Annotated in this window: 71 protein-coding genes and 1 pseudogene (1 of these 72 only partly in view); 34 read left to right on the top strand and 38 right to left on the bottom strand. The window is 71.1% G+C overall.

The features are described 5' to 3' along the window. Positions 1-110: 110 nt before the first annotated feature. On the top strand, positions 111-995 hold the full coding sequence (locus EIZ44_RS09390) for a LysR family transcriptional regulator (RefSeq protein WP_167754069.1): 885 nt from the start codon (positions 111-113) through the stop codon (positions 993-995). On the opposite strand, the gene EIZ44_RS09385 is transcribed toward EIZ44_RS09390, so the two are convergent. Continuing rightward, on the bottom strand, positions 955-2,127 hold the full coding sequence (locus tag EIZ44_RS09385) for an MFS transporter (protein WP_134728293.1): 1,173 nt from the start codon (positions 2,125-2,127) through the stop codon (positions 955-957). The genes EIZ44_RS09390 and EIZ44_RS09385 overlap by 41 nt on opposite strands. Positions 2,128-2,213: 86 nt before the next feature. On the opposite strand from EIZ44_RS09385, the gene EIZ44_RS09380 reads away from it, so the two are divergent. The 3 genes from EIZ44_RS09380 (at position 2,214) to EIZ44_RS09370 (ending at position 4,578) form a co-directional block, all read left to right on the top strand. Further along, positions 2,214-2,651 carry a winged helix-turn-helix transcriptional regulator gene (locus EIZ44_RS09380; RefSeq protein ID WP_240691256.1) on the top strand — a complete coding sequence of 146 codons (438 nt, stop codon included), beginning with the start codon at positions 2,214-2,216 and terminating at the stop codon, positions 2,649-2,651. 503 nt (positions 2,652-3,154) lie between these two features. Next, on the top strand, positions 3,155-3,499 hold the full coding sequence (locus EIZ44_RS09375) for an ArsR/SmtB family transcription factor (protein ID WP_037806190.1): 345 nt from the start codon (positions 3,155-3,157) through the stop codon (positions 3,497-3,499). Next, entirely contained in the window at positions 3,496-4,578 is a 1,083-nt protein-coding gene (locus EIZ44_RS09370; RefSeq protein WP_134662735.1) for an SRPBCC domain-containing protein, read from the top strand. Before EIZ44_RS09375 ends, EIZ44_RS09370 begins: the two co-directional genes overlap by 4 nt. Before the next feature lie 7 nt (positions 4,579-4,585). Here EIZ44_RS09370 and EIZ44_RS09365 read toward each other — a convergent pair whose 3' ends face one another. The 3 genes from EIZ44_RS09365 to EIZ44_RS09355 are packed head-to-tail and all read right to left on the bottom strand — an operon-like array spanning position 4,586 to position 8,617. Then, positions 4,586-5,353 carry a polyprenol monophosphomannose synthase gene (locus EIZ44_RS09365; RefSeq protein ID WP_037806192.1) on the bottom strand — a complete coding sequence of 256 codons (768 nt, stop codon included), beginning with the start codon at positions 5,351-5,353 and terminating at the stop codon, positions 4,586-4,588. 23 nt (positions 5,354-5,376) lie between these two features. Beyond that, the gene (gene lnt / locus EIZ44_RS09360) at positions 5,377-7,005 is read right to left on the bottom strand and encodes an apolipoprotein N-acyltransferase (RefSeq protein ID WP_134728292.1); all 1,629 of its coding nucleotides are present in this window, start codon (positions 7,003-7,005) and stop codon (positions 5,377-5,379) included. A 10-nt stretch (positions 7,006-7,015) separates the two neighbouring features. After that, the gene (locus EIZ44_RS09355; RefSeq protein ID WP_134728291.1) at positions 7,016-8,617 is read right to left on the bottom strand and encodes an amidohydrolase; all 1,602 of its coding nucleotides are present in this window, start codon (positions 8,615-8,617) and stop codon (positions 7,016-7,018) included. A 121-nt stretch (positions 8,618-8,738) separates the two neighbouring features. On the opposite strand from EIZ44_RS09355, the gene EIZ44_RS09350 reads away from it, so the two are divergent. Both EIZ44_RS09350 and uppS read left to right on the top strand, forming a co-directional pair. After that, positions 8,739-10,130, top strand: a complete 1,392-nt coding sequence (locus tag EIZ44_RS09350; RefSeq protein WP_205673087.1) for a KamA family radical SAM protein — start codon at positions 8,739-8,741, stop codon at positions 10,128-10,130. Positions 10,131-11,046: 916 nt separating this feature from the next. After that, the gene (gene uppS / locus EIZ44_RS09345; RefSeq protein ID WP_199817156.1) at positions 11,047-11,874 is read left to right on the top strand and encodes a polyprenyl diphosphate synthase; all 828 of its coding nucleotides are present in this window, start codon (positions 11,047-11,049) and stop codon (positions 11,872-11,874) included. A 79-nt stretch (positions 11,875-11,953) separates the two neighbouring features. Here uppS and EIZ44_RS09340 read toward each other — a convergent pair whose 3' ends face one another. Together EIZ44_RS09340 and EIZ44_RS09335 are read right to left on the bottom strand one after the other, a co-directional pair. Further along, positions 11,954-14,422: an ABC transporter permease gene (locus tag EIZ44_RS09340; RefSeq protein WP_134728290.1), complete on the bottom strand. Its 2,469-nt coding sequence runs from the start codon at positions 14,420-14,422 to the stop codon at positions 11,954-11,956. 5 nt (positions 14,423-14,427) lie between these two features. Then, positions 14,428-15,186 carry an ABC transporter ATP-binding protein gene (locus tag EIZ44_RS09335; RefSeq protein WP_051728520.1) on the bottom strand — a complete coding sequence of 253 codons (759 nt, stop codon included), beginning with the start codon at positions 15,184-15,186 and terminating at the stop codon, positions 14,428-14,430. 215 nt (positions 15,187-15,401) lie between these two features. Between EIZ44_RS09335 and EIZ44_RS44625 the strand changes: the two genes are divergently transcribed. The 4 genes from EIZ44_RS44625 (at position 15,402) to EIZ44_RS09320 (ending at position 20,522) form a co-directional block, all read left to right on the top strand. After that, positions 15,402-15,572, top strand: a complete 171-nt coding sequence (locus EIZ44_RS44625; protein ID WP_167754068.1) for a hypothetical protein — start codon at positions 15,402-15,404, stop codon at positions 15,570-15,572. A gap of 95 nt (positions 15,573-15,667) precedes the next feature. Continuing rightward, entirely contained in the window at positions 15,668-18,868 is a 3,201-nt protein-coding gene (locus EIZ44_RS09330) for a type 2 lanthipeptide synthetase LanM family protein (RefSeq protein WP_134728289.1), read from the top strand. Next, positions 18,865-19,485, top strand: coding sequence for a flavoprotein (locus EIZ44_RS09325; protein ID WP_134728288.1), 621 nt, complete (start codon positions 18,865-18,867; stop codon positions 19,483-19,485). Before EIZ44_RS09330 ends, EIZ44_RS09325 begins: the two co-directional genes overlap by 4 nt. After that, positions 19,482-20,522: a sulfotransferase family protein gene (locus EIZ44_RS09320; RefSeq protein WP_134728287.1), complete on the top strand. Its 1,041-nt coding sequence runs from the start codon at positions 19,482-19,484 to the stop codon at positions 20,520-20,522. The genes EIZ44_RS09325 and EIZ44_RS09320 overlap by 4 nt, the downstream gene beginning before the upstream one ends. A gap of 139 nt (positions 20,523-20,661) precedes the next feature. Here the strand turns inward: EIZ44_RS09320 and EIZ44_RS09315 are convergent, their stop codons facing one another. The 15 genes and pseudogenes from EIZ44_RS09315 to EIZ44_RS09250 form a co-directional block, all read right to left on the bottom strand. Continuing rightward, positions 20,662-21,423, bottom strand: coding sequence for an AfsR/SARP family transcriptional regulator (locus EIZ44_RS09315; RefSeq protein WP_134728286.1), 762 nt, complete (start codon positions 21,421-21,423; stop codon positions 20,662-20,664). A gap of 200 nt (positions 21,424-21,623) precedes the next feature. Beyond that, the gene (locus EIZ44_RS09310; RefSeq protein ID WP_134728285.1) at positions 21,624-22,637 is read right to left on the bottom strand and encodes a ParB/RepB/Spo0J family partition protein; all 1,014 of its coding nucleotides are present in this window, start codon (positions 22,635-22,637) and stop codon (positions 21,624-21,626) included. Between the two features lie 970 nt (positions 22,638-23,607). Then, on the bottom strand, positions 23,608-24,207 hold the full coding sequence (gene cysC, locus EIZ44_RS09305; protein ID WP_037806207.1) for an adenylyl-sulfate kinase: 600 nt from the start codon (positions 24,205-24,207) through the stop codon (positions 23,608-23,610). A 532-nt stretch (positions 24,208-24,739) separates the two neighbouring features. Further along, positions 24,740-24,946: pseudogene (locus tag EIZ44_RS46145) on the bottom strand (hypothetical protein); the annotation flags it as partial. A gap of 279 nt (positions 24,947-25,225) precedes the next feature. Then, complete coding sequence (locus EIZ44_RS09300) at positions 25,226-25,918, bottom strand: aspartyl/asparaginyl beta-hydroxylase domain-containing protein (protein WP_134662764.1); 693 nt, start codon at positions 25,916-25,918, stop codon at positions 25,226-25,228. A gap of 36 nt (positions 25,919-25,954) precedes the next feature. Then, positions 25,955-27,178 carry an MFS transporter gene (locus tag EIZ44_RS09295; RefSeq protein WP_134662765.1) on the bottom strand — a complete coding sequence of 408 codons (1,224 nt, stop codon included), beginning with the start codon at positions 27,176-27,178 and terminating at the stop codon, positions 25,955-25,957. Next, positions 27,178-28,374 (bottom strand): GNAT family N-acetyltransferase, encoded by a 1,197-nt coding sequence (locus EIZ44_RS09290; RefSeq protein ID WP_134728284.1) that lies wholly within the window; start codon positions 28,372-28,374, stop codon positions 27,178-27,180. The genes EIZ44_RS09295 and EIZ44_RS09290 overlap by 1 nt, the downstream gene beginning before the upstream one ends. After that, complete coding sequence (locus tag EIZ44_RS09285; RefSeq protein ID WP_134728283.1) at positions 28,371-30,455, bottom strand: aminotransferase class V-fold PLP-dependent enzyme; 2,085 nt, start codon at positions 30,453-30,455, stop codon at positions 28,371-28,373. The genes EIZ44_RS09290 and EIZ44_RS09285 overlap by 4 nt, the downstream gene beginning before the upstream one ends. Next, complete coding sequence (locus EIZ44_RS09280) at positions 30,437-31,627, bottom strand: iron-containing alcohol dehydrogenase (protein ID WP_167754067.1); 1,191 nt, start codon at positions 31,625-31,627, stop codon at positions 30,437-30,439. The genes EIZ44_RS09285 and EIZ44_RS09280 overlap by 19 nt, the downstream gene beginning before the upstream one ends. Then, positions 31,624-32,730, bottom strand: coding sequence for a thiamine pyrophosphate-dependent enzyme (locus EIZ44_RS09275; RefSeq protein WP_167754065.1), 1,107 nt, complete (start codon positions 32,728-32,730; stop codon positions 31,624-31,626). Before EIZ44_RS09275 ends, EIZ44_RS09280 begins: the two co-directional genes overlap by 4 nt. Further along, positions 32,727-33,617 carry an isocitrate lyase/phosphoenolpyruvate mutase family protein gene (locus tag EIZ44_RS09270; protein WP_205673086.1) on the bottom strand — a complete coding sequence of 297 codons (891 nt, stop codon included), beginning with the start codon at positions 33,615-33,617 and terminating at the stop codon, positions 32,727-32,729. Before EIZ44_RS09270 ends, EIZ44_RS09275 begins: the two co-directional genes overlap by 4 nt. Next, entirely contained in the window at positions 33,614-34,726 is a 1,113-nt protein-coding gene (locus EIZ44_RS09265) for a pyridoxal phosphate-dependent aminotransferase (protein ID WP_134728280.1), read from the bottom strand. Before EIZ44_RS09265 ends, EIZ44_RS09270 begins: the two co-directional genes overlap by 4 nt. Next, entirely contained in the window at positions 34,723-35,805 is a 1,083-nt protein-coding gene (locus tag EIZ44_RS09260) for an Ldh family oxidoreductase (protein ID WP_167754063.1), read from the bottom strand. Before EIZ44_RS09260 ends, EIZ44_RS09265 begins: the two co-directional genes overlap by 4 nt. Continuing rightward, on the bottom strand, positions 35,802-36,962 hold the full coding sequence (locus EIZ44_RS09255) for a glycerate kinase (protein WP_134728279.1): 1,161 nt from the start codon (positions 36,960-36,962) through the stop codon (positions 35,802-35,804). The genes EIZ44_RS09260 and EIZ44_RS09255 overlap by 4 nt, the downstream gene beginning before the upstream one ends. After that, positions 36,959-37,870: a TauD/TfdA family dioxygenase gene (locus EIZ44_RS09250; protein ID WP_167754061.1), complete on the bottom strand. Its 912-nt coding sequence runs from the start codon at positions 37,868-37,870 to the stop codon at positions 36,959-36,961. The genes EIZ44_RS09255 and EIZ44_RS09250 overlap by 4 nt, the downstream gene beginning before the upstream one ends. A gap of 1,455 nt (positions 37,871-39,325) precedes the next feature. Here EIZ44_RS09250 and EIZ44_RS09245 point away from each other — a divergent pair. The 13 genes from EIZ44_RS09245 to EIZ44_RS09185 all read left to right on the top strand — a co-directional run bounded on the left by EIZ44_RS09245 (position 39,326) and on the right by EIZ44_RS09185 (position 50,567). Continuing rightward, positions 39,326-39,607, top strand: coding sequence for a hypothetical protein (locus EIZ44_RS09245; protein ID WP_134728277.1), 282 nt, complete (start codon positions 39,326-39,328; stop codon positions 39,605-39,607). Between the two features lie 697 nt (positions 39,608-40,304). Next, positions 40,305-41,078, top strand: a complete 774-nt coding sequence (locus EIZ44_RS09240; protein WP_134728276.1) for an HAD family hydrolase — start codon at positions 40,305-40,307, stop codon at positions 41,076-41,078. After that, on the top strand, positions 41,008-41,862 hold the full coding sequence (locus EIZ44_RS09235) for an AfsA-related hotdog domain-containing protein (RefSeq protein WP_134728275.1): 855 nt from the start codon (positions 41,008-41,010) through the stop codon (positions 41,860-41,862). The genes EIZ44_RS09240 and EIZ44_RS09235 overlap by 71 nt, the downstream gene beginning before the upstream one ends. Before the next feature lie 22 nt (positions 41,863-41,884). Continuing rightward, positions 41,885-43,099 carry a cytochrome P450 gene (locus tag EIZ44_RS09230; RefSeq protein WP_134728274.1) on the top strand — a complete coding sequence of 405 codons (1,215 nt, stop codon included), beginning with the start codon at positions 41,885-41,887 and terminating at the stop codon, positions 43,097-43,099. A 38-nt stretch (positions 43,100-43,137) separates the two neighbouring features. Beyond that, on the top strand, positions 43,138-43,752 hold the full coding sequence (locus EIZ44_RS09225; RefSeq protein ID WP_037806219.1) for a hypothetical protein: 615 nt from the start codon (positions 43,138-43,140) through the stop codon (positions 43,750-43,752). Then, positions 43,749-44,624 carry a hypothetical protein gene (locus EIZ44_RS09220; protein WP_037806221.1) on the top strand — a complete coding sequence of 292 codons (876 nt, stop codon included), beginning with the start codon at positions 43,749-43,751 and terminating at the stop codon, positions 44,622-44,624. Before EIZ44_RS09225 ends, EIZ44_RS09220 begins: the two co-directional genes overlap by 4 nt. After that, positions 44,621-45,688: a 3-oxoacyl-ACP synthase III family protein gene (locus tag EIZ44_RS09215; RefSeq protein ID WP_134728273.1), complete on the top strand. Its 1,068-nt coding sequence runs from the start codon at positions 44,621-44,623 to the stop codon at positions 45,686-45,688. The genes EIZ44_RS09220 and EIZ44_RS09215 overlap by 4 nt, the downstream gene beginning before the upstream one ends. Before the next feature lie 2 nt (positions 45,689-45,690). Then, positions 45,691-46,656, top strand: coding sequence for a zinc-binding dehydrogenase (locus tag EIZ44_RS09210; RefSeq protein WP_037806224.1), 966 nt, complete (start codon positions 45,691-45,693; stop codon positions 46,654-46,656). Between the two features lie 44 nt (positions 46,657-46,700). Then, positions 46,701-46,958 (top strand): acyl carrier protein, encoded by a 258-nt coding sequence (locus EIZ44_RS44620; RefSeq protein ID WP_158714388.1) that lies wholly within the window; start codon positions 46,701-46,703, stop codon positions 46,956-46,958. Next, positions 46,955-47,932, top strand: coding sequence for a beta-ketoacyl-ACP synthase 3 (locus EIZ44_RS09200; RefSeq protein WP_134728272.1), 978 nt, complete (start codon positions 46,955-46,957; stop codon positions 47,930-47,932). The genes EIZ44_RS44620 and EIZ44_RS09200 overlap by 4 nt, the downstream gene beginning before the upstream one ends. After that, positions 47,929-48,699 carry an SDR family NAD(P)-dependent oxidoreductase gene (locus EIZ44_RS09195; RefSeq protein WP_134728271.1) on the top strand — a complete coding sequence of 257 codons (771 nt, stop codon included), beginning with the start codon at positions 47,929-47,931 and terminating at the stop codon, positions 48,697-48,699. Before EIZ44_RS09200 ends, EIZ44_RS09195 begins: the two co-directional genes overlap by 4 nt. 32 nt (positions 48,700-48,731) lie before the next feature. Further along, positions 48,732-49,490, top strand: coding sequence for an SDR family NAD(P)-dependent oxidoreductase (locus EIZ44_RS09190; RefSeq protein ID WP_134728270.1), 759 nt, complete (start codon positions 48,732-48,734; stop codon positions 49,488-49,490). A gap of 105 nt (positions 49,491-49,595) precedes the next feature. Then, complete coding sequence (locus EIZ44_RS09185; protein WP_134662782.1) at positions 49,596-50,567, top strand: NHL repeat-containing protein; 972 nt, start codon at positions 49,596-49,598, stop codon at positions 50,565-50,567. A gap of 51 nt (positions 50,568-50,618) precedes the next feature. Here EIZ44_RS09185 and EIZ44_RS09180 read toward each other — a convergent pair whose 3' ends face one another. Next, a complete protein-coding gene (locus EIZ44_RS09180; RefSeq protein ID WP_037806228.1) occupies positions 50,619-51,482 on the bottom strand; it encodes a helix-turn-helix domain-containing protein in 864 nt (287 codons plus the stop codon). Between the two features lie 176 nt (positions 51,483-51,658). Here EIZ44_RS09180 and EIZ44_RS09175 point away from each other — a divergent pair, with 176 nt between their 5' ends. From EIZ44_RS09175 to EIZ44_RS09165, 3 genes are all read left to right on the top strand, one after another. Continuing rightward, complete coding sequence (locus EIZ44_RS09175; RefSeq protein WP_037806231.1) at positions 51,659-53,071, top strand: MFS transporter; 1,413 nt, start codon at positions 51,659-51,661, stop codon at positions 53,069-53,071. A 37-nt stretch (positions 53,072-53,108) separates the two neighbouring features. Next, complete coding sequence (locus EIZ44_RS09170; protein WP_037806232.1) at positions 53,109-53,669, top strand: isochorismatase family protein; 561 nt, start codon at positions 53,109-53,111, stop codon at positions 53,667-53,669. 207 nt (positions 53,670-53,876) lie between these two features. Further along, a complete protein-coding gene (locus EIZ44_RS09165; protein WP_051728529.1) occupies positions 53,877-54,707 on the top strand; it encodes an alpha/beta hydrolase family protein in 831 nt (276 codons plus the stop codon). On the opposite strand, the gene EIZ44_RS09160 is transcribed toward EIZ44_RS09165, so the two are convergent. The 3 genes from EIZ44_RS09160 to EIZ44_RS09150 are packed head-to-tail and all read right to left on the bottom strand — an operon-like array spanning position 54,671 to position 56,593. Then, the gene (locus EIZ44_RS09160) at positions 54,671-55,522 is read right to left on the bottom strand and encodes a hypothetical protein (protein WP_134728269.1); all 852 of its coding nucleotides are present in this window, start codon (positions 55,520-55,522) and stop codon (positions 54,671-54,673) included. The two genes, EIZ44_RS09165 and EIZ44_RS09160, sit on opposite strands and share 37 nt — an antisense overlap. Before the next feature lie 4 nt (positions 55,523-55,526). Next, the gene (locus tag EIZ44_RS09155; RefSeq protein WP_134728268.1) at positions 55,527-56,297 is read right to left on the bottom strand and encodes a hypothetical protein; all 771 of its coding nucleotides are present in this window, start codon (positions 56,295-56,297) and stop codon (positions 55,527-55,529) included. After that, positions 56,294-56,593, bottom strand: coding sequence for a PadR family transcriptional regulator (locus EIZ44_RS09150; protein ID WP_037806238.1), 300 nt, complete (start codon positions 56,591-56,593; stop codon positions 56,294-56,296). Before EIZ44_RS09150 ends, EIZ44_RS09155 begins: the two co-directional genes overlap by 4 nt. 71 nt (positions 56,594-56,664) lie before the next feature. Between EIZ44_RS09150 and EIZ44_RS09145 the strand changes: the two genes are divergently transcribed. From EIZ44_RS09145 to EIZ44_RS09135, 3 genes are read left to right on the top strand one after another with little or no spacing between them, the layout of a single operon-like run. Further along, complete coding sequence (locus tag EIZ44_RS09145) at positions 56,665-57,576, top strand: ABC transporter ATP-binding protein (protein ID WP_134728267.1); 912 nt, start codon at positions 56,665-56,667, stop codon at positions 57,574-57,576. Beyond that, positions 57,573-58,265 carry an ABC transporter permease gene (locus EIZ44_RS09140; protein ID WP_134662786.1) on the top strand — a complete coding sequence of 231 codons (693 nt, stop codon included), beginning with the start codon at positions 57,573-57,575 and terminating at the stop codon, positions 58,263-58,265. Before EIZ44_RS09145 ends, EIZ44_RS09140 begins: the two co-directional genes overlap by 4 nt. 13 nt (positions 58,266-58,278) lie before the next feature. Beyond that, positions 58,279-59,307, top strand: a complete 1,029-nt coding sequence (locus EIZ44_RS09135; RefSeq protein ID WP_134728266.1) for a hypothetical protein — start codon at positions 58,279-58,281, stop codon at positions 59,305-59,307. On the opposite strand, the gene EIZ44_RS09130 is transcribed toward EIZ44_RS09135, so the two are convergent. Beyond that, positions 59,293-60,159: an oxygenase MpaB family protein gene (locus EIZ44_RS09130; protein ID WP_167754059.1), complete on the bottom strand. Its 867-nt coding sequence runs from the start codon at positions 60,157-60,159 to the stop codon at positions 59,293-59,295. The two genes, EIZ44_RS09135 and EIZ44_RS09130, sit on opposite strands and share 15 nt — an antisense overlap. 201 nt (positions 60,160-60,360) lie before the next feature. On the opposite strand from EIZ44_RS09130, the gene EIZ44_RS09125 reads away from it, so the two are divergent. Continuing rightward, entirely contained in the window at positions 60,361-61,359 is a 999-nt protein-coding gene (locus tag EIZ44_RS09125; protein ID WP_051728532.1) for an aspartyl/asparaginyl beta-hydroxylase domain-containing protein, read from the top strand. A gap of 244 nt (positions 61,360-61,603) precedes the next feature. Here the strand turns inward: EIZ44_RS09125 and EIZ44_RS09120 are convergent, their stop codons facing one another. From EIZ44_RS09120 to EIZ44_RS09065, 12 genes are read right to left on the bottom strand one after another with little or no spacing between them, the layout of a single operon-like run. After that, positions 61,604-62,392 (bottom strand): ABC transporter permease, encoded by a 789-nt coding sequence (locus tag EIZ44_RS09120; RefSeq protein ID WP_051728533.1) that lies wholly within the window; start codon positions 62,390-62,392, stop codon positions 61,604-61,606. Next, positions 62,389-63,351: an ABC transporter ATP-binding protein gene (locus EIZ44_RS09115; protein WP_134728264.1), complete on the bottom strand. Its 963-nt coding sequence runs from the start codon at positions 63,349-63,351 to the stop codon at positions 62,389-62,391. The genes EIZ44_RS09120 and EIZ44_RS09115 overlap by 4 nt, the downstream gene beginning before the upstream one ends. Continuing rightward, entirely contained in the window at positions 63,348-71,945 is an 8,598-nt protein-coding gene (locus tag EIZ44_RS09110) for a non-ribosomal peptide synthetase (RefSeq protein WP_134728263.1), read from the bottom strand. The genes EIZ44_RS09115 and EIZ44_RS09110 overlap by 4 nt, the downstream gene beginning before the upstream one ends. Positions 71,946-71,948: 3 nt before the next feature. Then, on the bottom strand, positions 71,949-75,197 hold the full coding sequence (locus EIZ44_RS09105; RefSeq protein ID WP_134728262.1) for a non-ribosomal peptide synthetase: 3,249 nt from the start codon (positions 75,195-75,197) through the stop codon (positions 71,949-71,951). Next, on the bottom strand, positions 75,194-76,204 hold the full coding sequence (gene sbnB / locus EIZ44_RS09100) for a 2,3-diaminopropionate biosynthesis protein SbnB (protein WP_134728261.1): 1,011 nt from the start codon (positions 76,202-76,204) through the stop codon (positions 75,194-75,196). Before sbnB ends, EIZ44_RS09105 begins: the two co-directional genes overlap by 4 nt. Positions 76,205-76,215: 11 nt before the next feature. Continuing rightward, positions 76,216-77,190 carry a 2,3-diaminopropionate biosynthesis protein SbnA gene (gene sbnA, locus EIZ44_RS09095; protein WP_205673085.1) on the bottom strand — a complete coding sequence of 325 codons (975 nt, stop codon included), beginning with the start codon at positions 77,188-77,190 and terminating at the stop codon, positions 76,216-76,218. Then, positions 77,187-77,522 (bottom strand): hypothetical protein, encoded by a 336-nt coding sequence (locus EIZ44_RS09090; protein ID WP_037806247.1) that lies wholly within the window; start codon positions 77,520-77,522, stop codon positions 77,187-77,189. The genes sbnA and EIZ44_RS09090 overlap by 4 nt, the downstream gene beginning before the upstream one ends. Further along, positions 77,515-77,814, bottom strand: coding sequence for a hypothetical protein (locus EIZ44_RS09085; RefSeq protein WP_134728260.1), 300 nt, complete (start codon positions 77,812-77,814; stop codon positions 77,515-77,517). The genes EIZ44_RS09090 and EIZ44_RS09085 overlap by 8 nt, the downstream gene beginning before the upstream one ends. Continuing rightward, the gene (locus EIZ44_RS09080; RefSeq protein WP_037806251.1) at positions 77,811-78,032 is read right to left on the bottom strand and encodes an MbtH family protein; all 222 of its coding nucleotides are present in this window, start codon (positions 78,030-78,032) and stop codon (positions 77,811-77,813) included. Before EIZ44_RS09080 ends, EIZ44_RS09085 begins: the two co-directional genes overlap by 4 nt. Positions 78,033-78,051: 19 nt before the next feature. Then, complete coding sequence (locus tag EIZ44_RS09075) at positions 78,052-78,846, bottom strand: tryptophan 2,3-dioxygenase family protein (RefSeq protein ID WP_134662795.1); 795 nt, start codon at positions 78,844-78,846, stop codon at positions 78,052-78,054. Continuing rightward, positions 78,843-89,723, bottom strand: a complete 10,881-nt coding sequence (locus EIZ44_RS09070; RefSeq protein WP_134728259.1) for a non-ribosomal peptide synthetase — start codon at positions 89,721-89,723, stop codon at positions 78,843-78,845. The genes EIZ44_RS09075 and EIZ44_RS09070 overlap by 4 nt, the downstream gene beginning before the upstream one ends. Then, a complete protein-coding gene (locus EIZ44_RS09065) occupies positions 89,720-90,976 on the bottom strand; it encodes a cytochrome P450 (RefSeq protein ID WP_240691254.1) in 1,257 nt (418 codons plus the stop codon). Before EIZ44_RS09065 ends, EIZ44_RS09070 begins: the two co-directional genes overlap by 4 nt. Positions 90,977-91,343: 367 nt before the next feature. Between EIZ44_RS09065 and EIZ44_RS09060 the strand changes: the two genes are divergently transcribed. The 4 genes in view from EIZ44_RS09060 to EIZ44_RS09045 are tightly spaced (at most 7 nt apart) and all read left to right on the top strand, a layout consistent with a single transcriptional unit that may run on beyond the window. After that, positions 91,344-101,972, top strand: coding sequence for a non-ribosomal peptide synthetase (locus tag EIZ44_RS09060; RefSeq protein ID WP_134728258.1), 10,629 nt, complete (start codon positions 91,344-91,346; stop codon positions 101,970-101,972). Continuing rightward, entirely contained in the window at positions 101,969-103,006 is a 1,038-nt protein-coding gene (locus tag EIZ44_RS09055; protein WP_134662798.1) for a TauD/TfdA family dioxygenase, read from the top strand. The genes EIZ44_RS09060 and EIZ44_RS09055 overlap by 4 nt, the downstream gene beginning before the upstream one ends. A 7-nt stretch (positions 103,007-103,013) precedes the next feature. Then, positions 103,014-107,336: a non-ribosomal peptide synthetase gene (locus EIZ44_RS09050; protein WP_167754057.1), complete on the top strand. Its 4,323-nt coding sequence runs from the start codon at positions 103,014-103,016 to the stop codon at positions 107,334-107,336. Beyond that, positions 107,333-115,343, top strand: partial view of a non-ribosomal peptide synthetase gene (locus EIZ44_RS09045; protein WP_134728256.1) — the 5' portion only. The gene runs 4,211 nt beyond the window's last position; 8,011 of the gene's 12,222 nt are visible here — the first part of the coding sequence; its start codon is at positions 107,333-107,335; the stop codon falls past the right edge of the window. The genes EIZ44_RS09050 and EIZ44_RS09045 overlap by 4 nt, the downstream gene beginning before the upstream one ends.

Here is a 115,343-nt window from a genome sequence, read left to right as displayed (position 1 = left end):
TCCGGGGTGGAGCGGGCTGGACGAGGTCTACTTTTCCGCCGCTGAGCTGGGCGAACAACGGAGAAGTCCGGATCGGTTGATAAGCTCTGGGTTATCGATCGGAGGCGCGGGTGGAACACCGGGACATCGAGGTTTTCCTCGCGCTCGCCGAGGAACTGCACTTCGGCCGGACCGCGGAACGGCTGCGGGTGTCGCAGGCGCGGGTCAGCCAGTCGGTCAAGACGATGGAGCGCCGGATCGGAGCCCGGTTGTTCGACCGCACCAGCAGGCGGGTCTCGCTGACCCCGATCGGCCGCACGCTGGAGGCCGACATCCGGCCCGCCTATCAGCAGCTGCTGGCCGGGATCGAGCGCGCGGTCGCGGCGGGACGCGGTGTCGAAGGCGTCCTGCGGCTCGCCTTCGAGGCTCCGGCGGTGGCGAACCTGATCTCCGGCGTCACGGCCGCTTTCCGGGCCCGGTATCCGGGCTGCGAGGTCGACATCAGCGAGGCTCCGTTCGAGGACCCGCTCGCCACGCTTCGTTCCGGCGAAGCCGACCTGGCCGTGGTGCTGTTGCCGGTCGCCGAGCCGGCGATCACGACGGGACCGGTCGTGCACACCGAGCCGATGGTGCTCGCCGTCGCGTCCGGGCATCCGTTCGCGCGCCGGGAGTTCGTCACGCTCGAGGACCTCGGCCGCGACACGGTCCTGCGCGCCGCGCACCCGCCGCCCGCCTACTGGCGGGAGCCGCCCGAGCCGTGGACGACGCCCGCGGGCGTTCCGATCGCCCGCGGGCGCGCCTACCGCACGTTTCAGGAACTTCTGCTGGTCATCGGCGCGGGCGAAGGGATCTGCCCGCTCGCTGCGCACGCCGCGGAGTACTTCGCCCGGCCGGGCATCGCGTTCGTGCCCTTCCGCGACACCCCGCCTGCCCGGTGGGGGCTGATGTGGCGCAGCGCCGGGGAAACCGCGCTTGTCAAGGCGTTCGCGACGACAGCCGCCGAGCACCGGCCCTAGCCCAGGCCCACACCGCGAACGCGCAGCCGGCGAACGCCGCGCCCAGCACGGCGGAGCCGGTCCAGCCCGCCGCGGCGAACGCGGTGGTCGTCGCCGTCGCGCCCAGTGCGGAGCCGAGCGAGTAGAAGATCATGTACCCGCCGATGACGCTGCTGGTGCGGTCCGGATGCGCCGCGGTGAGCAGGTGCTGATTGCTGACATGCACTGCCTGCACAGCGAAATCGAGCACCAGCACGCCCAGCCCCAGCAACCACAGCGACGGCTGCCCGACCGCGAGCCAGGACACCGCCAGCAGGACCAGCGCTCCGCCGGTGACCAGGCTCGCGCGTCCCCGATCGGCCCAGCGTCCGGCACGGGCGGCCCCGAGCGCGCCTGCCAAGCCGACGAGTCCGAACAGGCCGATCTGCGCGGTGCTCAGGTTCCACGGGTCCGCGGCGAGCGGCAGCGACAGACCGCTCCACAGCGCGCCGAACGACGCGAACAGGAAGAACGCGATCAAGCCCCGCGAGAGGAACAGCGGTTCCCGGAACAGCCCGCCGAGCGAGCCCAGCACCTGCCGGTACGTCGTGCCGGCGCGGCGCGGATCCGGCGGCATCGTCTTCAGCACGAGACCGGCGAGCGCCACCAGCAGCACCGCGAGAGCGACGTAGACGCTGCGCCACCCCCACAGTTCGGCGAGCGCTCCGGCGGCGACGCGGGCGCCGAGGATGCCGATGACGACCCCGGACGTCACGACGCCGAGGGTGCGGCCGCGTTCGTCCGGAGTGGACAGTGCGGCGGCGTAGGCGACCGTCGTCTGCACGACCACCGCGAACAGTCCCGCGAGCACCAAGCCGGCCAGCAGCAGCCAGGTTTGGCTTGCTGCGGCGGCCAATCCGGCTCCGACGGCGGTCAGCAGCAGGTGCGCGGCGATGAGTGTGCGCCGGTCGACGAGGTCGCCCAGCGGGACGAGCGCGGCGAGACCGGCGAGGTAGCCGAGCTGTCCGGCGGCGACGATCCAGCCCAGGCCGGCGTCCGGCACGCCCAGGTCCGCGCCGATCTCGGCCAGCACCGGCTGAGCGGCGTAAATGCTCGCGACGGCGACCGCGCACACCGCGGCGAACACCGTCCGGCGGCCCGTGGTCAGGCCCATGAGTCCCCCAATCAGTAGCGAATTGCAACTAATCGCACCGTACGGCAGAATGGTTTCAAAGAGCAACTCATCAAGGAGGCGCGAGCGTGGACGGCACCCCGGCCTGGACCGACCCGTCGTGTCCGGTGGCCCGCACCCTCGACCTCGTCGGCGACCGGTGGAGCCTGCTGATCGTCCGCGACGCGATGGACGGCGCGCGGGCGTTCACCGACTTCCAGCAGCGCACCGGCATCGCCCGCAACATCCTCACCGACCGGCTGCGCCGCCTGGTCGAACGCGGCGTCCTCGACCGGCAGACCGCGGAATCCGGCAAACGGCAGGTCTACTCGCTCACGTCGGCCGGCCGCGACCTGTTCACCGTCGTCGTCGCGCTCCGGCAGTGGGGCGAGCGGCACGCCTTCTCCCCCGGCGAAGACCACTCCGTGCTGGTCGACGACGCCGGGCAGCCGATCCCGCTGCTCGCGCCGGTCGCCGCGAACGGCGAAGCGGTCGATGTCGAGACGACCTCGGTGCGCAAGAGCTGAATCCCCTGTCAGGAACTTCAGGCTGCGTTGCGTCGGGGCAGCCGAGGCGGGTCTGCCCAGTTCGGAGGTGCTCAGCGGGTGTTGGCGGGCGTCTGGCGGTACGTGAGGGCCTCCCTGAGGGAATCTGATTCCCTCAGGGAGGCCCTCACGTACCTTGAGAAACCGATATGTAGCCGGAAAGCGGGCGTTTCGACGGCTGTTGTGTCTCTTGTGGACGGTCGGCCAGCCGAATCGACGCGGCTGACGTTGCCCGGCATGGGGACTTGGCGTCCGGTCAAGGACTTTCGGGAGCGTCCTGCTGCCGCTCCCGGCGACCGCCGACCCCGACCAACCCGTCGATGCGGGCACCGCGCCTCGGCTGCCCCCGGCAATGTCGCCTTAAGCCCCTTGGCATCGGAACCAGATTCCCACAGAGGTCCCGCACGGACCGCCAGACCCCTTGACCCGGTGCCGCAACGGACTATTGTCAACGTACTGCTTGATAAAGAGGTCGGTTGATAAAGATGTCCGTTGACAACGTCGAGGACCGGCTGGACCGGGCCTTCACCGCGCTGGGCGACCCCATCCGGCGCGCGTTGATCGCCCGGCTGTCTCGCGGCGAAGCGACGGTGAACGAGCTGGCCGAGCCGTTCCCGGTGACGAAGCAAGCCGTGTCGCGGCACGTCCAGGTGCTGGAGGCGGCCGGGCTCATCACGCGCAGCCGCGACGGCCAGCGCCGCCCGTGCCACCTCAACGCCGCCGCTCTCGAAGAGCTGACCAGCTGGATCGACACCTACCGGCTCACCCGCGAACGCGAGTTCCGCCGCCTCGACAGCCTTCTCGAAGAGACCAAGGAGCAGGACCGATGAACCCGACCACCATCACCGCCCAGCCCGGCAGCCCGTTCGTCGAGGTCGTCCGCGAGTTCGACGCGACGCCCGCGCAGCTCTTCCGCGCCTACACCGACCCCGACCTGATCACCCGCTGGCTCGGTCCGCGCGACGTCGAGATGCGGCTCCTCGAGTTCGACCCGCATTCCGGCGGGGCGTACCGCTACGCGCATGTCGATACCGACGGCAGCGAGCACCTCTTCCGCGGCGTCTTCCATTCCGTGGAGAGAGCCGAGCGGATAGTGCAGACTTTCGAGTACGAGGGCGCGCCCGGCCAGGTCAGCCTGGAGACCCTGATCTTCGAGGAACTCGACGGCCGGACGCGGCTGCGAGCCCGGTCGGTGTTCCCGAGCGTCGAGGCCCGCGACGCCATGGTCGCGAGCGGGATGGAACGCGGGATCCGCGATTCGATGGACCGGCTCGGCGAACTCGCGCGCGACGCGGAGCAGCCAGGCACGAGCCGGGTGGTCGTGGACATCTCGATGTCGCTGGACGGCTACGTCACCGGGCCAGGAGCCGATCCCGAACACGGGCTCGGCGTCGGCGGCGAACCGCTGCACGCCTGGGTGTCCGAGCCGACGCCGCGCGATTCGGAGATCCTGCACCGGTCGTTCACCGAAACCGGAGCCGTGGTGATGGGCCGCAGCACCTTCGACGTCGTCGACGGGCCGCAGGGCTGGAACGACGAGATCGGCTACGGCTACGACGAAGACCAGACCGTCGCCCCGCCGGTCTTCGTCGTGACCCACGCACGGCCCCGCGAGGTGCGCCTCGGCGAGCGGTTCCGGTTCGTCACCGACGGCGTCGAGCAGGCGGTCGAGCAGGCGCGCGCGGCCTCGGGCGACAAGGACGTCGTCGTGATGGGCGGCGGGTCGATCGCGTCGCAGGTCCTGTACGCCGGGCTGGCGGACGTGCTGCGGATCCACCTCGCGCCGATCGTCCTCGGCGGCGGAACCCCGTTGTTCCCCCAGGGAAATCCCGGCCCGGTGCGGCTGGAGCCGCTCGGTGCGGTGTCGACGCCGGGCGCCGAGCACCTCACCTACCGCGTCCTGAAGTAGCCGCCGCTCAGCCCCGGCCCAGCAGCTTCTTCAGCTGGGCCAGGCGGCGCTGCACGCCCCACTCGGCGACCCGGAAGAACGCCTCGGACATGATGCCGCCGCTCATCTTCGATACGCCGATCTCCCGGTCGGTGAAGGTGATCGGCACCTCGACGATGTCGAACCCGGCGTCCGCGGTGCGGCGCGTGAGGTCGATCTGGAAGCAGTAGCCGTGCGAGGCGACCTCGTTCAGCGCCAGCTTCTCCAGCACCGGGCGCCGGTACGCGCGGAACCCGGCGGTCATGTCCGCGACCTTGATCCCCAGCGCGATCCGCGAGTACAGGTTCGCCCCGCGCGAGAGCAGCGTCCGGCGCAGCGGCCAGTTCACCGTGCTGCCGCCGGGCACGTACCGCGACCCGATCGACAGGTCCGCGTCGCCGACCGCGTCCAGAAGCCGCGGCAGGTCCTCCGGCGCGTGCGAGCCGTCGGCGTCCATCTCCACGAACGTCGCGTAGCCGCGCTCCATCCCCCAATGGAACCCGGCGATGTAGGCCTTGCCGAGGCCTTCCTTCGCGGTGCGGTGCAGCACGTGCACCCGCTTGTCCGCGGCCGCGCGCTCGTCGGCCAGCTCGCCGGTGCCGTCCGGGCTGCCGTCGTCGACGACGAGCACGTCGACGTCCGGGAGTGCCTTGTGGAGCCGGTCCAGCACCGGGCCGAGGTTGTCCCGCTCGTTGTAGGTCGGGATCACCACCAGCACCGGTTCGATCGTTTCGGCCCCCCGCGGCGCCTGCGCCATCCGTCTCCTCCGCATCCGGCGAGTCAGCCCGCCGCTTCCCCTGCTGTGGTCCCCGTCTTCGCGGCCGTCGCTGCTTCGCCGCGCCGGGTGCGAAAACGGAGCACGAACCCGCCGGCGACACCCGCGATCGCCAACGCCAGCAGTCCGTACTCCGTCCACGCACCGATTCGATCCGACAGCGTAGTCTGCGTGCGCAGCGGCACGCGCCCGACCAGGGCATCCGCCGTGAAAAGCCCGGTCGAGCTGGTGATCGTCCCGTCCGGGGCGACCAGCGCGCTCACCCCGGACACGGCCGACACCACCACCGCGCGCCCGTGCTCGACTGCGCGCAGCCGCGCCATCGCCAGCTGCTGGTAGCTCATCTCCCCCGGCCCGTACCACGCGTTGTTGGTCGGCACGACGAGCAGTTCGCCGCCCGCGTCGGTCGCGTCGCGGGCGGGGCCGTCGAAGGCCGATTCGTAGCAGATGAACACGCCGATCTTGGTGCCCGCGACCGACAGGGCGGCGTTGGAGCCGTCGCCGGGACGCATGTCGCGGGTGTCGTCGATGAACGGCGTCACCAGCCGCGCGACGGCGCGCGCGGGCACGTACTCGCCGAAGGGCACCAGATCCTGCTTGACGTACCGCTGGCCCGGCCCGGTGTTCGGGTCCCAGACGACCGCGGAGTTCTCCGCCGCCCCGTCCGGGGTGCGCACGAGCGCGCCGATGATCGCCGGGGCTCCGAACGCCGACACCACCTGGTCGACGCCCGGGTCGTCGCCGTCGAGCGGGGTCGAGGTTTCCGGCCACAGCAGCAGATCCGGCTTCGGCGCCTGTCCTGATTGGACTTTCTGCAGCAGCCGGGCACTCTCGGCGAGGGCGTTGGCGCGCAGCACCCCGCGCTGGCCCTGCAGAGCCAGGCCGATGTCCGGCGCGTTGCCCTGCACGGAGCCGACGGTGAGCGAACCGTCCTGCGCCTCGGTGCCGATCGTCGGCCACACCGCGAGCCCGGCCGCGGCGGGAAGCACGGTGAACACGGCGGGCCAGACCAGTGCGCGGTCCCAGGCTTTGCGCGTGCGCCAGAGCCTGCCGAGCACCGCGGCGAGACCGAAACCGGTGAGCACGACGGCGAAACCGACCAGCGGCGCGCCGCCGACCGACGCGAGCGACAGGAACGCGCCCTCGGGCTGGCTGAACGCGACGCGGCCCCACGGGAACCCGCCGAACGGGAACCACGTGCGCGGCGTCTCCAGCGCGACGAACACCAGCGCGCCCCACAGCGGCGCCAGCGGCAGCCGCGCCACGACCCGGATCAGCCATCCGGCGAGTCCGAAGTAGAGCGACAGCGCGAACGACAGCGCCAGCCACGGCAGCGGCCCGAAGTCGCGGCCGAGGAAGTCCTGCAGCCACACCAGCAGCGGCACGAAGAACGCCATGCCGAACACGAAGCCGTACCCGAACGCGCCGCGGAACGACCGTCCGCGAAGGAGCAGCGCGAACGCGGCGAACGCGATCGGGGCCAGCCACCACAGCGGGCGCGGCGCGAAGCTGAGGTAGTAGCCGTAGCCCGTCGCCGCCGTCGCCGCGACGCGCGCCAGCCAGGGCTTCCACGCCCGCTTTCGCTTGGTCTTGTGCGGAACGCCCGAATCGGCGTCCGCCACGCTCACTGCCACACCCGGAACTCTAAGCGGCCGGTGTGAACTCGTCGTAGATGACTGTGCCGCCGCGGACCGTGCGCAGGCAGCGCGGCAGCGCAGTGCCCGGCTCCAGTCTCGGCAGCGGCGGCACGCCCGAACGCGGATCGGTGGACCAGCGCTGCACGCGGCTGTCGGCGGTGGCGACGACGAGGTCGGCCGCGTCCCAGATCGCGTAGTGCGCGGGCGCGCCCGGGACGAGGCTGCCGGTCACGCCGTCGTTGACGCCCGCCGCGCGGTGTCCGGCGCGCGTGTGGGCGGTGAACGCGGCGCGGGCGGACAGGCGCGCTTCGGGCGTGTGGTGGTGCACGGCCGCGCGTACGGAAGCCCACGGGTCGACCGCGCACACCGGGGCGTCGCTGCCGAAGGCGAGCACGACTCCCTCGGCGGCGAGCTGGGCGAACGGGTTCAGCGCTGCGGCCCGGTCGCCGAGCCGTTCGGAGTACATGCCGGACGTGCCGCCCCAGGCTTCGTCGAACAGCGGCTGCACGGACGCGACGACGCCCCAGCCGGCGAGCGCGCGCGCCTGCTCCGCGGTGACCATCTCCAGGTGCTCGACCCGGTGGTGCCGCGCGGCGAGGGGACGCTGGCCGACCTGCTTCTCGGCGAGTCGGAATCCCTCGACCACCTCGCCGACGGCGGCGTCGCCGATGACGTGGAAGCCCGCCTGCAGCCCGGCTTCGGTGCAGGCCACGAGATGGTCGGCGATGACCGCGGCGTCGGCGTAGAGGGAGCCGGAGGTGCCGGGCTCGTCGGAGTAGGGCGCGGTGAGGGCCGCGGTGCGGGAGCCGAGCGCGCCGTCCACGAAAAGGTCTCCGGCGACGCCGTGCGCGCCGAGGCGGCGGGCGGTGTCGAGGCCGTTCAGCTGGCCCCAGTACCCGACGACCTCGGGCAGTGTCGGGCCGGCCAGCGCGAGGAGGTCGGCGAAGTCCTCCTCGCCGGAGATGTCCGGGCCCGCGCATTCGTGCACCGAGACGATCCCGCGCGCGGCGGCCGTCGTCAGGAACGCGCGCTGGGCCGCCTGCCGCTGTGCTCGGGTGATCGCGTCTCGGGCGGCTCCGCGGACGAGGTGGTGGGCGTCGCGGGTGAGCGGGCCGTCGGCGGACCATCCCGCCTTGGACTCGACGCCCGGCGCGAGTTTCGCGAGCGCGCTCGAGACCAGCGCGGAGTGGACGTCGACCCGGCTCAGGTAGACGGGCGTGTCCCCGGCGGCGTCGTCCAGTTCGGCGCGGCTCGGCAGCCGCTGCTCGGTCCAGGTCGATTCGTCCCAGCCGTGCGCGAGCAGGACCTGCCCGGGAACGACGGCGTCGCGCACCGCGGCGAGGAGTTCGGCGGAGCTGCGGACGGCGGTCAGGTCGAGACCGGTCAAGTGCAGGCCCGTCGAGGTGGCGTGTACGTGCGCGTCCACGAACGCCGGCGCGACGAACGCCCCGCCCAGGTCGACGACCTCGGCGTCCGGGTGCAGCGCGCGGGCAGGCGCGTCCTGGCCGACCCACACCACGGTGCCGCCGGAAACCGCCATCGCGGTCGCGTCGGGCGAGGACGGGGTGTAGACGCGGCCGCCGAGCAGGAGCGTGGTGCTGTCGTTCACTCCCCGAGTCTCCCGCCTGGTCCCCCGAGCAGGGCAGACCGGGTCAGCGTGCAGAAAGATTTACGGTCGACTAACGTTATGGCAGGATATTTTCACGCGTTCCCGACGACTAGGAGTACAGATGACTGCGATCCAGGAACCTGTGCCGACTGCCGCCGCCTTCGACCAGCCGTACGAGTACGTCCGCGCCGAGTTGGCCGAACCCGACTGGCGCCGCTTCCCCGGCTGGCACGACGTGACCGAAGCAGAGTGGCGGGACGCCCAGTGGCAGCGCGTGCACTGCGTGCGCAACGTCAAGCAGCTGCGGGCCCTCATGGGCGATCTGCTGGAGGACCGGTTCTACGAGGACCTGGTCGCCGACCAGCGCGAGATGGCCACGATGTCGATGCTGCTGCCGCCGCAGATGATCAACACGATGGCCCCGCACGCGGGCACCGACCCGGCGAAGGTCACCGAGGCGTTCTACGCCGACCCGATCCGCCGTTACATGCTTCCCGTGCGCAGCGACCGGCACCCGGCGTGGCCCAGCCACCCGCACGCCGAACGGGACTCCCTGCACGAGGCCGAGATGTGGGTGGTCGAGGGGCTCACCCACCGCTACCCGACGAAGGTGCTGGCCGAGATGATCTCGACCTGCCCGCAGTACTGCGGCCACTGCACCCGGATGGACCTCGTCGGCAACTCGACCGAGCAGGTGGAGAAGCACAAGCTCGCGCTCAAGCCGGTGGACCGCCAGGACGCCATGATCGACTACCTCAAGCGCACCCCCGGCGTCCGGGACGTGGTGGTGTCGGGCGGCGACGTGGCGAACGTGCCGTGGCCGCAGTTGGAGTCGTTCCTGATGCGCCTGATGGACATCGAGACGGTGCGTGACATCCGCCTGGCGACGAAGGCCCTCGCGGCGCTCCCGCAGCACTGGCTGCAGCCCAAGGTAACCGAGGGCCTGCAGCGGGTCGCCCTGACGGCGCAGGCACGCGGGGTGAACCTGGCTATCCACACGCACGTGAACCACGCGCAGTCGGTGACGCCGCTGGTGGCGGAGGCCGCGCGGACGGCGCTGCAGGTCGGGGTGCGGGATGTGCGGAACCAGGGCGTGTTGATGCGCGGGGTCAATGCGACTCCGGCTGCGCTTTTGGATCTTTGCTTCGCTTTGCAGGGTGAGGCTAATATCCTGCCTTACTATTTTTATATGTGCGACATGATTCCGAATGCTGAGCACTGGCGGGTTGCCGTTTGGGAAGCGCAGGAATTGCAGCATTCGATCATGGGGTATCTGCCGGGGTATGCCACGCCGCGGATTGTGTGCGATGTGCCCTATGTTGGGAAGCGGTGGGTGCACCAGCTGGCGGAGTACGACCGGGATCTCGGGATTTCGTACTGGACGAAGAACTACCGGACCGGGATCGAGCACGAGGACCCGGAGGCGTTGCAGCGGAAGTACCCGTATTACGACCCGATCCAGACGCTGCCTGAGGCTGGGCAGAAGTGGTGGGCTGACGAGAAGGGTCGCTGATCCTGGGCGCTTGCCGTCACGGGACCCGCGCCCTGCCATAGGCGGACGGCACCGGGGATGAAGACCCCGAAGAGGTGCCTGGCCAGCGGTATATCCGCTGGCCAGGCACCTGCCAAAGTTGCCGTCAGTGCGTCCGAGTGCCTATTTGCCGCCCAGCGCGGAACGGAACAAGGCAAGCTCATCGACGACGCTCTCGGCGCGTTCCTCACCCGCTGGCCCTCCGAAGACCTCACCGAGGACTGAACTACCGCCGGCCAAGACACCGCCGCTGCCAGGCACCAGTGGGAATGCCGCGATGTGGCCGCCCGAGTCGGGGCCGGACAGCAGGTCGGCTAGCGCTGCCGCTACGGGGAATCCGCCTCGAGTACCAATATCGCCATGTCCAGAAGTCTTTGGCAGTACACGCGACTGTCGGCGGCCGATTCGGGGATGGCCCGAATGAGGTCCTGTTCGCATTCGGCGAGGATGTTCCATCTCCGGTCGTCCAGGCGACCTTGTTGCACTAACCATGTGGAGACACAACCGGCTAGGTCCGCGTCAAGCATCGCCAGGTCGAAGCCTGCCGGGAATGGCGCCTTTCTGTGGGCCTCGAAAAGCGTTGTGACTACTGCCAGCCGCTCCGTGAGGTCCAACGACTTCCTCCTCCTAGCCCGGCGACGCATGCCTTCCAGCCGAGAACCTACGCGCTCGCGGTCGTTGCGCGCCAGGCAGTAACGCGACTCCCGGACGCTGCCGATCGCGATGGGCGGTGACAGCGACATTTCCCCGAAGCCTCTGGATGTCGTTCGAACATTTCCTGAGAATTTTGTGGAGAACGGGCCTGCCAGACAGTCGAAAACCGACCTACGCCGACAATTCTGACATCGTTTCCGCTGCGGGGAACCGTGTCCGCGGAAGGGAAACGGGGTTGGCTACGATGGGCGCAAACCCGCGCGAAACAACGGCGAACGGAGTGCGCATCGTGCTGCCTGGTCCGGTCCAGCGAATCATCTACGGGATTTACACGCACCGGCTGCGGAAACAGCTCGTGGGCGCCGAATTGCCGGGGCACATCGGGATCATCATGGACGGCAACCGGCGCTGGGCTCGGCAGATGGGCATGGCCGACCTCAGCATGGGGCACAAGCGCGGGGCCGAACACGTCGAGACCGTGCTGTCCTGGTGCGAGCGCGCGGGCGTCAAACACGTGACGATCTACCTCTGCTCGACCGAGAACCTCGCCCGCCGCGACGACGCCGAGGTGTCGTACCTGATGCACCTGATCGAGCAGGTCATCACCGACAAGCTCGCCCAGCCCGACGCGGGGTGGCAGGTGCACGTCGCGGGTCTTCTCGACGCCCTGCCGGACACCACCGCGCATGCGCTGAAGAACGCTGTCGAGGTCACCCGCGACTGCGACACCGGCCACCACATCACGCTGGCCATCGGCTACGGCGGCCGCCAGGAGGTCGTCGACGCGCTGCGTGCCCTGCTGACCGAACACGCCGCTGCCGGGACCCTGAACGAACTCGCCGACACCATCACCATGGAAGACGTGTCCCGGCATCTCTACACCGCCGGGCAACCCGACCCCGACCTGGTCATCCGCACCAGCGGGGAACAACGGCTGTCCAACTTCCTGGTCTGGCAGAGCGCCTACTCCGAACTGTACTTCTGCGACACCTTCTGGCCCGCCTTCCGCGAGGTCGACTTCCTCCGGGCCCTCCGCAGTTACGCGCGGCGGAACCGTCGTTACGGCCGCTGACCGTCGAGTGCGGAAGTTCCGCACTCGACGGTCAGCCGGAGGGGCAAGGTGACCGCCGGGGCGACCTCGGCGGTCACCTTCACTGGACGGCGAGCGCCTCGACCACCGAGGTCTTCGCGGCCTGCCGCAGCGGCAGGAGGGCGGCCACGACCCCCGCGACCGCCGCACCGGCCAAGATCAGCGCGATCCGGCCGTAGGGCAGGCTCAGCACGACGTCGTCGTTGATGACCCTGGCCGCGGCCAACCCGAAGCCGCACCCGAGCAGCACGCCGACGATCCCGCCGACGATTCCGAAGATGACCGCCTCGGTCGTCAGCATCAACCGCAGGTGCCGCTTGGTGAGACCGAACGCCCGCAGCATGGCCGACTCGCGGGAGCGTTCCAGCACCGACAGGGTCATGGTGTTCGCGATGCCGATCAGCGAGATCAGCACAGCCAGCGCCAGCAGGGCCGTGATCAGCGCGGTCACCTGGTTCAGCGAAGCTTCGAGCCGGTCTTTCGCATCGGCGGTCGCCACGATCTTCGCGGTCGGCACTGCGGTCGTCGCCTCGTCGACGACCGCCCTGGACACGTCCGGCGCGGTACCCGGAGCGAACCTGACAAGCAGGCTCGTGTCGCCCCGCCCGGGGAACAACCGGTCGAACCAGCCCGGCGCGACCAGGGTCCGCGGCACGACATTGCCGGTCACGATCGCGACCACCTTCGCCTCCACCGGGTGGCCCGCCACGGTCATCGACACCGTTCCGCCGACCCCGACGCCGAGTTCGCTGGCCCGTTCGGGACGCAACGCCAGCTGCCCGGGGCCGAAGCCGTCCAGCGAACCCCGCACCACGCCCGGGGCGATGGCGCCCTCCATCGTGCTCAGCATCGACGTCGCGCCCTTGACGACTACCGGGGCTTCGCGGACCCGGGTGAATTCGGTGACCCCGTTGTGCCCGCGGAGGTCGTCGCCGACCGACCGCGGCAACGTCACCGAGGAGTCGGTGCCCGGCGGCGTGATGATGTAGTCGGCAGGCAGGGCCTCGCCGACTCCCACTCCGACTGACGACTCGAGCGAGCTGGTGATCACCGATACCCCGGTGGTCAAGGTGATCCCGATGATGAGCGCGAGCACTGTCGTGGCCGCACGTTTCGGGTTCCGCATCGCGTTCGCGACGGCGAGCCTGCCCGGCACGCCCAGCGTGCGGCGGATCGGAAAGCCGACCGCACCCCCGAAAACGCGGACGATCACCGGGCCGAGCAAAATCACGCCCGCGAAGAACAACAGCCCGCCGAACGCGACGAGCACGAGCGGGTAAGTCTTGCCGTTGCTCGCCAGCCCGCCCGCGGTGCTGGCGACGCCGGCGGCGCAGAAGAGCGCCGCCACTACCGCGCGGGCCCGGTTGAGCCGCTCGGTACGCGGCTCCGCCTGGATCCGCAACGCGGCGACCGGTGCGACGCGCGTCGCCGCGGCCGCCGGAAGCAGCGCCGCCGCTACGGTCGCGAGCAGCCCGGCCAGCACGCTGAGCACCACCGTCGTCGGCGTCACGGTGAACGATCCAGGCGAAATCGGCGTCCCGAACGCACTCATCACGGGCAACGCCAGATAGCCCGTGCCGATCCCGGCCAGCAGCCCGACCACCGCCGCGCCGAGCCCGACGACAGCGGATTCCGCCAGCACCCCGCCGAACACCTGACCGCGCGAAGCGCCGACACACCGTGCCAGCGCCAGCTCCCGGGTGCGCTGGGCGACCAGGATGCTGAAGGTGTTGTAGATGACGAACATCGCCACGAACAAAGCGATCAAAGCGAACATCACCAGCCCGCTGCGCAGAACCACCGGGTCGATGCCGCTGCCCGCGGCCTGCCGCTCGGCGAACTCCGCTCCGGAGAACACCTCGTACGGGCCGCTGCCGACGGCTGCGGCCACCTTCGCCTTCAGGCCCTGCGGGTCGCCGCCCTTGACGTACAGCTCGGAGAATCCGGTCTGGCCGGTCAGCTGCCGCGCGACGGGCTCGGTGAAACCGATCCCGCCGCGCAGGGCGAGAATTCCCTGCCCGGCAACGCTGCTGAACCCGCTGACCCGCAACGGACGGGGCTCGCCGGTGGCATGGTCGACCAGGGTGATCGTGTCCCCGACGCGGTACCCGAGGGCCTTCGCGGTCTGCTCGGCCAGCACGGCCTCGCCGTCCCCTGCGGGCAGCCGGCCCTGCACCGCCGTGGTCCGCATGGTGACCGAGAAGCCCATCGGCTGATCCCGGACCGGGCGGCCGGCGCGGTCGAGCACGGAGATGTCGCCGATGACCAGCCCCTGCACCTGCCGGACGCCCGCGATCGCGGCGACCCGGTCGACGGCGGCCTGGTCCAGCTTCCGCAGCTGGTTGTCCGCCACTACGGCCACGTCGGCCTTGTCCGCGTTGCCGGCGACAGTGCGGTCGGTATTGGTGCGCAGGGTGTCGCTGAGCACCAGCGTGCCCGCGACGAAGGCGGTCCCGAGCAGCGTCGCGAGCGCGGCCAGCAGCAGCCTTCGCCGGTGCGCGCGCAGTCCGGCGAGGGTGAGCTTCAGCATCCGGCTCAGCCCTCCAGCTTCTTCATCGTGTCGAGGACGGTGTCCGCGGTCGGCCGGCCCAGCTCGTGGACGAACTGCCCGTCCCGCACGAACACGACCCGGTCCGAGTACGAGGCCGCGTGCGGGTCGTGGGTGACCATGATGATCGTCTGGCCGAATTCGTCGACCGAGACCCGCAGGAACTCCAGCAGGTCGGTTCCGGAGTTCGAATCGAGGTTGCCGGTCGGTTCGTCGGCGAAGATCACCTCGGGCCGGCTCACCAGTGCGCGGGCCACGGCGACGCGCTGCTGCTGCCCTCCGGACAGTTCGCTCGGCCGGTGCCCCAGCCGGTCGGCGAGCCGCACGCGCTCCACGACCCGTTCGACGAGTTGCGGGTCGGGGCGACGGCCCGCGATCTCCAGCGGCAGGAGGATGTTCTCGCGCGCGGTCAGCGTCGGCAGCAGATTGAAGCTCTGGAAGATGAACCCGATGCGCTCGCGCCGGAGCTTGGTCAGCTCCCGGTCGGTCAGCGCGGTGATCTCGGTGTCCCCCAGCCAGACCGACCCCGAAGTCACCGTGTCCAGACCGGCAAGGCAGTGCAGCAACGTGGATTTGCCGGAACCCGACGGCCCCATGATCGCGGTGAATTCGCCGGCGCCGAATCCGACGTCGACCCCCCTCAGCGCATGTACCTCTGCTCCTCCCTGGCCGTAGACCTTGGTCACTCCGGCGGTGCGCACCGTTTCCCGGTGCAGCGCCCGATTCCGCGAGAAAGACTCCTCCATGCGCGGAAACGTACCGAGCCGTACCTGAGAATTCCCTCAGCGTGATCATCATCGTCGCGTCCGGCCAATTAACCTGCAGATATACGGTCCCTATACGAACCGCCAACGCCGGCCACACCGGCCGGACACGGCTTCGTTGTTAGTTTCGATCCGTGCGACGGAACCTACCCGCCGCACGGAATCGGAAAAATCCATTCCACATGGAGGGAGTCGGCATGCCGACGCAGAGCATCAACGACTGGAAGTCCGCCGCCCACGAAAGCGGTTCGCACCCGGCCGGCCTCGGCTTCGGCGAACTGGGCCAGGAGGACCTGGCCGAGGCGCGCACCGCGGCGCTGCCCAGCAGCGGCTACATCTGCACCTTTACCTTTGAGTGCAACTGCTGACGTAGCCGCAGGGCGACCCGTGAGGGTGTTCGACGCGTGCGGGCGGGCCGGACGACGGCCCGCCCGCACGCCACGGCCGAAAGGACCCGGAGGCAATGGGCACGACCCGCTACCGCGCGGACCACGCGGCATTTCTGCGAGAACGGCACGTCGCCGGGACGGGCGCACCGACCGCCGCGGATCTGGCAGCCGTCGACGAATGGCGTGAATCCGCGTACCTCGACGAGTCGACGATGGCCCGCCGGCTCGCCGTCGCCGGGATTTCCCGTGAAACCTTCGCCGCGCTTGTCGCCGGCAAACCGTTTTCGGCCGCGGGCGCGGCCACCGCGTGGGTCCCGGAACTCGACACCATTCTGTCGGGTGAACGGAAACCCGCGGACAGTCGCGAGCCTGTCACGGCACTTTACGGCGAGACCTACGAAAAGCTCCTTTTCTCCGGGCTTCTCGACGCTTTCATCTGTCATTACGCCGATCGACTACGACAATGGGAGAGTCAGGCCGCGCTCGATCAGATAGCGCTCACCGAACACGCCCACGAAACCCTTGTCGACGGCCTGGCGACCGGACTTCTCGAGATCGCCCACCGGACATTGATCCTCGAACTCAACGTCGCCCGGGACGGCGGCCTGCTGACGGGGGAAACGCCCGAGGAGCGCTACGCGTACTACAACGAGGTCGTGCTTCGGCGGGACGGCTACCGCACGCAGCTCTTCACCGAATACCCGGTTCTCGCGCGTGCGATGGTCCAGCACGGCACCGACTGGCTGGCGAACACCGTCGAGACGCTGACCCGGCTGGCCGCCGACCTTCCCGAGCTCCGGCGCCAGGGGCTGCTGCTGTCGGACCACGTCGTGGTGACCGGTGTCCGCAGCGGTCTCGGAGACCCGCACAACCACGGGCGCTCCGTGTCCTGCTTCGGATTCGAGGACGGCTCGGCGCTGGTCCACAAGCCCCGGCCGGTCGACCCGGAGCGGACCTACGCCGAGGCGCTCGACCTGCTCAACGAACTGACCGGCCTGAACGTCAAGAGCATGCGGGTCCTCGCCCGGCCCGGCTACGGCTGGTGCGAGTTCCTCGAGCACGAGCCGTGCGACCGCGAAGCGGACCTGCCCCGCTTCTACGTCCACATCGGCGCGATGCTGGCCGTCCTGCACGTCCTGGGCGCGGTCGACATCCACATGACCAACGTCATCGCCGTCGGCGACTCCCCCGTGCCCGTCGACCTCGAGACGATCCTGCAGCACACCTCCGTCCGGCACCTCTCGTCCGCGAAAGCGAACGAGAGGGCCCTCGACTTTCTCGCCCAGAGCGTGCTCGCGACCCTTGTCGTGCCGCTGCGCACCTTCGGAGACGGCGTCACGCCAGGCATCGACGTCAGCGCGATAGGCGGCGGCACTCCCCAGCTGACCCCGCGGCCCATGCCTGCCATCGCGGCGCCCTTCACCGACCAGATGCACATCGTCGGCGTGCGCAAGGAGACCAAGCCCGCCCGGAACCGGCCGGTGGTCGACGGACGGGCCGCGGATCCGGCCCGGTACACCGGCGAGGTCGTCCGCGGCTTCCTCGACGGCTACGACGCCATCGCTTCGTCCCGCGAGCGGTTCGCCGCGCTCTTGCGATCGGCCGACGACATCGAGGTCCGCTTCCTGGCCAGGGCGACCCGGCGCTACGACCTGTTCCGCATGGAGCGGTTCCACCCCGACTACCTGCGCGACGGCCTGGCCACCGAGCAGTTGCTGGAGAAACTGTGGACCGCCGCGACCACGCGCGACGACCTGGTCCCGGTGATCGAGGCCGAGCGCCGTCAGCTGCTGCGGGCCGACATCCCCGCGTTCCACACCAAGCCCGGGTCGACCGCGCTGTTCCAGGGCCGCGAGGTCGTTGCCGAAGACTTCTTCGCCGAGCCGAGCGGCCAGACGCTGCAGCGGAAACTGGCGATGCTGGGCCCGGACCACCGGGCGACGCAGCTGGCGATCCTGCGGGACGCGCTCGACACTCTGGGCGGCGCCGTCCGGACGACGACGCCCTCGTCCGGAGCGCCGGACCGCGTCCCCGAACCCAGCCTGGACGAGCTGACCCGGCGCACCCTGAACCGGCTCGCGGACGAGGCGATCCTCGGCGACGACGACTGCGCCTGGGTCGGGATCGGCACGGACGGGATCCGCGACGGCTCGTTGAGCTTCCAGCCGCTCAACACCAGCTTCTACGACGGCCTGGCCGGGCTCGCGCTGACCTTCGGGTACGCGGCCGAGCTCTACCAGGACGAGCGGTTCGCGGATCTGAGCCGCCGGAGCATGCGTCCGGTGGTCGAAGAACTCCGCCGCCGCACAGCGGGGAGAGACGTCTTCCGAGTCGGCGCCTACGCCGGCCTGTCCGGGACGATCTACGCGGTGTCCCACCAGCACCACTTGACCGGCGACCCGGAATACCTCGAACTGCTCGAGTCGTCGTTGCCCCACCTGCGGGACTGCGCCCGGCAGGAGGACGCGGCCGACCTCGTCGCGGGCCTCGCCGGCTGCGCCGTCGTCGCCGCCGGTCTGCACGACCGCTACCGCATGCCGATTCTCGCCGACATCGTCGCGATCTGCGCGGAACGGCTGGCCGCGACCGCGGTGGACACCGGAACCGGACGCGGCTGGAGCCGGGACGACGGGCCGCCGCTCGGCGGGATGTCCCACGGCTCGGCCGGAATCGGCTGGGCCCTGCTCGAAGCGGCCCGAGTGCTGGACGACGACCGCGTGCGCCGGCTCGGCGTCGAGGCTCTCGAACACGACATGAGCCTGCGCATCCCCGGCAAGAACGCATGGCAGGACCTGCGGGGTTTCACCGACCTCACGGGCATCGTGCAGGAGCACCCGACGCTGTGGTGCCACGGCTCGACGGGGATCGGCATGGCGCGCCTGCTGGCCCATCGGCGGGTGCCGGACCCGCGCTACCTGGCCGAGGCGGAGGCCGCGCTCGCCGCGACTGCCGAGGCGGGCCTGCTCGGCAACCACTGCCTATGCCATGGCGACTCGGGCAGCCTCGAGCTGTTCACCCTCGCTGAGCCGGTGCTGTCCGAGCTCGGTCCCGCCGCCGAGAACTGGCGGCCGCAGCGGAAGCAGCGAGCCGAGGCGCTGGTGAAGGCGCTCGCCTCGGGCGGCCCTCGGTTCGGGCGCATCACCGGCGGCAACATTCCCGGGCTGCTGCTGGGCCGGGCCGGCGTCTGCCTCACCCTGATGCGGCTGCTCGATACCGCGAACGCCCCGTCGGTGCTGGTGCTCGAGCCCGCCGGCGCACCGGAGCGTGCGGCATGACCGGCTATCCCGGCGTGGACGGCAAGCGGGTGCTGCTGGCCGGCACTGGCGCACCCGCTGTCACCGCGCTGCCCGAAGCAGTGCTGCGCTTGCGGCACCACTGCCCGAACGCCCGGACTCGGGTCCTGCTGACCCGGCAAGCGCTGCGGTTCGTCACCCAGACCGCGGTCAACCTGGTCACCGGCGCGAAATCCGGGATCGACGAGTGGTCCGACGAGCCGTACACCGCCGCTCCGCACGTCGAGCTGGGCCGGTGGGCCGAAGCGGTGATCGTCTACCCGGCGACCCTGCACTTCACCGGGCGGCTGGCGCTCGGGCTGTCCGACTCCCCGCTGCTGCTCTCGCTGCAGTGCACGACGGCGCCGATCGTGCTCGTCCCCTCGCTGCCGCCCGGCGGAGCCGGCGGGCGCGCCTACCGGAAGCACGTCGAGGCGCTTCACGACCGGCCGAACGTCGCCGTCCTCCCGCCCGTGGCGGGCTACAGCATGACGACCGGCGAGCGGAACGTCGGCGCGCCCGCGCCGTTCGCGGACGCGCTCAGCCGGCTCGACGAGCTGCTGCGGGAGCCCGCCGCCGCGCCGGCCGGCGACTCCCGCCCGGTGCAGGAGGTGCGATGAACCGGCCCGTCGCGTTCGTGGTGGGCACCGGCCGGACCGGATCCACGGTGCTGTCCCGCATCCTCAACCAGCACCCCGACGTCCTCAGCCTCAACGAGCTGTTCGTCTCCCTCGGCGGGCTCGCTGCCCTGCCCGCCGGAGAGATGTCCGGTGCGGAGTACTGGCGGTTGCTCGCGGATCCCCATCCCGTGTTCGACGAGATGATCCGGCGAGACGCGCCGCTGCCGGAGTTCCTCTACCCCCGCCGGCCCGGCCGGTTCTCCTCGCAGGACGGCGGCATCCCCGCGATCGCGCTGATGGCCCTGCCGCACCTGGCCGAGGACGCCGACGGCCTGTTCGACGAACTCTCGGAGATCGTCCCCGGCTGGCCCGCACGGACGGCCGCCGGCCACCACACGGCGCTGTTCGATCTGCTCGCCACGCGCCTCGGGCGACGGGTCGTCGTCGAGCGATCGGGGCACTCGCTCGAGTGGACGAGCGCCCTGCGCGCGGCGTTTCCGGAAGCGAAATTCATCCACATGTACCGATACGGGCCGGATTGCGCGCTTTCGATGAGCAGACACGGCGGATATCGCACCGCGGCGTTCGCCACGGAAATCCTCGATCTCGCCGGCGTCTCGCATTTTCGCGAACTCACCCCGGAACACGTCAAACGACTGCCCCCGGATCTGGCGCTATTGTGCACCGGCGGCTTCGAAAACGCGTTCGGGCTCGACCGGGACATTCCGGTCGAGGTGTTCGGGCGGATGTGGTCGGCCATGGTTTCGGCGGGGCTGCCCGCGCTGGCCGATCTCCCGCCGGACCGGCTCGCGACCCTGCGCTACGAGGACTTGATCGCCCGGCCGCGCGACGAACTCGCCCGGCTGAGCGGTTTCCTCGGGATCGAGGCGGATCCTGGCTGGCTCGGCGCCGCCGGCGACGTTCTCGACGGGGCTCGCACGGGCGCCGCCGGCCGCCTTCCCCCGGCCCGGCGAGTCGCACTGGCCTCCGCCTGCGCACCAGGGATGCGGCTGCTCGGCGAGCCCGTTCCCGAGTGAATGGCGCCCGGGTGTTGCGCCCACGGCGGTTCTCCCGAGTCGCGGTGCGCTGTGCCAGTCTGTCGTGCGGACAGACGAAGGCCTCCGGCGGCGCGTCGGGCAGCCGCGTCGCCTCCGGAAGCCCTCTCGTCCCGACCCGCTAGGCCTGCAGGACGCTGTTGCGCACCCCGGCCTCGTCCCGGTTCAGGATCGACGCGTGCAGCTCGCGGAAACTGTCCGACGGATCCAAGCCGAACTCCTCCGCGAGCGCCTCGGTGGCGTGCCGCCAGGTCGTCAGCGCTCCCGCGAGGTCGCCGGCGAGGTAACACGCCCGCATCAACAGGGCCCACGACGTTTCCCGGTTGGGCGCCGTGCCGACCAGGCTGCGAAGTTCGGGAATCACCTCGGCGGACGCACCCTGCAGCAGCTTCACGTGCACCAGCCGCTCGCGGACGGTCAACTGGAACTGTTCGAGGGCGCGGAACCGGGCTTGCAGCACTCGGGAGGCGGCACAGCCCTGCCCGGCGGGTCCCCGCCAGAGCTCGAGCGCGCGGGCGAACCCCGCTCCCGCTTCGGCGACGTCACCGGCCCTGAGCCGAACGCTCGCCTCTTCGGCCAGTTCGGTGAACCGCAGCACGTCGACCTGGCCTGGACAGACCGCCAGCGCGTAGCCGCCGCGGGTCCCGGCGATGGTGGTCAACTTGCGCGCCGCGGCGGGGTCGACGGACGCCAGCATCCGGCGGAGCCGCCACACGCATCCCCGCAGATTGTCGAGCGCCGAGCGGGGCGGGTCGTCCCACAACGACTCGACCAGCCGCTGCTTCGTCACGTACTGGCCCCGCTCCAGCAGGAGCGCGGCGAACAGCCCTCGCACCATCGCCGAGTCGACCGGCGTGGTCCGGCCGCCCCGGGACAGCGCCACTCTTCCCGAAATCCGGAATAGCGTCTCGCCTTCCGAATGGTCACACACGGACACCTGACTGGACACGATCTGTCTCACGCGAAATTCCCCCAAGACGCGTTTTCCTGACGGTTTCCGATCCGGATCCTCACGCCCGCAATCGACTAAACGCGCAGATAATCCACCTTCTTTGTTTCTAGCACGAATCGACCGTCCCGTCCTCAAAACCGGTCCACGGCGCGATCGCCTTCGAGCCGGCGGGCCACGGCGTCCCAGGTGCGGGCGCAGTGCCGGGCCAGCCGCGCCACCGTCGTCCGCGAATAGGGCGGAAGCCGGACGATCAGCCGCTCCCAGTGTGCCGCGGTCTGCGTGTGCAGGCTCAGCAGCCGGAGGACCGCCCGGCCGTCGGCGGTCGCGCGCAGCGCCGGGTCTCGCGCCAGGTCGCGGAGGTCCGGGAGAACCTGGCCGGGGCCTGCCTGCGCAGGCACGGAAACCGGTGCGGCCTCGTGGCCGGCGGGTCTGCTCGGCTTCGAGGCCAGCTGTTGTTTCGGCGGGATCGGCCCTTCGCCCGCCTTCAGCCGCCGGCGAACATCCCGCGCCGTGCTCAGCGCGATCCCCGCCTCGGCCGCCACCTCGCTCAACGGCGCGTCCGGACGGCGGTCCAGCAGTTCCCCGGCCCGGAGGCGGCCGGCCCGCGCGCTGACCGGCCGCCTCCGGCCGTCCCGGCCGATCCGCTGGACGGGCACGGCCACGGGCAGCCGGCGGCGAATCGTTCCGACCGTTTTGTCGGACAGCCCCGCGATCTTCGCGATCCTCCGGTCGGACCACTGCGGGTGCGACCGGAGGATGCGCCCGGCGGCAGCCGTGCGGTCGGCGTTCGACAACGGCAGGCCGTGCGCCGAGTTCCGGTGGACCGCCACGACGAATGCTTCTTCCTCGGAACCGTCGAAGAACTGGGCCGCGATCCGGTCATCGCCTCGCGCGATCGCGGCCCGGACCCGGTGCACCCCGTCGATGACCCGCATCGTGGCCCGGTGCACGATGATCGGCGGCAGCTCAGTCGCCGATTCCGCCAGGTTCTGGACGTGCGCTGCGTCGACGCCGCCGGTCCGCGGCGAATCGGCGTCGAGGAGGTCGGCCACCGCGACCATGACCACGTCCGGTTTCGCAGACAGCGCCCGCTCGGACGGAAACCCGGACGTCCCGCTCCCCGGCGCGCAATCCTGTCCCGTCATGCCATCCCCTCCCCATCGCAGTGCGTCCGCCGTCCCGGGAACCGGTACCGCCCGCAGCCGTGCTCACGTCCCGACGCGGTGGAGCCATGCGCGGCAGCGAACGGAACCGCTTCTGATCTCGCGGATTTCACAGCAAAAAGAGCCGTTTCCGCTTTCGCGCGCTGCCCTGACCCCCGATACTGCAACCATTCCCCACGAGCCACCCAGTTCACCGGCCGAACCGTCCGCAATGCGGACGACGGCGACCGTACGACCATTACACTTCCCACGCCGCGGCCGCAGAACCCCTGACCGGGTAGAGATGGTTCTCCGGAAGGCAGGCTTCGTTAAGAACCAGCACCTCCGTTGCCCTTGTTATTCCCCCGCCCGCCGGAAACCCGCCGCTGCCGGATATCGCGGCTCCGCACGCCCGGGACTGGCATCGGAGCCTGTGCCGTACTGGATCATGCCTCGGCGCGGTGCCACCCCGACGGTGAAGGCGGCCCGGGCGTCGATGACGGCGGGCCGGCAGCTGGACGCATATCTGGAAGAACCGCGCCCGGCACGCTCACAGATGGACCCTGAATTGAGCCGGGAACCGCCGGGACAAAAATCCCCGGACGGCTGGTTGAAAGGTTTCTCGCCCGGAGAAGAAATCATGTTTCATTGCCGAAGGCGCTTTCCGCCTGGCTCGGAAACTCGTCGCGATCGGACAGATCTGGCTCCGTCGCTCCGGCGGCTCACCGCCGTGCCGGCTTCGGGCCGAGTCCGTGGCAACGCATCCCCGTACCTGGAGCCCGGTCTTCCCGCCGCGTGAAACCGTTGCTGTCGAAAGGACTCGCGACGAAACGCAGCTGTGTGACCGTCGTCGGCACTTGCTGTTCGTCGCCCAAGCCGTCATCGCGGCGCTGAGACAGTCGTTCGACCGCTTCGCCGAGGCGGCGAACCGCGGAGCGAGCCAGACTCCGCCCGGGGAGCGGCCCGTATCCGGTCAGCCTGGTTTTCCCGCCGTCGCCGGCAGCCAGGCCAGGATCGCGTCGGCGGCTTCCCCAGCCGACAGCACGCTCGTGTCGACGTGCACGTCGGGACTCCGCGGTCGTTCGTAAGGCGAATCGATGCCGGTGAAATTCTTCAGCTCGCCGCGCCGGGCTTTCCGGTACAAGCCCTTGGGATCACGCGCCTCCGCGACCGTCAGCGGGGCGTCGACGAACACCTCGCAGAACTCGCCGTCGCCGACCAGTCCACGAGCCAGTTCCCGATCCGCGGCAAACGGCGAAATGAGCGAAACGACCACGACGAGACCCGCGTCCACCATCAACGCCGCGGCGTGCGCGACGCGCCGCACGTTTTCCCGTCGATCGGCGTCCCCGAACCCGAGATCGCCGTTCAACCCCGAGCGCACGTTGTCCCCGTCCAACAGGTAGGTGTGCGTCCCCCATTCGTGCAGCCGTTCCTCGATCAGATTGGCAATCGTCGACTTGCCCGCGCCGGAAAGGCCGGTCAGCCAGATCACCAGCGGTTCGTGTCCGTTCAACCTCGTTCGCGCTGCTTTTCCGACGACGGTGGCCTGCCGATGGACGTTCGCGGTCATTTCCTCTTCCCCCTCGGATATTCCGCTCGGTGCCGGCAGCTGTGGCTCCGGTGCACCGCATTCCCCGGAGCCAGGATATCGGAGCCGCAGGGCCGACGGTCAAGTCCGCCGTACCGCCGCCTGGTGCTCGCCTCACCGCACCTCGTCGAGGGAGTGCGCAGGATTTCCCTGGGGCGAAGGGATCAGCGGCATGAGCCGGCCGGTTTGGCGGAAGAGATCGGCTGACCCCGGAAACAGGGACAGACATCGATACTGCGCACAATGCGCGAAGTTCTTCCCGTCGAAAAGGGCAGCGACCTGCGGTCGCGGAACAGTCACCAAACGGGGAATACCGTTCCCGAAGATGGAAACGCAAACTGCCGGAAGCCGACTGTGTTTTCGTTGTCGTCCTATTGCCGGGCAATGTGCGGACGCGACGGGCCGCGGGATTGCTGGCAGAGCTTCCGACGGCTTCGGCACGCGGTGTGCCGGACCGCGCAGACGTCGGGCACTGGCCCCTAGAGGCGGGCGCGGCGGCGCCGGTGAGGGAATGCCCGCCGAGGGCGAAGAAGTCGTCGTCGGCGGGCACCTCGGCAAGCCCCAGCACGTCGACGAAGAGTTCGCACAGCGCGGTTTCCCGCTGCGCGGAGTACCCGGTCGACCATGTCGCAGGTTTGGGCGCGGGCAGTGTGGGACGAGAACTGATCGCAGACGCTGCGGACCGCCCGGGGCCGCGGCGCAGTCGCGATCGCCTTCGCACACCTCGTCGGAGACTGAGTTCGCACCGCTCGGAGCCAGCCGCGACTGGTCGCCGTGCACAGCGCCGCGGTCCTGATCAGCGACATGCCTTGCGAGTTCGCCCACGATCGCTCACTGGCCTTCGACGTCGGCCAAGCGGGAACCTTCGACCACGACGATTTCCCCGGCCTTGTCCGGTTCCCGGGCCGCCGCTGCGCGGATACCCCGGTGCATTCCGTAGTGCCCAACACGAAGCAGGTCGTCGAAGCTGCTCCAGGCATGCCTTGCGGCCGACCGCGGACTAGATGTCTCCGTTGGTGCCGTTGATGAATTGACCCGACCACTTGCGTTTGAGCCGGAGGCTCGCCAGGTTCACCCGGTCCCGGAGAATTCCCATCGGGCGGCGGATGTCGATGATCACCACGATCCGGTCCTCTTCGCTCTCGTTGCTGACCTCGTGCTCGAAGGTGTCGTCGATGAGCACGCTTTCGCCCTCCCGCCAGGTGTAGTGCTCGGTGTCGACCCGCAGCCGCGGCGGATTCTCCCGCGGCACCTTGATCCCGAGGTGATACCGGAGAATTCCCGCGTACGGACCGTTGTGCGCGTTGAGCTTCACCCCGGGTTCGAGGACCGAGATCATCGCGTTCACCACCGTGGGCGTCCGCTCGGCGAAAGACAGGATGGTCGGGCAGTCTTCCCGTGCTTTGGGGTTCGCGACGCCGAGCATGTAGGCGTAGTAGAGCCGCCAGTTGTCGGACACCTCCGCCGCGCGGACGGGGTCGATGTCTCGGTACTGGGGCAGGTCGCGCCTGCCGACCAGGGCCAGCACTTCGCTTCTGACCTGGTCGAACTGCGCTTCGAGCTGTCGTGCCTCAGGAAAGAGCTTGTACGGGGACATGATCCGGAAACGTTTCTCGCCACCGCTGGTGCGCAGGAAGTAGCTGTTGATCGCGTTCCGGACGCCCGGCTGGTCGACGCTGAGCGAGCCTTTCATGTGATGCTCCTTGTGCGGAAGAGGGTGGTTTTCGGTTCAGTCGGAGCCTTCGGCGTGCGAAACCTCCTTGGTGCCGTGACGGCGGAGGAGCAGATGGATCGTCAGCCCGCCGCAGATGATCGCGGCGCCCCAGCAGACGATCACCATGCGCACCGACAGGACGAGGGTCAGCGTGCCCAGACCTAGCGCGACGGCAAGCCACAACGCCGACAACACCAGCTGCGACACCGCGAGGATCCGGCCGGTGTAGTCCGGCGGTGCTTCGGCCTGGACATAAGCGCGGAACAGCACGAGCGAGCCGAGCGCCGCCCCGCCCACGAAGGCGGCCAGCGCGATCGACCACGGCAGGTTCGTCGCCGTGGCCAGCAGCGTCATCGCGCAGCCGGTGAGCAGCAGCGAACCGGTGTGGTAGCGCGGGTCGTCGTGCGCGTGGGAAAGCTTCACGCACACCAGCCCCGCGAGGAACGCGCCGACGCCCCAAGCCGCGTCGATCAGCCCGTACTCGGCGGCGCCCATCCCGTTGTCGTTCTTGACGAAAGCGGGCAGCACCGCGTTGATGCCGGAGATCAGACTGCCTGGTATCGCGGCGAAGAGGGCCGCCAACAGCAGTCTCCGGTGCGACGCCAGCACGCGCCAGGCGTCGGTCATGTCGCGGAACAGCAGCCCGCTCGTGCGCTTCGTCGCGGGTTTGGTGGTGCGCCGCGACGGCATCGCCAGGAGCATGCCGCTGGTGAGTATGCGCCCGGCCAGGCCGACGAGCAGCGGAGCGGTGTCGCCGAGAGCCGGAATGGCGGCCCCGCCCAACCCCGCCCCGATGAACACCCCGACCTGCGACACGGCCTGCCAGACCCCATTCGCCCGCAGGAGTCCCGTCCGGTCGAACAGTTCCGGCAGCAGGGCGCTGTAGCTGGCCGACGACAGCGAATACAGGCCGCTGACCACCGCGCCCGCTACCAGCACGTGCCAGGGCCGCAACTCCCCCAGGCCGGCGAGGAGCGGGATCGCGCCGAGCGGCAGGACACGCCCGAGTTCGGTGGCCACGGTGACCGCGCGCCGGGAGAATCGGTCGATCAGCGGTCCCCCGAAGAACGCGGCGGGCACTCCCGCGCCCGCGTTGAGCGCGGCCATGACCGCGAGGTGCAGCGGGGTGCCTCCGAGGGCGAGGACGAGCCAAGCCAGCACGACGACGTCCAAGCCGGTGCACAGGGTGGAGAGTGCACGCGCGCCCAGCAGCAACCGGAAAGCGGGGGTGCCCAGCATCAGAGCTCGGCCCTTCCGGCGTCGGCGATCCGGTCGAGCCGTTCCCGCAGCCCCTCAGGGCACATCGGACCGAGCTCATCCCGCAGTTCCCGCGCCTTGGCCCGGTTGTGCCGGGCGGCGTCCTCGTCCGACCAGCCGGACGGAGGGCGCAGCAGCATCGACCACACGGGCACGGGCTCGCCGCCCCGCAGCAGTTTCTGCCGGTACCCCGCCACGCCGAGGTCGAGTTCGCGCAGTCCGTTCCGCAGGCAGTACCGGACCGGTTCGTGGATCATCAGGTTGAAGTACTCGGCGTGGTCGCCGATCCGGTCGTAGTCGAGCCCCGCGGAGCGGCCGACCAGCGTACGACCGTGCCGGATGCAGGAGAAATAGCCGAGGGCGCGGCCTTCGTGGCGGCAGACGAAGGCGAACAGCGCGTCGCCGAGGACCGATTTCAGCTTTCGGTAGCGCCCGACGAAATAGTCGGCGTCGCCGTAGCTGCCGTGCCGGCGCTGGGTGCTTTCCTGCAGCTCGCCGATCTCGCGGAGGTTGTCGTCGGTGATGTCCTCGACGGTCACCGACCGACCGCCTCTCGCCAGCAGCCGTCGCTCCCAGCGCACCCGGTCGCGGTCCCGTTTGCGCAGACCCGCTTCGTACTCCCGCTCCGAATCGGCGTGCACCGGCACCGAGATCCGCATCGCTGTCAGCAATACCGGCCGGCCGGGCAGCAGTTCCCGCAGCCGAGTCATGTCCGGTCCGGTCAGGTGCGCGGCGAACGCGGTCCCAGCCCCCGCCGCCGCCGCCTCGGACTCCGCCGCCGCGGCCCATGCCTCCAGCCCGCCGTTCACCACGGGTGCGGTTCCGTAGCCCGAGGCGTTCCCCACCACGGTCACCGGTTCCCAGCGGCGGGCGGCCTCGTCGGTCACCCGGTCCGCGCCGCCGAAGAGCGTGCCGGGATGGAGGTGGGCGTTGGCGGGACCGTCGCGGTACCGGAACAGCGGGACGATCGCACGCAGGGTACCGCCGGCGTCCCGTACGACCAGTACCCGCTCCTCCGCGCCGTTCTGCCCGAGCATGGCGAGGTTCCAGGTCCTGGCCGAGTAGAACCCGATCCCGGTCGGGGCCGCCAGATCGTCCCATTCCGCCGGCGCGGCGGGAAGCGGGCACTCCTCGATCTCGAAAGCGCTGCGGCCGGTTGCCCGCGTGCGCGCGGTCATGCCGCGGGCCCCGTCAGCGCCACCAGAGGACGGGGGGTCAGGCCCATCTTGCGTTTGAACGGTTCGTTGAGTCGTCCGCATTCCGCGATCTCGACCCCGGACGACCACATCAGTTCCAGCATCTGCCACCACATCCGGTAATAGGGGCTGAACGCGACGTCCGGCCGGTCGCGCAGGTACCCGGCGGCCCAGTACTGCAGCCGGGCCGCTTCGAGAAAGCTCACTCCGACGGCCAGCGTCGCACCGGCGGCGTCGCAGACCTCCAGCACCCGCACAGGCTCCCCCAGTTCGCGCAGGAACGCCGCGAGCTTGACCGGGTCGTAGTACCGCGGCGACCCGGCCCGGGTGGCGGTGGCGGCCACGAACTCCATCAATCGGGGAAGGTCCGGGTGGTCGGCTCGACGGATCTCGCACCGGGCGCCCTGGTCTTCGGCCCGGCGCAGCTGCCTGCCGAGTTCGCGCCGGGCCGAGCCGCGGAGCGAGGCCAGGTAGGAGGGGCCGTCGGGCGCGAGCGTGCGCGGCAGCACCCACCGCGGCACGAGTTCCTCGCGCTGGAACCCGTGCTCGCCAAGCGCGCGGACGGTGTCAGTGCCGTCCTCGAGATTGATGAAGCCCCATCGTGCGCATCCGGTCTCCGCTGCCTGCGCGCCGAACGCTTCGCCCAGCGCCCGCAGGGATTCGTCGTCGCGCGCGAGCACTCTCGCACCGGGGCAGTGCCACATCGGGGAGAGAAACGCCTGCTCGTTTTCGCGCAGGCCGAGCAGTCCGAGCGGGTCGCCCTGGAGGTAGGCGGGGGCGGCGGCCAGCAACGCGCCGCTGGCGTCGCGCACTTCCAGATAGCGCGGGAGGGCGATCTTCTGCACCGGATGGTGTTCGTAGGCACGCAGGAACGCCCTGGTGTGGAACACCGGCGCGGCGAGATCCTTCGCCAGCTCGTCCCACTCCGGGCCGAGCTCGTCGGCGGTGCGGAGCACCCTGACCTCCCGCCGCCCGCCGCCCGGCGCGCTCCGACGGGGCGTGGTGACGGCGGCGATCGCCTCGGCGCAGGCCGCCACGTCGGCGGGCGCGACCGGGCCCATGTGACCGATCCGGAGGACATCGCGTTTCCACGCGCCGCGTCCCGAGGACACCCACACGTCGTGCCGGGCGGCGAGGGTGTCGCGAACCCGTTCGGCGGTGGGCGCCGGCAGGCGGACCGCAGTGACCGTCGGCGAGCACAGCGGCTCCGGAGGCACTACGAGGAGTCCTCGCGCACGCAAGGTCTCCCGGCAGAGGCGCGCCGTCTCGGCGTGCCGCGACCAGACGTTTTCCAGGCCCTCTTTCTCGATCTCGCCGACCGCCGCTTCCAGCGCGAAGAGCACGGACAGGTTGGGGGTGTACGTGGTGGTGGACTCGCGGGCGTGCGCGGCGGCGCGAGCGAGGTCGAGGTAGTAGCTGCCCGCTCCGGGAGCGGCGGCCCGGGCGAGCGCCCGCTCCGACGCGGCCACCAGCGCGAGGCCGGGCGGACAGGCGAGTGCCTTCTGGGGCACCCCGACGGCGACGTCCAGGCCCAGCCGGTCGAACGCGATCTCGGCAGCGCCCAGACTGCTCACGACGTCGACCAGGATCAGGCAGTCGCTGACCGAACGGATCGCCGCGGCCCACTCCTCCAGCGGGGCCAGTACCCCGGTCGAGGTTTCGTTGTGCGTCAGCAGGACAGCCTGGTAGCCCTCGGCGGCCTTCGCGCGGATCTCCTCGGTCGACGGCACGTCGCCCCACGCGGATTCCAGGACGTCGACCTCGGCGCCGTGGAACGCGGCGATCTCGCCGAAACGCGCGCCGAAGTAGCCCTGCCGCACCGACAGCACGCGATCGCCCCGCCGCAGCACCGACGCGGCCGCCGCCTCAAGCCCGCCTGTGCCGGAGCAGGTCAGCACCAGCACCGGCGCGGTCGTGCCGAACACCTTCGCCAGCCGCGGCGTCAGGTCTGCCAGCCGGTCGCGAAACTCCCGCGAGCGATGGCTGATCATCCGTTCGGCGGCCATCGCCTCCAGCGTCGCCCCGCTCACTTCCGCAGGGCCGGTCATTCGGTAGTTGCGCATGGGACATCGCCCTTCCTTCGCCGGTCCGCGGCGCTCGATCCGGCAGGCAACAAGCCCTCGACCGCGGCACGGACGCGCGCCCGGTCGAGGACGACCGGGGTACCGCTGACCCGGTTCGAAGCCAATCCCTCTTCCACCACGACTCCGGCGAGTCCGGGTGCGCCTTCGGCGCGGCACTCCGCCGGCAGGCCGCGGGCGGTGATGAGCGACCGGATCGTCGCGCCGACGTCGCGCTCGCCGGCTCGAAGCAGCCGCCGCAGCGTCGCGGCCGCTGCGGCGACCGCCGCCGGATCGTGGTGGTCCGGAATCTCGGCCGGCCCCGCCCGCTCGACCATCGGGGCCAGCCAGGTCAGGTGCATCGCACAAGCGAGGCCGTGCGGCACGCCGAGATGGACGGTGAGCGGATAGGCCAGCGCGTGCGCCGCGGTGGTGCGGGTGATGTCGATGGCCCGTCCAGCCAGGGTGGCGGCCTCGCAGAGCAGATCCCGCTCCGCCGCCGTGGGAACCTCGCCCGCCTCGCGCAGGATCGGGATGACCTTGCCGAGCGCGGCCTCGGCATGGTCCCGGGATTGCTCTGTCGCACGGATCGACCACAGCGATTCGACGGCGTGCGCGAGCGTGTCGAAAGCACAGCTCCAGGTGAGCGCGGGCGCACAACTGTCGGTCAGCGCGGGATCGACCAGCGCGACGTCGGCCCGTACCGCCGCGTCGTCGAGCGAAACCTTGCGGTTCCCCCGGTACAGAGTCGCGAACCGGGTGACCTCGCTGCCCGAGCCCGCGGTCGTCGGGACCAGCACCAGCCTGGCTCCGTCGAGCGGAGCGCGGCGTCCCTCGAGCACCTCCGCGGCCGCCGAGGGTTCCGGGGGCAACGCCCGGGCCGCCTTGGCGATGTCGAGCGAAGAGCCGCCGCCCACGCCGACCACCAAGGTGGCGCCGCAGTCCGCCCTCGCCCCGGCCGCAGCCACCGCCTCGTCGAACGTGGGATTCGGCCGGAAGCCGGAGAAGACGCGGGTGCCGGGCGGCAGCCGGCGTGCCAGCCCGAGCCGTCGCACGGTGCCCCTGCTGGCGACCACGAGCGTGCCTGCCCAGCCAAGCCCCGCGAGCTCGGCGAGCCTGCCGGACACACCCCTCCCGGCGATCACCGGGACGCTCGGCTCGGCAGCCGCTGTCACGACGCCTGCCCGGCAGCCGCGCCGCGGAACCGTTCTGCGACCGCGTCGAGGCTCATGGCCGCGGACGCCCTCGGGTGCACCTCGTCCGGCGTCGGCATGGCCCTGAGGACGCACAGCACCGGACCCGGCGCGGACAGGGCGGCGCGCACCTTGGGGGTGAGCGTCCTTTCGTCGTCGCACGTCAGGACCGTGCAGTACCCGAGCCCCCGGCCAAGGGAGTCCCAATCGAGCCCCGCCGAGGTACTGCGCTGGCAGCCGGTGGATTCGTAACATCCGTTGTCCACCACCACATGCACCAGTTGCGCGGCACCGGAAGCGGCGACGGTGCTCCCGGTGCCGAGGTGCATGAGGAAAGCGCCGTCGCCGTCGAGCACCACCACGCGGCGTCCTGGGCGCGCGGTCGCCAGGCCCAGCCCGATGGCCGCGGCGTGCCCCATCGAACCCTGCATGTAGAACGTCTCCGGCCGGTCCCGCTCGTGATGAGCCTGCCGCGACAGATAGCCGGTCGTGGTGACCAGCAGTTCGTCGGTCAACTGATCGAACAAGGCGGCGACCGCGGCCGCCCGGGTCAGCCCGGACCCCCGCACCGGTTCCTTCTCCGCCGCCTTCCCGATCGATTTCCTCGGCACCAAAAGGAAGAACGGGTCGTTCTTGGCACGCGCTCGAGCCGCGTCGTCGAGCGCTTCGCCGAGCCCGTCCGGCCGGAGCACCGCGTGCGGAATGCCGAAGCCGGCGAGCATCGGAAGGGTGGCCGAGCCCATCACCGCGTGCTGAGCCTCGTCCTCGCCGGGGTCCGGCCAGCCGCGCAAGGTCATCACCACCAGCACCGGGACGCGGTAGGGCAGCACGAGCGAGGTCAGCGGGTTGACCAGGTTGCCGAATCCCGAGTTCTGGCACAGCACCGCGGCCTGCTCCCCGGCGAGTTCCCAGCCCGCGGCCAGCGCCAGCGCGGCGCCCTCGGACGCGGCCGGGGTCAGTTCGCCCGCACGGTCGAAGAGCGTCCAGGGCCCGGCGAGATGACCGCACGGGACGCCCGTCACCCGGCGGGTGCCGTAGGCGCGCAGTTCGCGGACGAACGCCTCGGCCGCGAGTACCCCGCTCAACGGTCCCTGCCCAGCCACTGGTTCATGCCGGACAGGTCGAAGATCTCTTTCACCGAAGCGATATGCGGTTCGATGCCGGTGGTGGACCCCTCGGCGAGCACGGTCGCCCAAGCGTCGCGTACCGCCCGTACTGTCGCCCGCATTCCCTGGTTCGCGTAGATCACCATGGCGATGCCGGCGTCGTTCGCCTCTTGGACCGAGAACCGCGCGTAGGTGGTGGGCACGACGACCACCGGCGCCCGATGCCGCCACCGGTCCATGAAGGCGATGACTTCCGCCGAATCGACGGCCTTCGAGTGCACCAGCACCGCGTCGGCGCCGACATCGACGTAGTGGTGGCAGCGGCGGAGCGCCTCATCGACCCCGAGGCCGCAGATGAACGCCTCTGTCCTGGCGATGAGGACCGTGTCCGGGTGCCGCTGGGCCTGCTTCGCGGTCGTCAGCTTCTGCCCGAACTCTTCGGCCCCGAGAAGCTGCTGTCCGGCGTCGACGAAGCTGTTTCGCTTCGGGAACACCTTGTCCTCTATGCAGACCGCGGCGACCCCGGTGTCCTCGTAGCACATCATTGTGTACGCGGCGTTGAGGTTTCCGCCGAATCCGGTGTCGCAGTCCGCCACCACCGGGACGGCCACCGACCGTTGCATCGTGGCCGCGCCGGCGAGGAATTCGGCCATGCCGAGAAGGCTGACGTCCGGAAGCCCGTGCGCCGCCGAGATCTCCAGCCCGGACGCCCAGATGGCGTCGAACCCGGCTTCGGCGGCCAACCGGGCGCTGAGGCCGTCGTGCGCGCCTGCCACCCGGAGAAGCTTTTTCTCGGCGAACGCGCGCCGCAGCATGGCCGCCCGCGCACCGGGCGCCTCGATCAGGTTCGCAGTTTCTGTTGTCATCGCAGTCCTTCGCTCTTTCCGGCTGCTCCGATTGCAGCCGTCCCCAGGAATTCCGACAGGCGGCCAGCGGCCTCCGACAGGAGGCCAGGCGCCGCCGCGACACAGAGCCGGACATGGCCCGGCAACCCGAAGGTGGACCCGGGCCGCAGACGGACTCCGGCGTGCTCGGCCAACGCCGCGCACAGCACCCGGTCGTCACGCCACTCGGGCCGCGCCTTCGCGAGCCCCGAAGTGTCGAGGCACAGATAAATACCGCCGCGCGGGACGATCACGCGCACCGCCGGAACGGCCGACATCGTCCGTACGGCGTGCTCCCGCAACGCGTCCAGCCGGCGCACCCGATCCGGCACGGCGTCCTGCTGCCGGTCGAGAACCGCGGCGACCGCGGGCTGCGCCAGGGTGCTGACCGGCCCGGTGGTGTGCTCCACGATGGTCCGCACCGCCGCCGTCAGCGCCGCGTCCGCCCACACCCAGCCGACCCGGAGACCGGCCAGCGCATGCACTTTCGAAGCTCCGCCGACCACGACCTCGCACGCACCGGCCCGTACCCCGCCGGCGTCTTCGCCGCCGTAGGCCCAGTAGATGTCGTCGACGACCAGAAGCAGCCCGTGCTGTGCGCACCACGCGCGGATCGCAGCCAGGGTTTCCGTGTCGTAGACGGCTCCCGTCGGGTTGACCGGGCTGTTGACCACGACCGCTTTGGTCCGCCCGGTGCGCGCGGCTTCGAGCCGATCGGGATCCGGCAGCCAGCCGTTGGCCGGATCTCCCGGCACGGGCACCGGCCGGGCGCCGGCGATCCGCAGCATCTCGGGATAGTGGCTCCACCGGGGTTCCGGGACGAGGATCTCGCCGTCTGCCGCCGAAGCCGCGACGACGCTGAAGAGCCCGTGCCGCGCTCCCGCGGTGACGGTGATCTGCTCGGGGTCGACGTCGGATCCGACCCGGCGGGTGTAGTGCGCGGCGACGGCGGAGCGCAGACCCGATTCTCCGCCGGATGCCGCATAAGCGGTGACCTCGCGGCCGGACACGGTCTCGGCGAGCGCCTTCAACGCCGGTTCGGCCAGCGGCTCGATCACCTGGCCCGAGGACAGGTCGATCACCCCGCTCATCCGTCGCCGTCCTTGGCCTGGAGCGGGCGGATGCCGGTGAGGGCCGCGATCTTCGCCAGGTCGGTCGCCACCGCAGGCAACAGCGGGATGCCGTCGGCGGCGCGCTGTCGCGCCGATCTGCGGCGCCGGTCGCCCGGCATGCGCACCGGGACCTCCGGATTCGCAGGCCTGGCCGAGCGCACCTCGGCGGCCAGGCGGTGCACCTCGCCGGCGACGACGTCCGGTTCGCCGAGGGCGCCGAGATCCAGGCACAGCACGAACTGCCCGAGACCGGCCCCGCTCTCGTCGTAGGTGTGTTTGCTCCACCGCGCGCCCGCCAACGGGCCGCACAGCAGTTCGGCGAGCAACCCGAGCCCGGATCCTTTGTGCCCGCCGTATTCCTCGCCGAGGCCGCCGAGCGGGAGGAGCGCGAATCCCGCCCGTGCCTTCAGCCCGGCGACGACCGCGGGGATGTCCGTGGCTGATTCGCCGTCCGGGCCGACCGCCCAACCGGGGCGCATCGGCCTGCCTTCGCGGCGAAGACGTTCGAGCTTGCCGCGCGGCACGATGCTCGTCGCCGCGTCGAAACACAGCGGGCCGTCCGTACTGGGCACGGCGTAGCTGATCGGGTCGGTGCCGAACATCGGCTCGCCCGCTCCCGACGGCGCGACCTGCGGCGTGGCGTTGGTGGTGGCGATCGCGAACATGCCCGCGCGCGCGGCGCGTTCGGTGTACCAGCCCGCGATGCCGATGTGGTTCGAGCGGCGCACCGCCACCGCCGCGACTCCCTGCGCCCTCGCACGTTCGACGGCCAGGTCCATCGCGAAACACAACGCAGGCTGTCCGAGCCCGTTGTGCGCGTCGACCACGGCGACCGCGCCATGGTCACGCACGACCTCCGGCGAGGCGAGTCCGTCGATCGTGCCTTCCCGCAATCCCTCGACGTAGCGGCGCAGCCGAGCGACACCGTGACTGTCCACACCGGACAGATCGGCGGCGACCAGCACCTCCGCGGTCAGGTCGGCATCGTGACCGGACGCTCCCGTCGCTCGCAGCGCGGTCGCGGCGAACGCGCGCAGTTCGGCGGCTCCCACGATCACGACGGCATCACCGCCGCGAACGGCGTGCACGAGCGTGCCGCCGCGTCGGCCAGCCCGCTCCACAGCGCGGCACCGGTCAACGGCGACGCCGGCGGCGGATCGGCGACCGGGTGGTGAGCAATGAGCGGATCCGGAGAGCGGCCGGAGAACCGGATCGCCACTACGCCCGTGCGGAGCCCGTCCGCGGCGCGCCGGGAGGCTATGGTGCCCGGGAGTTTGCCCCGCCAGGTGCTCTCGTCCACCTTTCCTTCCGCGGTGACGGCGAGATCCGCCGACCGCACCGCGCCTGTTCTGTCCACCATGTCGAGAAGTGCCTCCGCCCCGGGTTTCGCCTCCGCTGTCGCCGCCGCGGCCAGTCCGAATCCGATCCCGCCGCCCGCCCCGAACCAGCCGCTGCGGAACCGGGCGGGGGCGGCTTCGTCGCCTGCTGCCGCGAGCAGGCCGACGAGCTGGCTCAGCGCGCCCGCCGCGATCGGCTGGTCCTGCTCGGTCATGCCTTTCTGCGCACCGAAAAAAGCCAGGTTCTCCGCCAGCGACGGGCGGACGTCCGGCAGCAGGCGCAGAGTCACTCCGTCGAGGAGACGCCGGGCTGGGGCCAGGTCGATCAACGCTGCCTCGCGCAGCGTCGAGGGAACGGGAACGACGCGCTTGCCCGCCGAGTCGAGAAACCGTGCACCGAGCGCGTGCAGCGCGCCCGCTCCGCCGTCGACGACGGCCGTGCCGCCAAGGGCGAGCAAAACAGTCTTCGCTCCGTTGGCGATCGCGTGTGCGATCACCGTGCCGACCCCCGCCGAACTCGCCGCGAGCGGGCGGAGATTCCGCGGGCTCGTTCCGCCGAGCCCGCAGATCGACGCGGTCTCCACCACCGCGGTGCGGGAGTCCAGTGCCAACCAGGAAATCCGTTGCGCGCGACCAGCGGCGTCCTGGGCGGTGACGGGCATCAACCGACCGCCGAGGACCTCGTGCAGCACGGACAGCGTCCCGTCGCCTCCGTCGGCGAGCGGCAGCACGGTGACGGAGGCGTGCGGAAGCGCGCGCCGGACGCCGACCGCGAGCGCGTCGGCGACCTCGACGGACGTGGCGTAGCCACGCAGGCAGTTCGGAGCGACGACCACGCTGCCGATGCGTCGCGCGGCCGCCCGGATATCGGGACTCATCTGCGCACGGCGGAGCGCCCGCGGACCCACGTGCGTAGCAGCAGCCGCGTGTGATCGCGTTCGTCCTGGAATTCAGTGCGCCCGTGCAACAGGGAGAGATTGTCGAACAGGGCGAGTTCGCCCTCGCGCAGCTTGCCTGTCCTCGCGAGGCCGCCAGAGGCGACAATCCGGTCCAGCTCGTCCAGCGCGGCGCGCTGCCGATCGGTCAACGGCGGGATTCCGGGATGCTCGTGCCCTCGCTCGATGTAACCGCGGAGATAGCTGATCGCGGACTTTCCGTTCTGAGTGAACAACACCGGCTTCCGCGTGGTCGGCGGTTCGCCCGGAGCCTGGTCGCCTCTGCGATCGAAATGGAAAGGCTCGCGCAGCGCCGCGGTCACCCCTGCGCGGGAGACGAGAGCGGCTTCCAGGTCGCGAATGTGCACGAACTCCAGTGCTCCGCCCCGCGCGGATTGCCGGACGCACAGGAGCGTGAAGAACTCGGGCGCCGGAAGCGGAGCCTCCGCGCCGTCCGTGTGCAGGCTGCCGCCGAAGCGGGAGTCCGAATACCGCGCCCGCGCGCCTTCGCCGATCGCCGTTCCGCGGTCCCGGACCTCGCGAACCAGGTTGCCCTCCCCGTCCTGCGGGAGCGGTTCGCCGAGCAGGCTCGTGAACCGGACCAGCGCCTCCTTGTTCCTCTCGTCGTCGAGCGGGAAACCGGTCAGGACCAGCACTCCCTGGCCGAGCTCGACGTGCTCCCTGACCAAGGCGGCGAGTTCGTCGCGCGCCTCGTGCGGGGCCGGGTCCTCGTCGTCGGCGACGAGAAATGCGCGAAGCCCTCCGGCGAGCGGGACGCGCGAGGCGCCGAAGCTGTCGACCTCCGCTCTGGCGCCCGCGGCATCGCGAGGCGTTGCCAAAAACTCGACCAACGGATCCCCCTCTGTCCGTTTTGTGCACCTGCCGCCAGAAAACTGCCAAGCTCCGGCAGAACGCCGAATCACGGCAAGGTGCTCCCCAGATTTTATCGCCCCAGTAGTGCGCAATTAACGAAAATGTAGTCTAGGTGTCATCTTGTCCGAGTGTCAAGGCGGCATCCGCGTCCGCCGGGCACCGTACTGCTCCTTTCGGGCCACTGCCTCCTGCGTTTTTTGACAATTTTTGCGCCCGTTTCGCTTTTCCGCGCGCGGCGCGTACAGCAAGCGGATGCGCTCGCTGCCCCAAAGGACGGAACATCATTAACGAACAGACTGCCGGGCAGACCCACCGCTCGATGCGGGAAAGATCAGCGGCACCAACGGTCACAGGATGACATTCCGGGCGTAACACCGCGGACGACAGTGCGAACTTCCCAGCATTGAGCGCATCGAACTTCAGATTCCGCAAAAGCTAAGCAGCGGCAAACAACATCGCTGCACGGCTCCGCCCCGCCCCGGAGTTGCCGATCGGCCGGCCGACCAGTTCGTGTTCCACTTGCACATTATTCAGGAAAATGATCGTGACCAAAGAGCGCAAACAGCGCAGAACCGGCTAATAGGTCAAGTAATCCGCTGCGTTCTCGCGCCTTACTGCCCGCGCGACGGCGGGTCGACCGGGCCCGGCAACAGCATGGGCGGAGCGATTCGCTTGCTCGAGGTGGCCGGGGCGGACTACTCGCGTTGACGCGGCGGGAGATCGTCCTCGACCCGGTTGCCCGGCCGCGGCACCACTGTGTTCCACAAGACTCGACGACGCAGCCGCTCCCGGCTGTCCTTGGCAGGCCGTGCCATCACCGTTCCGCCGAAGTTGCGGCGACGTCCGCGAGACCGCATCCCGGGCCGGACCGCCGCACCAGGAACTGTGCCCCTGAACGAAATTGATCGTAACTAAGCGCTCGTTTTCCGGGGTACGGAACGAATCGAACGGAACGATGCGAGTCACCGACGAAAACCCGCGCTCGCCACGCACGCGAGGACAAGCAGTGCAACCCTCGCGCCCCCGCCGCCCGACCAGGTTAGCCGCAGCCCCAGCCAGAAGAAGATCAGCTGACCCTAAGGCGGCGCGATCCGCCCGCGGCAGCGGACGGCCAAGGGGCCTCCGCGCCGCCGGAACCGCGGACGAGCCTTTCGGATGGATCAATGCTCCGTCGGCGGTGACCGCGAGTCTGACATTTGTCCCACGGCGCGTCCCCGGACGAGGTTTCGACGTGCTCGCCGCCGAACCGCGCAGTACAACGCCGATGCCTAGGCCGTTGAGCAATGGAGTCATGGGCGGTTGCGAAACCGGAGATTCTCGCCGGACGCCCGACCGCCGCGGGCAGCCAGTGCAGATTTTGCGGGCAGGGTCGGAAGTGGAGAGCTATAGCCACTGACGTGCCGCAGCACCGGTTCTACCCTTCGGCCCGGACAGTGACCAGCCCCGAGAGTCTGGTCACTGCGATGCAGGACTCCGGCCGGATCGGTTCCCCCTCGACGTCGCCGACCGGCCGGATGGCGGCCCGCCGGGCAATGTCGGAAAATCTCCATGGCCGTGGCGTGCGGGCGAGCGACAGCCGCCCGGTCAAGGTACTTGTCGCCGGCGTCCGAGAGACCTGGTTCATCGACAGCCAGGTCGGAGTCTTCTCGCCAGAGAACCAGCGGCTCGCGATGGGCCACCCGGACCCGCCTCTCGCGGGACCCAGCACGGCGTGAAATCCGGCCGGTACTCGCGGTTGTTCCTGTTCATTCCCCGAACCTGTTGCCGCATCGCGACGCGCGCAGGGCACCGACCTCTCGCCGACAAGATCCGCACGGGTTTCCCGGTGCGGGAAGGCTCCTCGCCGAGGCTGCCACGGTCACCGCAGCCAGCATCGGATCGCCAGGAGCACACGCGCCCGCGTCCCGTCGTCTTGCGGCCCGCCGTGGACTTGACGCGGTCTACTGGGCCGCAGGCGCCCGCTGCGTGCTCACGGCGACCGGGAACGCAACTGTCCCCACCTTGGCCGCGGTTGCCCCGCTTCCCGTTTGCGGATCTCGGAGCCGGACCGCGCGCCCAGTGCGGCTATCGCACTGGGCGGGGCTTTCCGTCCGCTCAATTCGAGAAAAACAATTCTCATAGAATTGCGATCATTGCGGTCGTCATTTTGTCCGTTTCGAGATTTTCCTCAGGTTCTGCCGGGCTCGTGATTCGGATCACCGAAATGGCGCAGCGAATTCACCGGCTGCGCCTGTAGCATGTGAGAAGGAGACCGGGTGGGCATTCTCGCGCCATCTGGGGAACAGAGCTTCAGTGTCGGATCCGATCTCCGGGCGGGGGTTTGCGCGCGACAGCGGATCGTTCCCGGGCGTCGCGGCGCGGGAACCGCGCGGGTGACGCATTTATCGGAAACAGCTGTGCATCAGCGGCATCATGACAACGCGGTACGGGCGCATCCGGCAACTGCGCCCGTACCGCACTGGGGGTACGGTGGAAGAATTAAAAAGCCGGGCCGCGGTCCGGCGTGCGGCTTTTTTCGATGTCGACGAAACAGTCATCACCGCAAAAAGCATGTTCGCTTTCCTGCGCTACTGGATGGAACGCCATGGCGACGACGGGAGCGGGTATGCCCGCCGCGCCGGCGAATTGCGGCAGATCGCTGCCTCCGGCAGGCCGCGGGAGGAAGGGAATCGACTTTACTACCGGTATTTCGCCGGGACCGTTGCGGCCGAGGTGCAGGCCGTGGGCCGGGCCTGGTACGCGACGTACCGGGCGGGTCCCGAAGCGTTCGTCGGGGCCGCCCTGGCGGCGCTGGAGAGACATCGCCGCGCCGGGCACCGGATCGTGCTGGTGTCCGGCTCCTTCACGGCCTGCCTGACGCCGCTCGCGGAGGATCTCGGGGCTGACCTCGTACTCTGCTCTGAGCCGTTGACCTCGGAAGACGGGCGGTATACCGGCGAAGTCCGCCGTTCGATGATCGGCGAGGCCAAGCGGGACGCGGTGACGGCGGAGATCGCCGCGGCGAATCTGGATCCGCGTGATTGCTTCGCGTACGGCGACCATGCCAGCGACCTCGACATGCTGGCCGCGGTGGGCAATCCGGTCGTGGTCGGGAACGATCCGGTGCTGACCGCCCGTGGCTGGCCCGTCCTGCCAGCGGAACCCGCGCCGCGGCATTCGGGCGCGCCGGAAAACGCCGCGCACTGACTCCCGCAGCACATTATTCAGCAAGGACACCAGCCCCGTGGAGGTGGGGATGACTGCGTTCGTCGTGGTCGGCGATCGATTTTCGAAATTCGCCGCGCGTACCGGAGCTCTGACGGTTTCACAAGTGATCCAAAAGATACGGGGCGACGGCATGCCAGGTGCGACGAAGCTGGTCGGCGGGCAAGGCTTGGAAGAATGCGACTGGGACCGGATCCGAGACGAAATCGCGCACCGGGGAACGTCCGGCGAAGTCGAGATCCACCCGCTGACGCACGGCCCGCTCAGCGACCGGTCGGAAACCCACAAGCACAATCCGCACAACGTTCTGGTCGCCGGACTGGAACTGGTGGGCGACCACGAGTTCGAGGCAGCGCTGCGGTTGCACAACGACCAGGAGTTCCAACTCGACCACATGGGCGTGCACGTCCAGGGAATGATCGTGCTGGAGGCCGCGCGGCAGATGTATCTCGCGGTGTGCGAGCGCTATTACCCGAGCGAAGGCGAAATTCATCTGTTCGACAAGATGGAGACAACTTTCCGCAACTTCCTTTATCCCCTGGAAACCCGGCTGCGCTCCGCGGTGACCGCCGGGACCAGCGACCTCGGCCGGCCGGTCTTCGACGTGCGGACCGAATTCCGGCAGGCCGGGCTGCACATCGCGGAGGTGCGGACGGTCGGCACCGCCTTGTCCGCACAGTCGCTGGAGCGCAAGGAGCAACGCGGAGCCGAACGCGCCCTGCGGCACACCCTCAAGAATGCCCCGGCGCCCGACCCGGCCCGCTGACCCCGCTGCGAAGAGGAGAACCATGACGACGACGGAAGGCGCGGGACCGCCGAAATTCCCGATGCCCCGCCGCCCCGGCTGCCCGTTCGACCCGCCGGAGGAACTCGCCGAGATCCGCGAGACCCGGCCCGTCCAGCAGGTGCGCAACTGGGACGGCTCCCGGCACTGGCTGATCACCCGGTACTCGGACTGCCGCACGGTGCTCGGCGACGCGCGGTTCAGCTCGAACTTCCGGCTGCCCGGCTACCCGACCACCGGGCCGGCGCAGCTCGCCTCGACCTGGCGCAGCTTCATCAACATGGACGGCCCCGAGCATCTGGACCAGCGCAGGGTGCTCATGCGCGAGTTCACCCGGCGCCGGGCGGAGCAGCTGCGGCCGCGCGTGCAGCAGATCGTGGACGACGCCGTCGACGCTCTGCTCGCCCAAGGCCCGCCCGCCGACCTGGTGAGCCGTTTCGCGCTGCCGGTCTCCTCGCTGGTGATCTGCGAACTGCTCGGCGTGCCGTTCGCAGACTCCGCGTTCTTCCAGGACCGCTCGGCCGCGATGCTGGACAAGACGCTGAGCCGGGAAGGCATCAACAACGCCAGGGAGGAGCTGCGCGGTTTCCTGCGCGACCTGGTGGCCGCCAAGGAGGCGACGCCGGGCGACGACCTGATCAGCCGGCTCGTGCACGACCAGGTCCGGGCCGGGCGGATGACTTCGGTGCAGGTCGTGGACACCAGCATGCTGTTGCTCATCGCCGGCCACGAGACCACCGCGGACATGATCGGTCTCGGCACCGCGGCGCTGCTGGCCCGTCCGGACCGGCTGGCCGAGATCCGCGACAGCGACGACCCGGCGTTTCTCGCCAACGCGGCCGAAGAAATGCTGCGGTATCTCACCATCACCCAGTCCGGCAGGCGGCGGGTGGCGGTCGCCGACATCGAGGTGGGCGGGCAGCTGATCCGCGCCGGCGAAGGCGTGATCGTCGCGAACGCCGCCGCCAACCGAGATCCCCGGCACTTCGCGGCCCCGGACGACCTCGACCCGCACCAGAAGGCGCGCCACCACCTCGCGTTCGGCTACGGGCCGCACCAATGCCTCGGCCAGTCGCTGGCCCGGGTCGAGTTGCAGGTCGTCTACGGCACGCTCTACCGGCGGATCCCCGCCCTGCGGCTCGCCGTCGCTCCGGAAGAAGTCCGCTACCAGCACGAAATGCTCATCTACGGCGTGCACGAGCTGCCGGTCGCCTGGTGACCGCGGCGCGAACCCCGATACCCGGAAAGGGAATCTTCATGACTTCATCGTTGCTCCTGGCCACCGAGATCCCGGTGGCCGGGCAGTCGGCGGCCGACGCGGTCAAAGCGCTGCGGGACACCGGTTCCGGCACGCTCTACGAGGGCCTCGAACACCCGGCGATCCTCGAGCTGACGCCGGTCGCCGACGCGGCCGCGCTCGCCGCGCCGCTGGCCCGGCTGCGCGAACTGCGCAAACCGCTCGCGCCGCTGCAGACCGGCGACTTCCGCACCCAGGTGCTGGAATTCGTCGCCGCGCCGAAGCCGGTCGACGGAGACCTCCCGGACACCCCGTACGTGCAACTGCGGCACGTCGAGGTGAAACCGCCGGTGCACGAGGAATACCTGGCCTGGCGCGAGGGGACGATCTTCGCCGAGGTCCGCGAGTCGGCCAAGATCGAAGCCTTCCTGGCTTATCACTCGCTGGTGAGCACCGAGCCGGGCGTGCTGTTCGTCGCGGGGTTCTCCTGCCCGCCGGAGGAGTACCTGCCGACGTTCGCCTCGGCGCGGTACGCCGAGATCGCCCGGCAGGCGCATCCCCGTTTCGTCACCGACGAAGGCCTCTACACCCGGATCTACCGGCGGGTTCCCGCTGAAGGCGAGCAGTCCCGATGACCGAGCCGTGCCGGTCCGCGGTCTACCGGCTGAGCATGACCACCCAGGGCCCGCTGTACCCGCCGAGCGAGGTGATGAACACCGACGGGGACTTCGTCGTCATCGGCACGATCACCCGCGCGCAGCCGGACGGGAGCGTCGCGGCGGCGCCCGGACGCGCGATCGTCGCGGCGGACAGCCCGCTCCCGGAGTTCGGGAGCACCCTCCCCTACCGGATCGTCCGCGAACTGCCCGAGGAGCTTTCCGCCGAGGACGAGGCGATGGTGCTCGCCACGCTGCCGCTGCCGCTGCCCTGCTCCAACTACACCGCGGTGATGGCGCCGCAACAGCAGCCGGAGCCGTTCTCGGTGACGCGCCCGAGCTATCCGTTCCACCAGGCCCCGATTCCGGATCTGCAGCCGGAAGACGGCCCGAAGGTGACCGCGCCGGTCACGCTCGGGCAGTGGGTCAAGGCCCGCGGCACGCTGACCGTCACGCTGGCCGAGGACAGCACGGCGGCGGAGTTCCGCGGCGAATTCTCCGGGCTGATCCCGGAAAGCCTGTACACCGTGATGGCGATCCGCCGCCGGGACATGGACCCGGACGGCCCGGCCCACCCCAGCCCGCTGGGAGTGCCGAATGTGTTCGTCGCCGACGAGGAGGGCAACGGGCGCTACCGCGCCGTGCTGCCCGACCCGTTCCCGGCCGCGGACGCGCCGAACAGCGCGGACCGGCTGGTCAATTTCGTCGTGCTGTGGATGAGCTACCAGCAGAACTACGGCGGCGCGGTGGGGCACCACGGTCTCGGCGCCGACATCCACGCGCAGCTGCGCCTCGACGCGCCCGGCTTCGCCGAGTTCACCACCCGGCCCCGCAACGGAGATGGCAAATGACGTCAGGAATCGTGTCCCCGGTCAGCGATCCGGCCGACGAGGCCGCCCGCGGGCGCAACGCGGCGGCGGGCTTGCGCCGGCCGGTCGGCGTCGTGTCGACCGGGCTGTGCGTGCCGCCGCGGGTGGTGACCAACACCGAACTCACCCGCACGCTCGACACCTCCGACGCGTGGATCCGGTCCCGCACCGGGATCGAAGAACGGCGGTACCTCGCGACTGGACTGTCCACATCGGACATGAGCATCGCAGCGGCGCGCGAGGCGCTGCGCCGGGGCGGTGTCGCCGCGGCCGAGCTGGACGCGATCATCGTCACCACGTTCACTCCGGACCAGCCGCTGCCCTCCACCGCGTTGATGGTCAAGGAACGGCTGGGCGCGCACCGCGCCGTCCCGCTCGACCTCACCCAGGCGGCCTGCGCCGGCGGGATCTACGCCCTGGTGGTGGCGGCGCACTTGCTGCAGAACACCTCGTACCGGCACGTGCTGGTGATCGGGGCCGACGCGGGTTCGCGGGCGACCGACCCGCAGGACCGCGGCACCCGGGTGTTCCTCGGGGATGCCGCGGGCGCCGCGCTGCTTGCGCCGACCGCGGACGGCTTCGGAATCCTGTCCTGGCACACCGATTCCGAACTGTCCTACGAGGTCGAGATCCCGGCAGGCGGCTCGCGGACGCCGACCAGCCCGGAAACCCTGCAGCGGCGCGACCAGTACCTGAAGATGAACGGCAAGGCAGTCTGGACCATGGCGACCGACCGGCTGCCGCGCAGCATCCGCGAAACCGCGGCACGAGCCGGGATCGGTCTCGACGAGGTCGGCTATTACCTGCTGCACCAGGCCAATCTCAACATCATCACCGAGGCGATGGCGAGCCTCGGCGTGCCCGCCGAGCGAGCTCCCACCACCGTCCGGCGCTTCGGGAACACCGCCGCGGCCAGCATGTTCACCGTTCTGCACGAGACGCTGAACGGCCCCGCGGAACACGGCGACGTGCTGATCATGGCGGGCATCGGCGCCGGGTTCCTGTGGGGTTCGATGTGCCTGCGCCACTGCGCGGCCGGGGGCTAGCGGTGTTCGCGATCTCAGCGGCGGGCACCGACGCCGCCGACCCGCTCGGCCAGCTGCGCGCCGGAGAGTGGCCGGACCCCTCCCCTGGCGAAGGCTGGACGACGGTGACCGTTCGCGCGGCTTCGCTGAACCGCCACGACCTGTGGACGTTGCGCGGCGTGGTGCCGCCGCACCAGCGGCTGCCGGTGGTACTCGGTTCGGACGCCGCCGGCGTCGACGAGAACGGCGAACCGGTCCTCGTGCATTCGGTCATCGGGAACCCGGAGTACCGGGGCGACGAGACGCTGGATCCGGACCGCACCGTGCTGAGCGAGAAATATGACGGCACGTTCGCCGAACGAGTCGCCGTCCCGGTCCGGAACCTGCTGCCCAAACCGTCGTGGCTTTCGTTCGAGGAGGCCGCGTGCCTGCCGGGTTCGTGGTTGACGGCGTATCGGATGCTGTTCGAACAGGCGCCGCTGAAACCCGGCGACACGGTGCTGGTGCAGGGCGCGGGCGGCGGGGTGTCGACCGCGCTCGTCGCGCTCGCCGCCGCAGGCGGGTTCCGGGTCTGGGTGACCGGCAGTACCGAAGAACGGCGGCGGCGGGCCGAGCGGCTCGGTGCGGACGCGTCCTTCCCGCCCGGAACCCGCCTGCCGCGCCGGGTCGACGCGGTGATGGAGACCGTCGGCGAGGCGACGCTGGCGCATTCGCTCCGGAGCGTCCGGTCCGGCGGCCACATCGTCGTCTCCGGTGCGACCACCGGGGCGACTCCGCGCATCGACCTGACGCACGTGTTCTACCGGCAGCTCACCCTCACCGGCTGCACGCTCGGCACCCGCGAGCACCTGGCGCGGCTCCTGCGGTTCTGCGCGGAGCACCGGCTCGCGCCCGAAGTCGACCGGGTGCTGCCGCTGTCGCGTGCGGCGGTCGGATTCCGGGCGATGGCGGAGGGGAACGTGTTCGGCAAGGTCGTGTTCACGGTCTGAATCAGTTGTCCGCACGGAAAAACGAACCCAAGGAGAGTGGTGTGGTGAGCAGTTCCGCGGTGACCCGCGAGGCGCTGGAGACCTTCGTGATCGACGCGCTGGCGGAGCAGGGCGCGGCCCGGGAGCGGATCGGCCCGGACGTGTCCTTCGACGAGCTGGGGCTGGATTCGCTGAACGTGACCGACATGGGCCTGTCGGTCAAGAACGAGTTCGGCATCGACGTGCACCCCGGCGACCTCGAAGACGCCGAGAATCTCCGCGCGGCGCTCGCGGTGATCTACCGGAAGGCCGGGCTCGGATGACGGTCACGCTCTCCGGGGCCGGATCGGCGCTGCCGCGCCGCGTCGTCGGCAACGACGACTTCACGCACCTGGACACGTCCGACGAGTGGATCGTGCAGCGCACCGGCATCCGGCAGCGGTATTGGCTGGAGGACGACGAAACCCTCGCGGACCTCGCGGAGCGGGCCTGCCGCGCCGCGCTCGCCGACGCGGCGGTCGCGCCGCGGGCGATCCGGCACGTCATCGTGGCCACGTCCACCGCGGACCGGATCAGCCCGGGTGTCGCGGTCGAGGCGGCCACCCGGCTCGGCCTCGACTGTCCGGCGGCGTTCGACGTCAGCGCCGGCTGCTCCGGCTTTCTCTACGCGCTGGACCAAGGGATCGCGCTCATCGAGTCCGGGCGCGCCGAGCACGTCCTGGTGTGCGGAGCCGAAGCGCTTTCGCGCATCACCGACTTCTCCGACCGGAGCACGGCCGTGTTGCTGGGCGACGGCGCGGGCGCGGTGGTGGTGTCGCGCGCACCGGGCGCGATGCGGCCGGTCTTCGCGTTGGGCTCGGACGGGACGAAGATCGACCTGCTGTACGTCGGCCGGCACGACGGGCTGCTGCGGATGCGCGGCCGGGACATTTACGAACACGCCGTCGAGGCGATGACCGGGCACACCCGGCTGGTGCTGAAAACCTCCGGGCTGAGCGCAGGCGACCTCGCGCTCTTCGTCGCGCATCAGGCCAACGCGCGAATCGTGCAGGCGGTTGCCCGACGGCTGGAAGTGCCCGAGCGCAAGGTCTTTCTCAATGTCGACCGGGTAGCGAACACGTCGTCCGCGTCGATCCCGCTCGCGCTCGCACAGGCCGCAGGGCAGCAGCTGGCGCCCGCGGGCGGAATCCTCGGCCTCGCCACCTTCGGCGCGGGCCTGACCTGGGGCGCCGGGGTCATTTCGTGGAAAGCGGGACCCGGCGCAAGCGGAGAACCAACCGAAAGGGAAACACCATGAACCATCCGGGACTGCTGGCAGGCAAGGTCGCGCTGATCACCGGCGCGAGCAGCGGGATCGGCGCCGCGGCGGCAAAGGTTTTCGCGCGGGAGGGCGCCAAGGTCGTCCTGGTGGCGCGGCGCAAGGAGCGGCTGGAGGCGTTGACCGAGGAACTGCGGGACCGCGGCGCGGAAGCGGAGTTCGCGGTCGCGGACGTGCGCGTCGCCGAAGAATGCGCGGCTGCGGTGGACCTTGCCGTCGAGCGGTTCGGCCGGCTCGACGTGGCCTTCAACAACGCGGGCCACGGCATCGGGCGCGACCCGTTGCACCTGATGGACGACAATGTTTACGACTACCTCGTCGACACCAACCTGCGCGGTGTCTTCAACTGCCTCCGTCCGGAGATCACCACGATGCTGACGAACGAGAACGGCGGTGCGATCGTCAACACCAGCAGCGTCGGCGGGCTCGTCGCGTCACCCGTGTCCGCGCCGTACATCGCTGCGAAACACGCCGTCGTCGGCCTGACCCGGGCGGCTGCCGCGGAGTACGGGCGCGAGCGGATCCGGGTGAACGCCATCGCACCGGGCGCGACGCACAGCGAGCAGGTGGCCGACTGGTTCACGAAGAACCCTGGCATGGAGGAGACGCTGCACCAGCTGACCCCGCTGCCCCGGACCGCGCAGCCGGAGGAAACCGCCGAGGTGGTCGCGTGGCTGTGCAGCGACCGTGCCTCCTACGTCACCGGCGTCGCGATGCCGGTCGACGGCGGATTCACCATCCAGTGACGCCGCCGGCCGGCGCGGGAAAGGAGAAGGCGATGGGAGGCCGCCTCGACGGAAAGGTCGCGGTGATCACCGGGGCGGGATCGGGAATCGGGCGGGCGACCGCGGAACGATTCGCCGCCGAAGGCGCCGTCGTCGCCGCATGGGACGTCAATGCCGACGGCGCGGGTCTGACGGCGAAAACGTTGGCAGACCGTGGATTCCGGGCCGCCGCGTTCGCGGTCGACGTGTCCTCGGCGGAGTCGGTGCGGACGGCCGCCGGCGAGGTCGCCGCGCAGTTCGGCACAGTGGACGTCCTGGTCAACAACGCGGGGATCTTCGATTACTACGCCACCCTGCGCGACACGACCGAGGAAGCCTGGGACCGCGTCCTGAACGTGAACCTGAAGGGGATGTTCCTCGTCACCCAGGCGCTGCTCGACGCGCTCGTCGACGGCGGCGGGGCGGTGGTGAACACGTCCTCGATCTCCGGCTTGGTGGCCGGCGGCGGCGGGGTCGCCTACACCGCGTCGAAGCACGGCGTCATCGGATTCACCCGGCAACTGGCCCTCGAATACGGCAAACACGGCGTGCGGGCCAATGCGGTGCTGCCCGGCGCGGTCGAAACCGAAATGACCAAACCGCTGCTGGCACAGGCTGATCTGCCGATTCTGGAAACCGTCCGCCGCGTGCCGGCCGGCAGGCACGCCCAGCCGGACGAGATCGCCGACACGGTGCTGTTCCTGGCCAGCGACGAGGCCAGGTTCGTCTACGGCACGAGCTTCGTCGTCGACGGCGGCTGGACCGTCGTCTGACCGACGGAACCGATTTCGGCTGTTTTTCCTGGGGAAGCATTTTTCTCAGCACTGGGGTTCCGCGCGCGAAAAATCGCGCGCGGATGGACGAAAGAATGGACGACCATGTTCTTTTCCGAATCGCGGACGCCGGGCAGGGCCGGCCGCCGCGGCATCGCGTTGCTGGCCGCCTGCGCGGCGTTGGCGCTGACCGCGGGGACGGCGGACGCAGCCGGTCCGGTGACGCCGCTGTTCACCCTTCCGGCAGGCAATGTCGCTCCCGAGTCGCTGACCGCGGACCCGGCCACCGGCGACATCTACGTTTCCAGCTACACCAACGGCGAAGTCGACCGCCGCGCCGCCGGTTCCGGGCAGGCGCAGGTGTTCATTCCCGGCGGCGCCGACGGCAGGGCGAACGCGACCGGGGTCAAAGTCGACAGCGCCGGCCGGCTGTGGGTGCTGGGCGGCCCCACCGGCATCGTCGACGTCTACGACGTCAAAACCGGAGCGCGGATCGCGGCATTCACCAGCGGCAGCACCGACGGCCTGCTCAACGATGTCGCCTTCGGCCCGGACGGCAGCGCGTACATCACCGATTCGTATCTGCCGGTGGTGTACCGGGTCGCCCCGGCCGATCTCGCCGGCGCGGCGAACGGCGCGACCCTGCCGCAGTGGCTCTCCCTGCGCGGCACGCCCGCGGACTACGGCACGGCGAAACAGCTGAACCTCAACGGCATCGGCGTGTACCGCGGAAATCTGGTGACAGTCAACTCCACCACCGGGCAATTGTTCCGGATCTGCCTGGCGACGCGTTCGGTCAGCGTCGTGCAGAGCAGCGCGAAGTTTGTCGACGGCGACGGCCTGACCATCGCCGGCGACAAGATGTGGATCGCCCAGAACTACCGCAACACGGTGGTGCGGGCCGGACTCAGCGGCGACGCCGGTGTCGCCTCCCCGGAGGTCTCGTTCACCAGCGACGACCTCCGGATTCCCAGTTCGGTGATCCGCTACGGCGGGCAGACGGTCGTGACCCGCGGCCAGTTCGGCAGCCCGACGCCCGTGACCCCGTTCGACGTCGCCGCGGTCGCCGGGGTCTAGCGGACGATCTCCGCGAGAGCCGTAGCGCCTCCCGTGCGGGTGCCGGCGGTCTCAGCCGCCGCCGGCACCCGCACGGGAGGCCATCTCCGCGAGCCTCCGCAGCGCCTCGTGGTCCGCGCTGCCCGGTTCGGCCTGGTAGATCGTCATCCGCTGGCCGCCCGGGCCCAGCCGCAGCACCTCGTAGTCGAACGTGACCTCGCCGAGGTCCGGATGCCGCAGCCGGGCTTGGGCGCTGCGCCGGCTGCGGACATCGTAGCGCTGCCACAGCCGGCAGAATTCCGTGCTGTCCCGGGAAAGTTCCTCGACCAGCGCGGCCAGGTCCGGAGCCTCGGGCGCGTCGGCGAGCAGCGAGCGCAGCTGCGCGGCGGTGCTGACCGCGGCTTCCTCCCAATCGACGTAAAGCTCCCGCGCGGCCGGATGCCGGAACAGGTACCGGATCGTATTGCGGCGTTCGGCAGGCCAATCCGTCAATCCCGGGAACAGCGCGAGCGCTTCCGGATTCGCGGCGAGGATGTCGCTGGTTCGGCTCAGCAGATGCGCAGGCCACGGGCGCACCGTCTCGAGGAGCCGGAGAATGCCCGGCCGCACCTCGCGTTCGGACGGATTTCCCGGTGACAGCACGCGTTGCGCGGTGTGGTTGGCAAGCGCGTAGAGGTGCGCGTGCTCCTCCCGGTTGAGCCGCAGCGCATTCGCGATCCCGTCGAGGACCACGCCGCTCGGATTGGTTTCGCGGCCTTGCTCCAGCCGGATGTAGTACTGGACGCTGAGCCCGGCGAGAGTGGCGAGTTCCTCCCGGCGCAACCCCTGCGTGCGGCGGAGTCCGGTGCCCTCGGGGAGCCCGACGTCGGCAGGGCGCAGCCGGGCGCGCCGGGCGAGCAGGAATTCGCCGAGCAGGGCGGGCGTGCTCGTGGGCACGGATTCTCCTCTTCCAGGGCTCGCCGGTGTGGTGGTTGCCGGACGCTGCCTGTCCCTTTCACTGGCAGGCACGGTGGTGCCATGCACACTGCGGTCTTCTTCCTGACGGTACTTGCTGCCAGGGTCGAAGTCATCCCGGAAACCCGGGCAGACCCGAAGGGAGATCCGTGACACGAATGCCGGGCACGGTTTCGCCGCCGCGCGGCCGCTGGGCGGGTCCGCCGCCGGAACAGGCGGGGTTCGGCGGCCGGTTCACTGCCGCGACCTCGATCGGCTCCGTGCTCAACCCGGTCAACTCGTCGATCATCGCGATCGCGCTGGTTTCCATCGGCCAGGCGTTCGGGGTCGGAGCCGACGCCACCACGTGGCTGGTTTCCGCGCTGTACGTGGCGACCGCGGTGGGCCAGCCGACCGCGGGACGGCTCGCCGACCTGTTCGGACCGCGCCGGGTCTACCTGATCGGCTCGGCGCTGGTCGGACTCGGCGGACTGCTCGGGTTCCTCGCGCCGACGCTGTCCCTGCTGGTGGTTGCGCGGGTGATCATCGGGATCGGCACCTCAGCCGCGTATCCGGCGGCGATGGCCATGGTGCGGCGGCAATCCGAGCGGCTGCGCACTCCGGCCCCGGGCGGAGTGCTGAGCGCGCTGGCGATCGCAGGCTGGACCAGCATGGCGGTCGGTCCGCCACTGGGCGGTCTGCTGATCGCGATCGGCGGCTGGCGGGCCACCTTCGTCGTCAACCTTCCCCTGGCGGCGATCAGCGTGCTGTGCGCTCTGCGCTGGCTGCCCGCCGACGAACCGAACGAGCGCGGCACTTCGCGGCTGCGCAGTTTCGACCCGGCCGGAATGGCGCTGTTCGCGGTCGTGCTGATCGGCCTGCTGGTATTCCTGATGGACCTGAGCGCGCCTCGCTGGTGGCTGCTCGGCGGCGCCGCGGTGCTGCTTGGCGTGCTGGTCTGGTGGGAACTGCGGAATCCCACGCCGTTCCTCGACGTGCGGATGCTGGCCACGAACCGGGCGTTGACCACGACTTATCTGCGGTACGCGGTGACCATGCTGGTGACGTACTGCTTCCTCTACGGCTGGACGATGTGGCTGGAGCAGAGCGCGCACTTCTCGAGCTCCACGACCGGTCTGCTGATGGTGCCGTGCTTCGTCGTGGCCGCCGCCGGTTCGGCGCTGATCGCCCGGTGCGGGGCGTGGGGCCCGCTGCTGGCAGGCACGATCGCGCTGACCGCGGCCAGCGCGTGCCTGTTGCTGCTGCACGCGGATTCGCCGCTGTGGCTGCTGATCGTGACGAGCCTCGTGTTCGGGCTGCAGAACGGGCTCAACGCGGTGAGCAACCAGGCCGCGATGTACCGGCAGGCACCGGCTTCGCACACCGGCTCGGCCGCCGGGCTGCTGCGCACGTTCTCCTACCTCGGGGCGATCGCGTCGGCCAGCCTGATCAGCCTGACCTTCGGCGAACAGGCCACCGATGCCGGGCTGCACGAACTGGCGTTGATCCTCACCTTCGGCTCCGCGGCGACCATCCTGACCGTGGTGTTCGACCGGGAACTGCGGAAACCCGCGCCGGACAAGACTTCCTGACCTTTTCAGCAGTACGACAACAAGGAGAAGAGAACCCGTGGCCATCACCACGCTGGACCGCACCACCGCACTGATCGTGATCGACCTCCAGAAAGGCATCGTGGCACTGCCCACCGTCCACCCGGCCGCGGACATCGTCGAGCGCAGCAACCAGCTGCTCGCCGCCTTCCACCGGCACGACCTGCCGGTGGTGCTGGTCAACGTCGACGGCGGCGCTCCTGGCCGCACCGACGCTCCCGCCGGCGGCGGCGAGTTGCCTGCCGACTTCGCCGAGTTCGTGCCCGAACTGGACCGGCAGCCCGGCGACCACGTCGTGACGAAGCCGAACTGGGGCGCGTTCTACGGGACGTCGCTCGACCTTCGGCTGCGCCGGCTCGGCGTCACCCAGGTCGTGCTGGCCGGCATCGCCACCAGTATCGGCGTCGAGTCCACCGCCCGCGCGGCGCACGAACGCGGCTATCACGTCACGCTCGCGGTGGACGCGATGACCGACCTGAACGCCGAAACGCACCGGAACAGCATCGAGCGGATCTTCCCGATGCTCGGTGAGAGCGGTACCGCACAGGAGATCATCGATCACCTGAAGAACTCTCACTGATATCGGGCGCGCGGCCGTTGACCGGGTCTTCTTCCCCCCAGGGATGACCCGGCCAACGGCCTTTTTCGCGGACTCGACGCGCTATTTACGGAACAATAAATAACATTTCCTCCGATTACGCTCGCGGCCGTCGGAAGCTGTTGTCCGGCTCCGCTGCGCTTGCTAAGGTCGCAACCGGATTCCCGCGGGGACAAGGAGACCGGTCCGATGAGCCTTGCCAATGTACTGTCCCTGCGTGCGCGTCCGGCGGACCGGATAGAGAATTACGGCACCGGATCCGAGCACGTGCTCGAAATGTGGCACGGCGGCGAACAGATCGCCGTAGTGGTGCACGGAGGGTTTTGGGCCGCGGAATACGACCGGTCGCATATCCGTCCGTTCTGCGCGGCGCTCGCGGATCAGGGCTACACGACGGTCGCGGTCGAATACCACCGCGTCGGGCAGCACGCGGGCGGCTGGCCGGGCACGTTCACCGATGTCGCGGCTGCGGTCGATGCGCTTCCGCGGCTCGTCGGGGCACGACGCGAGACAACGGTGCTGGTCGGGCATTCCGCGGGCGGGCATCTCGCGCTCTGGACGGCTTTACGGGACCGGTTGCCCGACGGCGGGCCGGGCGCGCCGGGGAACCGGACGGAAGTCAACGGAGTGGTGTCCCTGGCGGGCGTCTGCGATCTGGTCGACGGTCACCGGCGCAACCTCGACGACGGCGCGGTGCACCGCCTCCTCGGCGGTCCGCCGGACGGTCTTTCCGCCCGCTACCGCCTGGCCGATCCGATCCGGCTCGTGCCGTCGGCCGCGCGGTGCGTCCTGGTCCACGGCGACCAGGACGACCGGGTGCCGGTGAGCCAGAGCGTCCGGTTCCACGCCGCCGCACTGGCCCAAGGCGGCGACGCACGGCTGACGATCCTTCCGGGCACCGGGCATTTCGAGTTGATCGACCCGACCTCGGCGGCCTTCGACGCGGTGCTCGACGCGGTCCGCACCGCCTTCTCCGCGCCCGGCTATCTCGCCCCGACCGGCTCGGAATCGGCGAAGTAAGGCCCGAAAACCCGCTCTATCACCGGAACCGGGCGCAAGGCGTACAGCATCAACGCGTAGCAACTCCCCCGCAGCAACAACGACGGCGCCAGCACACCCGCACCGACCGCGAGCGTCGCAAGCGGCTTGTTGTGGACGACATCGAGCAACACCAGCGGCGCCACGCCCAGCAGCATCGTTTCCAGAATCACCCGGACCGCGAACAATCCGTAGAGGGGCAGGAATATCCGGCGTTCCCGCATCGAAGCGACCACCGAGCTCCGCTCCCGCACGGAAACCGGGAGCGGGGCGGCGACGATCGCGGCCGAGACCGCGGCATAGGCGGCCGGGAAGGCCAGCACGGCGACGGCCAGCAACGGAATCGTCAGGTCCGCCCCGGCAGTGCGCCACACCAGCAGGGCGGGTAGGTACCCGAGCAAGCCGGCCAGTGCGCACAGGACGTAAAGCGCGAGTTCCGCACCGAAAAGCCAGCAGACGGAGCCCACGCGGATCGACCGCAGCGTGGCGAACAACGTCGTGCGCCGGTCCCGGAAAACCAGCATCAACTGCTGCGAAGCGGCCGCGCTGACCAAGATCTTGCCCGCAAACCCGCCCGCGGCCACCGCCAGGAACGCGGGCGACCGGATCAGGGACCATGCTTCCGCGGGAGCGTCGTCGAAGAGCCAGCCGCGGCGGAAGACGTCGGTGGCGATGCCTTGATCCGGGACCAGCAGAGAAAAAGCCAGCACGACCACCGCGACGGCGAGAACGCTCGGGTTGCGCAGGAGGAGCGCGAACGGGCGTACGACGGCCTGCCTCGCGAAGTCCCGGAGCACGGCGTCAGCCGGCGGAAAGGGTGTAGAGGTCGCGCAGGGTCCAGCCGCACAGGGCGGTCAGCACGAGCAGCGCACCTCCGAGAACCAGGGGCAGCAGGCCGGTCACGCCGTCCACCACAGTGGACCACAGCACCACACCGCCGCCGACCGCCAGCGCCGCGGCCACCATGCCGATCCCCCACCACAGCCGCCCTGGCTCGGGCGCCACCACGTCCTCCGGGTCGAGGCCCGCGACGACGGTGCACACTTGCACCGAGCCCAGCACCAGCGCCAGCCACCACCCGACCAGCAGCGTGATGCGCAGGCCCGGCGAAAGCGAGGCGGACAGGTTCGCGGCGACGTACACCGCGCCGCCGATGACGACCGGCACCGCGAGCCGGCGCAGGGCTTGCGCGACCAGGCGGAGCATCGCCCGCACGGAAAGCCGCGGCAACGGGACGACCAGCACCAGGCCCGCCAGCACGAGCACATCGCTGATGTTCGCCGCCCACGAATGCACCACGTTCTCCGGCAGCAGCGAGTCTTCGACGGCGACGTGCCCGAGCAGCCAACCGCTCAGCCCGGCCGCGAAAACCAGTGCGGAAGCCCGGCTGCGCCGCTGCGCGGCCGAATCGGCAGGCCACACCACCGGATGCACCCACATGTCCAGAGCGCCGACGACCAGGTTCGGCAGCCGCCGCCAGCCGGCGGCGCGGGCCTCGTCTTCCAGCCCCGCGCCCCAGCGGCTGCGCAGCGACGCCGGATAAAGCCGGACCAGCCGCGCCGCCCAGCTCATGCCGGGTTCACCCCCAGCCGCCGCAGGCCGGCGTCGGCGACCCGGGCCATCGCCCGCAGTTCGCGTTCGAGGACCTCCCGCCCGCGGTCGGTCAGCTGCACCGGGCGTTGCCTTCCCTGCTCCTCCAGCGATTCGACCAGCCCCTTCGCCTCCAGCCGGGCCAATGCGCCGTAAAGGCTGCCCGCGCCGAGACGTTCGCCGGTCAGCTGCTCGATCGCGCTGTTGATGGCGTAACCGTGCAACTGGCCGTCGGCCAGTGCACACAGCACCAGGGTTTGCGCGTCGTTGGCTTGCATCCGTTCTCCCTTGCTCGCCTCTCAGCATACTAGTACGCGCCGCGTCGTACGCGCCGTGTACTATCCGGGTCATGGTGGAAAACGACACACCAGTGGTCCTGGACAACGTCTCCAAGAGGTTCGGATCCACTGCCGCGGTGCAATCGGTGTCCTGGGCGCCGCTGCGCGGCCAGGTCACCGCGTTGGTCGGGCTCAACGGAGCCGGCAAGTCCACGCTCATGCGCATCGTCACCGGGCTCATCCGGCCGACCGAGGGCACCGTGACGGTGCGGCCGTCCCGCGACGGCGGCCGCGCGCTCTCGGCGATGATCGAAGCCCCCGCGTTGTTCAACGGGCTGACCGTCCGGCGCAACCTGGAGATGCACCGGATACTGACCGGAGCGGACGCTGCCGAGGTGGCCCGCGCGGTGGAGCTCGCGCAGATCGGCGACGTGCTCAAGCGTCGCGCCGGCACGCTCTCGCAGGGTTACCGGCAGCGGGTCGCGATGGCGCAGTCGCTGCTGGGATCGCCGGATCTGCTCCTGCTGGACGAGCCGACGAACGCCCTCGACCCGGAAGCCATCGTGCAGCTGCGCGCGATGATCCGGACGGTCGCCGACGAGGGCACCGCGGTGGTGGTTTCCAGCCACCAGCTGCGCGAACTCGAAGGCACCGCGGATGCGCTGGCCCTGCTGCACGGCGGGCGGATCCTCTACGACGGCCCGTTCGATTCGTTCGTCGGCCCGCCGACGCTGCGGGTGCGGGTCGCCGGCTCCGACGGCGCGGACACCGCGCGGCTGACCGCTCTGCTGCGGGAGAAACACATCGACGCCGCGCAGACCGACGACGGCATCCGGGCGGTCGCCGACGGCGCGGCCGACTCCATCGCCCAGCAGATCTTCAGCACCGCGGTCAAAGCCGACATCGAACTGATCGAACTGACCCACCTCGCACCGACCCTCGAAGAAGCCTTCCACATCGCGATCGCCGGAGCCCGCTCATGACCACCTACCGCGCCGAACTCCTGCGCGCGCGCAGCCGCACCACCCTGGTGTTCTTGCTGCTGTGCATCGTTTTCACGCTGTTTTCGATGAGCAATGCCGGCCCGCAGGGCCATCCGCCGCTGTGGGGTTTCCGCGAGGTGGCGATCCTGACCGCGACGCTGCTGATGGGCCGCGGCGCGGTCGTGGCCGCCAACGACTTCTCTACCGGCACGATCCGGCCGTGGCTGATCTCGCGGCCGTCCAGGCTCTCGGTGTTCGCCGGCAAGCTCGCCGCCTCGGTGACTGTGGCACTCGGCGCCGCGGTGCTGATCGGCCTGGTTTCGTACGCGGCCAGCGGGCTTTTCGGCGAAGCCGCGACCGCGCGGGACATGGCCGTGGCGACCGGGCAGTTCGCGCTCGCCTGCGTGGCGCTCACCATTTTCGGGCACGCCGTCGGCGTGCTGACCCGGTCGGTGCCCGCGGCGCTGGCCATCACCATCGCCTGGGTGCTTCCCGCGGAGAAGGTGCTTCAGGGCCGGTCGGAGACACTGGACCAGTGGCTGCCGGGAAACCTGCTGCAGGACTTCACTCTCGGCGTGATCGGCTACCACACCGGCCCGGCCGCCGCGGTCCTGCACGCGACCGTGCCGTTCATCCTGCTGGACGTCGTGGCGCTGGTCCTGTTCGCCCGACGCGACATCAACAGCTGACGAGGTGTTCGCCGTGACGACAGACGCACTGGAAATCCCGGCCGGGCACCCGGCCCGCCGTCCCGCCGCGTGGGCGCTGTGGTGCAGCGTCCTCACCGGGGTCGTGTTCACCGCTTGGGCGTACGCGACCACCCAGTTCCCCAGCATCAGCGCCAGCACGCCGTGGCAGGACGACCCGTACCACGGGATGATCTCGTTCACCGAGTTCCTGGTGCCCGCGATGACCGCGCTGCTCGTCGTGCGAGCCTCGCTGTGGCGGCGCGGGCAGCCGCAGCCGGTGTTCCGGATCAACCAGCTCGCGCGCGGCTGCCTGGTCAGCTCGGCACTGGTCGCGCTGACCGTCCTGACCGACGTCGTCGCGACCGTGCTGGCGGCCGACCGCGACCGGTGGGATGAGAAAACGCCGGGGCTCATCGCGAGCCTGGTCCCGCTGGCACTGCTGGCCGCGGCGTCGTTCGCGCTGCACCGGACGGCGCTGCGGCAGTTGCCGCAGACCGAATCCGGCCGTCCCGACGGCGACTGGCTCGACGACCTGGCCGAACTGGTCCACCGCATCGCCCGCGTGCGTATCGACCGGCCGCTCGGATTCGTGCGCGACCACATCGTCGCGTCCGCGGTGCTGCTCAGCGCACTCGCCGGCATCGGGGTCGCCTCGATGCAGGCGCTCGGCGAGGGCGGCGAAACCCCACTGCTGTACGGCATGAGCGTGCTCGTCGCGTTCGGCGGATTCCTCGCGTTCTGCCTGATTTCGAACGCCGTCTTGCACATCGCGGTGCCCCGGGGCGCGGAATCGGCCCGCCCCGGCCGCATCCGGCGGGCCGCCCGCGTCGCGGTGATCGCGGGCGCGCTGACGCTTCCGGCCGCGGCGGTGCTGCGCGACCGGATATGGCAGTTGCTTGGCCACCGAGCGCAAGTCGATTCTGTCGGAACATACGCGAGCATCACGCTGATCACCGCACTGCTGATCGGTCTGCTGGCGTTCGCCGCGGCGGCCGGCATGCCCCGCGGAGGCCGTCGACGGGCCGCCTCACTCCGCACCTGATTCATCCGCCGCGCGGGCGGTCCGGGGCTCCCCTGCCCGGGCCGCCCGCGTCCGAATTTTCCGTACTGCCGGGACGTAACGCAGCCTCTCCGGCAACCAGGGCGCACAGGTGCGGACACCGGCCGCGAACCGCTCGAACCGGCGCTGGTCCGCGGGTGTCCAGCGCAACTTCAGCACATCACGCACTTCGGGTGGCAACGTGCCGGCGGTGACGAAACCGGCGGCACGGCCGAGAATCCGGCCGGGCCGCCGCCACAGCGCGGGCGGCACAGCCGGTGGCGGCGGCGGATCGCGCAAGTCGGACAGCACAGCCAGCGCCGCGGCCGAGCGTTCGAGGCACCCGCTGATCATGGTCGCGAAATATTCGCGGAACTCGTTCAGCGTGGGCGGCATCTCGCGGCCGGGAACGCCCAGTACATGTCCTAATTGGACGGAATCGGCGTACAGCCGTTCTTGTTGCCGCACCGACAGCTCCGGCCCGAACAGCGCGCACGAGGTCAGGTACCGCTCTGCCAGCGTCGCGTTAACCCAGGCGTAGGCCGCGCCGTTCAGCGCGTGGTAGCGGCGGCCGTGCTCGTCCACGCCATGGAAGGGCTTGTGCAGCTCGCGCAGCCGGCGCGCCTCGGCGAAGGCCAGCTCGCCGCCGTAGATGTAGCGCAGCATCGAATCCGACGTGCGGCTCGCCCGGCCCCACTGGTCGGTGCGGAACGCCGAATGCGCGCTCACCGCCGCCCCGACCACCGGATGCATCACCTGCAGCAGCAGAGTGGAGGGAATGACGAGGAACGCGCGCAGCTCCCCCGCGACGTCCCACATCACGCTTCCCGCGCCGAGCGGTTCGGGATTTGCCATCGCCCGCCAGCATACGCCGAGTTCGTCTCCGGCGCGGCCGGCGAGCGCAATAATCGTAATTCGCCGCAATCGGAAAACTGTCCCGCGAGCCATTTTTCCGTAGTACGATGACCGGCATAATGCGCACGGCGTGAATGCCCGCGCCGCCGCGCTTCCGCCGAATCCCCGATATCCGGCTGCGCACCGGTGAAAGGCGAGCACATGGGAACGTCCACGGCAACCCGGCCAGCAGGCCCGCCGGATGCGGTCAAGCTGCTGCCCGTCATCGAGCCGGAGCGGCTGCGCGCGGACTTGGCCGCGGTGGAGAAGCACTTCCTCATCCATGCCAACCCGGCCGCCGCGGACGCGGAGCCGGCGGAGGGCGAGCAGACCGGCTGGGATGTCCTGGTGCTGCGCTGCCCTGGCGGCGACCTGGAGAAAATCGGCCGCAACGCGGGCGGACTGGAGGACTTCGCCGACACCTCCTACCTGGAACTGACCCCGTACGTGCGGGAAATCCTCGACAGCATGGACGTGCCGATCCGCGGCGTGCGGTTCAGTTCGCTGGCGGCAGGCGCGGAAGTGCAAGAACACACTGACAGCCCGTACGGCCTGCCGGTCGGATGGGTGCGACTGCACATTCCGGTGGAAACCAGCGACGACGCGGTGCTGACGATCAACGGCGCTGACCAGCGGTGGAAGCCGAGCGAATTCTGGTACGCGAATTTCGGGCTTCCGCATTCGCTCTACAATCGCGGTTCCGCGGCGCGTGTCCACCTGATCATCGACTGTTATGTCGCGCCCGGGCTTTTCGACCTCTTCCCGCCGGACGTACGCGCGCAGATCGCCGAGGACGAGGTGCTGTTCTTCCGGGAGGAACGCGCGCTGCCGGGTCAGCTGCGCAGCGTGCACGGAACGATCCGGATGCCGGCGGCTTTCCTGAAACCGCATCCGGAACTGCCCACCGCGGAAGAATGGGATTCCGGCGAGGACGCCGAAGCAGAACTGCGAGTACAGGACGACCGGCTCGTCCTGCGGCTGGGCGAGCACGAGACCGCGCTCGCCCACATCGGGGACCGCGAGTTCCGCCCGCTGTGCTGGACGCACGAACAGAGCATGGTGCTGGACCCGGCCGGCCCAGCGCCGCGGATCGTGTTCCGCTACCGGCGCGGCAACCAGGTGATCGAGGCGGTCCGGGAGCAGCCCGCGCTGGCGAGCTGAACCGGCGAAACCGCACGTGCGCCGCACCGGTGGGTGCGGCGCACTTTTCGCGGCTCCTGCTCCGGCATGAGATCCGCGAAATGCTCTGGCAGGACTGGGAAACCGGCAAGGTCCCTCGCGGGAACCGTGTTGCCGCAAGGGACCTTGCCGGATCACTGCGCACCGAGACGGGATGCGGAGCCGCGCAGGGCGGGGCGGCGAACGGTTCCGCTCCGGCCCCTGCGGCGCCGTTCGGCAGCTCCGCTCAGTACTGGCCGAGCGACCCGCGCACCCGTGCCCTGCGGATGCCCACCTCGAACACCAGCACGCCGAGCCCGAGGTAGATCCCGGTGTTCAGGAGCAGCCCGGGCAGCCCGCCGTCGGACCACATCGCGGCCAGCGACCGGCCCTGCAGCACCGATTCGCGGAGCATGGTGACCCCTTGCGTGCTGGGCAGGCTGTTGGCGATCGTGGTGAGCCAGCGCGGGAACTCGTCCACCGGCAGCAGCGTGCCGTTGGTGAAGATGATCATGTTGATCATCAGGTTCGCGAGCGCCCCGACGTGCTTGAAGACCAGCATCGCACCGCCGATCATCAGGCCGAAGCCGAACAGGCCGGTCAAGGTCAGGGCGAGCATCAGCAAGCCGCCGCCGGACACCGGGACGGACACGCCGAAACTCGCGAGCAGCACCAGGTCGAGCACGGCGACCAGTCCGGTGGTGGTGACCAGCGCCGCGACCGCCCTGCCGACCAGCAGCAGTTCGGGCTGGCTCACCGACATGCACATCTGTTCCAGCGTGCCGGTCTGCGCCTCGCTGACCAGATCGATGCCCACCCAGCTGACCATGTTGACGGCGTAGAACCACACCACGTAGCCCAGCAGTGCCGAGGTGAGCTGCCCGGGGTCCATGGAACCGTGGCCGAGGAAGAACACCAGGAAAAGGAAGATCGCAGTGAGCGTGACGAGTTGCATCACCATGTTGAACTTGTAGTACCAGTTGACGCGCAGGCCTTTGCGCGCCTCGGCCAGCACCACGTGCACCGCCGCGCTCATCGTCGCAGCTCCTGCTCGTCCTGGACCACTCGCAAGAAGACTTCCTCCAGTGTCGGCTCGAGGCGATTGATCCCGAGCACGGTCAGCGACCGGCTGCGCGCGTGCGCCAGGAGTTCGTGTAGTTCCTCCTGGTCGTTGATCTCGCCGGAGAGGGTGATCTCGCCGTCCCGCGCGGTGACCTCCAGGTCCCGCCAGGCCGGTTCGCGGGCGTCGAGATGCCCGCCCAGCCGGATTTCGTAGCTGTCCTTGCCGAACAGCGCCAGCAGTTCCTTCACCGGCTTGTCGATCAGCATCCGGCCCTGGTGGATCACCGCCACCCGGTCGCACAGGTCCTGGACGACCTCCAGCTGGTGCGAGGTGAGCAGCACGGTGCGGCCCTCCTCGCGGGCCAGCCGGTCCACCCAGAGCCGCACGGTGCGCGAGGCCTGCGCGTCCAGTCCGAGCGTCGGCTCGTCGAGCAGGATCACCGGCGGGTCGCCGATCAGCGCGCAGGCGATCGCCACTTTTTGCTGCATGCCGCGGGAAAACCGGGTGACCGGCTCGTGCCTGCGCTCCCACAGCTCCAGGTCGCGCAGCAGCTGCTCGGCTCGCTCCCGCCAGGCGGTGCCCCGGGAACCCTTGAGCCGGGCGAAGTACCGAAGGTTCTCCCATGCCGAGAGCTGCCAGTAGATGTTGCGGGTGCCTTCCAGCACCGCACCGATCTGCGCCATCGCGCGCCGCCGCGAGCGGCGCACGTCGCAGCCGTTGACGCGCAATTCGCCCGAGGTGGGGGTGACCAGTCCGCAGATCATCTTGATGGTGGTCGTCTTGCCCGCCCCGTTCACGCCGAGCAGGCCGAGCACCTGGCCGTGCTCGATGGCCAGGTGCAGACCGTCGACCACCCGGCGCGTTCCCGATCCGGCGCGGTAGACCTTGGTCAGCCCGGTCACCTCGACGGCCTTGCCGCTCTCGGAAGTCATGTCCGCATCGCCTGTCCGTTCTCGCTGGGGGGCCGTCCGCCGGCCGGCGGAGTGCGCAGGTGCTCGGCCAGTGCCGCGACGTGCGGCGGGTCGAGCATGGTCAGATGGCTGCCCGGCACCAGCCGGACCTCGAGGCCGCCGCGGGCCAGCTCGCCCCAGCCCCACGCCGGATCGCTGTCCGGCGGTTCGTCCGGGTCGGCGCAGCGCAGCAGCAACGCCGCTCCGGCGTGGGGTCGCGGACGGTAGGCCAGCGCAGCTCGCGTGTGCGCGCGGGCGATGTCCACGTACTGGCGCATCGTGCGCAGGTCCATGTGCTCGGCCAGCAAACCCGCTTCGTCGGCCAGCGCGACCACGTGCGGCAGCCGTTCGTCCTCGGGCAGCGCGCGCAACCGCGCTTCGGTCACTGGCAGGTGTTCGGCGAACTCGCTTGCGAGGAATCGCACGTCGTCCATCGCCTCGAATTCGGCGAGCGACGGGAAGTCCGGCCCGAGGTCGGGACTGCTGTCGAGCAGAACCAGACGTGCCACCTCGTGCCCGGCCGCGCGCAATTGCCGGGCCATCTCGTACGCGATCAGGCCGCCGAGCGAGTATCCGCACAGGTGATACGCGCCCTCCGGCTGCACCTTCCGGATGTCCGCCACATACGCGGCAGCCATCTCCTCGATCGATTCGTGCGGTGCGCGCGCCAGTTCGAGGGAGTGCGCTTGCACGCCGTAGACCGGGCCTTCCCCGGGCAGTACGCGGGCCAGCGAGGTGAAGCAGAAGACGGTGCCGTTCTTCGGGTGCATGCAGAACAGCGGTGGCTCGGCGGTTCCGGCGCGCAACGTGATAATCGAGCGCGGCCAGCCCTCGCGCGGCTGCTCCAGTGCCTCGGCGAGTTCCGCGGGCGTCGGGTTGCCGTACAGGTCGGCCAGCGACACTGCGCGGCCGAGAATCCGGCGCAACTCCCCCACCAGCCGCAGCGCGACCATGGAATGCCCGCCCGCGTCGAAGAAGTTGTCGTGCGCGCCGATGCGCGGGACTCCCAGCACGTCCTGCCAGACCGCGGCGATCACTGCCTGCACAGGGGTTTGCGGCGGGACGTACTCCGCCGCGAGCGTCGGACCGACCGGCGCGGGCAGCGCGTCCCGGTCGATTTTTCCGTTGCGAGTCAACGGAAGTTCGCCCAGGGTCAGCACTGCCGAGGGGACCAGGTAGTCCGGCAGCGCCGAGCGGCAGTGCGCGCCCAAGTCGCCCGCATCGCTGTCGCCCACGACGTACGCGACGAGGCGCCAGCCTGCCCCTTCGTCCCGGTGCGCGACGACGATCGCCTCCCGGACCGAGGGGTGCGCGCGCAGCACCGCTTCGATTTCGCCGACCTCGACCCGGAAGCCGCGGATCTTGACCTGGTCGTCCGTCCGGCCGACGAAGTCCAGCACGCCGCCTGCGGTCCAACGCACCAGGTCGCCGGTCCGGTACATGCGAGAGCCCGGTTCGCCGAACGGGTCCGGCAGGAACCGGTCGGCGGTCATGCCGGACTGGCCGAGGTAGCCGCGGGCCACCCCCGCGCCGGCGACGAACAATTCGCCGACCGAGCCGGGCGGCGCCAGGCGCAGCCGCGCGTCGAGAACTCGCACGGCCATGCCGTCCAGCGGACGGCCGATCGGGACCGGCGACGGCACGGTCTCGCTGTCGGTCATCCGGAACCGAGTGGCGAAGGTCGTGGTTTCGGTCGGCCCGTAGACGTCCGTCACCGCGAGGCCGGGGCATGCGGCCAGCACGCGGCGCACGGCGTCGGCGGGCACCGCGTCGCCGCCGGTCCACAGTTCGCGAAGACCGGCCAGCGCGGACGGTGCGGCGTCGGCAAGCACGCGGAACAGCCCGGAGGTCAGGAAAGCCGCGGTCATCTGGTGCTCGGCGACGAGTTCGCCCAGGTCGTCGATGGTGAGGTCGCCGGCCGGTGCGACGACTACTTCGCCGCCGGACAGCAGCGGCGCCCAGACCTCGTAGGTGACCGCGTCGAATGCGTGCGGCGAGTGGAAAAGGACCCGCCGATGGCCATCGGCCCAGGACGAGTCGGCGGCCAGAGCCACGACGTCCGCGTGCGTGACGGCGACGCCCTTCGGCGCGCCCGTGGAACCGGACGTGTGCATCACATAGGCGAGGCCGGCCGGGTGCACCGGAAGATCCGGTGCGGCCACGGGGAAATCGGTCCGCTCCGCTGCCGTGTCGACCACGCGCACCGCGGCGGATCCGGCGACGTTCCGGGCCGCCGAGGCCCGGTCGGTGAGGACGGCTTTCACCGCACAGCGCCGGACCATCGCGGCCAGCCGGTCGTCGGGACTGCGGGCGTCCAGCGGAACGTACGCGCCGCCGGCCTTGAGCACCGCCAGCGTCGAAACGATCAGCTCCACTCCGCGTTGCTGGAGCAGGGCGACCCGGTCTTCGGGGCCGACCCCGGCCGCCCGCAGCCAGTGCGCCAGGCGGTTCGCCCGTTCGTCCAGCTCCCGGTAGGTGACCGTTCCGCCCCGGTGCCGCAGGGCGGGCGCGTCCGGGGTGCGGGCCGCTTGGCCGGCGAACAGCTCGTGCACGCACTGGCCGGCAGGCGGCCTGCCCGGCGTCCGGCCCCACTGTTCCAGGAGGATCCGGCGCTGGTCGGCCGGGAGCGCCATCAGGTTCTCCACCGGCGCATCGGGCGCCTCGGCCATGCCGTCGAGAATCCGGACAAGCCGGTCCAGCAGCGTTCGTGCCGCGTCGCCGTCGAAGCGCCCTCGCTCGTGCCACAGCTGCAGTCGCAGTTCCTCGCCCGGTGCTGCGGCGAGAGTCAGCGGATAGTTGGTCTGCGCGTCGGTCCGCACGTCACGGACGCGCAGACCGGTCTCGTCATCGCTGCCGGTGCGAGACGCGGGATAGTTCTCGAACACGACCGCGCTGTCGAACAACGCACGGTCCCGCGGCGCCTCGCTGAGAGCGTGGATGCGGGCCAGCGGCGTGTGCTCGTGCTGGCGCGATTCGGTGAGCTGCCGCTGGACCTCGGAAAGCCACTCGCCGACCGGCTGCCCGCTCCGGAGGACCGCCCGGACCGGCACGGTGTTGATCAGCAGGCCCACGATGTCGTCCGCGCCGGGCAATTCCGGCGGACGCCCGGAGACCGTCATGCCGAACACCACGTCGTCGGAGCCGAGCCGAAGCGCGGTGAGCACTGCCCACGCCGCTTGCACCACGGTGTTGAGCGTGACGTGGCAACGCTTCGCGAGTTCGGCGAGCTTGCTGGTCGAACTCGCCGGGAGCTCGGCTTCCTGGCAACCCGGTTCCCCGCCGTTCTCGCGGCCGGTCTCGACCGGCGGCCGGTAGCCGGCCATCAGCTCGCGCCAGTACGACTCCGCTCGCGCCGGATCCTGCTCGCCGAGCCAGCTCAGATAATCGCGGAACGGCCGCGCGGGCGCGAGTTCCGCCGGCACGCCGCGGACCGCGGCCTCGTACCTCTGGAATGCCTCGCCGGTGACTCTCGGGAAGGACCAGCCGTCCAGCAACAGGTGATGATGGCTGAAGACGAACCGGTGGTCGTCGGCAGCGAGACGGATCAGCACGAAGCGCAACAACGGCGGGCGGTCCAGCGCGAACCCGCGTGCGCGGTCGTCCGCCAGGAACTGGTCGAGCCGGCGTTGGTGCTCGGAGGAGAGCGTGTCGCGCCAGTCCAGCTCCGTCCATTCCGGACAGACCGAGTCGTGCACCACTTGCACCGGAGCGGGCAGACCCGGCCAGTGCACGGAAGTGCGCAGCACCGGGTGCCGCTGCACGACCGCTTCCCACGCCGCACGCAGCGCTGCCGGGTCCAACGGGCCTTCGAGGCGGCAGGTGAACTGTTCGACGTAAAGCCCGCCGCCCTGTTCGCTGTGGAAGACCATGCCTTCCTGCATCGGGGTCAGCGGGTAGACGTCCGCGACGCCGTCCATGCCGGCCAGCACCCGGTCGAGTGCTTCCTGGTCCAAAGCGGACAGCGGGAAATCGGACGGCGTCCAGCCGCCGGTCCCCGGCGCACAGCAGTGTGCGACGAGGGCGCGCAGGCGGTCGGCGAAGGAGGCGGCGAGCGCTTCGATCGTTTCCGGGCGGTGCACGGTGGTGCTGTAGCCCCAGGCGACTTCGAGCTGTCCGCCGCTGACCGCGGCCGTGACGTCGAGCAGGTTCTCCCTCGGCTCGTTCGGGTCGTGCATCCGCCCGGCCGGTTCCGGCGCGGGCTCCCACCATGAGCCGGGCTGGAAGGAGCTGTCGAACTGGCCCAGGTAGTTGAACGCGACCTGCGGGCGGTGCGCGGCGCGGAGCTCCGGCGCGCCGCCGAGGTAGCGCAGCAGCCCGTAGCCGATGCCGCCGCGCGGCACCGCGCGCTGCGCTTCTTTGACCCGCTTCAGGAGCGCGCCCGGATCGTCGTCCGAACCCAGCTCGAGCAGCACCGGGTGGAAGCTGGTGAACCAGCCCACCGTGCGCGACAGGTCGAGGTCGTCGGGCGCGGCGTCGCGGCCGTGGCTTTCCAGCTCGACGAGCACCCGCGACGAGTCGAGCCACTCGCCGAGCGCCTGTCCCAGCGCGGCGAGCAGGACGTCATTGACCCGGGTCCGATACGCCTGCGGCACCTCGCGCAGCAGGGCGGCCGTCTCGTCGGCGCCGAACCTCGTGCGCACAACGTCCACTGTGGACACAGTGGGCGGTTCGGCGGACGGCAGGTCGAGCGGAATCGCCGCGGTGCCGGCGAGTCCGGCCCAGTAGTCCGCTTCCCCGCGTATCTCCGAGCTCCGCGCGCGGCGGCGCAGGTGGTGTGCCCACTCGCGGAACGAGGTCGTTTTCGGCGGCAGCGCGGACGCACCCCGCGCCATCACCGCTTCGAGGTCTTCGAGCAGGATGCGCCAGGACACACCGTCCACCGCGACGTGGTGCACCACCACCAGCAGGCGGCAGTCGTCCGGTCCGAGGTCGAAATAGACCGCGGCGACCAGCCGGCCGGCCGCGAGGTCGAGGCTGGTTTGCGCGCGTTCCGCCGATGCCGCGATCCGGGCAGGCCGGTCGGCTTCCGGAACCGCGCGAAGGTCCTCCACAGTCAGAATCCGCTCCGGGATCCCGGAGAGCCCGGCCTGTTCCTGCCGCCAGCCCGAGCCGGCCCGCTCGACGCGCAGCCGCAGGGCGTCGTGGTGCCGCAACAGTTCGCGCAGCGCCGCTTCCACGGCCGACGGCGGCGCCGGGCGGCGCGCCCGCAGCAGAACGGCCTGGTTGTAGTGGTCCGGCACCGGCGGGCGCTGCTCGGTCAGCATGGCGAGCTGGATCGGCGTCAGCGGCACCGGGCCGGTCACCACACCCTGTTCTGCCTGCTGGACATCGGTCTCCGCGATCTCCCGTGCGGCGGAGGCGAGCGCCCGCACCGTCTGATGTTCGAACACCTGCTTCGGTGTCACGGCCCAGCCCGCGGCGCGGATCCGGGCGACCACCTGCAGGCTCACGATCGAGTCGCCGCCGAGGGAGAAGAAGTTGTCCTCCGCGCCGACCGTGTCGAGGCCGAGCACCTCGGCCCACGCCTGCGCGACCGCCTGCTCGGCAGGCGTCGCCGGAGCGGTGCGCACCGGGGCGGACTCGGGAGCGGGCGGTGCGGGCAACGCCTGGCGATCCACCTTTCCGTTGGCGCTCAACGGCATCCGGTCCAGCAGCACAATTGCCGAAGGCACGAGATAGGGCGGCAGGCTCTGCGCCGCGTGTGCCCTCAGTGTCTCCGCGAGACCGCCGCGTTCGGCACCGGGTGCGGCCACGACGTAGCCGACCAGCCGGGCGTCGGCCCCTGACTCGGCGCGCGCGACGACGACGGAGCCGGAAACCGCTGGGTGGGCATCGAGCACCGCCTCGACCTCGCCGGGTTCGACCCGGTGCCCGCGGATCTTGACCTGATGGTCGGCCCGGCCGAGGAATTCGAGGTCGCCGCGGGCGTTCCGGCGCACGAGATCGCCAGTGCGGTAGAACCGGGTGCCGGGCTCGCCGAACGGGTCCGGGACGAACCGGGCGGCGGTGAGGCCTGGCCGGCCGAGGTAGCCGCGAGCCACTGCGTCGCCGCCGAGGAACAGTTCCCCCGGCACCCCCGGCGGAACCGGGTTGCCGTGGCGGTCCAGCACGTGCGTCCGGCTGTGCCCGAGCGGACCGCCGATCGGGGTGAGCGCGCCTTCCGGCCCGGAGTCCGACTCGAACCAGGTGTTGTCGATGGTCGCTTCGGTGACCCCGTAGGAATTCACCACCCGGCCGCCCGGTCCGACGATCTCCCGCGCACGCGCGTACTCCTGCGCAGGCCACGCGTCCGCGCCGGAGATCAGCAACCGCAGGGCGCCGAGCCGTCGGCCGCGCAGGGCGGCGGCGACGTGCCGGAGCACGACGGGGACGAATTCCGCGCAGGTGATGCCGTGCGCGTCCGTCGACTCGGCGAGCGAAGCCGGCTCCAGCAGCAGATCCCGCGGGCAGAGCACGAGGGTCGCACCCGAGCCGAGCGCGCGGGCCACATCGCCGGTGAAGACGTCGAAGGCGGCGCTGGCCATTTGCAGGTGACGGTCGTCCGGGACGAGGTCATAGGCAGCGTGCCAAGCCTCGATGGCGGAAGCGAGATTTCGATGGGTCACCTGCACGCCCTTCGGGCGCCCGGTCGAGCCGGAGGTATAAACCACGTACGCAAGATTGCCCGGCTTCGCGCGGCCCGGCAGGTTACCGGCGGAGTGCTCGGGTGCTCGCGGCCGGACCAGCGGGAAGTCACTCAGCGCTTCCTCGGCGATCAGCAAGTCCGCGCCCGCGTCGGAGAGCAGCATCGCCTGCCGTTCCCGCGGGTGGTCCGGATCCACCGGGACGTACGCGGCGCCGGCCTTGAGCACGGCGAGCACCGCGACGATCAGGTCCGGGGACCGGCGCAGCAGCACGCCGACCCGGGTTTCCGGCCCGGCCCCACGCTCGCGCAACGCACGCGCCAGCCGGTTCGCCGCGGCGTTGAGCGCGGCGTAGGTCAGAGTCCGGCCGTCGCCGGTCACCGCGACGGCGTCCGGGCGAAGTGCGGCGTGCTGCTCGACGAGTTCGTGCAGCGACCGTCCAGGTCGGACGGGCCGGTCCGGACGCGCCGCGGCGAGGGCGCGCGTCCGCTCGCCCGGGGCCAGCATCGACAGGCTCCGCATCGGCTCCGCGGGGCGGGCGACTGCCTCGGACAGCAAGTTCCGGCAATGCTCGGCCATCCGCTGCACGGTGCCGGCGGCGAACAGATCGGTGTTGTACTCCAGCGTGCCTTCGAGGCCGTCCGGCGTCTCGCGCAACGACATGCTGAGGTCGAATTTCGCGGTGGTGCCGAGCAACGCCTCCCCGCCGGCGAAGGGACGAAGCCGCAGCCCCGGCCACTCGACCTCTCCTCCGGGCGTGTTCTGCACGTCGAAGAACACCTGCACCAGCGGGCTGTAGCTGAGCGAACGGTCCGGACGCAACGCCTCGACCAGGCGTTCAAAAGGCAGGTCCTGGTGGGAAAACGCGTCGAGGCACGTACGCCGCACCCGAGCGAGCAGCGATCGGAAATCCGCGGAGTCGTCGCACCGGGTGCGCAGTGCGAGCGTGTTGACGAACAATCCGATCAACCCGGCCAGTTCGGACCGCGTGCGGCCTGCCACCGGGGTGCCGACCACCACGTCGTCTTGCCGCGTGTAGCGCGCCAGCGCCGCCGAGAAACCGGCCAGCAGCACCATGAAGAGCGTCGCGTCCTGGCTGCGGGCAAGTGCGTGCAGCCGCTCGACCAGCTCGCCGGGCCAGGTGAACGCGACTGTCGCGCCGCGGAAGCTCTGCACCGGGGGCCGAGGGAAGTCCGCGGGCAGATCGGCGAGATCCGGCGCGCCGGCGAGTTCTTCGCGCCACCAGGCGACCTCGCCTTCGATCCAGTCGCCTGCCAGCCGGTCCCGTTGCCAGGCCGCGTAATCCTGGTATTGCACCGGCAGCGCCGCGAGCGCGGGCGGACGGCCCTCGGCGCGCGCCAGGTACACCTCGCCCAGTTCGCGCACCAGCACGCCGAGAGACCAGCCGTCGCTGACGATGTGGTGGGTCGCCAGCACCATCACATGGTCGCGGGCGGAGACCCGGAAAAGGGTCAGCCGCAGCAGCGGCGGACGGGTCAGGTCGAACGGCGCCTGCGCGGCCCGGGCAGCCAGGCCGGGCAGCACCCGCTCGGCCTCCGCCGAAGGCAGCCCGGAGAGGTCCACCGCCGACATCGGTGTCGGCACGGCAGGCCGGACCGACTGGCGCACCAGGCCTTCTCTGCTGTGGAACGCCGACCGCAGGGCGTCGTGCCGGGCGAGGACGGACTCCAGGCCCGCTCGCAGCGAGCCGGCCCGCAGCGGTCCGTCGATCCGGGCGCTCATCGCGATGTGGTAAGTGGACTGTCCGGGCTCGACCTGGTCCAGGAACCACATCCGCTGCTGCGCGAACGAGAGCGGCAGATCGTCGGTGCGGCCGGCCGGGACGATCCGGTCCGGGTCGGGCAGCGCGATGCCCCGCTCGCGCAGCAGCCGCGCCAGCAGCCGCTGCTTGGCCTCCGCGGCCCGGGCGTCGGGAACGTGCTGGTCGGTCATCGGCTACTCGCCGTCTTCCAGCTGCGCGAGGATCTCCTCGAGCGACAGCGCGTCGATCTGGCCGCGGAGTTCGGCGACCGCGGCGACGTGTCCCGCCGCGGGCTCGGCCGCTGCGAGAGCGCGCGCCAGACGGGCAGGAGTCGGCGCGTCGAACAGAGCACGCAACGGCAGGTCCACCGCGAAGTCCGCGCGCAGCCGGGCCGCGACCTGCGTCGCGAGCAGCGAATGGCCGCCGAGCGCGAAGAAGTTGTCCTGCGCCCCGATCGGCGCGACGCCGAGCACGTCCTCCCACACCCGGACAACCGCCGCCTCGACGGCGTCGGCGGGCGGCTGCGCTTCGGCTGCCGCTTCGTCCCGCCCCGCCGGAGCCGGCAGGGCACCGCGATCGAGTTTCCCGTTGGGGTTCAAGGGAAACCGGTCGAGCAGCTGGACCGCGGCAGGCACCATGAAGGCGGGCAGCCGGTCGGCGCAGTGCGCCCGCAGCTCGGTTTCGGCCACCGGGCCGCCGGGCACCGCATACGCGACCAGCCGGCGGTCGCCGGGAGCGTCCTCGCGGACCAGCACGGCAGCTTCGGCCACCGCGGGATGGGCGCGCAGCACCGCCTCGACCTCGCCGGGCTCGATCCGAAACCCGCGCAGCTTGACCTGGTGGTCGCGCCGGCCGAGGAAGGAAAGCTCGCCGTCGCCGCGCCACCGGGCGAGATCGCCGGTCCGGTACAGCCGATCCCCTGGCTCGGCGGAGAAGGGATCGGGCACGAACCGGTCCGCGGTCAGCCCGGGCCGGCGGAAGTAGCCGCGGGCTACCCCGGCACCGCCGAGGTACAGCTCCCCGGCGACGCCCCGCGGCACCGGCCGCAACCACTGGTCCAGCACATACGCGCGGGTTCCGGCGATCGGTGTCCCGACCGGCGGCGGCAGTTCGGCATCGGCCGGCACGAGCGCCGCGGTCGAGTACGTGGTGGCCTCGCTGGGCCCGTAGAGGTTGTGCACCGCTGCGACGGCCGCCTGCTGGTGCGCGGCGTCGACGAGCGACCCCGGCAGCGGTTCTCCGGCAAGGCAGACCGTGCGCGCGCCGCGCGGCAGTCCCCCGTCCCGCAACACTTCCGCGAGCACAGACGGCACGGTGTTCACCAGCGTGATGTCCGGCAGCGGCGTGTCCAGCATGGCCAGCGCACTGTCGACGAGCACGACGCGCGCGCCGAGGGTCAGCGGCAAGAAGATCTCGAACACCGACAGGTCGAAACACACCGACGTGGCGGCCAGCATTCCGTCCGATCCGTCGAGCGGGAACGCGGAACTCGCCCAGTCCACCAGCGCCGCTACGTTGGCATGGCTGATCTGCACGCCCTTCGGCTTGCCGGTCGATCCGGACGTATAGAGGACGTATGCGGTTTGCGCGCCCGAGACCGCGTCGTCCGGACGGTCCGCCGGCTGTGCCGCGATAGCCGTCGCGTCGCCGTCGACTGAGACCGTGCGCATTCCGTTGCCGGTCCACCGACCCGCCAGCGCATCACGGGTCACGACGATCTCGGCGCCGCTGTCGGAGAGCATCGCGTTCAGCCGCTCCGCCGGATACGCCGGATCCAGCGGCAGGTAGCCGCCGCCTGCTTTGAGCACCGCCAGCAGCGCGATCACCAGCTCCGGCGTGCGGTCGAGACAGACCGCCACCGGGGTTTCGGCTCGCACGCCCAGGCCGCGCAAATGCCCGGCCAGCTGGTTGGCGCGCTCGTCCAATTCCCGGTAGGTCACGGCGGTTTCCCCGCACCGCACGGCGATCGCGTCCGGAGTGCGGGCCGCCTGGGCGCGGAACCGCTCGGGTACGGGCGTCCGGCTGCCCGCCGGGCCGCCGTCGGCCAACCGCGCCGCTTCGTCCAACTCGGCCGCGCTCAGCATCGGAAGCGTGCTCACCGGCGCGACGGGATCCGCGACGGCCGCCTCCAGCAGCGTGCGGAGATGTCCGGTGAGGCGTTCGACCGTCGCGTGCTCGAACAACATTCCGTCGTATTCGATCACGACGTCGAGGCCGTCCGCACCGATCTCGGTGACGAACAGGCTGAGGTCGAACTTCGACGTGCCTCCGCGGTGCTCCCGCCGGAACAGCACCGACCGCAGCCCGGGCCAGTCCCGGTCCGCCGCCGGAGTGTTCTGCAGCGCGAAAAGCACCTGTACCACCGGGTTGTGCCGAGAGTCCCGCTCCGGCCGCAACGCCTCGACCAGTCGCTCGAACGGCAGGTCCTGGTGGCTGTAGGCGTCGAGGCAGCTCTCCCGCACCTGATCGAGCAGGCTGGCGAAACCCGGGTCGCCGGAGACGTCCGTGCGCAGCGCCAGAGTGTTGACCAGCAGGCCGATCATGCCGTCGAGCTCCGGACGGCCGCGACCGGCGACCGGGGTGCCGACGACCACGTCCGGCGAACCAGTGTGCCGGGCCAGCACCGCGCTGAAACCGGCCAGCAGCACCATGAACAGCGTGGCCCCGCGCTCGTGGCCGAGCGCTGCGAGGCCGTCGCGCAGATCGGCCGGCCAGCGCACGGCGACCTGCGCGGACCGCGACGCAGGCACCGGCGGGCGCGGGCGGTCCAGCGGGAGGTCGAGGAGCGCGGGAGCGCCGGCCAGCCGGTCGCGCCAGTAGTCCAGTTCGCGTTCCAGCGCGGCGCCGGAGAGCTGTTCCCGTTGCCACACCGCGTAATCCGCGTACTGGATGGGCAGCTCGGGCAGCTCCGGCTCGCTGCCCGCCACGGCGGCCTGGTAGCAGATGCCGAGCTCCCGGGCGAAGTTTCCGAGCGACCATCCGTCGGTGATGACGTGGTGCATGGTGGTGAGCAGCACGTGGTCGGCACGGCCGAGACGGAGCAGGCGGACCCGCAGCAGCGGTCCGGTCGCCAGGTCGAACGGTGCGGTGGCTTCCGCTGCGGCCAGCCGCGCCGCGACCTCGGCGCGGTCCGCCTCGGGCAGGCCGGACAGGTCGATCGCCGGCAGCGCGACGTCGGCGGCCGGGGCCACGAGCTGGCTCGGCACGCCGGACTGGTCGATGTCGGCCAGCGTCGTCCGCAGCGTTTCGTGCCGGCCGGCCACGGTGCGCAGCGCTTGGCGCAGTGCCGGGGCGTCGAGCTCGCCGGCCAGCCGCACGGCCATCGGGACGGTGTAGGCGGGGCTGCCCGGTTCGAGCTGGTCGAGGAACCACAGCCGCTGCTGCGCGTAAGACGAGGGCAGGACGAAGACGTCCTGCTCCACGCCCGGATCGATGCCGGTCACCAGCCGACCTCCGGGCAGAAGCCCGCGACGGACTGCCCGGCGCCTGCCGCGCGCACCCTCTCGGCGAGCCAGGAGCCGACCGCGAGGTCCAGCACGCCCAGCCCGAATGGCGAGAACACCGCGGCCCGCTCCGGATCGCGGGAGACCGTGCCGTTCAGCACGTCGGCGAGGGTTCCTGCGACGAAATCGCGGTGCCCGACCCGCTGCTGCGCCAGGTGCAGCGAAGTGCGCTCGCGCATCACGTGGTCGATGTCGTCGGTGAAATTCTGCACGCCCAGCACCAGGTCTTCGCTCAGATCGCGCAACGACAGGTGCAACACCGTCGGCCGGTGCGCGAGCAGCTCCGGATCGTGCAGGTGCGGGCTGCCCGCGACGGTGGCGAGCACCACGAGATCGCAGTCTTCGAAGGCTCCGGACACCTTGTCCGCGACGACGACGTCGGAGCCGGGCAGCCGCTCCGCGAACCGGTGCGCGGCCGCCGGGTCGGTGTCGAACAACCGGTAGCCGCCGACGTCCCAGGACAGATCGGCGACGAACCGGCGCACGTGGTCGGCGATCAGGCCGGTGCCGACGAATCCGATCCGGCGGGCGGTCCGCCCGCCGGTCAGCGCCTCGGCCGCGAGCACGGCCGATCCGGCCGTGCGGGTCGCCGAGATCAGCGAGGATTCCATGCAGGCGTAGGCGAATCCGGTCGCCGGGTCGTTGAGCAGCAGCACCGCCGACGCGCGCGGCAGGCCGTGGTTCTTGTTGCCGGGGACGCTGGCGATCCACTTGATCCCCGCGACGTCGAACTCCCCGCCGAGATATCCGGGCAGCGCGATGATCCGGTCGGACGCGCGCCCCGGGAACCGCAGGAAACTGCTGTGCGGCAGCGACGAGTCCCCCGCGGCGTGGACGAGGTAGGCACGGCGGACCACGTCGGCGCACTGCGGGCGCGCGGCGTCGAGGTGCTCGCGCGCGTCGCTTCCGGTGATGACGGTGAATTCGGGCGGCGCCAGCTCGGGCATGGGAATCCCTTTCAGATGCTCAGCACCGGCTCGGGCAGGCGCTCGGCGAGCCAGCCAGGCCGGTAGACGGTGTCCGCGTACGCGGTGCCCCGGTCCGCGCACAACATGGCGACCACCGGGGCCGGACCGCGATACCCGGCGAAGTACCGTTCGATCGCGGCGTAGACGCTGCCGGTGGACCCGCCCGCGTAGATGCCGTGTTCGCGCACCAGGGCGTGGCAGGCGGCGACGGTTTCGGTCTCCGGGACGAGCACCACGTCGTCGATCTCGGCCCGGTCCACCATCGGCGGCCGGATCGCCGAGCCGAGCCCCGGGATGTGCCGGGCGCGCGGCGGACTGCCGAAGATCGCCGATCCCTCGGCGTCCACCGCGATCACCTTCGCCCGCGACCGCAGTCGTTTGACGCAGCGGGCGACGCCTGCGATCGTCGCGCCGGTGCCGACCCCGACGAACACGTAGTCGATCCGCTCCAGCGCCGCGCACAGCTCGGCTCCGGTCATCAGCTCGTGCGCGTCCGCGGCGTCGGCGTTCTCGTACTGGTTGGGCCAGTACCCGTCCGGCAAGCCCGCCCTCAGCCGGCGCACCGCGGCCAGCCGGCTGAGCAGGAATCCGCCGCTTTCATCCCGTTCGGTCACCTTCTCCACCCGCTCGCACGCCGCGCGCAGGAACCGTTCGGTGGACTGGTTGGTGTTCGGGTCGATCACCGGCACGAAGGACAGGCCGGCCGCTCGGCAGAACGACGCCAGCGAGATCGCGAAGTTCCCGGACGAGGACTCCACCACCACGCTGGCCGACGTCAGCTCGCCCCGTTCGGCCGCGCGGCGCAGGATCAGGTACGCCGAGCGGTCCTTCACGCTGCCGGTCGGGTTCTGGAATTCGAGCTTCGCGTACAACCGCAGCCGCTCGTGCGAGAGCCGCGCCACCGGAGTGCGCGCGAAGCCGGCGCCGATCCCCTCCAGCCGCGCGAGCAGCGCGTGGTCGGTCACGCGTCCGCGCCGGTCGTCGCCAGCAGCCGGCCGGTCCCGCTCAGTGTGGCCAGGTCGATGTCCGCGACGCAGCGCACCGGTTCGTCGTTGAGCACCAAGCTGCCCTCCAAGTGCACGGCGCCGGTGCCCTGCGCGAAGTCCGCGCCGTCGAGCGCGCAGCGTTCGCGGTCGAGCCGGACGCCGAGGTCGGTGCCGCCGGAGGTCCCGGTGAACTTCACGAACACGAAGCCCAGCTCGTCGACCCGGCGGTGCAGTTCGGCCAGCGTCGCCACCGGCCCGCCGACGGCCACCGGGTGCGTGCCCTCCGAAAGGCGCTGCACCAGTTCATCCATTGCGCTGTCCTCCTTGGTTTTCCGAATCAGCCGCGGCCGCGAGGTCGGCGGGCACCGCGAAACCCAGCTCGGCGGTGCAGAATTCGTGCCATCCGGGGGCGTCGCCGCCGAACAGCAGCGGTTCGCCGGTCACCGGATCGGCGCGCACCGCGTAGTCGTCGCCGAGATAGCCGAGGTCGTCGTCCCCGAGATCGGCCTGCGCCGGCGCGGCCGCCGCGGCCCAGCCGGGGAACCGGCGGAAGTCGGCCAGCGCAAAGGCTTTGCAGTACCCGGGCAGTGCGGCCGCGCTCACTGTGCCGCGGCCTCGGCGGCCATCTGCTTGCGCAGGCTCAACGGCCGCATGTCGGTCCACACCTCGTCCACGTGGGCCAAGCATTCCTTCTTGGTGCCCGAGGTGCCCTCGTCGCGCCAGCCGGCCGGGATCTCCCGGTCCGCGGGCCAGATCGAGTACTGCTCCTCGTGGTTGACCACCACGTGGTAAATGGTGGTCTCGTCGTCGTCCTCGAACACAGTTCCTCCTTCGGCGCGCTCAGCGGCGCGGTTCTTTCACGGTGTTCTTTTCGGTGGCCAAGGTCAGCTGCCGCCGCAGGTCCCACAGGAACGGGAAAACCCGCTGCGCGGCCCGGCCTTCGAGATAGCCGGACGATCCGCCGCCGGTGCCGCGCACCAGCCTGCCGATGATCCGTTCGACCAGGCACAGGTGCTCGTGCCGCCAGCGCAGCCACATCCGGTCGTGGTCAAGCAGTTCCTCGCCGAGCAGCACCAGCGCGGCATGCCGCTCCGGTTCCGCGTACACCGCCTGCCAGTCCTCGGCGCCAGCCGCGCGCGGCACCCCGACGGCCACTTCGGCGAGGCTCGGCACGGCGAGCGCGGCGCTCACGTCGGACGGCAGCACGCCGCTGCTGGCCGAGGCGAGCTGGGCCAGGTAACCCGGCTCGCGCAAACCGACCAGCACCTCGAGCACCCGGAACTGCACCGACTGGAATCCGCTCGCGGTGCCGAGCGCGTGCCGGAACTGCAGGAAGGCGCTCGGCTCCAGCGTGTTCAACGTCTGCATCTGCGCGGTCTGGGCGGCGAAGATCTCGTTGACCCGGCGCATCCTGGTGACCGCACGCGCCCACTGCCGGTCGGCCAGGCAGGGCAGAACCCGGTACAGCTCGTGGATCATCACCTTGAACCACAGCTCCATCGCCTGGTGGGTGACGATGAAGTGCAGTTCGTCCGGGTGCTCGGGTTCGCTCACCGGGCGCTGGAGCCGCAGCAGGGCGTCCAGTTCGAGGTAGCTCCCGTAAGTCAGCTCGGCGGTGCCGGGCAGGTCGGTCATCCCGCATCTCCCCCTCTGGGCTGCGCTGCCGGGGCGGTCGCGCGCGGCATTCGGAGTTCGGATTTCCGGCGGCGGTAGCCGTCGCGGCCCACCGCCCGGATCGCGCCCGCGTCCGCCGCGGGCCCGGCCGCGGACCGGCGGTCGAGCTCGGCGGCCAGCGCGGCCACGGTCGGCAGCTCGAACAGCGCCCGCAGTGGCAGGTCGGACTGGAATTCGGCGCGGAGCCGGGCGTGCACGCGGGTCGCCAGCAACGAATGGCCGCCGAGCGCGAAGAAATTGTCGTCCGCGCCGACCTCGGGCACGCCGAGCACGACCTGCCACACCTTCGCGACCCTCTCCTCGGAGGGCGTCGCGGGCACCCGGTAAGGAACTCCGCCGAGTTCGTCGCCGTCCACCGGCCGAAGCGCTTTCCGGTCGATCTTCCCGTTGGGCGACAACGGGAATTCCGTGAGCCGCACGAACACGGCAGGCACCAGGTAGGCGGGCAGCGTGCGAGCGCAGTGCGACCGCAGCCCCGCATCGTCCACTTCGGACTCCGTGACGACGTATCCGACCAGGCGCGCCTGGTCGCCGGTTCCGTGCACGACGGTGACCGCTGCCCGGACGTCCGGATGCGCCTCGAGCACCGCGTCCACTTCGCCGGGCTCGATGCGCAGGCCGCGGATCTTGACCTGGTGGTCGAGCCTGCCGAGGAATTCGAGCACCCCGTCGGAGCGCAGTCGCACCTGGTCGCCGGTGCGGTACAGCCGGGAGCCGGACGTCCCGGCCGGGTCGGGCACGAAGCGCTCGGCGGTCAGGCCCGGCCGGCCGTGGTAACCGCGGCCGACTTGCACGCCGCCGATGCACAGCTCGCCGGGAACCCCGGCAGGCACCGGCCGCAGGAAACGGTCCAGCACGTGGATCCGCGTGTTGGCCACCGGCGCGCCGAGCGGCACGGCGCCGATCGGGTCCGGCGGGCACGGCCAGTGCGTCACGTCGACCGCGGCTTCGGTCGGCCCGTACAGGTTGTGCAAGGGCACGCCGGGCAACCTCGCCGCGACCGCCCGGACGACCTCCGCGGGCAGCGCCTCTCCGCTGGCGATCAGCCGGCGCAGGGAACTCGCGCGGGCGGATTCGGGCGTTTCGACGAACGCCGAGAGCATGGCCGGCACGAAATGCGCCGTGGTGACGGCTTGTTCGTCGGTCAGCTCCGCCAGATAACGCGGGTCTCGGTGTCCTCCGGGCGCGGCGAGCACCAGCCGCGCACCGGTCAGCAGCGGCCAGAAGAACTCCCACACCGACACGTCGAAAGTCGCCGGCGTTTTCTGCAGCACCCGGTCGTCGCCGTCGAGGCGGTAGGTGTCCTGCATCCACTGCAACCGGTTGACGATCGCGCGGTGAGTGTTCATCGCCGCCTTGGGCCGCCCCGTCGAGCCCGAGGTGTAGATGACGTAAGCGAGATTGTCCGGCACCGCCTCCGGTCCGCCTCGCGGATCGGCTCCCTCGCCCGGATGCACCGTTTCGATGTCCGGCACGACCGCCTGGTCGGTGACCAGCGCCGCGACCGCACTGTCGGCCAGCAGCGACGCGAGCCGTTCCGCCGGGTGCTCCGGATCGAGCGGCAGGTAGGCGGCAGCGGCGAACAGAACGCCGAGCACGGCGACGACGAGCTCCGGCGACCGGTCCAGGCAGACGCCGACCCGGTCCTCCGGGCCGATCCCGGACGCGCGCAACCGCTGCGCCAGCCGCTCGGCCTTGGTGCGCAAGGCCCGGTAGGTCAGCTCGCGCCCGGCCGAGGACACCGCGATCGCGTCAGGTGTTCGCTCCGCTTGCGCGCGCACCAGCGCGGCCAGGGTGGTCTCCGGCAGTTCGGCGGCGGGACCGGCGAGCACGGCCTGCGCGGCGAGTTCCGGTGCGGGCAGCAACGGCAGGTCCGGCACCCGCCGGTCGGGGTCCTCGGCCAGCGCCCCCAGCACGCTTTCGTACGAGCGCATCAGGCGGCGGATCGTCGCCTGGTCGAAGAGGTCGGTGTTGTATTCGACGTTGGCGTGCAGCCCTTCGGCGGATTCGCGCACCGAGAGGGTCAGGTCGAAGCGCGCGGTGTCACCGGCCGGTTGGTCGTGCAGCGCGCTGATTTCCAATCCTGGCCACGGCGCGCCACCCGCCGGCGCGTTCTGCAGCACGAACAACACCTGAACCAAGGGGCTGTGGCTCGGCGAGCGCTCCGGCCGCACCGCGTCGACCAGCAGCTCGAACGGCACGTCCTGCCGGGTGTAGGCGTCCACAGTGGTCTCGCGCACCCTGGCGAGCAGTTCCCGGCCGGTGGGCGCGCCCGTCAGGTCGGCGCGCAGCACCAGGGTGTTGGCGAAGAATCCGATCAGCGGCTCCAGTTCGGGCCGCGAGCGGTTGGCGATCGGGGTGCCGATCAGCAAGTCGTGCTGGCCGCTGTAGCCCGACAGCACGGTCGCGAAGGCGGCGAACAGGACCATGAAGACGGTCGCGCCTTCCGCACTGCCCAGTTCCCGGGCGGCCGCGGCCACCCGCGCGGGCAGGTCGACCGCGAGGTTCGCGCCCCGGTGGGTCTGCACCGCCGGCCGCGGCCGGTCAGTGGGCAGCGCAAGCAGTCCGGGCGCGCCGGCCAGCTTCTCCCGCCATTGCGCGAGCTCGCGTTCCAGCCGCTCGCCGCTGAGCAGTTCGCGTTGCCACACCGCGAAATCCGGGTACTGCACCGGCAGCTCCGGCAGCACCGCGGGCCGGTGTTCGACCGCCGCGGTGTAGCTCTCGCTCAGCTCCGCGACCAGCACGCCGGACGACCAGCCGTCGCTGACGATGTGGTGCAGGTTCAGCAGGAGGACGTGGTCGTCTTCGGCCAGCCGCACCAGCGCCGTCCGCAGCAGCGGGCCGGTTTCGAGGTCGAACGGCGCGCGGGCGTCCCGCCTCGCCAGCGCCCGGGCCTGCGAGAGCGCGTCCGCCCGGTCGAGTTCGCGCAGGTCGACCACTGGCAGCCGGACCTCCGGCATCTTGGCGATGACCTGGTATGGCGTGCCGTCGTCGCTGGAGAACGTGGTGCGCAAGGATTCGTGGCGGCGCACGACGTTCCGCACGGCGTCGGCCAGTGCAGTGACGTCGAGGTCGCCGGCGAGGCGCACTGCCATCGGCAGGTTGTACGCCGAGCTTCCGGGCGCCCATCGGTCGAGGAACCAAAGACGCTGCTGTGCGAAGGAAAGCGGAAGGACGCCATTGCGCGGGACCGGGGCGAGCACCGGCGCCGAGTCGTCCGCCAGCCGCGCACGCTCGACGAACCGAGCGAAGTCGGCGAGCGTCGGGTTGTCGAACAAGGCGCGGAGCGGGAGCTCCGCGTGCACCAAGGCAGACAGGCGGGCGATCACCCGCATCGCCGAGAGCGAATGCCCGCCCAGCGCGAAGAACGCCGACTGGCGGCTCACGTCCGTGCGGCCGAGGACGCCCGACCAGACGGTGGCGACCAGCTCCTCCATGCCGGGTCGCGGCCGGTCCGCCTCGGCGGTCGCGGCGGCCCCGGCGGCAGGCGGGAGCGCGCGGCGGTCCAGTTTCCCGTTGGGGGTCAACGGAAGCGCGTCCAGCCGGACGAACGCCGACGGAACCATGTACCCGGGCAGGTCCTCCGCGCAGTGCGCCAGGAGGTCCCGGTCGGCGGAGCCGGTCACCGCGTACGCGACGAGCTGCTGGTTGCCCGGCACGTCCTCGCGGAGCAGGACGACCGCGTCGCGCACGGCCGGGTGCCGGTGCAGGACCGCCTCGATTTCGCCGAGTTCGATCCGGAAGCCGCGCAGCTTCACCTGATGGTCGATGCGGCCGAGGAATTCCAGCGTGCCGTCCACCGCTGCGCGCACCAGGTCGCCGGTGCGGTAAAGCCGCGTGCCCGGCGGCCCGAACGGGTCCGGCACGAACGACGACGCGGTGCGGCCGGGCCGTCCGGCATACCCGCGGCCCACTCCGCTGCCGCCCACGCACAATTCGCCGGGCGCGCCGAGCGGCACCGGACGCTGCCGGTTGTCCAGGACGTACAGCCGCGTGTTCGGCAACGGCGTCCCGATCGGCACTCCGGAAGCGTCCGCGGCGGGCGGGGCCGCGATGACGTGGTGCGTGACGTCATCGGAGCATTCCGTCGGACCGTAGGCGTTGAGCAGCGGAATCCGCGGATGCCGGGCGAGCCAGGTCCGGCAGAGGTCGGCGGGCAGCGCCTCGCCGGTCAGCAGCAGCCACCGCAGCGCAGGCAGCTCCCCGGGTGTCTCGGACGCCTCGATCGCGCGGAGCATCGAGGGCACCACTTCGAGAATCGTCACGTCCCGGCGGGCGGTCTCGGCCATCAGCCGCACCGGATCGTGGGCTACCGGATCGGCGAACACCCGCACGCTGCCGCCGACCAGCAGCGCCGAGAAGAACTGCCACACCGAAATGTCGAAGGACGGCGACGCGGTGGCAGCCACCGTGTCGTCCGAGGAAAGGCCGAGGGCGCGGACCTTCGCGAGCAAGTGGTTGACCATCCCGCGCTGCTCGACCATCGCCCCCTTGGGCCTGCCGGTGGAGCCGGAGGTATAGATGACGTACGCGAGATGGTCCGGCCCGGTCCGCGGATCCGGCGGCTGTACCGCGCTGGGCTGGTCAGCGTCGTCTACGCAGACGACCTGTGCGTCCGTCGGCGGAAGGGCGGCACGAGCCGCGCTGGTGGTGACCACGACCGCCGCGCGGGCGTCGTCGAGCATGAAGGCGATGCGCTGCGCGGAAAGCGCGGCGTCCACCGGGAGATACGCGCCGCCGGCCTGCCACACCGCGAGGATCGCGACGATCAGGTCGACCGAGCGGTCCAGGCACAGGGCGACCCTGGTCTCCGGCTCGACACCGAGGCCCCGCAAGCGGTGCGCGAGGCCTGCGGCGGCCGCGGCCAGTTCGGCGTAGGTCAGCTCACGGTCGTCGTCGGCCACAGCGAGCGCGTCCGGAGTGCGCGCCGCTTGTGCCTGGAACAGCTGCGGGAAAGTCTGGTCCAGCGGGAACGGCACCGCGGTGTCGTTCCAGTCGACCAGCACCTGCCGGACCTCCTCCTCGGCCAGCACCGGCAGGTCCGCGAGAGTGCGCCGCGGATTGTCCGCCAGCGCCGCCAGCGCGGTGCGGACCTGGTCGAGCACCCGCCGTGCGGTCTGCGGACGGTAGCGGTCGCCGTCGTAAAGCAACTGGAGCCGGACCTGCTCGCCGGGCGCCGAGATCAGCGTCAGCGGGTAGTTGGTCTGCTCGTGCCCCTGCAACCGGTCCACCGCAGGCATCCCGGCGGGACGCGCCGCCGCGGCTTCCGGCAGTTGCTCGACCAGGTAGTTCTCGAACACCAGCACCGACTCGAACAACGGCTGGTCCCGGGGAGCCGCGCTGACGCCGTGGATCTCCACCAGGGGGGTGAACTCGAACTGGCGGGCGTCGGCGAGCGCGCGCTGCACGTCGTGCAGCCAGTCCAGCGCTTCCCGGTCCGGCTCGACCGGGAGCCGCACCGGCTGGGTGTTGATGAACTGCCCGACCATGCCCTCGGCTCCGGACAAGTCCGCGGGCCTGCCGGCCACGACGGTGCCGAACACCACTTCGGGTTCCATGCTGTGCCGGTGCAGCACCAGCGCCCAGGCGGCGTGCACCAGGGTGCCGAGCGTGACCTGGTTGGACCGGCCGAAGTCCTGCACGGCGGCAGTCTGCTCGGCGGTCAAATGCGCGATCTCGGTGGCGGACCCGGTGCCCGGCACCGGCTCGCCCGGTTCGACCGGCAACGGCGTCGGCGCGCTGATGTCGCCGAATTCCTTGCGCCAGAAGGCTTCCGCTTGCGCCGAATCGCGCTCGGCGAGCCAGCCGAGGTAGTCGCGGTACGGCCGGGCCGGCGCCGGGACGAACTCAGTGCCGGTCAGCGCGGCCCGGTGGAACGCGAGGACTTCCTGGAACACCCGGGCCAGCGACCATCCGTCCAGCAGGAGATGGTGGTGGGTCCAGATCAGCTCGCGGGTGTCCTCGCCGGTGCGGACCAGCGTCAGCCGCATCAGCGGCGCGGTTTCCGGGCGGAACCGCTCGGCCCGGTCCGCGCGCAGCAGATCCGCCAGCGCGTCGCGTTGTTCCGCGGCCGTCCGGCCTCGCCAGTCCAGCTCCCGCCACGGCACTTCCGCCGTGCGGTGCACCGCTTGCAGCGGGGAATCGCCGTCGCGCCAGTGGAACGAAGTGCGCAGCACCGGGTGGCTCGCCACCACCGCCGCCCACGCCGAACGCAGCGACGGCACGTCGAGGTCGCCGGTGAGCCGGCAGGTCACCTGCTCGACGTTCACGCCGCCCTCCGGCGCGTACAGCAGGTGGAACAACATCCCTTGCTGCATGGGCGACAACGGGTACAGGTCTTCGAGACCGCCGGGCAACGCGGCGAACCGGTCCACCGCGTCCTGGGTTACCGTCGCGAGCGGGAAATCCTGCGGGGTCGCCAGCGCGGCGTCCTCCGCGACGCCCGCGAACTGCGCGACGCAATCGAGAAAGCGGCCCGCCAGCCGGGCCACGGTGGCTTCGCGGTGCCGGCCGGGGCTGTAGGTCCAGCGGACCTGGAGCTTGCCGTTCGCGACGGCGGCGGTCACTTCCAGCGCATACCGGCGCGGCGCGCGGTCGTCCTGCGGCACTCCGGCCGGTTCGCCGGACAGCCGCCAGCCGGCGCCGTTCTCCGGGTTCTCGTCGAACTGGCCGAGGTAGTTGAACAGGACGTCGCGCTCGGCCGCCCGGAAACGGACGCCCCGGCCGTAGGCGAGCAACTGGTGCCCGATGCCGCCGTCCGGCACCGACCGGAGCCGGGCTTTCGCGTGCCGCAGCGCCGAAACCGCGTCGCCCGCGGACAGTTCGAGCGGGTAAAGGCTGGTGAACCACCCGACAGTGCCGGTCAGGTCGACACCGGCCCAGCACGTCTCGCGGCCGTGTCCCTCGGTGTCCACTACCACGCGGTCGCGGCCGGACCACTCCCCCAGGGTCTGGCCCAGGGCGGCGAGCAGGACCTCGACGGGCCGCACCCGGGCAGACCCGGCGTGCAGGAGGGAGCGGGTCTGCCGCCGGTTCAGCGACCGGGTCACAGTTGCCGCCGTGCCGGCCGTGTGCGGTCCGGCGCTGGGAAAATCGACGGGCAGCGACGCGTTCGCGGCGCGAAGCATGTCCTGCCAGAACGGGATTTCCGCGGCGAGTTCGTCCGACTCCGCGTACTCGGCCAGCCGAGTCGCCCAGGCAGCGAAGGAAGTGCCGGACGCGCCGGCTGGCGCCTTTCGGCCGCGGGAGATCTCGGCGTAGGCCGTCGCGAGGTCAGCCAGCAGGACGCGCCACGAAACGCCGTCCACTCCCAGGTGGTGGACGACCAGCAGCAGCCGCTCGCCGTCGTCGCCGAGGCTGACATGCACCGCGCGCAACAGGAAGCCGTCGTCCAGGGCGAGCGAAGTCTGCGTCTCAGTCGCGATCTCCTCGAACGCGCGGACCGGCTCGGCGCTCGCGGAGAGGTCGACGCAGCGCAGAAGCTCGGGATGCTCGGCGGGCTCAGCGATCCGCTGCTGCCACCGGCCGTCGGGGCGTCGCTCGAAACGGAGCCGCAGCGCTGCGTGCTTCGAGGTCAGGTGCACGAGCGCGGCTCGCAGCGCGTCGGGGTCCGCGGGCTGATCCAGCCGCATGACGAACGCTTGGTTGAAGTGATGCGGAGCGGGCCGTTCCGCGGCGAAGAACCAGGACTGGATCGGCGTCAGCGGGATCGGGCCGGTCGGATCGGGCTCTGCCACCGCGGGTTCGGCTGTTTCGGAGCCGGCCGCCGTCGCCAGTTCGGCCACGGTCTGGTGCTCGAACAACTGCCGCGGATTGATCCGCAGCCCGGCCTGCATCGCCCGGGCCGCGATCCGCATGCTCAGGATCGAATCTCCGCCCAGTGCGAAGAAATTGTCGTGCACGCCGACCGCGTCCAGCCCCAGGATGTCCTGCCAGATCTCGGCGAGCGCCCGTTCGGCGGGGGTGTCCGGCGCGGCGTACTCGGCACCGGACTGAACGCGGTCGCCGGACGGCGCCGGCAAAGCGGCATCGTCGATCTTGCCGTGCGCGGTCAACGGGAACGCGCCGACAACCACGTAGTGCGCGGGGTGCAGGTAGCTCGGCAGGGACCCGGCCACGTGTTCGCGGATGTCGGCGATCTCGCCGGTGGTGACCAGGTACGCGGCCAGCCTCTCGTCGCGCAGCAGCACGTGTGCGGCGGTCACGTCCGGGTGGGTGCGCAGCGCGGATTCGATCTCGCCCGGCTCGACGCGGTGCCCGCGGACCTGCACCTGGCTGTCGCTGCGCCCGAGGTAGACGAACGTGCCGTCGGGCAGCGCCCGCGCCAGGTCGCCGGTGCGGTACATCCGGGCGCCCGGCGCGCCGTGCGCGTGCGGGTCCGGCAGGAAGCGCTCCGCGGTGAGCCCGGACCGGCCGAGGTATCCGCGGGCGGGCCCGGCGCCGCCGACGTAAAGCTCGCCGGCCACGCCGGCGGGCACCGGGCGCAGATCGTCGTCCAGGAGGTACACGCGCAGGTCCGCAATCGGCCTGCCGATCGCCGAGCCCGCCCCGGGCCGCAGATCGGCCTCGGCGACCCGGTGCTGGGTCACGTGCACGGTCGTCTCGGTGATGCCGTACATGTTCACCAGCCGCGGCCGGCGCAACCCGGTGCGGCCGGCCCAGCCGGCGAGTTGTCCGGCGGACAGCGCCTCGCCGCCGAAGATCACCGTGTGCAGGGCGGGCAGTTCGCCGGCGCGGGAGGCCAGCGGCAGGAATGCCGAAGGAGTCTGGTTCAGCACGGTGACCGCTTGCTCGGCAAGGAGTTCCGCGAAGTCGTCCGGCGAGCGCCGGGTCGGTTCGTCCACCAGCACCAGCCGGCCGCCGTGTGCCAGCGCGCCCCACAGCTCCCACACGGAGAAGTCGAAGGCGATCGAGTGGAACAGGCTCCAGATGTCGTCCGCGCCGAACCCGGTCCAGCATTGGGTCGCGTCGAACAGCCGGGCCGCGTTGCCGTGCGGCACCAGCACGCCCTTGGGCTGTCCGGTGGAACCCGACGTGTAGATCACGTACGCCAGCTGCGCCGGGTCCACCGGCACGTCAGCCGGTTCGGCCGCACACTCGTCCAGGACGACGACCGCGGGTCCGGCAGGCACCCGCGCGGCCAGGTCCGCGGTGGTCACGACGATCGGCGTCCGGCTGTCGGCCACCAGGTACGCGATCCGGTCGGCCGGGTAGGCCGGGTCCAGCGGCAGGTACGCGCCGCCGGCGAGCTGGCAGGCCAGTACCGCGATCACCTGCTGCGGCCCGCGCTCCGACAGCACGCCGACCAGCTTCTCCGGGCCGACGCCCGCGGACCGCAGACGTTCCGCGAGACCGGACGCGCGTCGCAGCACCGCGCGATAGCTCAGCTGTTCCTCGCCCCACACGACGGCGATCGCGTCCGGCCGCGTCCGGGCCTGCTCCTGGAAGCGGGTCACCAGCGGCGTCGGTGCGGCCAGTTCGCCGGTCTCCGGGTTCCACCGCCGGACCAGCTCCGCCTCGTCCACTGTGGACACCAAGGGCAGCCGGGCCACCGGGCGGGCCGGATCGGCGGCCATGCCGGCCAGCAGCCGGGCGAGCTGGCCGAGCAGGTCGGCGGCGGTCGGCGCGTCGTACCGGTCGGTGGCGTACAGCAGGCGGAGGCTGAACCGGTCGCCCGGGGCCGCGACCAGGGTCAATGGCACGTCGGTCTGCTCGGCGACCCGCACGTCGCGCACCACCGGGTCCGATTCGCCGCGCACGGAGTCGTCGCCGAGCGGGTAGTTTTCGAAGACCACCAGGCTGTCGAACAGCGCGACCCCGCCGGGCACTTCGCTCCACGCCCGGATCCGCGCCAGCGGCGTGTGTTCGTGCTGCCGCAGCTCGGCGACCGAGCGCTGCAGCTGCGGAAGCCACTCGCCGACTGGCTGACCGTGCGACCAGCGCACGCGCACCGGCACGGTGTTGATGAACAGCCCGATCATGTCCTCGGAGCCGGGCAGTTGCGGCGGACGCCCGGCCACCGTCACGCCGAACACCACGTCGTCGGAACCGCTGTGCTTGCCCAGCAGCAGCCCCCAGGCGGCCTGCACGACCGTGCTCGCAGTGAGCCCGTGCTCCCGGCACATCCGCTGCAGCGCCGCTGTCGCTTCCTCGTCCAGCTCGACGACCGCGCTCGCCGATCCCGCCGAGCCGGGGTTCGCGGGCCCGGCCGGCAGCGGGGTCGGGGCGGCGAACCCGCGGAGCGCGTCGCGCCAGGTCTGCTCGGCCGCCTGGTCGTCCCGGGCCTGCAGCCAGCCGACGTAATCGCGGAACGGCCGGACCGGCGGAAGGCGGACCTCGGCACCGGGCGCCGCCGAGTAGTACGCCATCACTTCGCGCAGCAGCCTTGCCCGGGACCATCCGTCGAAGATCAGGTGGTGGTTGCTGCAGACGATTTCCCACGCGCTCTCGGCGAGCCGGATCAGTGCGATGCGCAGCAGCGGAGCCCGCGCCACGTCGAACCCGCGGGTGTGGTCGGCGCGCAGGAACTCCTCCAGCCGCTGCTCGCGCTCGGCGTCGCTCGCGCCGCGCCAATCCTCCACCACGACGTCGAGCCGCGCCTCGCGGTGCACGACCTGAACCGGCTCGTCCAGCTTCTGCCACAGGAACGAGGTGCGCAGCGCCGGGTGCCGGTCGACCACACGCTGCCACGCGCGGGCGAAAGCATCCGGGTCGAAGGGGCCTTCGACGCGGAACGCGACCTGTTCCACGTACATCCCGCCGCGGTCGTCGGAGACGGTGTGGAACAGCAATCCTTGCTGCAGCGGGGAAAGCGGGTAAAGGTCCGCGACGTCGCTCACAGCGCCGAGTCCAGCTCGTCGGCGGCCGCGGCCGGGACGGCCGCGACCGGCAGCCTGCTCGGACCGCTGAGGAAGTTGGAGCGCACTCGCGTCACCGGCCCGGCCACGTCGATGTCCGCGGCGAACTCGGCCAGCGCACCGAGCAGGGCGGACATCTCCACCCGGGCCAGATAGGACCCGAGGCAGAAGTGCGGGCCGAACCCGAACGTGACGTGTTTGTTGGGCTGGCGGGCCAGATCGAACACCTCGGGCCGGTCGAACACCCGCTCGTCCCGGTTCGCCGAGCAGTTCCACACCGTCACGATGTCGCCCGCGGCGATGGTGCGGTCGTGCAGCACCACGTCTTCGAGGGCGACCCGGCCGAAGTGCATGGCCGGCGTCGCCCAGCGGAGCACCTCCTCGACCGCGGTTTCCTTCGCCACCGTGCCCTCGCGCAGCGCGCGCCACTGGTCTTTGTGCTCGCTGAGTGCCTGCACCGCGGTGCACATGGACAGCCGCGCGGTTTCGTCGCCGCCGATGACCAGGCTGTAGCAGTTGAAGATGATCTCGTGCACGGTGAGCGCGCGATTGCCGATGCTGCCGGTGGCGAGCGCGCTGATCACGTCGTCCTCCGGGTTTTCGCGGCGCAGCTCGGCCAGCTCGGCGAAATACATCAGGATCTCGTTCCGCGCCGCCCACGCGTCGCTGAACGTTTCGTCCGCGTCGTCGGAACTGAGCGCGGATTTGTTCAGGCGGAGCAGATGCGGCCGGTCGGCCTCGGGCACGCCGAGCAGATCGCAGATGGTGGTCATCGGGATCCGGTCGGCCACCTCGCCGGCGAAATCGAACGTGCCGCGCCGCACCGCGGCCCGCACTGCCCGCCGGGTGGACCGGCGCACCTGCCCGGAGACCCGTTCGAGCACCCGCGGCGAGAACGCCTTCAGCAGCACCGCGCGCAGTTCCCGCTGCCGCGGCCCGTCGGTGACCGCGAGCATTTTCCCGGCCGCGGTGTCGCCGCCGCGCAGCAAAGTGGTGAGCAGATTGCCGCGTTCGGACGTGAACCGGATGTTGTCCTTGTACACCGCCTGCACATCGGCATGCCGGGTGATCACCCAGAATTCCGGGCCGTGCGCCGTTTCGGAATGCCGGTAAACCGGTTCGCGGTCGCGCAGATAACGCCACATCCCGGACAGGTCGGAATCGGCATGGGTGGCCGGGTCGGCCAAATCGAACACCGCCGGGTTTTCCGCCGCAACCGCCGTTTCGGCACTCACGAAGCCGCCCTCCGTCTTCCGCCGCCCCGGGCGGTCGTCCCCTGCGCCGGAACCGGACTGCTCCACATGCTGTCCGGTCGGCGAGCCCGACAGTAGAGGCTTCGGCGGAATGCGTGCAAGACCTTCCCGGCAATGCTTTCAGCGGTCCGGACAATGCGCAATGATCGTAATTCGATGCAATGCTCCATTACCTGCCACAGCGCATTTTTTGTCCCGCGCAAAGCGGGTTGGCGAGGTCCCCGCTCCGTGCTAGCGTGCGGGAGAATTGATCCGCAGCCACGCCATTCTGGGGGCGTTTCAGCGTGTTATCCAGCGAGTCACGGACGACTGCCGCCGCCGGTTTCCGGCGCACCGCCGAAGCAGCTGCATGACGGCATCGAATACGCCGGACGGCGCAGTCGCGCTCGCCGGCGCTCCGTCCGGCCAGGCCGCGCTGCACGAACTGTTCGCCGCGCACGCGGGTGCGACGCCGGACGCGATCGCGGTCGTCTGCGGCGACCGGCAGCTCACCTACCGGGCGCTCGACGCGCGCGCCACCGCCTTGGCGCGCCGCCTGCGCGCGCTGGGCGTCGGACCGGACGTGCGCGTAGGTGTCTGTCTTCCGCCGGCCGCGGACCTGGTGACCGCGCTGCTGGCAGTGCTCAAGGCGGGCGGAGCCTATCTCCCGATCGACCCCGCGTATCCCGCCCGGCGGCTGGAGTTCCTGCTCGCGGACGGCGACGTACCGCTTTTGCTCACCCATTCCGCGATCTCGCTGCCCCGGCACAGCGCGCGGGTGCTGCCGCTCGACCAGCCGTGGCCCGCCGAAACCGCCGGGCTGCCGGCGCCGCGCGTCGACGCTCTGGCGTACGTCATCTACACCTCCGGATCGACCGGACGGCCGAAGGGAGCCCTGCTCACCCACCGCGGCATCGCCGGACTCTCCCTCGCGCAGCAACGGATTCTCGGCACCGGACCCGGCCGCCGGGTGCTGCAGTTCGCATCCGCCAGCTTCGACGCCTCGGTGTTCGAGATCGTCATGGCGTTGTGTTCCGGCGCGACGCTGGTCCTTCCCGGCGAGCGGCTGATGCCCGGCGCGGACCTGATCGCGACGCTGGACCGGCAGGCGGTCACGACGGTCACCCTGCCGCCGTCCGCGTTGGTGGTCACCCCCGCCGCGAAGCTGCCCGCACTCGTCACCGTCTCGGTGGCCGGCGAGGTTTGCCCGCCGGAAGTCGTCCGCCGGTGGGCGCCCGGCCGCCGCTTCCACAACCTGTACGGCCCCACCGAGGCGACGGTCTGGTCGACGGCGGCGACGTGCGTGCCGGACGGGCCGGTCACCATCGGCGTCCCGGTCGCGGACGCCCGGGCGCACGTCCTCGACGCCGATCTCCGGACGGTGCCGCCCGGCGCTTCCGGCGAGCTGTACCTCGGCGGGCCCGGCTTGGCGCGCGGCTATTGGCGGCGTCCGGGAACCACCGCGGACCGTTTCGTGCCGGATCCGTTCGGCGAGCCCGGCGCGCGGCTTTACCGGACCGGCGACCGCGTGTTGCGCCGCCTGGACGGCGAACTGGACTTCGTGGACAGGCTCGACCGGCAGGCGAAGGTCCGCGGCCACCGCGTCGAACCGGGCGAAGTCGAGGCTGTGCTGCGCGAGCACCCGGCGGTGCGCGATTGCGTCGTCATCGCCGCGCCCGACACGCTGACGGCTTACGCGGTCGCCGCCGAGACGACTGCCGAAGACCTGCGGTCGCACTGCGCCGAGCGGTTGCCGGCCCACCTGGTGCCGGACGCGTTCCCGCTCCTCGACGCGCTGCCCACCACGCCGAACGGCAAGGTCGACCGAGCCGCGCTGCCTCCCGTGCGACGGGATTCCGGCCGACCGTACGAAGAACCGGTCACTGATGCCGAAAAGCGGCTCGCCGAGATCTGGGCCGACGTCCTCGCCGTGCCTAAGGCAGGCAGGCACGACCGGTTCCTCGCCCTCGGCGGCCATTCGCTGCTCGCCACCATGGTGCAAAGCCGGGTCCGCGCGGCGTTCGGTGTCGACCTGCCCGTGCGCGCGGTGTTCGAGGCGACCGATCTCGCGGCGCTCGCCCGCGAGATCGCCGAGCAGGACCGCACGCACACCGACGCCGCACTCCCGTCCGGCGACTCCCCCGCTCCGCTCTCCTCCGGGCAGCGCCAGCTGTGGTTCCTGGAAGAGCTTCTGCCCGGTACCGCGGCCTACGTGTCGCACGTGGCGGTGCGGCTGTCCGGGCCGGTGTCGGTCCCGGAGGCCGAACGCGCGCTCAACGCGGTCGTCGCCCGGCATTCCGCGCTGCGCACGGCCATAGTTTCGGACGACGGCCAGCCGGTGCAGGTGGTCTCCGATGAGCTGTGCCTCGGCATCGAGCTGATCAACGCCGAGGCGACGCCGGACGCGGGGCGGGAATTGGCGGCGCGGGTCGCGCGTCGCCCGTTCGACCTCGGCCGCGCCCCGTTGCTGCGGGCCGCGCTGGTGCGCGTCGCCGACGACGACCACGTGCTGGTGCTGGCCGGGCACCACGCGGTGGTCGACGGCTGGTCGTTTTCCTTGCTGCTGCGCGATTTCGCCACCGCCTACCGAGGCGCCCCGCTGCCTCCGCCGAGCGCGCGGTACGCGCAGTTCGCCCGCTGGCAGCGGGACCGCCCGGAGCTGGGCACGCGACTGACCTACTGGCGAGAACAGCTCTCCGACGCACCGGCGTTGCACGAATTGCCGCTGGACCGGCCGCGCCCGGCCGTGCAGACCTTCGCCGGAGCCGTGCACACCTTCACCGTCCCGGCCGACCTGCACCGGCGCCTGACCGCGTTGAGCCGGGAAGAAGAAGTCACCCTTTTCATGACCTTGTTCACCGCGTACGCGGTCCTGCTCGCCCGGCACAGCGGGCAAGACGATCTGGTGGTGGGGACGCCGGTCGCGAACCGGGTGCGGCCGGAATTCGAGGAGGTCGTCGGATTCTTCGCCAACACCGTCGCACTGCGCGTCCGGATCGACGGCGACCCCAGCTTCCGCGCCCTGCTGCGCCAGGTCCGGCGCACCTGCCTCGCGGCCTACGCCCAGGACGTGCCGTTCGAGCTGGTCACCGACGCGCTGCGGCCCGGACGGGACCTCAGCCACAACCCGGTCTACCAGGTGTTGTTCGCGCTGCAGAACGCTTCCGCCTTCGACGTCGACCTGCCAGGGGTGACCGCCCGGCAGCTCGATCTTGATCCCGGCACTGCCCGGTTCGACCTCGCTTTCGCGGTGACCGAGACCGACGGCGGGCTGCACGGTGTGGTCGAGTACAGCACGGACCTGTTCGCCGCGCGCACTGTCGAACGGCTCGCCGACCACTACTGCCTGCTGCTGGCCGCGATGGCCGCCGATCCCGGCGGGCGGGCGAGTTCGGTGCCGCTGCTCACTCCCGCCGAAACCCGGCAGCTCGCCGAGTGGAACGACACCGCGGCACCGGTCAAAGAGGGCCAACGCCTGCACCAGCTCATCGCGCGCCAGGCCGCTCGGACGCCGGACGCGATCGCGGTCGTCTGCGGCGACCGGCAGCTCACCTACGCCGCGCTGCAGCGGTCCGCGCACCGGCTCGCCCATGTGCTGCGTGCGCGGGGAGTGTGCGCCGAGACGCCGGTCGGCGTGTTCCTCGAACGGTCCGCCGAGTCGATCGTCAGCCTGCTGGCGGTGCTCGCCGCGGGCGGGGCGTACCTGCCCCTCGATCCGGCCTATCCGGCGGACCGGCTCTCGTTCATGGCCGCCGACAGCGGTCTTCGCGTCGTCGTGACCACCAGCGATCTCGCCGAGTCCGTTCCGTCCGGCGTCGGCACTGTCGTGCGTCTCGACGGCCACCGGGACGAGATCGCCGCCGCGAGCGCATCCGCACCCGCGGTCACCGTCGGCCCGGACCACCTCGCATACGTCATCTACACCTCCGGATCCTCCGGACGGCCCAAAGGCGCGCTGATGACGCACCGCGGCCTGACGAATCTGGTCGCCGCCGAGGCGTCCGCGATCGCCCCGTCCGCCGCGGACCGGGTGCTGGCCGTCGCGTCATTCGGTTTCGACGCCTCGTTGTGGGATGTCGTGATGGCGCTGTGTTTCGGCGGCACGCTCTGCATCGCGACCGGTGAGGAGCGCCTGCCGGGTCCGGAACTGGCCGGGCTGATGGGCCGGCAGGCGATCACGCACGCGACCTTGGCTCCGTCCGCCCTGGCGTCGCTGCCCGCGACCCCGCCGGACCTCGCCGTGCTGACCTCGACCGGAGAAGCCGTCACCGCGGAAGTCGTGCGTCGCTGGGCGCCGGGCCGCCAGTTCCTCAACGGCTACGGCCCGACCGAGTGCACCGTCGGCGCGACCATCGGCCAGTGCCGCGCCGAGGACGCGGAACCCACGCTGGGCCGTCCCTTCGCCAACACTCAGGTCCACTTGCTCGACGCGCGTCTCCGGCCGGTGCCGCCGGGTGTCGCGGGCGAGGTGTACGTGAGCGGGCCCGGTTTGTCGCGCGGCTATCTCGGCCGTCCCGGGCTTACCGCGCAACGGTTTCTGCCGGACCCGTTCGGTGCGCCGGGCGGCCGGCTCTACCGCACCGGCGACCGCGCGCGGTTCGGCCCCGACGGCGGCCTGGTCTTCCTCGGCCGGGCCGACGATCAGGTGCAGCTGCGCGGATTCCGGGTCGAGCCCGGCGAGATCGAGACCGTGCTGCTCGACCACCCCGCGGTGCGCGAAGCCGCGGTGCTGGTCCGCCGCGGCACGGCCCGGCTCGCCGCCTACGTGGTGGCCGAACCCCGCCCCGGCACGGCCGAGCTGCGCGAGCACTGCGCGCGCCGCCTGCCGGAGTTCATGGTGCCGGCGGCGATCGTGCTGCTCGACCGGATGCCGTTGACCAGCAACGGAAAAGTCGACCGCGACGCGCTGCCGGAGCCCGATTTCACCGCGAGCGCGGAATACCGGCCGCCGCGCACCGCGGCCGAACGCGCGCTCGCCGCGGTCTGGGAGCAGGTGCTCGGCATCGCCCGAGTGGGACGGGACGACAACTTCTTCGCGCTCGGCGGCGACTCGATCCTGAGCATCCAGGTGGTCTCCCGTGCCGCGCAAGCCGGGCTTGCCGTCACCGCCAAGCAGCTGTTCCAGCACCAGACCGTCGCGGAACTGGCCGCCGTCGCCGGATCGGCGCCCGCAGTCTCCGCCGAGCAAGGCCCGGTCGCCGGGCCCGTGTCCCCGACGCCGATCCAGCAGTGGTTTCTCGATCAGAAGCTCCCCGCACCGCACCATTTCAACCAGGCGCTCGCCCTGCGCTCCGCCCAGCCGCTCGACCCGGCGGCGTTGGAAATCGCGCTGCACGCGCTGCTCGCGCATCACGACGCGCTGCGCCTGCGGTTGCGCGCCGAAGACGGCTGGGCGCTGGACAACGCCCCGCTCCCGGCGGAACCGCCCGCGCTGCTTCACATCGCCGATCTGACCGCATTGCCTGCAGCGCAACGGTTCTCCGCGCTCGAGTCCCGCGTCGCGGAAACACAGCGCTTGCTCGATCTCGCCAGCGGTGTACTGCTGAGCGCGCTGTACGCCATCGTCTCGGAGGACGACCACCGCGTCCTGCTCGTCGCGCACCATCTCGGCGTGGACGGCGTTTCCTGGCGAATCCTGCTCGACGACCTCGCCACCGCGTACCGCCAAGCGCTCCGGCGCGAGCCGGTCGTGCTTCCGCCGAAAACCACGTCGTTCCGTCAGTGGGCCGAGTCGGCCGGCGGCCGCTCGGGCGACCAGGACCGGTGCCGGGCATTGCTGGAACAGCACGACGGCAGTGTTCCGGTGGACTTCGCGCCCGCCGACTTCGCACACGCCGGAGCCGGCGCCGTCGGCGACGCTCACACCGTGACCGTCGCTCTCGACGAAGACCAGACCTCGGTGTTGCTGCGGCCGGCCGGCAGCCGGTCGGCGAAGGACATCCTGCACACCGCGCTCGGCCGGGTGCTGACCGGCTGGACCGGCCGCGACCGCGTGCTGGTCGACGTCGAGGGCCACGGCCGCGACACCGGTCCCGATGCCGACCTCACCCGCACCGTCGGGTGGTTCACGGTCGTCGAGCCGGTGGTGCTCGGCAAGGACGGCACGGAAGCGGTCGGTACCGGATGCCTGGCGCTGCGGCACGGCTCGGACGCGCCGCTGCGTTCCCTTCCGGTGCCGGAAGTGTGCTTCAACTACCTCGGCCAGCTCGACGGCGGACTCGGCGACGCCCCGTGGGAACTCGTCCCCGAACTGCCTTCCGGCACTCAGGATCCCCGGCAGCCGCGGCCGTATCCCCTCGAGGTAACCGCCTTCGTGGCGGCCGGGCGGTTGCACGTCCGCTGGACCCACGTGCCCGCGATGCACGCGGAGCGCACCGTCACGCGGCTCGCCGAGCAGTTTCTCCAGCACGTCCGCGACCTCGCCGAACCGGCTGACGAATCCGGCGCCGAAGCGACGTATCCGCTGTCCCCATTGCAGCAGGGCATGCGCTTTCACGCACTGCTGTCGCCGGACAGCGGGGTGTACGTCGTCCAGCTTTCCTTTGCGCTGGAAGGCGATCTGGACGTCGGCGCGTTCCGCAGCGCCTGGCATCAGGTGGTCTCCCGGCACCCTGCCCTGCGCACGACCTTCCATCAGGCGGACGGCGAAGATCCCGTGCAGGTCGTCCACCGCGAGGTGCCGGAGCCGTGGCGGCTGACCGACTGGCGCGGTCGCGACGACGTGGCCGCGCTGGTCTCGGACCTGCTGGAGAGAGAGCGCGCCGCCGGATTCGACCTGGCCGAGCCGCCTCTGTTCCGCTTCGCCCTCGCCCGGGTCGCCGAGCGGACCCACCGGTTCGTCTGGACGCATCACCACCTGCTGATGGACGGCTGGTCGCTGCCGATCGTCCTCGCCGATTTGTTCACCGCATACGAAGCGCAGGTCGCCGGACAGCGGCCGAACCTGCCCGCCGTGCCGCCGTACGAGAAGTACGTCGGCTGGCTGTGCGAGCAGGACGCCACCGAATCCGACGCCGGATGGCGCGAGGCGCTCGCCGGGTTCGCCGCGCCGACCCCGCTTCCGCTGGAGCAGCCCGGCTGCGGTCCGATCGGCACCGCGACGGCAGAGGTCGAACTGTCCGCGGAGCGCACCCGCGCGCTGCGGGACCTGTGCCGGGGCAACGGGTTGACGTTGAGCACCGCGGTGCAGGCGGCATGGGGCCTGGTCCTCGCCCGACACGCCGAGTCCGACGACGTCGTGTTCGGCGTGACCGTGGCCGGGCGGCCGCCGGAGCTGCCCGGGGTCGAGAGCATGGTCGGACTGTTCATCAACACCCTGCCGATGCGCCTGCGCGTCGACCCGGACGCCGAGGTGGCGCCGTGGCTGCGTGCCGTGCAGTCGTCGTTCGCCGAAGTCCGGCAGTACGAACACACGCCGTTGGTGCGGATACAGGGCTGCAGCGGCGTGCCCCGCGGCAGCCGCCTGTTCGACAGCCTGGTGGTCTTCGAGAACTACCCGCTCGGCGAACACGCCGTACGGCCGCGCGGCGGGTTGCGGGCGCACGATGTGCGCGCCACTGAACAGACCGACGCGGCGCTGACCCTCGTCGCCGCCCCGGGCGAGCGGCTGGCGCTCCGTCTCATGTACGCCACCGATCGCTGCCCCGACGACAGTGCTGCCGCGTTGGCCGAGCAGGTGATCCGCGCGCTTGAGTCCTTTGCGGACGGTCCAGGCCGCCTGGTCGGCAGCGTCTCGCTGGCCCAGGAGGACGACCGGTTGCTGCGCGCTTGGAACCCCGAGCCGGAAGAGGTCCGCGGCCCGGCGCTGATCGAGCGGTTCGTCGAGGCGGCACGAACGCAACCCGACGCGGTGGCGCTGGTGTGGGGCGGCGAACAGCTCACGTACCACGCCGTGCTGCACCGCGCGGGCGGCCTGGCGAGCCGGCTGCGTGCCGCCGAGGTCGGGCCGGACGTGCTGGTCGGCATCCTGCTGGACCGCGGGCCGCTCCAGGTGATCGCGATACTCGCCTGCCATCTCGCCGGCGGCGCGTACTTGCCGCTCGACCCGGCTTATCCGCAGGAGCGGCTCGACTATCTGCTCTCCGACAGCGGCGCCCCGGTCGTGGTCGCCTCGCCGGATCTGGCCGCCCGGGTACCCGCAGGGCCACGCGTCCTCACGCCCGAGGCCGCGCCCGCCGAGCCCGCGCCGGCTCCGATCGATTCCGCGCACCTCGCATACGTGATCTACACGTCCGGATCGACCGGACGGCCGAAGGGCGTCCTGGTCCCGCACGGCAACGCGGCCCGGCTGTTCGACGCGACCCGGCACTGGTTCGGATTCGGCCGCGAGGACGTGTGGAGCCTGTTCCACTCCGTGTCGTTCGACTTCTCGGTCTGGGAACTGTGGGGTGCGCTCGCGCACGGCGGACGGCTGGTCCTCGTCGACGACACCACCCGGCGGGCCCCCGCCGACTTCGCCCGGGTCCTGGCCGACCAGGCGGTCACCGTGCTGAACCAGACGCCCTCGGCCTTCCTGCCACTGGCCGAGACGGTCTCCGAACTGCCCGCACTGCGCACGGTGGTCTTCGGCGGCGAGGCGCTGTCCGCCGACCGGCTCGCCGGCTGGGCCGAACGGTTCGGGCTGGAGCGCCCGCAGCTGGTGAACATGTACGGAATCACCGAGACCACCGTCCACGTCACCCGGCACCCGGTCGGCCGTCCGGACCTGGACCGCGCATCCGGAAGCGTCGTCGGCCGCCCGATCCCGGACCTGCGCGTCTACCTGCTTGACGACGATCTCCGGCCGGTGCCCGCCGGGATCGCCGGGCACCTCCACGTCGGCGGAGCCGGTCCGGCGCGGGGCTACCTCGGCAGGCCAGGGCTGACTGCCGAGCGATTCGTGCCGGACCCGTTCGGGGAACCCGGTTCGCGGATGTACCGCACCGGCGACCGCGCGCACGCGCTGCCCGACGGAGCCTTCGTCTATCTCGGCCGTTCCGACGACCAAGTGCAGTTGCGCGGCCACCGCATCGAACCGAACGAAATCGAAGCGGTGCTGCGCCGCCACCCCCAGGTCACCGGCGCCCGCGTGGTCCTGCGCGAAGACGAACCCGGGGACCAGCGTCTGGTCGCTTATCTCACCGCGGACGGCGACACCAGCGACCTGCGCTCCCGCGTCGGAGAGGCCCTTCCGGCGCATCTGCGTCCGGCGCATTACGTCACGCTGGAAGCCTTCCCGCTGACCGCGCACGGGAAGATCGACGTCGCCGCGCTTCCCGCGCCGGGAGGGGGCGAAGAACCGGCCGCCGGGTACGTCGCACCGCGCACGCCGACCGAACAGGCGCTGGCCGAGCTGTGGTGCAGCGTGCTGCACGTGCCCGAAGCCGGACTGCACGACAGTTTCTTCGCGCTCGGCGGGCATTCGCTGATCGCTACGCGGCTGCAGGGCCGCATTCGTGCCGAGTTCGGTGTGGAACTGCCGCTGCGCGCCGTTTTCGAAGCACCCGATCTCGCCGCGATGGCCAAGGAGATCGCCGGCGCCCGGGCCGACGAAGCATCGATCGTCCCGCGGAAACGGACCGGACCGGCTCCGCTCTCGTCGGCGCAACTGCGGCTCTGGTTCCTGGAGCGATGGCGGCCGGGCACCCCGCTCTACCACATCGCCGGCGTCCTGCGGTTGACCGGAGAACTGGACCCGCGGGCCTTGCGCACGGCGCTGCAGGCGGTGGTCGACCGGCACGAAAGCCTCCGCACGCACCTGACGATCGCCGGTTCCGAAGCGGGTCAGCTCGTGCGGGACCAGCTCGCCGCCGAGCTGCCGGTGGTGGATCTGTCCGGCCAGCCGCACCATGCCGACCGGCTGGCAGCGGCGGTCGCGCAAACCCCGTTCGACCTCGCCGAGGGCCCGCTGTGGCGGACCGTGCTGGTGCGCACCTCCCCGCGAGAGCACCAGCTCGCGCTGTGCCTGCACCACCTCGTCGCCGACGGTCACTCGCTTGATCTCCTGCTGCGCGAGCTGGCGGAGAACTACCGCACCGCGCTCGCCGGCGAGCCGATCGCGCGCGCGCCGCTGCCGATCCAGTTCGCCGACTACGCCGACTGGCAGCAGGACCGCTTGGCAGGCAGGCAGATCGCCGACGATCTCGCGTACTGGCGCGCGAAGCTGACCGGAATCTCCCCCGCCCCGCTGCCGACCGATTTCCCCCGGCCGGAGGTGCAGACGCACGCCAGCGCCATGCACCAGGCCGAACTGCCCGCCGCGGTCGCGGCCGGAGCGGCCGAAGTGGCGGACCGGACCGGCACGACGGCGTTCATGGTCTTGTTCGCGGCCACCGCGGTCGCTTTTCAGCAGGCAAGGGAACTGCCCGAGGTGGTGGTCGGCACGCCGGTCGCGAACCGGTCCCGGCCGGAAACCGAGGAGCTGATCGGCTGTCTGGTCAACACCGTCGTGCTGCGCGCGGACCCGGGCGGCGAGTCCACCTTCGCGAGCCTGCTGGAACAAGTCCGGGCCACCTGCCTGGACGCTTATGCGCACTCCGAAGCGCCGTTCGAACGCGTCGTGCAGGAGGTACAACCGGAGCGCTCGGCCAGTCACCTGCCGTTGTTCCAGACGTGGTTCGTCGTGCAGGACGAACCGGCCGCCGGCGGCTTCGGCAGCCTGGACGCGCAGCCGGTCGGGGCGCCGCCGGGCATGGCTCGCTACGACCTCCGGCTGGAGTTCCGCCGCACGGGCACCGGCTTGAGCCTGGTGTGCGAGTACAAGACCAGCCTGTTCCGGCCCGCCGGGATCGTCCGGCTGGCCGAGCACATCCGGCGGGTGCTGCGCGCCGTGACCGCCGACCCGGGCGCCGCGATCGCGGACCTCGCGGACGAACTCGCCGCCGCCGACGAGGAGGAACGGGTCGCAGGCGCGGCCGGAGCCGCCGCCTACAGCCAAGGAGCCCTGCGACGGCGCCGCCGTGCTGTCGCCGCGGCGCCCGACCAGGTCGAACCCAACGCACGACAGGAAGCGGGAAGATGAGCAATCGGGAAAGCGGATCAGCCCAGTTCCGGCCCCGGCGGCGAACCGCGGTGAGCCTCGCGCCGGAGACGCTGGTCTCGGCCCGCCCGCTGCTGGCCGAAAGCCCGGCGCCGCTGCTGTTCGCCCCGGCCGTCGACGGCGTCAACGCGCTGTCCTGGGTCGAGGCCAACCGCGAGCAGGTCCGCGAGCAGACCGTCCGGCACAAAGCCGTGCTGCTGCGCGGGTTCACCGTCGGCGACGTCGCCGAATTCGAGCAGGTGGTGCGGCTGGTCGGCGGCGACATGCTGGAGTACTCCTACGGATCGACGCCGCGCAGCCACGTCGCGGGCAACGTCTACACGTCGACCGAATACCCGGCCACGCAGGAAATCCCGCAGCACAACGAGATGGCCTACAGCCGGTCGTGGCCGCTGAAACTGGGCTTCTACTCGGTACGGGCCGCTCCCGAAGGCGGCCAGACGCCGCTCGCGGACAGCACCCGCGTCCTGGCGCGCATCCCCGCCGCGATCCGCGACCGGTTCGCCGAGCACGGCGTGATGTACGTGCGCAATTACGGGCAGGGCCTGGATTTGCCGTGGCAGGACGTGTTCCAGACGCCGGAGCGCACCGAGGTGGAGGCGTTCTGCGACCGCGCCGGGATCGAGTACGAATGGCTCGCCGACGACAGCCTGCGCACCCGTCAGGTCTGCCAAGCGGTGGTGACGCACCCGGAAACCGGTGAAACGGCCTGGTTCAACCAGGCGCACCTGTTCCACATTTCCGCGCAGGCGCCCGAAATCCGCGAAACGCTGCTGGCCGCCTTCGGCGAGCAGGGCCTGCCTCGCAACACCTACTACGGCGACGGCAGCCCGATCGACGAAGCCGACCTCGACGAGATCCGCCGCGCCTACCGGGAAGAAACCGTCATGTTCCGGTGGCAGGACGGCGACATCGCCATTCTCGAGAACATGCTCGTCTCGCATGGGCGCATGCCGTACGCCGGACCGCGCAAGCTCGTCGTCGCGATGGCCGGCGCGGGCGGACAGGGCCAGTAGAGCGACGATGGAAGGCTACCGGCTCTCCCCTCAGCAAAAGCGTGCCTGTCTGGTGCACCAGGCCGACCCGAGCGGTGTCTACCCGGCGCAGGCGCGCGCCGAAGTCGACGGGAACCTGGACCGCGAGCGGTTGCGCCGCGCCGTCGAAAGCGGGTGCCTGCGCCACGAAGCGCTGCGGACGGTGCTCCACCGGCCCGCGGGCATGGACTTGCCGATTCAGGTCATCCAGCCGACGCCGCGCGTGGCGTATGCGGTGCACGGCGGCACCGACCCGGCTGATCTGGCGCGAGCGCGCGCGGGCACGGATTTCGATCTCCCGGACGGTCCGCTCGTGCTGGCCGATCTGGTGCTGCTGTCCGATTCCCGGGCCGAACTGCTGCTGACGATGCCCGGCTGGCTGGTCGACGCGGTGTCCCTGCACGTCCTGCTGTCCGAGATCCGCGAGAGCTACGAGGGACGCTCGCAGCCCGAGGAACCGTTGCAGTACGCCGACGCCGCCGAGTGGCAGCACGATGTCCTGACCGCTCCCGAGACCGCCGGTGGCCGGGAGTTCTGGCAGACGCACCTCGCAGCGCTCCCGCCTGCCGAAGCGCTCCCCTGCGAGCGAACCGGTGCGGCGGAAGGCTTTCGCCCGGCGACCGTACCGGTCGAACTGCCCGCCGAAGTCGTCGCGCTCGCGCAGCAGCGGGAGTGGCCGCTCGACGCCGTGTTCGCCGCGGCATGGCAGGCATTGCTCACCCGGATGGCCGGCAGCGTCGTCCGGATCGCCTCGGCGGCGGAGAACCGGCCGCACGCGGAGATGCGGCACGCGGTCGGCTCGTACGTCCAGTGGCTGCCGCACGCCGCGGCGGCCGACCCGGCACAGACGTTCGCCGAGTCCGTCGCCGCGGTGGCGGATCAAACCCGGAAGCTCGCGGAAAACCAGGAATTCTTCGATGCGGCCGCGTTCGGCGAGACCCCGGCAGCGCGTGCCGGATTCACCTGGACAGCGCTGCCGGCGCGGTCGGACTGGCCGGTCGTTTTCGCGGTCGCACACCGCGAACCGTTCCCGGTCCTGCTCGACGGGATGCGCTGCGGCACAACGATCCGGCTGACGCTGCACCACGACACCGCCCGGCTGACCACCGGCGACGCGCGCCGGTTGGCAGCGATGTACGAGTGCTTGCTCGCCGCCGCGGTGCGGGAACCGGAGGCGCGGATCGAGTCGCTGCCGATGTCCCCGAGCGAAGAATCGCGCCGCGCGCTGGCCGCCGGGCTGCCCGCGTCCCCGGCCGCGGTTCCGGATCGCTGCGTGCACACGATGTTCGAGGAGCAAGCGGCGCTCCGGCCGGAGCAGACGGCGGTCGTCGCGGGAGAGGACCGGCTCACCTACCGGCAACTGAACGAGCGGGCGAACCGGATCGCGCACCGCCTGCGCCGGGCCGGCGTACGGCCGGAAGACCGGGTAGGCCTGGTGGCCGGGCGGGGAACCGGCTTGCTCGCCGGACTGCTGGGCGTGCTGAAATCCGGCGCGGCGTATCTGCCGGTCGACGCCGACCTGCCACCGGCCCGCCGCGACGCCCTGTTCGAGCAGGCCGGCGTGCGGCTAGTCCTGGCCGAAGGCGGTGCGGGCACGATCGACCCGGCCGACCCGAGCCTGGCCGGCGAACCGGCGACCGACCCGGTCGGCGGAGCGGGACTCGCCAACCTCGCGTACGTCGTCTTCACCTCCGGATCCACCGGCACGCCGAAGGGCGTCGCGGTCACGCACGACAGCCTCGCCCGCTATACGAGCGGCATCGCGGGCGTGCTGGATCTGCCCGCGGGCAGCGGGTACGGCATTGTCTCCACCTTCGCCGCCGACCTCGGGCACACCGTCGTCTACCCGTCGCTGTGCACCGGCGGCACGCTGCACGTCCTGTCCCGCGAGGTCGCCAACAGCCCGGCGCGGATGGCAGGCTACGCGGACCGGAACTTGATCGACTGCCTGAAGATCGTGCCGTCCCACCTGCGGGCGCTGCTGGACGGCCCGCGACCGGCGGCGGTCCTGCCGAAGCGACGGCTGGTCCTCGGCGGCGAGGCGCTGACCGCCGATCTGGTCCGGTCGGTACAGGAACTGGCGCCGGACTGCCGGCTGCTCAATCACTACGGCCCCACCGAAACGACCGTCGGCGTGCTCAGCCACGAAGTCGCCGCGGCGGACGACCCGGTGCCGCTCGGGCGGCCGCTCCCGCACGCCAGGGTGCATGTGCTGGACGACCGGCTCGACCTCGCTCCCTTGTGGACAGCAGGCGAGGTGTGCGTCGGCGGTCCCGCGACGGCCCGCGGCTACCTCGGCGACCCCGCGGCCACCGCCGAGCGGTTCGTGCCCGACCCCCGCCTGCCCGGCGAACGGCTTTACCGCACCGGGGACCTGGCGCGCCGGCGCGCCGACGGCACGCTGGTCTTCCTCGGCCGCGACGACGAACAGGTGAAGCTGCGCGGGTACCGGGTCGAACCAGCCGAGGCCGCCGCGGTGCTCCGCCGGCATCCGGACGTCCAGGACGCGGCCGTCGTGGTCCGCAGCGGCAACGGCGCGCCGCAGCTCGTCGGGTATGTCGTCTCCGGCGCCACCCCGGAAGTTCTGCAAGCGCACTGCGCCGCGCACCTGCCGCCCTACCTGGTCCCGTCAGCGATCGTGCCGATCGGCGCGATCCCGTTGACCGCCAACGGAAAGCTCGACCGCGCGGCGCTTCCCGAACCGGAAGGCACCACCGCGTACGCGCCGCCGGAATCCCCTGCGGAGGAGACTCTCGCCGCCATCTGGGCCGAACTTCTCCGCGTCGACCGAGTCGGCCGCCACGACGGCTTCTTCGCACTGGGCGGCGACTCGATCCTGGGCATCCAGGTGGTCTCGCGCGCGAACCAAGCCGGCCTCGCGGTGACGCCCCCGCTGCTGTTCCAGCACCCGACGATCGCCGCTCTCGCCGCTGCCTGCGCGACCGGCGCCGCGCCCGTCCGGGCGGAACAGGGACCGGTGACCGGACCTGTGCCGGCGACGCCGATCCAGCGCTGGTTCCTCGGCTTGGGCCTGCCCGACCCGTCGCGGTACAACCAGACGATCTGCTTGCGCCCGCGGCAAAGCCTGCGTGCCGGGCCGCTGCGGTCCGCACTGCATGCGCTGGTCGTCCACCACGACGCGCTGCGGCTGCGCCTGACCCGGACCCCCGACGGCGATTGGACGCTGGACAACGCACCGATCGCCGAGCACGAACTGCTGCGCACCGCCGACGACCTCGAACCGGCCGTGGTGCACGCACAACAAGACATCGACACCGCGTCCGGCTGCCTGCTTCGCGCCGTCCTAGCCGGCAACGGCGCCGCTCAGCGGCTGGTTCTGGTCGCACACCACCTCGGCGTCGACGGGGTGTCCTGGCGCATCCTGCTCGAAGACCTCGCGACCGCGTACCAGCAGGCCGCGGCAGGGCACCCGGTCCGGCTGCCCGCGAAAACCACCTCGTATCAGGAGTGGGCCGTGCGGACCGCGGAGCGGGCGCATGCCCACGACGCGGAAATCCCGTACTGGACGGACCTGCTGACCGCGGCGCGCAACGCCCGGATACCGCAGGACGAGTACCGCGCCGGCGGGCCAGGCACCTACGGCGAGAGCCGGACGGTCGCCGTGGAACTGGACGCTTCCGCCACCGAAGCCCTGCTCGGCCGGTCCGCGCAGACCTCGGTGCACGCCGCGGTGCTCGGTGCGCTCGGCCGAGTCCTGCACAAATGGACTGGGCAGCAAGCGGTCGTGGACGTCGAGGGCCACGGCCGGGACGTCCACGGGGCGGACTCCGACCTGAGCCGCACCGCCGGCTGGTTCACCACCATCCACCCCGTGCGGCTGACCTCCGACGGGGCCGCGCCCGCACCGTCCGGCGGGATTGGCTACGGCATCCTGCGCCACCTCCGCTCGGACACCGCCACCGCCCGTCTGCGCGCGCTGCCCAGCCCGGCGATCCGGGTCAACTACCTCGGCCGCGGAACCGGCTCCGCCGCCGGCGGATTGCTCGAGCTGATGCCCGACCGTCTCGGCCGCACGGCGGACCCGACGGCTCGGCGGCCGTACCTGCTCGACATCACCGCCGTCGAACTGTCCGGCCGGCTGAAGATGACCTGGGAGTACCGCCCAGCAGTTCACCGCGAGCAGACCGTCGCGACACTCGCCGGGGACTGCCTGCGCGAACTGGCCGCGGGCCCCGGCCCCGGCACCCGCGCGGAGCAGGGGCCTCGCTTCGCCGAGTCCGGCCTCGCCGAAGCGGACCTGGCCGAGCTCATGGACGAACTCGACACGCTGCCCGCCGAGGGGGACGCATGACCGGACAGCACGCCCGCATCGAGCGCATCTACCCGCTCTCGCCTCTGCAGCAGGGCATGGTGTTCCACGCCCTGTACGAACCGGGCAAGGACCCGTACGTGGAGCAGGTGTGCTGCACGCTGACGGGCGAACTCGACACGGCGGCGTTCCGGGACGCCTGGGCCCAGGTCATGGACCGGCACGCCGCGCTGCGCACCGCGTTCCGCTGGACTGGGCAGGCGCAGGCACGGCAGGTCGTGCACCGGCAGGTCGCGTTGCCGTGGACCGAATCCGACCTCGCCGGGCTCGGCGCGCACGAACAGGCCGCGGCCGTCGCGGAACTGGCCGAGCGGGACTGGGCCCGCGGCTTCGACCTCGCCCGCGCCCCGCTGTTCCGGCTGGCCTTGGCCCGGCTCGGCGAGCGGGAGCACCGTCTGGTGTGGACGAACCACCACGCGGTGCTGGACGGCTGGTCGCGTTCCCGGGTGTTCGGCGAAGTGATGACGCTCTACGGCGCCGCGGTCGCCGGACGGGACGCCGAGCTCGCGCCGGCGCCCGCTTTCGGCGACTACATCGCGTGGTACCAAGGGCTCGACCTCGCGCAGGCGGAGAAGTTCTGGCGCGACACGCTTTCCGGATTCGCCGCGGCCACCCCGCTGCCGTTCGGAACCGCCGAGGCGCGCGAGGGCACCGGCTCGGTGCGGCTCGACCTGTCCGAATCCGGCACGGCCGCGCTGCGCGCGCTCGGCCCCAGCCACGGGTTCACCGCCAACACTGTCGTCCAGGCCGCGTGGACGTTGCTGCTGGCGCGGCACAGCGGGCAGTCCGACGTCCTGTTCGGGGCGACCGTCGCCGGCCGGCCTCCCGGCCTCGCGCGCGTCGAGGACATGGTGGGGTTGTTCATCAACACCGTCCCGGTGCGCGTCCGGGCGACCGGCGAGTCCGTCGCCGAATGGCTCGGGGATCTTCAGCGGGCATTCGTCGAACTCCGCCAGTACGAGCACACGCCGTTGGCGGAGACGCGACGGTGGGCCGAACTGCCCGGGAACAGCCCCCTCTTCGAAAGCCTGGTGGTCTTCGAGAACTACCCGCTGGACGAGCACACCGCAGGCAGTCCTCGAGTGGCCGGCGTCAGCTTCCGCGAGCAGACGCACTACCCGCTCACCCTCGTCTCGGCGCTCGCCGATCGGCTGACGCTGCGGCTGGCGTACGCGCGGAATCAGTACGACGAAGCCGGTGCGAGCGGATTGCTCGCCGAACTGAAGGACCTGCTGGCCGCGCTCGTCGCGAATCTCGACGCACCCGTCGCAGCGCTCGCCGCGCTCGCGCCGGAGCGGGAAGCGGCCCTCCTCGCGAGCTGGAACCCCGCCCCGGCAGCGGTTTCCGCGGACGAAGGAACGCTGGTGGAACGCTTCCTCAGGCAGGCGCGCGAGCGGCCGGACGCCATCGCGGTGGTCTGGGGCGGGGAACAGTTCACCTACCGCGCGGTCGCACGCCGGGCCGCGGGGCTGGCAGAGCAGCTCCGCTCGGCCGGAGTCGGCCGCGAGGTGCTGACCGGGGTGCTCGTGGACCGCGGCCCGCAGCAGGTGATCGCCGTGCTGGCGTGTCACCTCGCCGGCGGAGCCTACGTGCCGCTGGACCCGGAGTATCCGCGGGAGCGGCTGGACTATCTGGTGTCCGACAGTCAGATCCCGACGCTGATCAGCACCGTCGACCTCGCCGACCGGATCCCGGACGGGCCGGCGGTGGTCTTCCTCGCCGGCACCGAAGCCGACCCGGCGCCGCCGCGGATCGACCCGGCCGACCTCGCGTACGTGATCTACACGTCCGGATCGACCGGAGAGCCCAAGGGCGTGCTGGTCCCGCATCGCAACGCGGCGCGCTTGTTCGACGCCACCCGCTCGTGGTTCGGCTTCGAGGCCCGCGACGTGTGGAGCCTGTTCCACTCGGTCGCGTTCGACTTCTCGGTCTGGGAGCTGTGGGGCGCGCTGGCGCACGGCGGCCGCCTGGTGCTCGTGGACGACCTGACCCGGCGCACGCCCGCCGAGTTCGCCTGCCTCGCCGACCGGCAAGCGGTCACCGTGCTCAACCAGACTCCCTCGGCGTTCCTGCCGCTGACCGAGGTCGCCGGCGACCTGCCCAGCCTGCGCACGGTGGTCTTCGGCGGCGAAGCCCTGGCCGCCGACCGGTTGTCGCACTGGGCCGGGCTGCACGACCTGGACCGGCCCCGGCTGGTGAACATGTACGGCATCACCGAAACCACCGTGCACGTCACCGGGCACCCGGTCGGCGCGGCGGACCTCGACCCGGCCGCGGGCAGCGTCATCGGCCGTCCGATCCCGGACCTGCGCGTCTACCTGCTTGACGAGAACCTGCGTCCGGTGCCGGCGGGCCGGACCGGCGAGCTTCACGTCGGCGGCGCCGGACCGGCCCGCGGCTACCTTCGCCGCCCTGGGCTGACCGCGCAACGCTTCCTGCCCGATCCGTACGGCCCGGCCGGGACGCGCATGTACCGCACCGGCGACCTGGCGCGGGCGCTGCCTGATGGCAGGTTCGTCTACCTCGGCCGTGCCGACGACCAGATCCAGGTCCGCGGCCACCGCGTCGAACCGGCCGAGATCGAGGCCGCACTGCGCGCCCATCCGCACGTGACCGGCGCGCACGTGCGGCTCCGCGACGATCAGCTCGTCGCGTATCTCACCGCCGGCGGCGAGGTCGGCGACCTGCGTGAGCACCTCGCGCGGCGCCTCCCCCGCCACCTCTTCCCGGCGCATTGCGTCGTGGTGGACGAGTTCCCGCTCACCGTGCACGGCAAGATCGACCCGGCGGCGCTGCCGGAGCCCGGCCGCGAGCGGCCGGGAGTCGAGACGGCCGCACCGAGAACGCCGGTGCAGGAGGTCGTCGCCGGGGTCTGGCAACAGCTTCTCGGCGTCGAGAACGTCGGCATCCACGACGACTTCTTCGCGCTCGGGGGCCACTCCCTGATCGCCGCCCAGGTCCATGCCCGGCTCCGGGCGGTGTTCGGCGTCGACGTGCCGCTGCGGGTGCTGTTCGCGCATCCCACCGTCGCGGAACTCGCCGAGCACGTCGAAGCTCGCCGCGGCACGACCGCGGACCAGCGGCCGCCGCTGCGCGCGCAAGACCGCCCGGCGGACGTTCCGTTGTCGTTCGCACAGCAGCGCGCCTGGTTCTTCGAGCAGTGGGCTCCGGACAGCCCGCTCAACACGATCATCGCCGGCCTGCGGCTCACCGGCGTCCTCGACGTGGCAGCCGTTGCCGCGGGGCTGACCGTCATCGCCGCGCGCCATGAACCCCTGCGCACCGCTTTCGGCACCGGGGCCCCGTCGCAGGTGATCTCGCCGCCCGCGCCGGTGCCGTTGCCGGCGGTGGACCTCCGCCGCCTCGACCCGGCCCGGACCGCCGCGGTCGTCCGCGAGCTCGCCGCGTCCGAGGCCCGGCTGCGCTTCGACCTTCAGACCGGGCCGCTCGCCCGCGCTCGGCTGCTGCGCCTGGCCGAAGACGACCACGTGCTGTTGCTCGGCCTGCACCACACCATCGCCGACGGCCGTTCGCTCGAGGTCCTGCTGGCCGAATTGACCGAGCTGTACACCGCGCTCCGGGAACACCGCGAACCGGTGCTCCCGGAACTTCCCTTCCAGTACGCGGATTACACCCTGTGGCAACGGTCCTGGTTGGACAGTGCGACGCTGGAGCGGCAGCTCGCGCACTGGCGCGAGAACCTCGCCGGCGCGCCCGCGCTGCTCGAACTTCCCACCGACCGTCCGCGCCCTGCGGAGCTGGGATTCGACGGCGCGAGCCACGCGTTCACCGTGCCCGAACCGGTCCGGCAGATGCTGCACCAGGTGAGCCGGGAGATCGGCGCGACGCCGTTCATGACTCTGCTGGCCGCGTTCTCGCTGGTGCTGTCCCGCTACAGCGGCCAGGACGACATCGTGGTCGGCACGCCGATCGGACAGCGCCCCACCGAGGAAGCCGAACGGCTGATCGGGTTCTTCACCAACACCTTGGCCCTGCGCACCGATCTCAGCGGCAACCCGACCTTCGCGCAACTGGTCGCCCGGGTCCGCGAAGGGTGCCTGGACGCCTACGCCAACCAGGACGTGCCGTTCGAGCAACTGGTGGAGGAACTGCGTCCCGCACGGGACGCCAGCTACGCGCCGCTGGCCCAGGTGGGGTGCGACTACCAGCGGGTGTCCTCGCCCGAACTCGGCTGGCCGGGCGTGCGCGTCCGGCCGCTTGACCCGCCGCCCGGCAACGGAACGGCGAAGTTCGACCTGGCGCTCGCCTTGGTCGAAAGCCCGGATTCGCTGACCGGCACGCTGATCTACAACACCGCGTTGTTCGAGCCGGCTACCGTCGAACGGATTGCCGTCGTGCTGCTCGACGCGCTCGCCGCCCTGACGACGGAGCCGAACCGGCGGCTGCGCGACGCGCCGCTGCTGTCCCCTGCCGACCACGACCTGCTGACCCGCCGGTGGAACCACACCCCGGCCCCCGCGGCGCCAGCCCTCGGATTCGCGGATCTCGTTGCCGCACAGGCCAAGCGCAGCCCGGACGCGGTCGCGGTCGCGATGGGCGGGCATCAGCTCACCTACGCCGCGCTCGACGCGCGCGCCACCCGGCTGGCCCAGCACCTGCGGGCCGCCGGAGCCGGACCGGACGTCCGGGTCGCGGTTTGCCTGGAGCGTTGTCCCGAACTGGTGATCAGCGTGCTGGGCATCATGAAGGCGGGCGCCGCCTACGTGCCGCTGGACCCGACGTATCCAGCCGACCGGCTGGCATACCTGGTCCAGGACAGCCGCGCGCAACTGCTGCTGTCGCAACGGGACCTGCTGGACCGGTTGCCTCGGCACGAGAACGTCCTGCTCCTCGACGAGCAGTGGCCTGCCATCCGCGCGGAGCGCGACGACACCCCGCTGCCGCCGGTGCCGCTCGACGCCGTCGCGTACGTCATCTACACCTCCGGCTCCACCGGCCGTCCAAAAGGGACGATGGTGCCGCAACGCGGCATCGCCGCGCTCGCCGACGCGCAGGCGGGCGCGCTGGAGGTCGGCAACGGGAGTCGCGTGTTGCAGTACGCGTCGCTGAGCTTCGACGCGTCCCTGCTGGAACTCGTCATGGCGCTGCCGTCCGGCGCGACGTTGTGCCTCGCACCGCGCGAGCGGCCGCTCCCCGGCCCGGATCTCGTCCAGCTCCTGGACGAGCAAGCGGTCACCACGGTGATGCTGCCGCCGTCCGCGCTGGCGGTCACCCCGGACGCGGCGCTGCCGGCCCTGACCACCGTGACAGTCGGCGGCGAGGCGTGCTCGGCCGACCTGGTGCGCCGATGGGCCCCCGGCCGCCGGTTCCACAACCTGTACGGGCCCACCGAGGCGACCATCTGCACCGTCATGGCCGAATGCCTGCCGGGTGCGCCGGTGGCGATCGGCAGGCCGATCCCGGGCAGCACCGCGTACGTGCTCGACGCCGAACTGCGTCCGGTGCCGATCGGCGTCCCCGGCGAGCTGTGCCTCGGCGGGGACGGCCTCGCCCACGGGTATCTCGGCCGGCCTGGCCTGACCGCGGACCGTTTCGTGCCGGACCCGTTCGGGCCGCCCGGTGCGCGGCTTTACCGCACCGGTGACCGGGTGCAGTTCCGTGCCGACGGGACGCTCGCGTTCCTGGGCAGGCTGGACGCCCAAGTCAAACTGCGCGGCTTCCGCATCGAGCCGGGCGAGATCGAAGCCGCGTTGCGGAGCGTCCCGGACGTGGCGGACGCGGCGGTGGTCCTGCGCGAGGACCAGCCGGGCGCGCCCCGGTTGGTCGGGTACGCGGTGGCGAACACCGGAGTCGCGACCGACGAGCTGCGCGCGGCGTGCGCCCGCGATCTGCCGGAGTACATGGTCCCGGCCGCGTTCGTGGTTCTCGACGAGTTCCCGTCGTTGCCGAGCGGCAAGCTCGACCGCGGCGCGCTGCCCGCGCCCGGCGCGGACCGTCCGGAACTGGCGGTGTCGTACGCCGCGCCCTCCACCCGGACGGAGCGCACGATCGCCGACATCTGGGCGAAGGCGCTCGGGCTGGATCGAGTGGGCCGCGACGACGACTTCTTCGCCCTCGGCGGCGACTCGATCCTGAGCATCCAGGTGATCACCCAAGCAGCCAAGACGGGTCTGCGGATCAGCCACAAAATGCTCTTCCAGAACCGGACCGTGCGCGCCCTCGCGTCCGCCGTCGAAGAAGCGGCCCCGGCGGCGGCCGGCTCCGGCGCTCAGGACGCGGTGTCCGGCCCGGTCCGGCCGACTCCGATCCAGCAGTGGTTCCTGGACCAGCACCTGCCGACACCGGAGCACTACAACCAAGCGCTGCTGGTGCGTCCGCGCCGTCCGCTGCACACCGAAGCGCTCCGTGCGGCGCTGCGCGAAGTGGTTGCCCACCATGACGTCCTGCGGTTGCGCGTGACGTCCGGCACCACGCTGGACATCGCCGCCCTGTCGGACGCGGCGCCGGTCCAACTGACCGTCGCCGGGCCGGCGGACGCGGAAACCATCGCCGAAACGGCCGCCGAGGCGCACGCGGGCATCGACCTGTCCGCGGGCTGCCTGCTTCGCGCTGTCCACATCAGACTCGCGGACAGCGAACGGCTGCTGCTGGTGGCTCACCACCTCGCCGTGGACGGCGTTTCCTGGCGGATTCTTCTGGAGGACTTGGCCACCGCTTATCATCAAGCGCTGCGCGGCGCGCCGCTCGCGCTCCCGGCCAAGACCACCGCCTTCCGGGACTGGGCCGCCGGTCTGGCCGAGCACGCGAACCACCCCGAGATCAGCGTCCAGATTCCCTATTGGACAGACGTGCTGGTCGACGCGCGGACCCCAGCCCTGCCGACCGACGCGGACCTCGACCCGGCGGGCGACACCTATGCCGCTGCCGGTTCGGCGACCGCCGAGCTCGACGCCACCGCCACCGAAGACCTGCTCCGCTCCTCCGGCCCGGCCAGCGCGCACGAACTGCTGCTGACCGCGCTCGGCCGCGCACTCTGCGACTGGACCGGAAGCGACCGGGCGGTGGTTGACGTGGAAAGCCACGGCCGGGAGGCCTTGTCCGGCATGGCCGGGACCGCCGACCTGACCCGCACGGTCGGCTGGTTCACCGCGATCTACCCGCTCGTCCTTCCGGTCACCGGACCGCCGCGGACTTCGGTGCGCAACGTCCGCGAAGCGATCCGCGCGCTGCCGGACGGCGGTCTGGGCTACGGGCTGCTGCGGCACGGACGCTCCGACGCCGCGACCGAGCGGCTGCGCGCGCTGCCCGGACCGGAGGTGTGTTTCAACTATCTCGGCCAGGTGGACCAGTCCTTCGCGGGCGACTCGCCGTGGCTGCCCGCGGAAGAAGACACCGGGCCCGGCCAGTCGCCGGACGTCCCGAGGCGGTACCTGATCGACGTGGTTGCGCTGGTCGCCGACGGCCGCCTCCGGATCACCGTGACGCACGGCGCGCTGCACCGGCGCGAGACGGTGGCCGGCTTGCTCGACGCGCTCCGCGCGCACCTGCGCACGTTGCTGGCCGCCGTCCGGTCCGGATCCGGCGACGCGCTCGTGCCGGCGGACTTCCCCTTGGCCGACCTGGACCCGGCAGCGCTCGACCGCCTCGCCGCCGCGACCGACGGCGCGGTGGAAGACGTCTACCCGCTTTCGCCGATGCAGGAAGGGATGCTGTTCCATACCGTCCGCGAGGACGGGCCCGGCTCGTACGTGGTGCAGATGGCCGCCCGGCTGACCGGGAAGGTCGACCCCCGCCGGTTCCGCGCCGCCTGGCAGCGGGTGCTGAACCGGCACGCGGCGCTGCGCACGTCGTTCCACTGGGACCGGCTGCACCGTCCGCTCCAGGTCGTGCACCACACTGTGCCCGTCGCCGTCGACACGGTGGACTGGCGGGCGCTGGACCGCGCGGAACAGGTCGTGCGCAGCGCGGAATTCCTGGCCGCCGACCGGGAACGCGGGTTCTCCCTCACCCGCCCGCCGCTCATCCGCC

The sequence above is a fragment of the Amycolatopsis nivea genome (assembly GCF_004522235.1).
GTDB lineage: Bacteria > Actinomycetota > Actinomycetes > Mycobacteriales > Pseudonocardiaceae > Amycolatopsis > Amycolatopsis nivea.
The sequence above is the reverse complement of the archived record's forward strand: the minus strand, read 5'-3'. Positions and strand labels throughout refer to the sequence as shown.

Coding starts and splice junctions, on each gene's coding strand:
- EIZ44_RS44625 (WP_167754068.1), top strand. CDS start 15,402: ATGCCGACGCAGAGCATCAACGACTGGAAGTCCGCCGCCCACGAAAGC.
- sbnB (WP_134728261.1), bottom strand. CDS start 76,204: ATGCCCGAGCTGGCGCCGCCCGAATTCACCGTCATCACCGGAAGCGAC.
- EIZ44_RS09190 (WP_134728270.1), top strand. CDS start 48,732: ATGGGAGGCCGCCTCGACGGAAAGGTCGCGGTGATCACCGGGGCGGGA.
- EIZ44_RS09240 (WP_134728276.1), top strand. CDS start 40,305: ATGACAACGCGGTACGGGCGCATCCGGCAACTGCGCCCGTACCGCACT.
- EIZ44_RS09130 (WP_167754059.1), bottom strand. CDS start 60,159: ATGGCAAATCCCGAACCGCTCGGCGCGGGAAGCGTGATGTGGGACGTC.
- EIZ44_RS09325 (WP_134728288.1), top strand. CDS start 18,865: ATGACCGGCTATCCCGGCGTGGACGGCAAGCGGGTGCTGCTGGCCGGC.
- EIZ44_RS09365 (WP_037806192.1), bottom strand. CDS start 5,353: ATGGCGCAGGCGCCGCGGGGGGCCGAAACGATCGAACCGGTGCTGGTG.
- EIZ44_RS09340 (WP_134728290.1), bottom strand. CDS start 14,422: ATGCTGAAGCTCACCCTCGCCGGACTGCGCGCGCACCGGCGAAGGCTG.
- EIZ44_RS09290 (WP_134728284.1), bottom strand. CDS start 28,374: ATGACCGCGCGCACGCGGGCAACCGGCCGCAGCGCTTTCGAGATCGAG.
- EIZ44_RS09120 (WP_051728533.1), bottom strand. CDS start 62,392: ATGAGCGCGGCGGTGCACGTGGTGCTGGCCGAGGCGCGCAAAGGCCTG.
- EIZ44_RS09330 (WP_134728289.1), top strand. CDS start 15,668: ATGGGCACGACCCGCTACCGCGCGGACCACGCGGCATTTCTGCGAGAA.
- EIZ44_RS09155 (WP_134728268.1), bottom strand. CDS start 56,297: ATGAGCTGGGCGGCGCGGCTGGTCCGGCTTTATCCGGCGTCGCTGCGC.
- EIZ44_RS09225 (WP_037806219.1), top strand. CDS start 43,138: ATGACTTCATCGTTGCTCCTGGCCACCGAGATCCCGGTGGCCGGGCAG.
- uppS (WP_199817156.1), top strand. CDS start 11,047: ATGGGCGCAAACCCGCGCGAAACAACGGCGAACGGAGTGCGCATCGTG.
- EIZ44_RS09110 (WP_134728263.1), bottom strand. CDS start 71,945: ATGACCGACCAGCACGTTCCCGACGCCCGGGCCGCGGAGGCCAAGCAG.
- EIZ44_RS09350 (WP_205673087.1), top strand. CDS start 8,739: ATGACTGCGATCCAGGAACCTGTGCCGACTGCCGCCGCCTTCGACCAG.
- EIZ44_RS09115 (WP_134728264.1), bottom strand. CDS start 63,351: ATGACTTCCGAGAGCGGCAAGGCCGTCGAGGTGACCGGGCTGACCAAG.
- EIZ44_RS09300 (WP_134662764.1), bottom strand. CDS start 25,918: ATGAAAGGCTCGCTCAGCGTCGACCAGCCGGGCGTCCGGAACGCGATC.
- EIZ44_RS09285 (WP_134728283.1), bottom strand. CDS start 30,455: ATGCGCAACTACCGAATGACCGGCCCTGCGGAAGTGAGCGGGGCGACG.
- EIZ44_RS09185 (WP_134662782.1), top strand. CDS start 49,596: ATGTTCTTTTCCGAATCGCGGACGCCGGGCAGGGCCGGCCGCCGCGGC.
- EIZ44_RS09375 (WP_037806190.1), top strand. CDS start 3,155: ATGTCCGTTGACAACGTCGAGGACCGGCTGGACCGGGCCTTCACCGCG.
- EIZ44_RS09230 (WP_134728274.1), top strand. CDS start 41,885: ATGACGACGACGGAAGGCGCGGGACCGCCGAAATTCCCGATGCCCCGC.
- EIZ44_RS09335 (WP_051728520.1), bottom strand. CDS start 15,186: ATGGAGGAGTCTTTCTCGCGGAATCGGGCGCTGCACCGGGAAACGGTG.
- cysC (WP_037806207.1), bottom strand. CDS start 24,207: ATGACCGCGAACGTCCATCGGCAGGCCACCGTCGTCGGAAAAGCAGCG.
- EIZ44_RS09075 (WP_134662795.1), bottom strand. CDS start 78,846: ATGACCGACCTGCCCGGCACCGCCGAGCTGACTTACGGGAGCTACCTC.
- EIZ44_RS09050 (WP_167754057.1), top strand. CDS start 103,014: ATGGAAGGCTACCGGCTCTCCCCTCAGCAAAAGCGTGCCTGTCTGGTG.
- EIZ44_RS09310 (WP_134728285.1), bottom strand. CDS start 22,637: ATGACGGGACAGGATTGCGCGCCGGGGAGCGGGACGTCCGGGTTTCCG.
- EIZ44_RS09140 (WP_134662786.1), top strand. CDS start 57,573: ATGACCACCTACCGCGCCGAACTCCTGCGCGCGCGCAGCCGCACCACC.
- EIZ44_RS09150 (WP_037806238.1), bottom strand. CDS start 56,593: ATGCAAGCCAACGACGCGCAAACCCTGGTGCTGTGTGCACTGGCCGAC.
- EIZ44_RS09220 (WP_037806221.1), top strand. CDS start 43,749: ATGACCGAGCCGTGCCGGTCCGCGGTCTACCGGCTGAGCATGACCACC.
- EIZ44_RS09295 (WP_134662765.1), bottom strand. CDS start 27,178: ATGCTGGGCACCCCCGCTTTCCGGTTGCTGCTGGGCGCGCGTGCACTC.
- EIZ44_RS09055 (WP_134662798.1), top strand. CDS start 101,969: ATGAGCAATCGGGAAAGCGGATCAGCCCAGTTCCGGCCCCGGCGGCGA.
- EIZ44_RS09320 (WP_134728287.1), top strand. CDS start 19,482: ATGAACCGGCCCGTCGCGTTCGTGGTGGGCACCGGCCGGACCGGATCC.
- EIZ44_RS09060 (WP_134728258.1), top strand. CDS start 91,344: ATGACGGCATCGAATACGCCGGACGGCGCAGTCGCGCTCGCCGGCGCT.
- EIZ44_RS09125 (WP_051728532.1), top strand. CDS start 60,361: ATGGGAACGTCCACGGCAACCCGGCCAGCAGGCCCGCCGGATGCGGTC.
- EIZ44_RS09195 (WP_134728271.1), top strand. CDS start 47,929: ATGAACCATCCGGGACTGCTGGCAGGCAAGGTCGCGCTGATCACCGGC.
- EIZ44_RS09175 (WP_037806231.1), top strand. CDS start 51,659: ATGCCGGGCACGGTTTCGCCGCCGCGCGGCCGCTGGGCGGGTCCGCCG.
- EIZ44_RS09145 (WP_134728267.1), top strand. CDS start 56,665: ATGGTGGAAAACGACACACCAGTGGTCCTGGACAACGTCTCCAAGAGG.
- EIZ44_RS09090 (WP_037806247.1), bottom strand. CDS start 77,522: ATGGATGAACTGGTGCAGCGCCTTTCGGAGGGCACGCACCCGGTGGCC.
- EIZ44_RS09265 (WP_134728280.1), bottom strand. CDS start 34,726: ATGAGCGGGGTGATCGACCTGTCCTCGGGCCAGGTGATCGAGCCGCTG.
- EIZ44_RS09270 (WP_205673086.1), bottom strand. CDS start 33,617: ATGACAACAGAAACTGCGAACCTGATCGAGGCGCCCGGTGCGCGGGCG.
- EIZ44_RS09215 (WP_134728273.1), top strand. CDS start 44,621: ATGACGTCAGGAATCGTGTCCCCGGTCAGCGATCCGGCCGACGAGGCC.
- EIZ44_RS09255 (WP_134728279.1), bottom strand. CDS start 36,962: ATGAGTCCCGATATCCGGGCGGCCGCGCGACGCATCGGCAGCGTGGTC.
- EIZ44_RS09165 (WP_051728529.1), top strand. CDS start 53,877: ATGAGCCTTGCCAATGTACTGTCCCTGCGTGCGCGTCCGGCGGACCGG.
- EIZ44_RS09200 (WP_134728272.1), top strand. CDS start 46,955: ATGACGGTCACGCTCTCCGGGGCCGGATCGGCGCTGCCGCGCCGCGTC.
- EIZ44_RS09370 (WP_134662735.1), top strand. CDS start 3,496: ATGAACCCGACCACCATCACCGCCCAGCCCGGCAGCCCGTTCGTCGAG.
- EIZ44_RS09385 (WP_134728293.1), bottom strand. CDS start 2,127: ATGGGCCTGACCACGGGCCGCCGGACGGTGTTCGCCGCGGTGTGCGCG.